The sequence below is a fragment of the Luteimonas campi genome (assembly GCF_051162505.1).
Classification (GTDB): Bacteria; Pseudomonadota; Gammaproteobacteria; order Xanthomonadales; family Xanthomonadaceae; genus Luteimonas.
This window is the reverse complement of the sequence record NZ_JBNWEM010000003.1, coordinates 161,951-275,032: the sequence shown is the minus strand read 5'-3', so window position 1 is coordinate 275,032 and position 113,082 is coordinate 161,951. Positions and strand designations below refer to the sequence as shown.

General features: G+C 68.5%; 105 protein-coding genes and 2 tRNA genes (2 of these 107 only partly in view). 34 read left to right on the top strand and 73 right to left on the bottom strand.

The window, feature by feature from the left end; translation table 11 throughout:
• Both cysI and ACQYVW_RS11185 read left to right on the top strand, forming a co-directional pair.
• On the top strand, positions 1-929 hold the 3' portion of the coding sequence (cysI, locus tag ACQYVW_RS11190) for an assimilatory sulfite reductase (NADPH) hemoprotein subunit (RefSeq protein ID WP_434947047.1). It extends 790 nt beyond the left edge of the window; the window shows 929 of its 1,719 coding nt (coding positions 791-1,719); its start codon lies off the left edge, out of view; its stop codon occupies positions 927-929.
• Positions 926-1,663: a phosphoadenylyl-sulfate reductase gene (locus ACQYVW_RS11185; protein WP_434947046.1), complete on the top strand. Its 738-nt coding sequence runs from the start codon at positions 926-928 to the stop codon at positions 1,661-1,663. Before cysI ends, ACQYVW_RS11185 begins: the two co-directional genes overlap by 4 nt.
• A 735-nt stretch (positions 1,664-2,398) precedes the next feature.
• On the opposite strand, the gene ACQYVW_RS11180 is transcribed toward ACQYVW_RS11185, so the two are convergent.
• The 3 genes from ACQYVW_RS11180 to ACQYVW_RS11170 all read right to left on the bottom strand — a co-directional run bounded on the left by ACQYVW_RS11180 (position 2,399) and on the right by ACQYVW_RS11170 (position 6,313).
• On the bottom strand, positions 2,399-4,723 hold the full coding sequence (locus ACQYVW_RS11180) for a reprolysin-like metallopeptidase (RefSeq protein WP_434947045.1): 2,325 nt from the start codon (positions 4,721-4,723) through the stop codon (positions 2,399-2,401).
• A gap of 229 nt (positions 4,724-4,952) precedes the next feature.
• A complete protein-coding gene (locus ACQYVW_RS11175) occupies positions 4,953-5,585 on the bottom strand; it encodes a CoA transferase subunit B (RefSeq protein ID WP_434947044.1) in 633 nt (210 codons plus the stop codon).
• Positions 5,585-6,313: a CoA transferase subunit A gene (locus ACQYVW_RS11170; RefSeq protein WP_434932504.1), complete on the bottom strand. Its 729-nt coding sequence runs from the start codon at positions 6,311-6,313 to the stop codon at positions 5,585-5,587. The genes ACQYVW_RS11175 and ACQYVW_RS11170 overlap by 1 nt, the downstream gene beginning before the upstream one ends.
• 168 nt (positions 6,314-6,481) lie before the next feature.
• Here ACQYVW_RS11170 and ACQYVW_RS11165 point away from each other — a divergent pair, with 168 nt between their 5' ends.
• From ACQYVW_RS11165 to ACQYVW_RS11140, 6 genes are all read left to right on the top strand, one after another.
• Entirely contained in the window at positions 6,482-8,569 is a 2,088-nt protein-coding gene (locus ACQYVW_RS11165; protein ID WP_434932505.1) for a glycoside hydrolase family 99-like domain-containing protein, read from the top strand.
• Between the two features lie 376 nt (positions 8,570-8,945).
• Entirely contained in the window at positions 8,946-9,677 is a 732-nt protein-coding gene (locus ACQYVW_RS11160) for a methyltransferase domain-containing protein (RefSeq protein WP_434932506.1), read from the top strand.
• A gap of 333 nt (positions 9,678-10,010) precedes the next feature.
• On the top strand, positions 10,011-10,757 hold the full coding sequence (locus ACQYVW_RS11155) for an electron transfer flavoprotein subunit beta/FixA family protein (RefSeq protein ID WP_434932507.1): 747 nt from the start codon (positions 10,011-10,013) through the stop codon (positions 10,755-10,757).
• Complete coding sequence (locus ACQYVW_RS11150; RefSeq protein WP_434932508.1) at positions 10,757-11,698, top strand: electron transfer flavoprotein subunit alpha/FixB family protein; 942 nt, start codon at positions 10,757-10,759, stop codon at positions 11,696-11,698. The genes ACQYVW_RS11155 and ACQYVW_RS11150 overlap by 1 nt, the downstream gene beginning before the upstream one ends.
• 391 nt (positions 11,699-12,089) lie before the next feature.
• Positions 12,090-12,473: an EamA family transporter gene (locus tag ACQYVW_RS11145; RefSeq protein ID WP_434932509.1), complete on the top strand. Its 384-nt coding sequence runs from the start codon at positions 12,090-12,092 to the stop codon at positions 12,471-12,473.
• Between the two features lie 158 nt (positions 12,474-12,631).
• Complete coding sequence (locus ACQYVW_RS11140; protein ID WP_434932510.1) at positions 12,632-15,295, top strand: hypothetical protein; 2,664 nt, start codon at positions 12,632-12,634, stop codon at positions 15,293-15,295.
• Positions 15,296-15,427: 132 nt separating this feature from the next.
• On the opposite strand, the gene ACQYVW_RS11135 is transcribed toward ACQYVW_RS11140, so the two are convergent.
• Genes ACQYVW_RS11135 through ACQYVW_RS11125 form a run of 3 tightly spaced genes read right to left on the bottom strand, consistent with a single transcriptional unit; the run spans position 15,428 to position 17,285 of the window.
• Positions 15,428-15,793, bottom strand: a complete 366-nt coding sequence (locus tag ACQYVW_RS11135; protein ID WP_434932511.1) for a DUF2304 family protein — start codon at positions 15,791-15,793, stop codon at positions 15,428-15,430.
• The gene (locus tag ACQYVW_RS11130; protein ID WP_434932512.1) at positions 15,790-16,509 is read right to left on the bottom strand and encodes a glycosyltransferase family 2 protein; all 720 of its coding nucleotides are present in this window, start codon (positions 16,507-16,509) and stop codon (positions 15,790-15,792) included. Before ACQYVW_RS11130 ends, ACQYVW_RS11135 begins: the two co-directional genes overlap by 4 nt.
• Positions 16,506-17,285 carry a glycosyltransferase family 2 protein gene (locus ACQYVW_RS11125; protein WP_434947043.1) on the bottom strand — a complete coding sequence of 260 codons (780 nt, stop codon included), beginning with the start codon at positions 17,283-17,285 and terminating at the stop codon, positions 16,506-16,508. The genes ACQYVW_RS11130 and ACQYVW_RS11125 overlap by 4 nt, the downstream gene beginning before the upstream one ends.
• 687 nt (positions 17,286-17,972) lie before the next feature.
• On the opposite strand from ACQYVW_RS11125, the gene ACQYVW_RS11120 reads away from it, so the two are divergent.
• The gene (locus ACQYVW_RS11120; RefSeq protein WP_434947042.1) at positions 17,973-20,489 is read left to right on the top strand and encodes a DUF7657 domain-containing protein; all 2,517 of its coding nucleotides are present in this window, start codon (positions 17,973-17,975) and stop codon (positions 20,487-20,489) included.
• A gap of 60 nt (positions 20,490-20,549) precedes the next feature.
• Here the strand turns inward: ACQYVW_RS11120 and ACQYVW_RS11115 are convergent, their stop codons facing one another.
• The 17 genes from ACQYVW_RS11115 to ACQYVW_RS11035 form a co-directional block, all read right to left on the bottom strand.
• Entirely contained in the window at positions 20,550-21,035 is a 486-nt protein-coding gene (locus ACQYVW_RS11115; protein WP_434932515.1) for a hypothetical protein, read from the bottom strand.
• Positions 21,036-21,226: 191 nt separating this feature from the next.
• Entirely contained in the window at positions 21,227-23,521 is a 2,295-nt protein-coding gene (locus ACQYVW_RS11110) for a glycosyltransferase family 2 protein (RefSeq protein WP_434947041.1), read from the bottom strand.
• Positions 23,522-23,797: 276 nt separating this feature from the next.
• The gene (locus tag ACQYVW_RS11105; protein ID WP_434947040.1) at positions 23,798-24,673 is read right to left on the bottom strand and encodes a class I SAM-dependent methyltransferase; all 876 of its coding nucleotides are present in this window, start codon (positions 24,671-24,673) and stop codon (positions 23,798-23,800) included.
• A 112-nt stretch (positions 24,674-24,785) separates the two neighbouring features.
• On the bottom strand, positions 24,786-27,884 hold the full coding sequence (locus ACQYVW_RS11100) for a glycosyltransferase (RefSeq protein WP_434947039.1): 3,099 nt from the start codon (positions 27,882-27,884) through the stop codon (positions 24,786-24,788).
• A gap of 4 nt (positions 27,885-27,888) precedes the next feature.
• Positions 27,889-29,919 (bottom strand): sulfotransferase family protein, encoded by a 2,031-nt coding sequence (locus ACQYVW_RS11095; RefSeq protein WP_434947038.1) that lies wholly within the window; start codon positions 29,917-29,919, stop codon positions 27,889-27,891.
• A gap of 29 nt (positions 29,920-29,948) precedes the next feature.
• A complete protein-coding gene (gene tagD / locus ACQYVW_RS11090) occupies positions 29,949-30,380 on the bottom strand; it encodes a glycerol-3-phosphate cytidylyltransferase (protein ID WP_434947213.1) in 432 nt (143 codons plus the stop codon).
• Between the two features lie 5 nt (positions 30,381-30,385).
• Positions 30,386-32,965 carry a CDP-glycerol glycerophosphotransferase family protein gene (locus ACQYVW_RS11085; protein WP_434947037.1) on the bottom strand — a complete coding sequence of 860 codons (2,580 nt, stop codon included), beginning with the start codon at positions 32,963-32,965 and terminating at the stop codon, positions 30,386-30,388.
• 47 nt (positions 32,966-33,012) lie between these two features.
• On the bottom strand, positions 33,013-35,673 hold the full coding sequence (locus tag ACQYVW_RS11080) for a CDP-glycerol glycerophosphotransferase family protein (RefSeq protein WP_434947036.1): 2,661 nt from the start codon (positions 35,671-35,673) through the stop codon (positions 33,013-33,015).
• Positions 35,670-36,281 (bottom strand): hypothetical protein, encoded by a 612-nt coding sequence (locus ACQYVW_RS11075; protein WP_434932530.1) that lies wholly within the window; start codon positions 36,279-36,281, stop codon positions 35,670-35,672. The genes ACQYVW_RS11080 and ACQYVW_RS11075 overlap by 4 nt, the downstream gene beginning before the upstream one ends.
• 2 nt (positions 36,282-36,283) lie before the next feature.
• Complete coding sequence (locus ACQYVW_RS11070) at positions 36,284-37,723, bottom strand: class I SAM-dependent methyltransferase (protein WP_434947035.1); 1,440 nt, start codon at positions 37,721-37,723, stop codon at positions 36,284-36,286.
• A 3-nt stretch (positions 37,724-37,726) separates the two neighbouring features.
• Positions 37,727-38,914, bottom strand: a complete 1,188-nt coding sequence (locus tag ACQYVW_RS11065) for an ABC transporter ATP-binding protein (protein WP_434947034.1) — start codon at positions 38,912-38,914, stop codon at positions 37,727-37,729.
• Position 38,915: 1 nt separating this feature from the next.
• The gene (locus ACQYVW_RS11060) at positions 38,916-39,749 is read right to left on the bottom strand and encodes an ABC transporter permease (RefSeq protein WP_434932534.1); all 834 of its coding nucleotides are present in this window, start codon (positions 39,747-39,749) and stop codon (positions 38,916-38,918) included.
• Between the two features lie 8 nt (positions 39,750-39,757).
• Positions 39,758-40,936 carry a cystathionine gamma-synthase gene (locus ACQYVW_RS11055; protein WP_434947033.1) on the bottom strand — a complete coding sequence of 393 codons (1,179 nt, stop codon included), beginning with the start codon at positions 40,934-40,936 and terminating at the stop codon, positions 39,758-39,760.
• Positions 40,937-41,000: 64 nt separating this feature from the next.
• Positions 41,001-42,377 carry a pyridoxal-phosphate dependent enzyme gene (locus tag ACQYVW_RS11050; RefSeq protein WP_434947032.1) on the bottom strand — a complete coding sequence of 459 codons (1,377 nt, stop codon included), beginning with the start codon at positions 42,375-42,377 and terminating at the stop codon, positions 41,001-41,003.
• 129 nt (positions 42,378-42,506) lie between these two features.
• Positions 42,507-42,725, bottom strand: a complete 219-nt coding sequence (locus ACQYVW_RS11045) for an HP1242/YdcH family protein (RefSeq protein WP_434932537.1) — start codon at positions 42,723-42,725, stop codon at positions 42,507-42,509.
• A gap of 385 nt (positions 42,726-43,110) precedes the next feature.
• Positions 43,111-43,710, bottom strand: coding sequence for a hypothetical protein (locus ACQYVW_RS11040; RefSeq protein WP_434947031.1), 600 nt, complete (start codon positions 43,708-43,710; stop codon positions 43,111-43,113).
• Positions 43,707-44,093 carry a DUF4398 domain-containing protein gene (locus tag ACQYVW_RS11035; protein ID WP_434947030.1) on the bottom strand — a complete coding sequence of 129 codons (387 nt, stop codon included), beginning with the start codon at positions 44,091-44,093 and terminating at the stop codon, positions 43,707-43,709. Before ACQYVW_RS11035 ends, ACQYVW_RS11040 begins: the two co-directional genes overlap by 4 nt.
• Positions 44,094-44,185: 92 nt before the next feature.
• Between ACQYVW_RS11035 and ACQYVW_RS11030 the strand changes: the two genes are divergently transcribed.
• Entirely contained in the window at positions 44,186-45,292 is a 1,107-nt protein-coding gene (locus ACQYVW_RS11030) for a PilT/PilU family type 4a pilus ATPase (protein WP_434947029.1), read from the top strand.
• A 57-nt stretch (positions 45,293-45,349) separates the two neighbouring features.
• On the opposite strand, the gene maiA is transcribed toward ACQYVW_RS11030, so the two are convergent.
• The 6 genes from maiA to rplM all read right to left on the bottom strand — a co-directional run bounded on the left by maiA (position 45,350) and on the right by rplM (position 49,217).
• Positions 45,350-46,015, bottom strand: a complete 666-nt coding sequence (gene maiA, locus ACQYVW_RS11025) for a maleylacetoacetate isomerase (protein WP_434947028.1) — start codon at positions 46,013-46,015, stop codon at positions 45,350-45,352.
• Positions 46,016-46,206: 191 nt separating this feature from the next.
• Positions 46,207-47,196, bottom strand: a complete 990-nt coding sequence (locus ACQYVW_RS11020; RefSeq protein WP_434947027.1) for a fumarylacetoacetate hydrolase family protein — start codon at positions 47,194-47,196, stop codon at positions 46,207-46,209.
• Positions 47,197-47,351: 155 nt separating this feature from the next.
• Complete coding sequence (locus ACQYVW_RS11015; protein ID WP_434947026.1) at positions 47,352-48,095, bottom strand: 2OG-Fe dioxygenase family protein; 744 nt, start codon at positions 48,093-48,095, stop codon at positions 47,352-47,354.
• A gap of 174 nt (positions 48,096-48,269) precedes the next feature.
• Positions 48,270-48,344 (bottom strand) — tRNA-Gln (locus ACQYVW_RS11010).
• 48 nt (positions 48,345-48,392) lie between these two features.
• Positions 48,393-48,785: a 30S ribosomal protein S9 gene (gene rpsI / locus ACQYVW_RS11005; RefSeq protein WP_434936166.1), complete on the bottom strand. Its 393-nt coding sequence runs from the start codon at positions 48,783-48,785 to the stop codon at positions 48,393-48,395.
• Positions 48,786-48,788: 3 nt separating this feature from the next.
• Complete coding sequence (gene rplM / locus ACQYVW_RS11000; protein WP_434936168.1) at positions 48,789-49,217, bottom strand: 50S ribosomal protein L13; 429 nt, start codon at positions 49,215-49,217, stop codon at positions 48,789-48,791.
• A gap of 199 nt (positions 49,218-49,416) precedes the next feature.
• Here rplM and coq7 point away from each other — a divergent pair, with 199 nt between their 5' ends.
• Positions 49,417-50,112, top strand: coding sequence for a 2-polyprenyl-3-methyl-6-methoxy-1,4-benzoquinone monooxygenase (coq7, locus tag ACQYVW_RS10995; protein ID WP_434936170.1), 696 nt, complete (start codon positions 49,417-49,419; stop codon positions 50,110-50,112).
• 109 nt (positions 50,113-50,221) lie between these two features.
• Here the strand turns inward: coq7 and speD are convergent, their stop codons facing one another.
• Positions 50,222-51,016, bottom strand: a complete 795-nt coding sequence (gene speD, locus ACQYVW_RS10990) for an adenosylmethionine decarboxylase (RefSeq protein WP_434936171.1) — start codon at positions 51,014-51,016, stop codon at positions 50,222-50,224.
• A 182-nt stretch (positions 51,017-51,198) separates the two neighbouring features.
• Here speD and crp point away from each other — a divergent pair, with 182 nt between their 5' ends.
• Together crp and ACQYVW_RS10980 are read left to right on the top strand one after the other, a co-directional pair.
• Positions 51,199-51,834, top strand: a complete 636-nt coding sequence (crp, locus tag ACQYVW_RS10985; RefSeq protein WP_434936173.1) for a cAMP-activated global transcriptional regulator CRP — start codon at positions 51,199-51,201, stop codon at positions 51,832-51,834.
• Complete coding sequence (locus ACQYVW_RS10980; RefSeq protein ID WP_434947025.1) at positions 51,831-52,304, top strand: GNAT family N-acetyltransferase; 474 nt, start codon at positions 51,831-51,833, stop codon at positions 52,302-52,304. The genes crp and ACQYVW_RS10980 overlap by 4 nt, the downstream gene beginning before the upstream one ends.
• Before the next feature lie 12 nt (positions 52,305-52,316).
• Here ACQYVW_RS10980 and ACQYVW_RS10975 read toward each other — a convergent pair whose 3' ends face one another.
• The 5 genes from ACQYVW_RS10975 to ACQYVW_RS10955 all read right to left on the bottom strand — a co-directional run bounded on the left by ACQYVW_RS10975 (position 52,317) and on the right by ACQYVW_RS10955 (position 56,062).
• Positions 52,317-53,036, bottom strand: coding sequence for a haloacid dehalogenase-like hydrolase (locus tag ACQYVW_RS10975; protein WP_434934524.1), 720 nt, complete (start codon positions 53,034-53,036; stop codon positions 52,317-52,319).
• Positions 53,033-53,899 carry an indole-3-glycerol phosphate synthase TrpC gene (gene trpC / locus ACQYVW_RS10970; protein ID WP_434947212.1) on the bottom strand — a complete coding sequence of 289 codons (867 nt, stop codon included), beginning with the start codon at positions 53,897-53,899 and terminating at the stop codon, positions 53,033-53,035. Before trpC ends, ACQYVW_RS10975 begins: the two co-directional genes overlap by 4 nt.
• A gap of 48 nt (positions 53,900-53,947) precedes the next feature.
• Positions 53,948-54,310 carry an antibiotic biosynthesis monooxygenase family protein gene (locus ACQYVW_RS10965; RefSeq protein WP_434934523.1) on the bottom strand — a complete coding sequence of 121 codons (363 nt, stop codon included), beginning with the start codon at positions 54,308-54,310 and terminating at the stop codon, positions 53,948-53,950.
• Positions 54,311-54,359: 49 nt separating this feature from the next.
• The gene (gene trpD / locus ACQYVW_RS10960; RefSeq protein WP_434934522.1) at positions 54,360-55,394 is read right to left on the bottom strand and encodes an anthranilate phosphoribosyltransferase; all 1,035 of its coding nucleotides are present in this window, start codon (positions 55,392-55,394) and stop codon (positions 54,360-54,362) included.
• 89 nt (positions 55,395-55,483) lie between these two features.
• Entirely contained in the window at positions 55,484-56,062 is a 579-nt protein-coding gene (locus ACQYVW_RS10955; protein WP_434947024.1) for an anthranilate synthase component II, read from the bottom strand.
• A 251-nt stretch (positions 56,063-56,313) separates the two neighbouring features.
• Here ACQYVW_RS10955 and ACQYVW_RS10950 point away from each other — a divergent pair, with 251 nt between their 5' ends.
• Complete coding sequence (locus ACQYVW_RS10950) at positions 56,314-56,571, top strand: DUF2249 domain-containing protein (RefSeq protein ID WP_434947023.1); 258 nt, start codon at positions 56,314-56,316, stop codon at positions 56,569-56,571.
• Between the two features lie 122 nt (positions 56,572-56,693).
• Here ACQYVW_RS10950 and ACQYVW_RS10945 read toward each other — a convergent pair whose 3' ends face one another.
• The 6 genes from ACQYVW_RS10945 to ACQYVW_RS10920 form a co-directional block, all read right to left on the bottom strand.
• Positions 56,694-57,377 (bottom strand): hypothetical protein, encoded by a 684-nt coding sequence (locus ACQYVW_RS10945; protein ID WP_434947022.1) that lies wholly within the window; start codon positions 57,375-57,377, stop codon positions 56,694-56,696.
• A gap of 113 nt (positions 57,378-57,490) precedes the next feature.
• The gene (gene trpE / locus ACQYVW_RS10940) at positions 57,491-58,966 is read right to left on the bottom strand and encodes an anthranilate synthase component I (RefSeq protein ID WP_434947021.1); all 1,476 of its coding nucleotides are present in this window, start codon (positions 58,964-58,966) and stop codon (positions 57,491-57,493) included.
• Positions 58,967-59,100: 134 nt separating this feature from the next.
• Complete coding sequence (gene yegS / locus ACQYVW_RS10935; protein WP_434934512.1) at positions 59,101-60,078, bottom strand: lipid kinase YegS; 978 nt, start codon at positions 60,076-60,078, stop codon at positions 59,101-59,103.
• A gap of 262 nt (positions 60,079-60,340) precedes the next feature.
• Positions 60,341-60,814, bottom strand: coding sequence for a ribonuclease E activity regulator RraA (rraA, locus tag ACQYVW_RS10930; protein ID WP_434934510.1), 474 nt, complete (start codon positions 60,812-60,814; stop codon positions 60,341-60,343).
• Positions 60,811-61,485, bottom strand: coding sequence for a ribulose-phosphate 3-epimerase (gene rpe / locus ACQYVW_RS10925; protein ID WP_434934508.1), 675 nt, complete (start codon positions 61,483-61,485; stop codon positions 60,811-60,813). Before rpe ends, rraA begins: the two co-directional genes overlap by 4 nt.
• 77 nt (positions 61,486-61,562) lie before the next feature.
• Complete coding sequence (locus tag ACQYVW_RS10920) at positions 61,563-61,898, bottom strand: J domain-containing protein (RefSeq protein ID WP_434947020.1); 336 nt, start codon at positions 61,896-61,898, stop codon at positions 61,563-61,565.
• Between the two features lie 78 nt (positions 61,899-61,976).
• Between ACQYVW_RS10920 and ACQYVW_RS10915 the strand changes: the two genes are divergently transcribed.
• From ACQYVW_RS10915 to ACQYVW_RS10905, 3 genes are read left to right on the top strand one after another with little or no spacing between them, the layout of a single operon-like run.
• Complete coding sequence (locus tag ACQYVW_RS10915) at positions 61,977-62,873, top strand: phosphoribosylaminoimidazolesuccinocarboxamide synthase (protein WP_434947019.1); 897 nt, start codon at positions 61,977-61,979, stop codon at positions 62,871-62,873.
• A 58-nt stretch (positions 62,874-62,931) separates the two neighbouring features.
• Positions 62,932-63,432: an Mpo1 family 2-hydroxy fatty acid dioxygenase gene (locus ACQYVW_RS10910; protein WP_434947018.1), complete on the top strand. Its 501-nt coding sequence runs from the start codon at positions 62,932-62,934 to the stop codon at positions 63,430-63,432.
• A gap of 4 nt (positions 63,433-63,436) precedes the next feature.
• On the top strand, positions 63,437-64,348 hold the full coding sequence (locus tag ACQYVW_RS10905; protein WP_434947017.1) for a DMT family transporter: 912 nt from the start codon (positions 63,437-63,439) through the stop codon (positions 64,346-64,348).
• On the opposite strand, the gene ACQYVW_RS10900 is transcribed toward ACQYVW_RS10905, so the two are convergent.
• Positions 64,332-65,249, bottom strand: coding sequence for an NAD-dependent epimerase/dehydratase family protein (locus ACQYVW_RS10900; protein ID WP_434947016.1), 918 nt, complete (start codon positions 65,247-65,249; stop codon positions 64,332-64,334). The two genes, ACQYVW_RS10905 and ACQYVW_RS10900, sit on opposite strands and share 17 nt — an antisense overlap.
• Before the next feature lie 189 nt (positions 65,250-65,438).
• On the opposite strand from ACQYVW_RS10900, the gene ACQYVW_RS10895 reads away from it, so the two are divergent.
• The 6 genes from ACQYVW_RS10895 to mnhG are packed head-to-tail and all read left to right on the top strand — an operon-like array spanning position 65,439 to position 71,318.
• Complete coding sequence (locus ACQYVW_RS10895) at positions 65,439-68,222, top strand: monovalent cation/H+ antiporter subunit A (protein WP_434934497.1); 2,784 nt, start codon at positions 65,439-65,441, stop codon at positions 68,220-68,222.
• Positions 68,222-68,608, top strand: coding sequence for a Na+/H+ antiporter subunit C (locus ACQYVW_RS10890; protein WP_434934496.1), 387 nt, complete (start codon positions 68,222-68,224; stop codon positions 68,606-68,608). The genes ACQYVW_RS10895 and ACQYVW_RS10890 overlap by 1 nt, the downstream gene beginning before the upstream one ends.
• A complete protein-coding gene (locus tag ACQYVW_RS10885) occupies positions 68,608-70,140 on the top strand; it encodes a monovalent cation/H+ antiporter subunit D (protein WP_434947211.1) in 1,533 nt (510 codons plus the stop codon). The genes ACQYVW_RS10890 and ACQYVW_RS10885 overlap by 1 nt, the downstream gene beginning before the upstream one ends.
• 10 nt (positions 70,141-70,150) lie before the next feature.
• On the top strand, positions 70,151-70,639 hold the full coding sequence (locus tag ACQYVW_RS10880; RefSeq protein WP_434947015.1) for a Na+/H+ antiporter subunit E: 489 nt from the start codon (positions 70,151-70,153) through the stop codon (positions 70,637-70,639).
• Positions 70,636-70,914: a K+/H+ antiporter subunit F gene (locus ACQYVW_RS10875; protein WP_434934492.1), complete on the top strand. Its 279-nt coding sequence runs from the start codon at positions 70,636-70,638 to the stop codon at positions 70,912-70,914. The genes ACQYVW_RS10880 and ACQYVW_RS10875 overlap by 4 nt, the downstream gene beginning before the upstream one ends.
• The gene (gene mnhG / locus ACQYVW_RS10870; RefSeq protein WP_434947014.1) at positions 70,911-71,318 is read left to right on the top strand and encodes a monovalent cation/H(+) antiporter subunit G; all 408 of its coding nucleotides are present in this window, start codon (positions 70,911-70,913) and stop codon (positions 71,316-71,318) included. The genes ACQYVW_RS10875 and mnhG overlap by 4 nt, the downstream gene beginning before the upstream one ends.
• A gap of 18 nt (positions 71,319-71,336) precedes the next feature.
• Here mnhG and ACQYVW_RS10865 read toward each other — a convergent pair whose 3' ends face one another.
• The 5 genes from ACQYVW_RS10865 to hppD form a co-directional block, all read right to left on the bottom strand.
• Positions 71,337-72,281: a sodium:calcium antiporter gene (locus ACQYVW_RS10865; protein ID WP_434947013.1), complete on the bottom strand. Its 945-nt coding sequence runs from the start codon at positions 72,279-72,281 to the stop codon at positions 71,337-71,339.
• A 54-nt stretch (positions 72,282-72,335) separates the two neighbouring features.
• The gene (locus ACQYVW_RS10860; RefSeq protein WP_434947012.1) at positions 72,336-73,007 is read right to left on the bottom strand and encodes a hypothetical protein; all 672 of its coding nucleotides are present in this window, start codon (positions 73,005-73,007) and stop codon (positions 72,336-72,338) included.
• 210 nt (positions 73,008-73,217) lie between these two features.
• Positions 73,218-74,522, bottom strand: a complete 1,305-nt coding sequence (gene hmgA, locus ACQYVW_RS10855; protein WP_434947011.1) for a homogentisate 1,2-dioxygenase — start codon at positions 74,520-74,522, stop codon at positions 73,218-73,220.
• Positions 74,523-74,701: 179 nt separating this feature from the next.
• On the bottom strand, positions 74,702-75,097 hold the full coding sequence (locus tag ACQYVW_RS10850) for an endonuclease domain-containing protein (protein ID WP_434947010.1): 396 nt from the start codon (positions 75,095-75,097) through the stop codon (positions 74,702-74,704).
• 91 nt (positions 75,098-75,188) lie between these two features.
• Positions 75,189-76,301, bottom strand: coding sequence for a 4-hydroxyphenylpyruvate dioxygenase (gene hppD, locus ACQYVW_RS10845; protein WP_434947009.1), 1,113 nt, complete (start codon positions 76,299-76,301; stop codon positions 75,189-75,191).
• 95 nt (positions 76,302-76,396) lie between these two features.
• Here hppD and ACQYVW_RS10840 point away from each other — a divergent pair, with 95 nt between their 5' ends.
• Positions 76,397-76,876: a MarR family winged helix-turn-helix transcriptional regulator gene (locus tag ACQYVW_RS10840; protein ID WP_434947008.1), complete on the top strand. Its 480-nt coding sequence runs from the start codon at positions 76,397-76,399 to the stop codon at positions 76,874-76,876.
• Positions 76,877-77,085: 209 nt separating this feature from the next.
• Here the strand turns inward: ACQYVW_RS10840 and ACQYVW_RS10835 are convergent, their stop codons facing one another.
• The 5 genes from ACQYVW_RS10835 to ACQYVW_RS10815 all read right to left on the bottom strand — a co-directional run bounded on the left by ACQYVW_RS10835 (position 77,086) and on the right by ACQYVW_RS10815 (position 83,539).
• The gene (locus ACQYVW_RS10835; protein WP_434935694.1) at positions 77,086-78,423 is read right to left on the bottom strand and encodes an MFS transporter; all 1,338 of its coding nucleotides are present in this window, start codon (positions 78,421-78,423) and stop codon (positions 77,086-77,088) included.
• Positions 78,424-78,612: 189 nt separating this feature from the next.
• A complete protein-coding gene (locus ACQYVW_RS10830; protein ID WP_434935701.1) occupies positions 78,613-80,106 on the bottom strand; it encodes a peptide MFS transporter in 1,494 nt (497 codons plus the stop codon).
• Between the two features lie 224 nt (positions 80,107-80,330).
• Positions 80,331-81,920, bottom strand: coding sequence for an AbgT family transporter (locus ACQYVW_RS10825; protein ID WP_434935696.1), 1,590 nt, complete (start codon positions 81,918-81,920; stop codon positions 80,331-80,333).
• A gap of 91 nt (positions 81,921-82,011) precedes the next feature.
• Complete coding sequence (locus ACQYVW_RS10820) at positions 82,012-82,665, bottom strand: energy-coupling factor ABC transporter permease (RefSeq protein ID WP_434947007.1); 654 nt, start codon at positions 82,663-82,665, stop codon at positions 82,012-82,014.
• 13 nt (positions 82,666-82,678) lie between these two features.
• Positions 82,679-83,539: a tryptophan 2,3-dioxygenase gene (locus tag ACQYVW_RS10815; protein ID WP_434947210.1), complete on the bottom strand. Its 861-nt coding sequence runs from the start codon at positions 83,537-83,539 to the stop codon at positions 82,679-82,681.
• A 127-nt stretch (positions 83,540-83,666) separates the two neighbouring features.
• On the opposite strand from ACQYVW_RS10815, the gene ACQYVW_RS10810 reads away from it, so the two are divergent.
• The 6 genes from ACQYVW_RS10810 (at position 83,667) to ACQYVW_RS10785 (ending at position 91,911) form a co-directional block, all read left to right on the top strand.
• Positions 83,667-87,239, top strand: coding sequence for a Calx-beta domain-containing protein (locus tag ACQYVW_RS10810; protein ID WP_434947006.1), 3,573 nt, complete (start codon positions 83,667-83,669; stop codon positions 87,237-87,239).
• A 192-nt stretch (positions 87,240-87,431) separates the two neighbouring features.
• Entirely contained in the window at positions 87,432-88,511 is a 1,080-nt protein-coding gene (gene pdhA, locus ACQYVW_RS10805; RefSeq protein WP_434936455.1) for a pyruvate dehydrogenase (acetyl-transferring) E1 component subunit alpha, read from the top strand.
• Positions 88,508-89,533, top strand: coding sequence for an alpha-ketoacid dehydrogenase subunit beta (locus ACQYVW_RS10800; protein WP_434936453.1), 1,026 nt, complete (start codon positions 88,508-88,510; stop codon positions 89,531-89,533). Before pdhA ends, ACQYVW_RS10800 begins: the two co-directional genes overlap by 4 nt.
• Positions 89,534-89,634: 101 nt before the next feature.
• The gene (locus ACQYVW_RS10795) at positions 89,635-91,080 is read left to right on the top strand and encodes a dihydrolipoamide acetyltransferase family protein (protein WP_434947005.1); all 1,446 of its coding nucleotides are present in this window, start codon (positions 89,635-89,637) and stop codon (positions 91,078-91,080) included.
• Between the two features lie 34 nt (positions 91,081-91,114).
• Positions 91,115-91,522 (top strand): VOC family protein, encoded by a 408-nt coding sequence (locus ACQYVW_RS10790; protein ID WP_434936041.1) that lies wholly within the window; start codon positions 91,115-91,117, stop codon positions 91,520-91,522.
• Between the two features lie 5 nt (positions 91,523-91,527).
• Positions 91,528-91,911 (top strand): VOC family protein, encoded by a 384-nt coding sequence (locus tag ACQYVW_RS10785; protein WP_434947004.1) that lies wholly within the window; start codon positions 91,528-91,530, stop codon positions 91,909-91,911.
• A gap of 21 nt (positions 91,912-91,932) precedes the next feature.
• Here the strand turns inward: ACQYVW_RS10785 and ACQYVW_RS10780 are convergent, their stop codons facing one another.
• The 4 genes from ACQYVW_RS10780 to ACQYVW_RS10765 are packed head-to-tail and all read right to left on the bottom strand — an operon-like array spanning position 91,933 to position 96,242.
• A complete protein-coding gene (locus ACQYVW_RS10780) occupies positions 91,933-93,591 on the bottom strand; it encodes a M28 family metallopeptidase (RefSeq protein WP_434947003.1) in 1,659 nt (552 codons plus the stop codon).
• A gap of 53 nt (positions 93,592-93,644) precedes the next feature.
• Positions 93,645-94,583, bottom strand: a complete 939-nt coding sequence (locus tag ACQYVW_RS10775) for an MBL fold metallo-hydrolase (RefSeq protein ID WP_434936046.1) — start codon at positions 94,581-94,583, stop codon at positions 93,645-93,647.
• A gap of 16 nt (positions 94,584-94,599) precedes the next feature.
• The gene (locus tag ACQYVW_RS10770) at positions 94,600-94,911 is read right to left on the bottom strand and encodes a hypothetical protein (RefSeq protein WP_434936048.1); all 312 of its coding nucleotides are present in this window, start codon (positions 94,909-94,911) and stop codon (positions 94,600-94,602) included.
• Positions 94,908-96,242, bottom strand: coding sequence for a tryptophan--tRNA ligase (locus tag ACQYVW_RS10765; protein ID WP_434936050.1), 1,335 nt, complete (start codon positions 96,240-96,242; stop codon positions 94,908-94,910). The genes ACQYVW_RS10770 and ACQYVW_RS10765 overlap by 4 nt, the downstream gene beginning before the upstream one ends.
• A 119-nt stretch (positions 96,243-96,361) precedes the next feature.
• Here ACQYVW_RS10765 and ACQYVW_RS10760 point away from each other — a divergent pair, with 119 nt between their 5' ends.
• Positions 96,362-97,132, top strand: coding sequence for a hypothetical protein (locus tag ACQYVW_RS10760; RefSeq protein WP_434936052.1), 771 nt, complete (start codon positions 96,362-96,364; stop codon positions 97,130-97,132).
• 103 nt (positions 97,133-97,235) lie between these two features.
• Here the strand turns inward: ACQYVW_RS10760 and ACQYVW_RS10755 are convergent, their stop codons facing one another.
• The 7 genes from ACQYVW_RS10755 to birA all read right to left on the bottom strand — a co-directional run bounded on the left by ACQYVW_RS10755 (position 97,236) and on the right by birA (position 101,580).
• Entirely contained in the window at positions 97,236-97,436 is a 201-nt protein-coding gene (locus ACQYVW_RS10755) for a CsbD family protein (protein WP_434936054.1), read from the bottom strand.
• 206 nt (positions 97,437-97,642) lie between these two features.
• Positions 97,643-97,798, bottom strand: coding sequence for an entericidin A/B family lipoprotein (locus tag ACQYVW_RS10750; protein ID WP_434936056.1), 156 nt, complete (start codon positions 97,796-97,798; stop codon positions 97,643-97,645).
• A 139-nt stretch (positions 97,799-97,937) separates the two neighbouring features.
• Positions 97,938-98,861: an arginase gene (gene rocF, locus ACQYVW_RS10745; RefSeq protein WP_434936058.1), complete on the bottom strand. Its 924-nt coding sequence runs from the start codon at positions 98,859-98,861 to the stop codon at positions 97,938-97,940.
• 123 nt (positions 98,862-98,984) lie between these two features.
• Positions 98,985-99,060, bottom strand: a tRNA-Thr gene (locus ACQYVW_RS10740).
• A gap of 43 nt (positions 99,061-99,103) precedes the next feature.
• Positions 99,104-99,841, bottom strand: a complete 738-nt coding sequence (locus tag ACQYVW_RS10735) for a hypothetical protein (protein WP_434947002.1) — start codon at positions 99,839-99,841, stop codon at positions 99,104-99,106.
• Between the two features lie 9 nt (positions 99,842-99,850).
• Entirely contained in the window at positions 99,851-100,591 is a 741-nt protein-coding gene (locus tag ACQYVW_RS10730) for a type III pantothenate kinase (protein WP_434947000.1), read from the bottom strand.
• Positions 100,588-101,580 (bottom strand): bifunctional biotin--[acetyl-CoA-carboxylase] ligase/biotin operon repressor BirA, encoded by a 993-nt coding sequence (gene birA / locus ACQYVW_RS10725; protein WP_434946999.1) that lies wholly within the window; start codon positions 101,578-101,580, stop codon positions 100,588-100,590. Before birA ends, ACQYVW_RS10730 begins: the two co-directional genes overlap by 4 nt.
• Positions 101,581-101,746: 166 nt before the next feature.
• On the opposite strand from birA, the gene ACQYVW_RS10720 reads away from it, so the two are divergent.
• Both ACQYVW_RS10720 and ACQYVW_RS10715 read left to right on the top strand, forming a co-directional pair.
• On the top strand, positions 101,747-102,016 hold the full coding sequence (locus ACQYVW_RS10720; RefSeq protein WP_434946998.1) for a hypothetical protein: 270 nt from the start codon (positions 101,747-101,749) through the stop codon (positions 102,014-102,016).
• 10 nt (positions 102,017-102,026) lie between these two features.
• The gene (locus ACQYVW_RS10715; RefSeq protein WP_434946997.1) at positions 102,027-102,779 is read left to right on the top strand and encodes a M90 family metallopeptidase; all 753 of its coding nucleotides are present in this window, start codon (positions 102,027-102,029) and stop codon (positions 102,777-102,779) included.
• An 88-nt stretch (positions 102,780-102,867) separates the two neighbouring features.
• Here ACQYVW_RS10715 and ACQYVW_RS10710 read toward each other — a convergent pair whose 3' ends face one another.
• From ACQYVW_RS10710 to dusA, 4 genes are all read right to left on the bottom strand, one after another.
• On the bottom strand, positions 102,868-104,292 hold the full coding sequence (locus tag ACQYVW_RS10710; protein WP_434932303.1) for an ATP-binding protein: 1,425 nt from the start codon (positions 104,290-104,292) through the stop codon (positions 102,868-102,870).
• An 82-nt stretch (positions 104,293-104,374) separates the two neighbouring features.
• Positions 104,375-105,061, bottom strand: coding sequence for a response regulator transcription factor (locus ACQYVW_RS10705; protein WP_434932302.1), 687 nt, complete (start codon positions 105,059-105,061; stop codon positions 104,375-104,377).
• Between the two features lie 67 nt (positions 105,062-105,128).
• Entirely contained in the window at positions 105,129-105,491 is a 363-nt protein-coding gene (locus ACQYVW_RS10700) for a hypothetical protein (RefSeq protein ID WP_434932301.1), read from the bottom strand.
• Positions 105,492-105,644: 153 nt separating this feature from the next.
• Positions 105,645-106,655, bottom strand: a complete 1,011-nt coding sequence (dusA, locus tag ACQYVW_RS10695) for a tRNA dihydrouridine(20/20a) synthase DusA (protein WP_434947209.1) — start codon at positions 106,653-106,655, stop codon at positions 105,645-105,647.
• 260 nt (positions 106,656-106,915) lie between these two features.
• Here dusA and ACQYVW_RS10690 point away from each other — a divergent pair, with 260 nt between their 5' ends.
• Positions 106,916-107,281, top strand: a complete 366-nt coding sequence (locus ACQYVW_RS10690) for a helix-turn-helix domain-containing protein (protein WP_434932300.1) — start codon at positions 106,916-106,918, stop codon at positions 107,279-107,281.
• A 21-nt stretch (positions 107,282-107,302) separates the two neighbouring features.
• Here ACQYVW_RS10690 and ACQYVW_RS10685 read toward each other — a convergent pair whose 3' ends face one another.
• From ACQYVW_RS10685 to ACQYVW_RS10660, 6 genes are all read right to left on the bottom strand, one after another.
• Entirely contained in the window at positions 107,303-109,975 is a 2,673-nt protein-coding gene (locus ACQYVW_RS10685) for a putative bifunctional diguanylate cyclase/phosphodiesterase (protein ID WP_434932299.1), read from the bottom strand.
• 2 nt (positions 109,976-109,977) lie between these two features.
• Positions 109,978-110,427, bottom strand: a complete 450-nt coding sequence (locus tag ACQYVW_RS10680; RefSeq protein WP_434946996.1) for a prepilin-type N-terminal cleavage/methylation domain-containing protein — start codon at positions 110,425-110,427, stop codon at positions 109,978-109,980.
• 247 nt (positions 110,428-110,674) lie between these two features.
• Complete coding sequence (locus tag ACQYVW_RS10675; protein ID WP_434946995.1) at positions 110,675-110,923, bottom strand: hypothetical protein; 249 nt, start codon at positions 110,921-110,923, stop codon at positions 110,675-110,677.
• Entirely contained in the window at positions 110,920-111,813 is an 894-nt protein-coding gene (locus tag ACQYVW_RS10670; protein ID WP_434946994.1) for an NAD(P)/FAD-dependent oxidoreductase, read from the bottom strand. Before ACQYVW_RS10670 ends, ACQYVW_RS10675 begins: the two co-directional genes overlap by 4 nt.
• Positions 111,814-111,928: 115 nt before the next feature.
• Positions 111,929-112,249 (bottom strand): hypothetical protein, encoded by a 321-nt coding sequence (locus tag ACQYVW_RS10665; protein WP_434932295.1) that lies wholly within the window; start codon positions 112,247-112,249, stop codon positions 111,929-111,931.
• 121 nt (positions 112,250-112,370) lie between these two features.
• A protein-coding gene (locus tag ACQYVW_RS10660) for an alpha/beta hydrolase family protein (RefSeq protein WP_434946993.1) crosses the window boundary here: on the bottom strand, positions 112,371-113,082 show its 3' portion. 116 nt of this gene lie beyond the right edge of the window; only the last 712 of its 828 coding nucleotides appear in the window; its start codon lies off the right edge, out of view — the gene reads right to left on this strand; the stop codon is at positions 112,371-112,373.

Here is a 113,082-nt window from a genome sequence, read left to right as displayed (position 1 = left end):
TCGGCTTCGTGACGCCGGCCCAGGTCATCGACATCGCACGCGCCGCCCTGGTCGTGCAGCGCGACCTCGGCGATCGCGTCGAGCGCAAACACGCGCGCTTCAAGTACACCATCGACGACCACGGGCTGGAGGCGATCGTCGCTCGGATGGAGCAGCATGCCGGCTTCCGCCTCGAACCTGCCCGCCCGTTCCGCTTCGACCACAACGGCGATCGTTTCGGCTGGGTCGAGGGCGAGGACGAGCGCTGGCACCTGACCCTGTCGCTGCCCTCCGGCCGCATCGCCGATCGCCCGGGCGCGCCGCACCTGAGCGGCCTGCGCGAGATCGCGCGCGTCCACCAGGGCGAGTTCCGGCTGACCGCGACGCAGAACCTGATCATCGCCGGCGTCCCCGCGGCCGAGCGCGCCCGCATCGACGCACTGGTGGCGCAGCACGGGCTGGATGCGGAGAACCGCGCCCCCACCGCGCTCGCACGCACCGCTGTCGCCTGCGTCGCCTTGCCGACCTGCGCCCTGGCGATGGCCGAGGCCGAACGCTACCTGCCCGACTTCACCGCCAGGCTGCAGCCATTGCTCGAAGCCCACGGGCTGGCGGAGGCGCCCATCCTGCTGCGCATCTCCGGCTGCCCCAACGGCTGCTCGCGCCCGTACCTGGGCGAGATCGGACTCGTGGGCAAGGCGCCGGGCCGCTACAACCTGATGCTCGGCGCGGACCATCGGGGCCAACGCCTCAACACTTTGTACCGGGAGAACATCACCGAGCCCGAGATCCTCGCGACCCTCGAGCCCCTGCTGGCCGCGTATGCGTCGGCACGGCACGACGGCGAGGGCTTCGGCGATTTCCTGTTGCGCACCGGTGTGGTCGACATCCCCGAAAGGGACCGCCGCCACGCACCGATGGCCGCGACCCTCATGGAAGAACCCGCATGACCCTGCCCACGCTCGCCAACGCGGCGGAGTCGCCGCAGGCGCTGGCCGAACTCAACCATTGGCTCGGCGGACGCAGCGCCCAGGAGCGCCTGGAATGGGCGCTGCACAGCCTGCCCGGCCAGCACGCGCTGTCCTCGAGCTTCGGCGCCCAGGCCGCGGTATCGCTGCACATGGCGACCCGCCAGCGCCCCGACCTGCCCGTCATCGTGGTCGACACCGGATACCTGTTTCCCGAAACCTACCGGTTCATCGACGAGATGACCGACCGGATGGGGCTCAACCTCAAGGTCTACCGTCCCCAGATCGGGGTGGCCTGGATGGAGGCGCGCATGGGCCGCATCTGGGAAGAGGGCGTGGATGGCATCACCCGCTACAACCGCCTGCGCAAGGTCGAACCGATGCAGCGCGCGCTGGCGGAGCTCGGCGTCGGCACCTGGATCGCCGGCCTTCGCCGCGGCCAGAGCCGCAGCCGCGCCGGCATCGACATCCTGGAACGCAAGGACGGCCGCTGGAAGCTGCACCCCATCGCGGACTGGAGCGACCGAGACGTCGGCCAGTACCTGTCCCGCCACGGCCTGCCCTACCACCCGCTATGGGACCAGGGCTATGTCTCGATCGGGGACGTGCATACGACGCGCCCGCTGTCGGCAGGCATCAGCGAAGAAGAAACCCGCTTCTTTGGCTTGAAGCGGGAGTGCGGCCTTCATTTCGAGGACTCTATGGCCGGGTTGTAACGGGACTTCTTGCAATCGTCGCCACTACCTGACCATCGCCCATCTGTTCGCGCACATCTTGGGGCTGGCTGCGCGTTGTTCCTTCGACGCGCGACGGGCGCTTCGACAAGGCTGCGGCGTGGCCGGCAGCCCCCTTCTCCACAATCCCGATGAGCACTCAAGAGCGCCGTACGCCCCCAACATGATCGTCCCATGGCCGGATGCAGGGACTCCGGCCTGCCCTCCGGGTTCAACGGCTGCAAGCGTCCAGACCGCCACCCCTCCGTGGCCGCCACAGTAGAGCGGGCACGCTCATGCGCCTGGCGACCAGCCGGACGCGCTGCGCACTCAACCCCCATCGAGCCAACCCTTCGACGATCCAGCCCAGCGGGACATGCCCGTTCGCACCATTAGCGGCATGACACCAAGAAGCGGCTGCGCAACCGCAAGCGGGCGCTCGAGCTTCTAAGCGGAAGCAGGAAGTCACCTAACGATGCATCCGCCTGTCGCCGCGCAGCGTCACGAAACTGCCTGACGCTCAGCCCCCTGAGGCTAGGCCGGCTGCATCACATGCCTGCAAATCTTCAACACCGGCTGGCGGAGCCTTCTGCCAGCCGATGGGCGACCGAGCAAGTGCATCAGGTCGACCACCGCCCAGAGTCACTCTCACAGCTGAACGGCCGGCGTCCCTCGGAACGCCAGCATACCGGGCGACGGCCACCCGCAGCTAAGGGGCCGCTATCGCGCGTCCTGCGCTCAGCGGATGACGCCCCATCCCGACGGATAAGTCCCAAATCCGGCCGACCTGAACGTGCTTCCGTTCCCAGTCCACATGTACAGGTCCCGGTTGTTGGGATTGGTCCAGACGACGTCCCCCAGCCCGTCGCCGTTGAAGTCGCCCACCGTGGCGATGGTGTAGCCCGCGCCAACGCCCACGAGATGGCTGCGACTCACACTCAGCCCATTCATGATCCTGTAGCTGAACTGGCGCGCAGACGCATTATGGAACAGCAGGTCGGATCGCCCATCGCCATTGATATCAATCGCCGCCGAGACGACCCACCCAGGCGGGTAGGTTCCAAAACGGGTAGATGTAAAGGTGTTCCCGTTTCCGACCCACATGTACAGATCGCGATTGACAGGATGGGTCCAAACGATATCCCCGAAGCCATCGCCGTTGAAATCGCCCGTCGCGGCTACTGTGTAGCCATTGCCAACCCCTCCGACCAGATAGCTCCGCACGACCCTCGTTCCGTTCATGATCCTGTAGCTGAACTGGCGCGTGGTCGCATTGTGGAACAACAGATCCGCCCGGCCGTCGTTATTCACATCAACCGCGCCCACCACCGTCCATCCCGCCGGATAGTCGCCGAACCTGGTCGAAGTAAACGTCGTCCCGTTCCCCTGCCACATGAAGAGATCGCGGTTGGTGGGGTGACTCCAGACTAGGTCTACTCGACCGTCACCATTGAAATCACCGGTCGCGACCACCCTGTAACCCGGCCCCACCCCGCCCACAAGATAGCTCCGCGAGACCGTGGTGCCGTTCAGCACGCGATAGCTGAACTGCCTCGTCGCCGCATTGTGGAACAGGATGTCGGATTTCCCGTCGACATCGACGTCGTTCCTCGCGGCGCCCGGAAGCGGAACCATTGCCGCACGGAAGGTCGCGATGATCGGCATCGTCTGGTTCATGCTGCGCACGTTATCCGCGGCTGCCGTGCCAGCGGGCCGGCCGCCATACCTGATCGCAGGGTTGGCGAAGACCGGCGCTTCCAGCTGTCCATCACCCGCGGGGTACGCCATGATCGTGAAGAAACCGGTCGGCGAAGCTTCCCGATAGCCATAGGAGTAAGTGTGCGCCCCGCCTTCCCGGGCGTTCTGCTGGTCGTGCGCCTGCCCCATCAAGTGCCCGAGTTCATGCGCGAGGGAGTAGTCGCTGCAGAAGTAGACGTTGTTGCCGCTGCCCACATCTTCGCCGTCGCTGACCACTGCATATCCAAACGCCTCGTCGGCGCCGGTAATACTTGACTGGTTTCCGCCCAGCAGCCAAGCGACGCCGCAGCCCTCCTGCTCGGGTTCGCGGTAACGGCGAACGAAGGCCACCAGGTCCGCACCATACTCGTTGCGGGCTGCACGAAGGGCATTGAAGGCCGCATTCGGCGTAATCGGTTGCTGGGTCTCGTCGTTGTACCCGGTCAGCTGCCGCAAGGCATCGTTGTTGGATGTTCCATCCGCATAATTCACCGACATCGCGTGGACCAGCCGCAGACGCATGTTCACGCCGCTGTCGGCATAGGCCGCATTCGCCATCGTGGTGAGGTTGCTCATCAACGTGATCGCGGCGTTCTGGCTGCCCAATTCGGTCGCGATCGTGCTGGAGTAGCCGACGAGCAGGTCGATGACCCCACCGGCTTTCCCGGGCACATCCTGCTTCGACGCGCCGCTCTTGGCCATCTGCCGCGAGGCGGCCGCCATCAGCGCACGACCCTCGGGCGGCAGCAGGGTATCGTTTCCGTCGGCAGGCCTGCCGCCGTTCGCGGAGACGAGGCGCGGATCGGTTTCCACGACCCAGGCACCGGTCCGGTCGGTCCGCACGCGATAACGCGTGTCTCCACGCGCGATCGTACCGAATACCGCCTTTTCGCCGAAGGTCAGCACCGCGCTGCTGCCATCGTCATTGCGACCGATCCAGGTCCAGTTGCCGTCCGGCTGCTCCTCGTGGCGCTGGTACTTCAGCGCCAGGCTCTCGCCGTCGGGCGTATTCACGACCAGGCGACCGGTGCCGATCGAGTTCAGCGCGTGGGCCTCGCTGAGCGAGACCGGGTGCCAGGTATAGGCGCCAGAGGTCCGGACCTTGCGGGCGCCGCCGTAGGCCAACAATTCGCCCCGGTCGGGGAGGGCCGCGAAGCTGGTGCTCGCACCGCGCGCCGCCGCCAGCGAACCTGCGGTGGTCGGCAGGACGCCCGAACCAGACCGCGCCAGTGCATCTGCCTCACCCGCGGCCGGCGCGACGTCCGACTCCGAAGTGCAGCCCGCCATCCCGGCGATCAGCATCAGTCCCAGCAGATGTTTACGCATGTCGCAGTCCCGAATATGGAAGAAGCCCCGCCCCCAACGGAGAGGCTCAGCAGCATAAGCCACGCCCGCGCTCGCCGAAAGCGCCGGGTGGCGCGAGAGGTGAACGTCTCGGGCACTTCCAGCGGGATTGGCGGGCCGCTAAGTGATTGAAAACATGAAACACCGCAGGCGCGGACATCTAGGCGGCCCTAGCAACAGAACCGCCGGCTAAACCGGGACTGAAGCGAGGTCAGTTCGAACCGAACGTGACGCCGGTCCTCTCCCTGAGCTCGGCCATCTCGACCCCCGGGGCTGCTTCCACCAGCTGTAGTCCCGCAGGGGTGATGTCGAAGACGCCAAGGTCGGTGATGATCCGGCTCACGACGCCGACCCCGGTCAACGGCAGGGTGCATTCGGGCAGGATCTTGTGCTCGCCGTTCTTCGCCGTGTGCTCCATGAGCACGACCACGCGCTTGACCCCGGCCACCAGGTCCATCGCCCCGCCCATGCCCTTGACCATCTTGCCGGGCACCATCCAGTTGGCCAAATCGCCCTTGTCGGTGACCTGCATCGCGCCCAGGATCGCCAGGTCGATGTGGCCGCCACGGATCATCCCGAACGAGTCGTGGCTGCCGAAGTAGCTGGCGCCCTGGCGCGCGGTGACGGTCTGCTTGCCGGCGTTGATCAGGTCTGCGTCGACCTGGTCCTCGGTCGGGAACGGGCCGATGCCGAGCAGGCCGTTCTCGGACTGCAGCCACACGTCCATGCCCTCGGGAATGTAGTTGGCCACGAGCGTCGGCAGGCCGATGCCCAGGTTCACGTAGGCGCCGTCGGTGAGTTCCTGCGCGGCGCGCTGCGCCATCTGGTCGCGGGTCCAGGCCATCAGTTCGCTCCTCGCACGGTGCGCTGCTCGATGCGCTTCTCGGGATGGGGGTTGACCACGATGCGGTCGACGTAGATGCCGGGCAGGTGCACGTGGTCCGGGTCGATGCTGCCGGTGGGCACGATTTCCTCGACTTCGGCCACGCAGACCTTGCCGGCCATGGCGCAGGCCGGGTTGAAGTTGCGCGCGGTCTTGCGGAACAGCAGGTTGCCCGCCTCGTCCGCCTTCCAGGCCTTGACCAGCGACACGTCGGCCACCAGGGCCGTTTCCATCACGTACCAGTGCTCGCCGAACTGGCGGGTCTCCTTGCCCTCGGCCACGACCGTGCCGTAACCGGTGCGGGTGAAGAAGGCGGGGATGCCCGCACCGCCCGCCCGAAGACGCTCGGCCAGGGTGCCCTGGGGGTTGAACTCCAGCTCCAGCTCGCCGCCCAGATACTGGCGTTCGAACTCCTTGTTCTCGCCCACGTAGGAGGAAATCATCTTGCGGATCTGCCTGGTTTCCAGCAGCTGGCCCAGGCCGAAACCGTCGACGCCGGCGTTGTTGGAAATCACCGTCAGGTCCCTGGCGCCCGAATCACGCAGGGCGGCGATCAGGGCCTCGGGGATGCCGCAAAGGCCGAATCCGCCAACGGCGAGGGTCTGGCCATCGGCCACAATGTCGCGAAGTGCCGCGTGCGCGTCGGCAAACTGCTTTCCCGTGCCGGCTGGCGAGTCGGTAGAAGACATCCACGGCCTCCGTTGCTGAAGATGCCAGCATTCTAACCGCCAGCGCAGCCTGGCCCATCGGACGAAGGGACAGTGCGCCGGCGTCGAACGCACTGCCTGGCCATTGGCCCTGACGCGGCGATTGCCGCACCATACGCGCCCCTGGGCAGCCTCATCGCGAATCGGCGCATGCCGCGCAAACTTCTCGTCTCCCTGCCGCGTCGCGCCGCCTTCCGCCTCCTGCGTGGCTTGTTCCGCCTGCTGCCGCTCGGAGCAGGCTCGCGCGACCGACTTCGCCAATGGTTCCTCCACCGGCTGGGATTTCTCGTACCCGAGCCACCCCGGGGGCGTCTGCCAAACGCCTGGGGCCAGGAGCGTCGGCAGCGATGGGTCGCGGGGAGTCGGGCCATCGGATATCGGGATGCGTCCGCTCCGACTTTGCCGTCGCCGCTGCCGGCCAGGCTCGTCGCCTTCTATCTGCCGCAGTTTCACCCCATACCGGAGAACGACGCTGCCTGGGGTGAAGGCTTTACCGAATGGCGCAACGTCAATCGCGCCGTGCCTCAGTTCGACGGCCATGGGCAACCGCGGCTGTCGGGAGAGCTTGGTGATTACGACCTGCGCGATCGGGACGTCATGCATCGGCAGGTCGAACTGGCGCGCCGCTACGGCGTCAGCGCCTTCGCTTTCTATTTCTATTGGTTCAAGGGTCGGTCGCCGCTCGAGGCGCCGTTGCGAAACTGGCTTTCGGACCCCACCCTCGACCTGTCTTTCTGCCTGTGCTGGGCAAACGAAAGCTGGACCCGACGCTGGGACGGCCGAGACAACGAGGTGATCCTCGGCCAGCAACACTCGCCGCAGGACGACCTCGACTTCATCCGGCACGTCGCCCGCTACCTCGCTGATCCTCGCTACCTGCGCGTGGACGGCAAGCCAGTGCTGATGGTGTACAGGCCGAGCCTGTTTCCCGACATCCGCGCCACCGCGGCACGTTGGCGTGACGAATGCCGCCTGTTGGGCATCGGCGAGCTGCATCTATGCTACGTCCAAGGATTCGAACGCCCCGATCCGCGCGACATCGGCTTCGATGCGGCGGTCGAGTTCCCGCCCAACCTGACCGAGCCGGTCGATATCACCGGTCGGCAACGATTGCTCGTACCGGACTTCGCTGGCAAGGTGCTGGACTGGCGAGAACTTGCCGGACACGCACTCCGCAAGGAAGTGCCCGATTATCCGCTGTACCCAGCCGTGAACCCGGGCTGGGACAATGAGCCGCGTCGCCCCGGTCGCGGCAGGATCCTGATCCATGCGTCACCGCGCCGATACCGCGACTGGCTTGCAGGCACCATCCGCCGCGCGAGACAGCATGGCGAGAACGACCTTGTGTTCATCAATGCCTGGAATGAGTGGGCCGAGGGCGCGGTACTCGAGCCCGATCGCAGGCTGGGCCACGCCTGGCTGCATGCGACGAGCCAGGCCCTGCAGCCGGCGTCCGCGCCCTCGATGCACAGTTGCAAGCCAGCCGCGATCGTGCACGCCTGGTATGAAGAAGAGTTCGCCGACATCCTGCAGCGCCTGGATCGAACCGGGATCGCATGGCGCCTGGTTGTTACCACGGCACCGGAGCGCGAGGCGGCAATCCGGGCGGTGCTTGCGCACTCGGGGATGCAGGGCGAGATCGAGGTCCACGAGAACCGCGGACGCGACATCCTGCCCTTTCTGCGGGTGGCCGACCGCCTGCTCGACGAGGGCGTGCAGATTGCGCTGAAGCTGCATACCAAGCGCTCGATCCACCGCGGCGACGGAGGGCGCTGGCGGCTTGAAATGCTGGATCGATTGACCGCTCCGGCGCGCGCCACCCGCATCATGGAGGCCTTCGAGGCCGCCCCGACGCTCGGGGCGGTGGCACCGGAAGGTCACGTGGTGCCAATGAAGACATATCTCAGCGCAAACCGCGACGCCATCGAGTACCTCGTCACCCGCCTGGGTCTTGGCGACAGACGGTACCTGCAGCACAGCTTCATCGCCGGCAGCATGTTCTGGTGCCGGCTCGACGCCCTGCGCCCGCTGCTGGACGGCCACTTGGAAGAGTGGGAATTCGAGTCCGAAGCCGGCCAGCTCGACGGGACGTTCGCCCATGCCATCGAGCGCGTGATCGCCCTGTGCGTACGCGATGCCGGGTACAGCGTCCAGACCGCGGCAACGGTCGCCGGGAAAGCGGGGCCGGGCGGGCACGGTGCCGGTCCCTACCCCTACGCTGCGCCCAGCCACCGCTGAGCGAGGCTCCGCCTCCGCCGCTCCAGCCCACGCCCCGCTGCCCACATGCGGCTAGAATCCCGGGGGCGCCATGTATCCCGCTACCGCCGCTGCTTCCCCCGCAAGCTCCGTGCAGGAGGAAGGTTGCAGACAGGCCCGTCATGGGCTGGAAAACCAGGTCGTGACGCTCCAACACATCCACACTGAGGCGAGGTCGCTCTGGTCTCCTCCCCGGGGCACCGGAGCGAACTTGCGGAGACCTGGGCCGCCTTACGACGGCCTCGGGGACCACGCCGCAGGACCACTCGACGGGTCGTGGTAGCAAGCGCGCCAGCCCAGGGCATCGGGGTGGCGTTGGAACAGACCGGCCGATTCACCGACACCCAGGAGAGGCAGCATGCGCCAGGAGCACCATCTCGAGACCCTCCGCTACACGGCACTGGAGAAGGTGACCCTGCCGCGACCGGTGGACCGTCTCGAGTTCATTGCAGACAAGGTCCAGGGCAAGGCGGTGTTCGACCTGGGCGCACTGGACGAGACCGCGCTGGATGCCAAGCGGCAGGACGGCAGCTGGCTGCATGCCCGGTTGTGCGCGCGCGCGCGCAGTGTGGTCGGCATCGACAACTCGCTGAGGCTGCCTGCCGGCGGCATGGATACGCACAACGGCGGCCGCATCATCCACGCCGACATCTTCGACCTCGGCCCCGTCGTCGAGCGCCATGGCAAGCCGGATGTCATCGTTGCAGGCGAACTCATCGAGCACCTTCCAGATACGAGCGGATTCCTGGCCAGCCTGAAAGGCAATGCGGGCCTGCGCGGCGCGGAGTTCGTGTTCTCCACGCCCAATGCCTGCTGTTGGCACAACGCAATCGTGGGATTGGCAGGGCGCGAGTCGATGCACCAGGACCATCTCCAGATCTATTCGTACAAGACCCTGCGCACCCTCTTCGCACGCGCCGACATCGAGTTACGCGAACTCGTGCCCTATCACGTTCGATTCACCGAGATGATCAACAGCACGTCGGGGCTGAGGCAGGCGGGAGTGCGCGGTTTCCAGCGCGTGGTGAATACCTTGGAATCGATCACCCCGATCCTGTCCGCAGGCTGGATCGGGGTCGCCAGGCTTTGAGCGGGCGGGGTGACCCGGACCGCGAGATCGGCCGGCATGGCCCCAACCCATCGGCGCCGCTGTCGCCAGCGTAGCGATCCGCCCCGGGGAAGGGCGCAGGTCCGCCCGCGCCCGGGCTAGCCCTGGTCCGGCGACGCAATGCACGCGCCGGGATCGACGTCGTCCGAACCGGCTGGCCGTCATCCGGGCGCCTGGGTTTCTGGCGCCGTAGCGCTCCGTCACGTCTTGCAGGCGCCCCGGCCGGTGCCCACAGCTCGCACTGCCCCCCTTTGAACGGCTAAAATTGGACGCTGATTGGCGACCGTCCGCCTGCACCTCATGGATTTCCGAAAGATGAAGATCCTCGTCGGCTACAAACGCGTGGTGGACTACAACGTCCGCATCCAGGTCAAGCCGGACGGGTCCGGCGTGGTCACCGACGGCGTCAAGCTGTCCGCCAACCCATTCGACGAGATCGCGCTGGAAGAAGCATTGCGGTTGCGCGACAAGGGCATCGCCACCGAGGTGGTCGTGGCCACCATCGCGCCCGCCGATGCCGCCGGCCATCTGCGCAACGGCCTGGCCATGGGCGCCAATCGTGCCGTCCACGTCGTCTGCGACCAGCCGATCCAGTCGCTGACTGCCGCGCGAGTGCTGTTGAAGCTCATTGAGAGGGAGCAGCCGGACCTGGTGATCCTGGGCAAGCAGGCGATCGACGATGATGCCGGTCAGACCGGGCAGATTCTGGCCACACTGTGGGGCCGCCCGCAGGCGACGTTCGCGGGCAAGCTCGAGGTTGCGGATGGCAAGGCCACGGTCACGCGCGAGGTCGATGCCGGGCTCGAGACGCTCGAAGTCGACCTGCCGGCGGTGGTCACGACCGACCTGCGCCTCAACGAGCCGCGCTTCATCAAGTTGCCGGACATCATGAAAGCCAAGTCCAAGCCGATGGAGAGCATTCCCTTCGCGGATCTCGCCGTGGAGGCGGACGACACGCTCAAGGCGACGCACTATGCGCCTCCGCCCAAGCGCAGCAGGGGCGTCATGGTCAAGGACGCGGCCGAACTGGTCGCCATGCTCAAGCAGAAGGGGTTGCTCTGATGTCCAAAGTCCTGATCGTCGCCGAGCACGCAGACGGCAAGCTCAACGCGTCCACGGCCAAGTGCGTTTCCGCCGCGCAGCGATTGTCGCCCGAAACGATCGACATCGTGGTGCTGGCGGCGGACCCGGCGGCTGTTGCCGCCGAGGCCGCCAGGATCGCCGGCGTCTCCCGTGTGCTGACGGTCGCCAATGACGCGAACGCCCATGCCATCGCGCAGGTGCTTGCCCCGCAGGTCGCCGAACTTGCCAAGCACTACAGCCACGTGTTTGGCCCCAGCACCACCTTCGGCAAGGACCTCATGCCCTGCGTCGCCGCGCTGCTCGGCGTGTCGCAGGTCACCGACGTGATGGCCGTCGAGAACGCGCACACCTTCAAGCGCCCGATCTATGCAGGTAACGCCATCGTCACCGTCGAAGCGGCGCACGACCGGGTCGTGGTGGCCACTGTACGCAGTGCCTCGTGGCCCGAAGCAGGCCAGGGCGGCAGCGCGGCCATCGAAGCTGTGGCCGTCGAGGCCGCGCTTCCAACGCACACCCGTTATGTCGGCCTCGCGGCCGGCAGCAGCGGCCGCCCGGATCTGCAGAGCGCGAAGCGGGTCGTCTCCGGCGGCCGCGGAGTGGGGTCGTTGGAGAACTTCAAGATCATCTACGACTTCGCGGACCGCATTGGGGCCGCGGTTGGTGCCTCGCGGGCTGCGGTCGACGCTGGCTATGTACCCAACGAGATGCAGGTAGGCCAGACCGGCAAGATCATCGCGCCGGAGCTGTACATCGCTATTGGTATCAGTGGCGCGATCCAGCACCTCACCGGGATCAAGGATGCAGGCACGATTGTCGCCATCAACAAGGATGCCGATTCGGCGATCTTCGAGGTGGCTGATATCGGGCTGGTTGGGGATTTGTTCACCGTGTTGCCGGAGCTGGAAGCTGCGCTCACCTGATGCCGGGTTGCGCACCGTCGCGGGCGGTAGCCCCATCCAGCGGCGGAGCGCAAAGCCTGACTGAGCCCGGGATCGCCGTGGTACCAGGCCGGCTGGCGCGACTCTCCCCGATCTGGAGGGAGTCTGGTTCCCGCCACTTGGCGCCAAGCCCACGACGTCGTGGACGGTGTACACCTCGATTCCAATTGCGTTGTCCGGTGCCGGTCCGCCGCCATGGGACTCCGGTTGCCTCCAAGCCCCGCCTGCCGCCGGATCGGACTGGGCGTCGCAGGCAGGTTGCCGAAGCATAGTGGAACAGGTTCGCCCACCAGGGCCACTGCGATTCGCCGTCACCCCCCTGCTTTGCGAGCTACCCATTCGCCTGTCAGAGCAACCGAGCACCACTGGAACCATGAGCGTCTACCTGCTGATCTTGACCACGACCCTGTGCACCATTGCAGGCCAACTGATCCTCAAGCGCGCGGTCACCGCGCTGAAACCCCTATTGCAATCGGGACCCATCGATTTCCTCATCGGCGCAGCGTTCTCGCCCCTGGTGATTGCCGCGCTGAGCCTTCAGGTGATCGGCTATGTGGCCTGGCTGTTCGTCCTGTCCAAGTCCCAGCTGTCAGTCGCCTTCGCGCTGTCGGGTTCGTCGTTCTATCTGCTGATGGCGGTCGCGAGCTGGTACTTTTTCGGTGAGCGCCTGGGACCCTCCCAGTGGTTCGGACTTGTGTTGATTTCCGTGGGCGTCGTGCTCGTCACAATGTCGCATCCGGCGCCCGGCACCGCCTGAGATCACCAGATACTCGCGACCGTGACGCTCAATTCCAGCACAACCTCGTCGCAGCGGTGCACCTCGTGGTGACCGAAGGCAATCCCATCGGCGACCGAGGTAGCCACTGCACGGCCTATCCTCCGGGCTGACATGACGCTCGACCGGGAAACAGCCGCGTGAACTTCGTCCGAGCGCAGGGACGTCGTCGTTGGCCCGTCGCCCTGATCTGGCTGTTGCTGGCGTTTGCCTGTTGTGCAGCGGTCGTGTACGGAGTACGCGTCTGGAAGATGCCCGCGACTGTCGACGTGGAGGTCCGGATGTCCTCGACTATCAGCGGCAAGGGACAGTTCTTCCCGCTAGCATCGACGGGTTACACCGAGCAGACCTCCATCCAGTTCGCGCTCCGCGATGACGGCGTGGCATACGATTACACGGCTCAGCTGGTCGGGCTTGTCCAACCTGTCTTTCGGTTGGACCCCGGCTCCGGCCCCGGCAGCGTCGTCATCCATTCGATCCGCATGCGGAACAAGCATGGCGACGTGCGGTTGGATGGTCCCGGACTCAGGGACGCCGTGCGCCCACTGAACCAGTTGGCATTCGAAGGCGGGGGCAACGGGCTGGCGTTCAGATCCGAGGGACCGGATCCTCACCTGCAGGTGTCCGTGCCAGCCGACCTGCTGGAGGGCCACCGCGAGTATCGGCGCCGTGGCGCCATGATCGGCCTCGGGGGCGCAGCCACCCTTGTGCTTCTGCTCTGGCTGGCGCGCGCGCGCCTGGTCGCCATTGCCCATACTGGGGATCGATCGGGCAGCCGCCGCTTCTTCTTCGCCGGCCTTTTCGTCACGCTGGTGTTGCTGGGAGTGCTCGGCGCAGGGTGCGGGGGGTTCTGCGGCTTGAATGGCGTCCGCTATGGAGCCGGGCTATTGCTCGCAGCCCTCACGCTGGCTGCGATCGGTGCGGCCTCCTTGCGACTGCTGGACATGGAGCGGCCTGGCACGACACGCCTCTTCCTTTGGATCGCCACGGGTCAGTTGGTACTGGTCCTGTACGTATTCGGGCGTTCTGCGCTCCAGGCCGTGCTGCCCCTGCCACCACTTGGCGCTTTTGAGCTGGCGCTCCTGGCGACCGCAGCGCTCGCCTACCTTTGGTCGGCTCGTCCCGTCCGCGCGCGGCAGCTCGCGCCGCTGTCTGCCTGGCTGGCGATCGAACTGGCGCTACTGGCCGCCATTTGCCTGGTCGTGGCCGACCGCGAATTGCCCCGGGTGGTGATGCTCTCCAGCGATCCCGACACGCACGCCTACCTCGCCCGCCAGGTCGAACTCCTCGGTGCCATTCCCTGGCATGGCGAATCCAGGTTCGGCTACCCCGCCGGTACCGCCGCACTGGGTTTCATCTGGGCCAAGCTCGCACTGCTCGATGTGCGCAACAGCGTGGCCGCACTGCCCCTGCTGCAGAGCTTCCTGGCGGCCTTGCTGCTCGGCGAGGCGTTATCGGTGCGGACGCGGTCACCTTCGGTTCGGCTGGTGGTGATGTTGACGACCATCGGGCTGACCGCGGCCGGCTTCCTGATCCCGCTCTACTCCAACTACAGCCACATGGAGGGAGCCGGGCGGCAGATGGCCATCGCCACCGCAGCAATCGTCGCGGCCATGCTCGTGTCCGGCGGGCCGACCCGCGGTCGCGACGGAAAGCTCGCACTGATGGTGCTGGCGAGCCTGTTCGTACTAGCCGTACTGAATCCGATCAGCGCTGTCGTACCCATCATCCTTGCAGTCGGCTGGGTCGTGCATTGCGCCATCGTGCACGGCAGGATCAGCTGGTGGCTGTTGGCGATCGTGGGCTTGCCGATCCTGTTGCTGCTCGATCCCTATTACTTCCAGATGTTCACTGATTACGGCTCGACCAATCCGAAGATCACGGTCAGCGACAGCATGCAGGTCAAGTCGGCACAGCAGGTGCTGGCGGAATGGCTGGATCACCACGCCAGCAACGCACGGCGGTTCCTGCCCGGCGGCTGGGCCATGGGGCCTGGGCAGGCTATCCCGATGTTCGGGATGCTGATGGCAACCATCTTGGCACTGCGGTTACTGCTGGGGTCGTCCGTCCGCGTGCGTATATCCACCGTCGTCACCGTCGGGCTGATCGTGTTGGCGCTGCTTGCCGCCGAAGGCCTGTTCTGGGCGCTGCGTGACGATCGGCGTTTCTATCTGCTCGCGCCCTACTACGCCTTTTCCCTGGGCCAGCTCAAGATCCTGCTGGTCACCGGCATGGCCGGCGGCATCATCCTGCTCGGGCGCGCGCGCGGCCTGAATCCTCTCAAGCTGCTGATTCCGGCCCTCCTGCTGATCCTGCCGGTGCGTCTGGGGATGCATGAAACCCAGCGCTTCGTGCTGGACCCGCGTGCGGACTACTGCGGCTCGATGGGCTGTGCAAGCCCGGATGACCTCGCGGTCATGGCGGAATTCGCTCGGCTGATCCAATCGGACGGCGACGAACCGTCCACCTTGCCACGGGTACTGGTTCCGAACTCAGTGCACCGCACGGCCAACGAAGACTGGGTGTTCCCGGTCACGGGAGCACGGGCGCTACCGTTCCACGATGTGCCGCCGATCGCGTTCTTCTATTACCAGGGCGACGACGACTACACCACCGACACCTACCACACACATGTCTGCCGGCGCTTCGACCGGGAGTGGCTACGGTCCCAGGGCATCGGGTACATCTTCCTGCCGTCGGCCCGTGATGCCGCCTGCATGGAAGGAATGGAACAGCTGCCCGCGACCGAGGAGATCGTGGTTCGCAGTGGCAACAGTTACCTGTTGCGGCTACGCGCCCCATGAACTCTATTGGACTCCAGGCTCTTGTGACGTGGTCCATCCCGGCATGGCTCGATGCCGATCCTCGGGACGATCACCGTCCTGGTCATGCTGCAGTCGGGATGGCGATGCGCCGATGCGGCAGCGCGAGCGAAGTTACGACGATCCGGTCGGGACGTCCCCCGGCTCCGCCCCGTTGTGCCGTTCGGGCTCTCGCACATGGCGGATGGCCACGTGCCGCGCCAGCCGGGTCAGCGTCTCGTGCTGCGTGCGCAGCTTGAGCGACAGGTTGAGGATCAGCAGGAAACTGGCCGCGCAATACAGATAGAGGACCAGATCCGCACCCCGGCCGACCCCGAGGCGGCGCGCCGTGCCATCAGCGGCTTCGGGAACCCAGACGAACACGCCGCCGATGACGGCAACGGCAAGCAGACCGAACCCAACCAGCCGCGACACACGCCACTCTCTCAGCGCGAACAGGACGACGAGGCCCAATGCGAGCGTCAGCAACAACTGGATCATGATTTCAGCCTCTGCATGACAAGATCCACGAGAATGTTGAGAGCCTCGAAGCCCGACTGGCCCTTCGCCCTGGAGTACTCGGTGTAACGCACATGCACCGGGCACTCCACGTAGGGAATCCGCTCGGCCGCGATCTGCTCCAGGATCTCGGATGCATGAGCCATCCGGTTCTGGCGGATCCGGATGCGGGCCGCGCCAGCGGCGGAAAACACCCGCAGGCCGTTGTGGGCATCGGTCACCTTCAGCCCGGTCGTGATCCGCGTGAACACGGTGGCAGCCTTCAGCAGGAGCCGCCGGGCCTTGGTGGCATTGGTCGAACTCCCCTCGAGGAAACGGCTTCCGAGCGCGACCTGGGCGCCATTGCGCAAGAGCGCCTCGACCATGCCAGGCACGTCATCGGCATCGTGTTGGCCGTCGGCGTCGAAGGTAACCACGAATGCCGCGCCCTTCGACAGCGCGTAGGTTATGCCCGTCTGAAGGGCCGCGCCTTGGCCGAGGTTTACAGGGTGGACAAGCACGGTCGCGCCCGCCTGTAACGCGATTTCGGCAGTATCGTCGACCGAACCGTCGTCGACGACCACGATCCGGGCGAAACGCCCTGAGAGTCCGCTGACGACCTCGCCGAGCGCACTACCCTCGTTGTACGCGGGGATGACGATGAAGACGCCTCCCGGCGTGGCTGCGTGCCCGGTACTCGGATCCATCTGCAGGCTCATCCGTTGGTGGTGTAGCTGGCCGCATACAGGCGCGCGAGAACGCGCGCAATGCTTCCCGGCCAGAGCTGGCGGAACATGTCTTCGTCCTCGCGCGCACGCGCCCCGTCGACGATACAGGCCGTGGTCTCGCTACCCGCATGGATACGGTGGAGGACCAGCGGCTGCCGCACGTATAGGAATGCGCCGTCGCGCGCGGAAAGCTCCAGCCACGCGGCCCAGTCCATGTTGGTCCGCATGTCTGTCCGGAACCGGAAACCCTCCAGGCGTGCCCGGTTGAACGTCACGGCCGGGCAGGCGACCGGATTGCCGAAACGCAGCAGCATGCGCTTCCTGGCCACAGTCCTGGCCACCCTGGAACCCAGGAACGCCAGCTCCCGCTGCAGTTCCTTGACCCACAGCGTGCGATTGCGAGGACGCACGCCGCCGTCGTCGAATTCGCGGTAGTCGGTGAACGCCAGCAAGGCGTCCGGAGCTGTCGCAAAGGCCTCCTGCACCGCCGCCGAGTGCGCTGGTGCATAGATGTCGTCCTGGTGGGCGATGGTCACCAGTTCTGCATCGGCCGCCTCATACGCGGCATTCCAGTCTGTCCCGATTCCCCGATTGGGACCGTGGACAACGACGCGCGCGCCATGCGACCTGGCGATTGATTCGAGCCCATCGAACGGCGTCGACGTGGACACGACGACGCTGGCGGCGCGCTGCCCCCGGAGCGACTCCAGGCAGGCCTCGAGGTGGGGCGACCGGCCATAGGCGGGCACGGCGTATACATGCCGCATCACAGCCCGTCCCCGCCGCCGCGCCCCGGTGTCGTGTCCCCGGCAAGAGAGCGGCGGCGCCAATTAGCCCCGACTGGCTTGGGAATCGATACGACCATGGCTATGAATATGGTGTTGGTTGCTCACAAGTCGGCCCGACGCCGACCGCCTGAAGGGGGCGGGTGTCGAGTCGGGCCCGCGGCCACGCAGGGCAGAGCGGTGGCCCGGCAAGCCGCGCTGCATCGGCGCAGGATACCGCATCCCCCCGGATAGCTCGGGCCTTTCACGCGAAGCCCGCTGGCCGATACAGCCTCTGCCAGGTAAGGCGGCGTGGCACGCTGCGCCATCGACCCGCGCCGCAACGGTGCATCCCAGCGGCCGAGCCGGTGCGCCGTTCGGTGGGACACCGGTCCCCAAGGAGAAGTGCCCCCGGGAGCCGGCAAGCGGCGACGGGGCTCCGGGTATACTCCGCGGCCCGATGCCCGGACGGTGCATGCACGGGAGCACTTGGGCTGCGCGCGGGGGCTGAGCGTGCCCCAACTGGTTTCGACACTGCTGCACGAAGCAGAGCCACTTCTGTGCCCTACGGGTAGGTGAGGCATACCGTCTATGAGTTCCCCATCATCGCCACGACTTAGCCGAACTCGCGCGTGGATTCGTCCCTGGCTGACGCGGGCGGGCCTCATCGCGCTCTTCTTCTTCGCGGGCATGTCCACCCTCGGCCTGCCGCGAACGCAAGTGGTCGCCGAGCTCGAGATGAGCGCAGCGAGCGGCGAGCGTGGCGAACTCTTCTACCGGAGCCACGACAACGTCTTCACGCAGGGCGACAGCAGAGCGTTCGTCATCCAGGACGATGGCAAACCCCACTCGTACACCATAGAGCTGCCTGTCTCCAAGCGCATCGATCGGATCCGCATCGACCCCGCGTCCGGCAGGGGCGAGGTCGTCCTGCATTCTTTCGAAATACGGGATTCGAAAGGTGTACAGCGCTTCGATGGCCGGGCGCTGTTCGATGCGCGCGGCCAAGTCAACCAGTCCCGTTTGGAACTCTCGGCCAATGGTGACTTGGTCCTTCACTCCTTCGGGAACGATCCTTACGTCGAGATCTCCCTGCCACGGCCCGCACGCGGCCCGCACGCGTCGGTGGTCGCGCTGCAGCGCCTGCTCCTTGCCCTGGCTGCCGCCGTGCTGCTCGCCGGTTCTTGCGCTGGCATCATGCGTGCACGACCCGCCTGGACCGGGCTTGAGCGCTTTCAGCGCTGGGGACGTTACCTGGACGACGAGCTGCTGGTGTTCACGCCCGCCGTCTGCGCGACGTTCGCGCTGATCGCAGCGTCCGCCGTGCTGTTTGTGGGCCTGAAGCTGCACCAGTCCTCCATCGAGGTCTGGGAGCACGCCTACCCGCGGGCGCCCGTCGAACAGGCGATCGATGTCGGCCCTCCGCGCCACATCAGGTCGGACGAGTGGAAAGTGCATACCCCCTGGGTCCTCAACCAGGTACAGGCGGGGAGCCCCAGCGTGAACCACAACGTGGGCGGGGCAACCGCACCGCTGGTCGCGGGGGTTCCGGTCGCAGACCCCGTAGGTTGGCCAAACATCAAGTACGCGGGTTTCCGGTTTCTCGACATCGAGCGCGGCTACGCGTGGTCCTGGGCATACAAGAGCTTCGGACTCGCGCTCTCGTTCCTCTGGCTGTTGCTGATACTGACTCGAGGCAACCTGCCGGCGTCGCTCGCCGGTACGGTCTGGGTCTACTTTTCGTCCTACACGCAATGGTGGTTCTCGAGCGCGCTGCCCGAGATCATGACGGCGTTCGCACTCGGCACCGTTGGCGCTCTTTACAGCCTTTTCTCGGGGAGTCGCCGGATGATCGCGGTCGGTGCCGTCCTGGTGGTGTATGCCGCGACCAGCCTGGCGCTCAACCTCTATCCGCCCTTCATCCTGCCCCTGGGCTACCTGGCCGTTGCCATCCTGGTTGGATACGGACTGGAGCGAGGCGGACTCGGCAGGTTCAGGCAGGAAGGCTGGTTCCGGTCCACCGTGCTCCTCGCGGCCGTGGTCGCGACGGCGCTGTACGGCGTCTGGTTCTTCCACGCGGCGTCGAGCGCCATCGCGTCGATGATGGATACCGCGTATCCGGGTCGCCGGGTCGCCTCGAGCGGTGGCGTGCCTGTCTCGAAGCTCATGCACGGCTTCTTCGAGGCTTTCCGGATCGGCGAGACCCATTTTCCCAAGCTGCCCTTCAGTTACAACGCCAGTGAAGCCAGCGGGCACCTGATCATGCTCCCCCTCGCCTTCATGCTCGTGCCGCTGGGGCTTTGGTTTCGGCGCCGGAATGCACTGCTGACATCCATGGCCTGCGCCTGCGCGATCGCGTTCGCCTGGGTTGTGTTCGCGCTGCCGGCACCCGTGAACCAGCTCCTGCAGATCGCGGGCTGGTCGTCGGTGACGCCAAAACGCGCCCTCATGGCCCTGGGCGTCGGCTCGATTCTCCTGTGCACGGTGTTGGTCGCCCGGATGCAGGCGTCGCGACCGTCGACAGGCGCTCGCCGGCTGAGCTGGATCACCGTGCCGCTGGCTGCGTGCGCCGTTTTCTACCTCGGATGGCGGCTCAGACAGGCCGACCCGGCTTTCTTCACCTGGCAGGTGTTGGCACTGGGCACCTTGGCCACCACCCTCATCGCGATCGGGATTTCGCGGGGCCAGGTGCGATTCCTCGCCACCGGCATCGCCATCGTGGCATTGCCCGCGGCCACGGTTAACCCGCTGACAAGCGGGCTGTCCTCCATCCTGGACAAGCCCGTTCTGCAGGCGGCGAAGAGACAGGGTGGCGCGCCCGGTGACCGCTGGGTCGCGATCGGCGACAACTTCTTCGCCCAGGGACTCAAGTCGGTCGGCCTCGAAGTGTGGGGCGGCACCCACGTGATTCCCGACCGGCCGGCGCTGGAACGACTCGACCCGTCGCTGCGCTACATCGGTGTATGGAATCGATATTCCACGATCAGCATTGCGTCAGAGCCGGGCTTGACGGCCCCCCGGTTCGAACTGATCCACCCCGACCAGTATCGCGTCGTCCTGGACGTCTGCGGATCGACCTTGCAGGAACTCGGGATCACCCACGTGGCCTACACCGTCGCCGTGCCCGCAGCGGACTTGCGCTGCCTCACCCCGCTCGACGCTCCGGACGACAGCGGGGTGCGGCTGTTCCGCCTTGCCGGGCGGTGATGCCCGTCGCCGGAGCCGCAACCCCGGCGACATTCACCATCGACCCGCGCGGGACGCCCGTCAGTAGGTGTTCCACATGATGTGGATCGTCCCGACAGCTTCGGGATTCTTCAGTTCGGGCCCGCGCTCAGGGGACTGACCCATGAACACGAGGGTGGGAAATCCACGCTTCACGAAGACCGCGTCGTAGCGGCCGCCATCCGAGGATTCCTTCGACTTCGAGTAGCCTGCGTTCTGGAGCGTAGCCTGCGCGCTGGCCATCGCGGCCTCGATATCGCCCTCCAGCACCTCCAGAAGCACCCGGCGCCGACTCACGCCTTCCTTGTTCTTGTCGACGATGTCATACGCGGTTCCGTATGCGAAATCGGGGATGAAACCCAGCCCGGTCAGGACATCGATGCCTGTCGCGGCGCTGGCTGGCGACTTCTTGGCCGCATCCGCCGTCGGCTCGACGGTCGTCCCGCCGGGGGTCTGGTCGGCGTTCTGTTCCGCGCCGCATGCGGCCAGTGCGACGACGATGGCCGCCGCGAGAAGAAGCTGTTTCATGGATTCACTCCGTATGCCAGGTTAAGGTTGAAATGATCAGACCGTTGGGAGGCGCGACGCGCGGCCCCACGCAGGCCGGAGGGCGGGCATTATCCGCGGCAATCGCATGAACCCCGGCGCCCCGCTGTGCCCCCGGACGGCACGTCGCTAGTGTATCGACGCCGCCCGGGCCCGGCACAATTCCGCTGGCCTCAGGGCGCGCCGCGAGGGGGCGACGCCAGCTCGCTGTTAGGGCTTTCCAGCGTCAGATTCGGATTGTAAGCGGGGTCGCGGGCGAGCCTGGGACCCCACCGCCGGAGCATCAGGGCGACCTCGTTTCCGAACCGTTCCCTCTTCTCGTCGGTGTCCTCCGCGCCGCGGGACGCCGATTCGTGATGGTAGAGCTCGGCGAACGGCGTCCATACGTTCCTGTATCCGGCCTCCAGCAGGCGCAGGCAGAAGTCGATGTCGTTGAACGCCACCTGCAGCGCTTCGTCGAGACCGCCGACGCTCTCGTAGGCCGCGCGCGTGACGACCAGACAGGCGCCGGTGACGGCGGAAAGCTCCTGCGCGACGCGCGCCCGGCCTCCGTGTCCCGGGTAGCCCCTCGACATGCCCGCGTACTGGTGCGCGGCGACGCCGTGGATGCCCAGCACCACGCCCGCATGCTGGATCGTGTCGTTCGGGTAATAGAGCATCGCCCCGACGGCACCGACACCCGGGCGAACGGCCTGGGACACCAACTCATCGAGCCAGTCCGGCGAGATCACCTCGACATCATTGTTCAGCAGCCCCAGGACCGCGCCATCGCACCGACCGGCCGCCCAGTTGTTGATGGCAGAGTAGTTGAACGGAGCGTCGTACCGGAGCACGCGGACCCGCGGGTCGCGATCGAGCTGGGCAAGATAGTCGAGGGCTGCCGGATCCGACGACTGGTTGTCGACCACCACCACCTCGTAAGCCGGGTAGCTCGTCCTGGACAGGATGCTGTCCACGCAGGTGCGCAAAAGATCGACCCTGTCGCGGGTCGGGATGATCAGGCTGACCTTCGGCGGCGGCTCCGGCATGGGCCAGCGCACGCGATAGTGCCCGTGCGAAAGCCCCTCCACGCGCGCGCCGGGGTACCTTCTTGCGAGATGGTCGGCAACGGCCCGCTCGCCGGCTTCCGCGGCGTAGTCCTTGGCATCGCGGCTGAGCGCCGTGGACCCCGTGATGGCACGCCAATGGTAAAGAACCCGGGGGACGTGATGGATGCCGCCCGGGGGCAGCTCTTCGATGCAGCGCAGGAACAGATCGTGGTCCTGGCTGCCTTCGAAGCCCTCCCGGAACCCTCCAACCTTGCGCACCAGATCCGTGCGGATCACGGTGAAGTGGCAGACATAGTTCTGGGCCCGCAACAGGTCCGGGTTCCAGTCCGGCTTGAAGTACGGATCGAATCGCCGTCCCTCCTCGTCGAGCTTGTCCTCATCCGAGTAGAGAAGACCCACGCCGGGATTCGCGAGAATCGCCTCGGCCATTTCCAGCAACGCGTGCGGCCGCAACTCGTCGTCGTGGTCGAGCAGGCCGACGTAATCGCCACGCGCCATCGAAAGTGCGCTGTTGGACGCCTGCGAGATGTGTCCATTGGCAGGGCGCCGCATGATCTCGATGCGCGGATCGGCGGCCGCGTACTCGCGCAGCACCTCCATCACCCGCGGATCGGGAGACGCATCGTCCGCGATACAGAGCTGCCAATGCGGATAGACCTGGCTGATGACGCTTTCGATGCATCGCCGCAGCCAACGTTCCGGGGTGTTGTAGGTCGGCACGAGGACCGAAACCAGCGGGGCGGAATCGCTTGAGATGCGGGATGCACGCGCGCGCATATCCTCCATGCGGCCGGTCGTCAGGGTATCGAACCGCGCGACCCATCCGGCGTACTCGCCTGCGTCCTCGGGTAGCAGTCGCCTGCGATAGTCCCGATACAAGGCATCGGTGGCGGGCGACAGGCCGCAGCGCACCGCATGAGAGGCGAACCGGAGGGCACGCGCAGCAGTTCCACCGGGTACTCGCGCGGTTGGACCCAGCATCCGCCAAAGGGCCTCCACCCGCCCGACGCGCCGCAGGACGAGGTCGTCGAGCTCGAAAAGCGCCGGTCCCTCCACCGGCGAGAACCGGAGGCCGGTGACGTCCTGCTTGAACAGCACCAGCGCATCGATCCGTCCACCCGGGCCGGGCGCAGCCAGCTCAATCTGCGCGTCGCCCCCGAGCCCGGACCCGTAGACGGGGTACAGGCAGGGAATGCCCGCAATCGGGTCGTCCAACAAAAGCCGGCCTGTGAATCGGTACCAACCGGCAGCAAGGGCCTGCAGCGCCTCGTCGAACTTCACCGCAAATGCGGCCCGGTCGCCACTGGCATTCCATCGCGCGCCGACCTCTGCCCTGTCGACTGGCGTCAATGTCGGCTCGGGACGTAGCGCTACGTGCTTCGGCTGGAGGCCCCGATTGACCACTAAATTCAGCTTCATTCGCTAGGATCTTCGTTGGCCCGTTGAGGTGCCGGTTCCGTAATGATCTGCATAAGTCCGTGGGCCACAGGCGCGAGCACGACCAACGCCCAAGTCGCGTTCGCCGCCGTTAGAGCAGCTGCAGGTGGCTGGTGGCTGGTGGCCAGCAATCGACGACGAGCAATTATAGGGAGCCAACCACCGGATCCTTCCCCTAAAAGCACAACTTCCCGGGGTGGCGGCCACCGGCAGCCGGCAAACCTCCGCGCCAGACCGCTCGTGCCAGCATGGCCATGCTCACAAGGACAGTATCGCGTTGAAAGACATGGAGCCCGCAGCGGTGTTGTAACACTCACGAACCCGAAGGGGACTGAACTCAATTCTGTAGAGCGCGCCCATAACATCAACGAAGGAATCTTCGTCAAACATCCATCGATGGAAACCGCTGCGAGCAACAGGCCTACCCGCAACGTCCTCATAGGCCCTCGTGAGCCCCCCCGCTTTCCCATCGAATCCTTTAGCTTCTCCGTGATTGCCTGCCCAGTGCTGCCCTGGGTCATTGTGTGTGCGCCTGAAAACCTCAAGCAAGTAGCTCCTTAGAAAGTGATAGTCACTTCCGGCTGGATGCATATGCGCCGCTATCACGTCTTCGACGACGGTCGCCGGCTTATAGAAGTCGAACGTGTACATCCTGTTTGGAATCACCAAGAAGTAGTGCCCGCCGTCGTTGAGAAGTGAACGAACCTGGTTCAGGTGCGCGACGAGGTCCACCGAGTGCTCGATGACGTGGGACGAGAACACGACGTCGAATTTCCTATCGATGACACCCAGATCACCCTCACTGTCGACGAAGTGAATGCGTTCTGGAATCTCATCGATCGACCTTTCACTGCCATACCTCTGCCGAAGCTCGTCTTCAGTCTTGACATCGAAGTAATAGACGTTTGCACCCACAAGGCGCGGCGCCGCCCCCGGGCCTATCTCGAGCACCGCCCCTGGACGCATCTGCTGAATCAATCGCAAAAAATAACCTTGGTTGCAGCCAGGCGAGCCTTTCAGCCCTCGTCGCTTTCCGATGTCCGTGAAATGGGCGAGCGCATCGTCCGTCGAGGCGAAATCAAGCCCGGCCTCGACGGCATAGAAGGCAGGATCGAAACTCGGAGGAATGCTCACGGCAACTCTCCATGCAAAACCTACCGATAGCTCCGCAGCACGTTTGGCTCGAAGTGAACGGCAACCGCGACGAACGGACACCTCGACCTTCGCGGTCGACGACCAAGCCAGCCTACACGCCCACGACCCGGAAACCCTCACTCTCCACGACGATGCCCAGCAATCGTTCGAAAATGTGGGCCGTGTTCTTGTAGTCCTTCGTACCCATTTCCCCCGACCTGAAATCGTCAGGGCGCATACGCAAGCCCTTCAGACGTTCGAACGGGTACGCCCGCGCCAGGAACATCGACCCACCGATGTAATGGTGACCGTCGGCAACGCCGCACTTCTCCCGCCATTCCGGCAGGCGATACGTAATCTCCTCCCGATTTTCGCGGGTGCTGAATACGAACCTGCGCGCGCCCAAACAACCCACGCCCGAGTCCTCCCGCAGAAACTCAAGGTTGCGCCGGAATATCTCCTTAGACCCGGCCACCGCTTCGATCAACTCGTCGCGCCAAGCATAAGCTGGCACCGAGATGCCGTACACCACATCCTGCCCAGGCTCCCGCCTATTCTTGCTGTGGATCTTAAGGACGAACTGGTAGTCAGACAGCCGCACCTGTTGCAGGACGTGCAGGAACGGATAGATGTCGTAGCCGACGTTCGGGACCAAGAGTACTTTCGCACCGGGGACTTCTGCCACGATCCGGCTCTCCACTTCCGCGTTAGCCTCGACCATCGTGACGAACAAATCGTACTCGCAGTCGCTGATGTTGGCGACTGTCCGGAGCATCACATCTAGCTGGTCAACATAGAAGAGGTGGACGTGCACGAGCAGACGGGGCGCAGTCGAATACCAACGTTCCCCACCGACGCTCCTCATCGCCCGGCTTACATCATTGTCAGCCTCTGCGAGGAGGCCGAGGATCTCGTCCTTGAACGGTGACTCGTAGGTGTACTTCCAGAACACGTCGCCCAACTGCCACCCATACCGCGTATTGGGCTTGTCCTTGCTAGCAAAATGGATGATCTTCGGCCGCACGCGTCCTTTCGCATAGTCGAAGAACACCCAATCCGGCACGGAGCCTCGCAAGTACGAGTAGCTTTGCATATACCAGACGTGGTTCCACGCCGTGGAAATGAACTTCACGTTGCCGTAGAAAATCCTGTTGAAGATGCACTGATCAAAGAAGATCGGCTGACGTACGCGACCGATACTATCGAGAGCCCGCTCTGGCAGGTCCATTTTTTCCAAAGCCTCGAGATCCAGGACAAGTACGCCCGCCTGGAAGTACTCTTCGACCTTATTTACCCCCAACACGTTGCGCAGATACTCGTCGAACCTTCGACCCTTAATCTCTTTTCTGCAGTACGCCGCATTGACGTTCGCAACGTTAACGCTTGCCGCGATGGCCTTTCCGTCCAAGGGCGCATCGTGCAGCTTTTGGACATCGTCGACAACCACGATGTCGGAATCGAGATAGACGCAGCGCTTGTATCCGGATAGTATCTTTGTAATGAAGCACTTGTTGTAGGTCTCTACCGGAACGTAGCCCTCTACATGGAATATGTCCTTCGGCAGCGACTCGTAGATCTCACCCATGTCATAGAGCCTGACCGACACGTTGGCGCCGTAGCTTCCAAGCGCAGCAAGCTTTTCCTGCGCAACTGGCGAAAGCGCCCGACCAAGGATGATGATGTCGTAGTTGTAATGCGCGCTGCTGTTCTTCAGAAGCGAGGAGATAGCCACCCCGAGGTAGGGCACGAAGTACTCGTTTGTGGAGAAGACCACGCAGATATTTCTGTCTGCAAAGGCTGGCTCCAGCGCTTTCGCCGCGATCCGACGCTCCGCAAGGGACGAAACCCGATTGTGCTTGACGATACAAAAATCGCGGTAGTTGACCCTGCAGTTGGCAATTAGGTGCCTAGACGCATCGACACCGTTCTTCCAGAGAACATAGGCCAGCGTCGTCTGGTCTCGGGGAGATATACGCAGGTACGCATCCCACCAGTCAGCCATCAAGTTGACGACGAGCGGGTCATGGTGTCGCCTGTAGACCACATTATTCTCGGTGAGTCCCAAGCCGGCAGGCAAACCTTCGGATTCCAGGAACTCGCGGCACGCCGAAAACCGGGCTTTGTCCTCTGCGCTGAAGCGCGGGCTCGCGAGAAGAGCCTCGATCTCCTTGTACACGCAGTCCCTGGCGAAATGCCTAGGGAGGAGGAACGGTACGTTGCGGGCCTGGATCTCGTCGGCGAGGTAGGACGAGATGATGCTGATATTGCCATCGAGATATATGCTCTCCCTGTACTTCGGGAAGAGCAGGTGAGGATGCATCTTGTGCCAGCGGTTCGCTTGGCCGGCACCGTAATCCGCGGCCGTCAACGCCCGAACTTCCCAAACTCCCTCGCGACCTTTCGCGAGCAGTTCTGGATCATCAGTGAAGCACACGTAGTCCCATTCGTCCGTGACATGGTACGGCTGCATCAGGTTGTCGTAGCCGCCGGTTACGCAGGTATAGACCACATTGGCGGCCGTACGCGTCTGCTTCTGCGCTAAGTACGCCGTAGCCCTGGCCGGGCTCAATACCCACGGGTTGCTGGCGAGATGGTAGCCTTTGAACCTGAATGTGTTGAGGAAGTACGTTATTTTGTTCTCTGCGAGTTCCGCCTGAGACACCTGCAACGGCAGGCGCGCCGACGGCTCCAATCCGAGCCTCCACCCCTCCCGCAGGTAGTGGTCGAGTGGGGTCACATACTCGGTATGGCCCAGCCTGGCCTTGAAATCGACGAACTGGAAGTAATACCGAGCGAGATACCAGTTTTCGTCCCAAAGACCGGAGGCTGCGACATCATGGCGCATGGCGAGGTAGCGCGCATCACCGACATTGCTACCGCCGGTCGCCAAAGTCGCAGCACCGGTGCGTTGTTCCTGCCTGCGCTCGGCGTGCGCCACCGGCGCAGCGGCGCCCGAGGGAGCAAGCTTCCGACCTTCCTTTCGCCCATAGGCAATGTAGTGCCAGAGGGGGTTTACCCCCGCACGCTCTACGTCCGGATTCGCGGCTAAGTACTGCCCTGTGCTGAAGCCGGGACCGGGGTCGCGGAGCAGACGCGCACCGATACGGAGATAGTGCTCAACGGGGGCTATGCCGAGCTCACGCACGTCGGGATAGCGCTCAAGGTACCACTTGGGGTCCAGCAACCCCGACTGTTCAATCTGCACCCTCATCGCTTCAGACCTTCCCACCCGACTTCGATTCAGCGGTTGCAATGACCCGCCCCTCCTTGCGGCCGTATACCAAATAATGCACAAGCGGATTGACGCCTGCGGCTTCTACATCGGGATTATGGGCGATGTAACCCTTTGTGCTGAAAGCGGGTCCGGGATCCCTGCCCTCCTTAGCACCGTGCCGTAGGAAATGCCTGACCGGATCCACCTGCCTCTTGCGCACATCCTGGTACTTCGCCATGTACCACCCGGAGTCGAACAGCTTCGATCTGCGCAGGATCGCCTCCAGCTCGCCCTCGGGGCGTTCCACTTCGCCGACATCGACGGCGCGACGCGCCAGTTCGCGCAGTTCGCCAGGAAATGCCCAGCGACCGGAGCTTCTGACGCTTTCGAGCGCCTGGCGGTAGCTTGAGATGACCGCTGATTGCGCTGAAAGCTCCGCAACGAGCCCTCGAACGCGAACCTCTTGCTCCGCCGCCCCCTGCTTGGCGGCATCGAGCTCGGCCATCTGGACGTTGTGGGCGGTACGGGACTTTTCCAACGCGCCCTCAAGCTCAAGCACTCGTTTGGAGAGGGAAACGATCTCCGACAGGCGTTCAGTCGCTAGGCCCTCGGCTTTCGCCTTGCGGTCTTCCAACTCGCGGAATCTGTCGTTCAGGGCAGCCAGCTGCGCCTTGTGCGTGTCTTCCAACCCAGTCCTGTCGACGATCGCGTCCCGCGCACGCGCGTCGGCTGCGGCAAGCTCCGTCTTGACAGCAATGATCTCGCTGCTGACCTCAGCGAACTGCTTTCTGACAGAGGCCAGCTCATTCTTGGTGGACGCGAGTTCCTCGCTGACAGATGCAAGCTCATTGTTGCTGGACTCGAGCTTATTCCTGGCGGACAAGAGCTCCTTCCCAACCGAGGAGAGCTCAGTCGTCGCGGACGCCAGCGCGTCGAGATCGGATCGATGTTGCGTCTCTAGGTTGCGCATCGTGGCAACCCGAGTCGCCAGCTCCGCCCTAAGCGTGTCGAGTTCAGATCTCAGCTTAACAACCTCATCTTCGTCTGCCAGGTGCTGCCGCTTGAGCCCAGCAATTTCAGCGCGCATTTCCTTCGCCTCGGCGGATAGCCGCCCCACGTCCGCGGATCTCGCGTCAAGGCGCTGAGTCAGGTCGCCCCGTACCTCGTGGAACAGCGGAGCGAATGCCCGCGAAGCAGCATCAAAGGCCGTCCTCACCTGATCCAGTTTGCTCTCTGCAGCCGTGCGATCACGCCCTTCTGCGAGAGCAGAATACGCCGCATGAGCCTCGGCTACCCAACCGAGAATCGCGTTTCCGTCTGGCAACGCCTGCTCAGCAGCATGGTGCTTCAACGAGCGATCCAAGTAGGCGTCAATCTCTGCTTCCGCGCTCCCCGACATACGTGGCCACCGGAGGTCCAGCGCCTCCCCGATGCGCGCTGTTTCCGCTCTCCAGTTCGTGAGCAGATCGGCATAGCGCATGAATGCACGGTCCTGTCCGCGGCTGTCGTACTCCGCATCCAGAACGTGCCTCAACCATATCAGCAGCGCCTGAAGACGAGTGAGCTTGTTGCGCGTCGCAAGGGAGTCCGCCACTTCCAGCGGATTCCGGACCGGGACGACAATCTTGATCGCTACGTCGGCCTCGGCCAGCCCCTGCAGCCAGACCGGCAGGATCCTGCAAATCCTCGGATCTTTGAGCAGGAACAGCGGAGCCTGTCCGAACTCATCTGCCAGCAGAGCCGAGATCCCAGACACCATCGCCATTCCAGTCGCCGAGCCAAGCCAGCCCCTGTTGAACGCTTCCCATTCGTCCCAGCGCGACCCCGCTGACGCGAGCACCGCGTTATTGAAATCCATGATCGCGCTTGACTCCCAATATCCCTTGGGGTTGTCGGCGGTGGGCGGCATCAAGGTCTTTGGACTCTCGGCGCCGAGCTTGGCGAGCACGCCCGAGAGCGCCGAGGTTCCCGATCGATGCATCCCGAGCACCAACAAAGCTGTTCGTCTGGGTTTATTGCTGGATTTCGACATGACTTCCTCGCACTACTCCAATTTTTTCCTCATGCCCCAGATTTCGTTCCGAGTATTCTGGGACCGCACGCATCAACATCCTGGATCTGACCGAACGACTGCTTGATCTCCGTCGTAGATATCGCAGCGGTCCGCGGAAGATAGACCACCTCGCAATACTCGGAGAGAAAGTCGAACTTTCCGCACCAGTCCTCACCCATCACGAAAACGTGCGCCCCGAGACGGCGAATGTCGTCGACTTTCTGTTCCCAAGTGCGCTCCGGGAACACCTCATCGACGTGACGGATCGCTTCCAGCACTGCCTTGCGGTTCTCATAGTTGAGCAGCGACGACTTGTGCTTGCCTTCGTTAAACTCGTCGGTGGATAGACCCACAACTAGCCGATCGCCTAGCGCACGCGCGCGTCGAAGTAGGTTGATATGCCCGACGTGCAGAATATCGAATGTTCCGTATGTGAGCACAGTTCTCAAGCTGCACGCTCCTTGATTGTTGCGGGAGAGACACCGCCCTCCGCGTAAAGCCCACGCACTCGCTGGACGACCCGCCAGGCACTGCAGTTGTCGATATGGTCGAAGAACATGCGCAGGCGCCAGGCGCACGCCGCGGCGTCCGGTTCGCCCCCGAAAAGGTCCCCGAGCGCCCGTGACAGTCGGCCGAAATCCCGGCACACGGGTCCGGGAAACACGTGGTCCAGGTCGTAGAACAGCCCGCGCTCGCTGCCCGCGTAGTACTCGAGGTCGTACGCAAAGCTCACCACCGGACGGCCTGTCAACATGAAATCGATCGCACAGCTCGAATAGTCGGTCACCAGCGCCGCCGACTGCCGGTACAGCACCTCGATGTTGGGATAACGGGCCGCCGACAGGTCCAGTGCGCCGAGCGAGGACAGCTGCGCGTAGTAGGCATGCGCGCGATCGGCCATGTGCTCGCGAACCCCCAGTACGGCATCGTTCGCCTGCAGCCAACCGCGCAGCCAGTCGAGCTCGTCGTCCGAGAACCGGTAATACCCGTCCGCCTGCGCGTTCTTGAACGTCGGCGCGAACAGCACCAGCTTCCGGCCGGCACGCTCCGCTTCCAGTCGCCGCCCTTCCGCAAGGAAGTCCGACGGAAGGCGCGACTCGGCACAGACGATGAAATCGTTGCGCGGCAGGCCGGTAATCCACACATCCCGGTACGGCAGCGGATAGAACGCCGCCGCCATCGCCAGCGCGTCCACCTTCGACGAGCTGATCACCGCACGGCAGTCGCGGTTCTCGCGATATACCCACTCCAGCTTCTGCTCCATGTCCAGCGATGCCGGGCCGAAACGCTTGAGCGGGATCCCGTGCCACAGGTTGATGAAGTTGTGCAGCTTCGCCGAGATCGGGTACTTGGCGTTGATCCGCGGCGAGTGCTTGACGAAGATCTGCTTCGCCCGCAACAGGTGGTACTGCCCTTCCGGGCTGTCGAGCGGGCACACCACCACGTTCTCTCCTTCCAGCGACACCCACCGCCGGCGCGTGAGCACGATCTTCTTGATCGACGGGTCGTTCCGCACCTGTTCGAACACCGCACGCTCGTTTCCCGTCAGCAGGTGGTCGTAGGCGCACACGGGAAAGGCCCACCAGTGGTCGAACTTCGGCGTGCGCTTGTCCTCGCGTGCCATCTCGTCCCCGGTCAGCAGCTTCGTCGCCAGCGGCTTGCCGTCGCCCGCGATCCGCACCGAGAAACTCCGCTGCAGCTTGTCGTCGTCCGCCACCCGCAGCAGGTTGCGCTCCATCTCCTCGACAGGCGCTTCCGCAACGACCGCCTGAATGCGCGACTTCCAGCTCGACACGTCCGCCGCTGCCAGCGGGTTGTTGCTCAGGAGCAGCCGCTTGAGCAGCGGGAATCCACGCTCGATCAAACCGAACGCATCTTCGGTGTACGCAGGGTGATACGGGTGCAGGTGATCGACGAATGTCGCGAGACGCAGCCCGGACGTCAGCAGGTGGCGGCTCAGCCCGATCTCGTACTTGAGGATGATCCTGGGCTTGTCTGGTTCGGCCGACACGCTCTCTAGGAGCGTGCGGAAGCCGGCGTCGGAGGTGACTTTTTGCCGGTAGACAACGAAGTAGGAACTCACATGCAGGTTGTTCGCTTGCCGCGGTTCGGGCGGGGCCTCGGGCAGGGCCTCGACCAGCTCGGCGACCGGGGGCAGCGGCGTTGGGCCGAGGAAGTCGCGCTTGGTCGCCTGCAATCCCCACCAGTCGCAGGCGGTCGCGTCCATCTTGGCGAACAACTGGTCCAGCGGTCGCACCAGGTAGCAACTGTCGTTTACCAGTAGCAGTTCGTCGTAGTCGGAGATCGCATCCCAGCCGACGTGCTGCGCGGCCAGCCGCGACCAGGAACCGAAGTCGTAGGTGCCGTGGCGATCAGCCCACGCTCCTTTCACGAATGGCGCCAGACGCTCCAGCTCGCCCGGCGCCATCCAGCAGTCGGCCAGGTAGTACACGTCCGCGTGGCGCGACAGTTCGCGCACGTAGCGCACCACATAATCGTCCACGCGCCCGTCGGCATCGTAGCCTGCGAACAGGCAGACGCGACGAGGTGGTGCGCCGCCTGCGATCCGCGCCCCCGGACCCGGTCGCTGCACCCGCGGCACTGTGCCGAGGCCCAGCGCCGCGCCCACCAGCGCATGATGCAGCAGTGGGTTCACCTGGTCGCCGGCATGCGAAAGATGGGTCGCCAGGTACCACCAGACATCGAACTTCGCGCATGGATTGCGGAATTCTCTCCAGCCATGTCGGGCGAAGTGTGCCGCTGGGTCTACCTTCGAGCGCCCCACGTCCGGGTTGTGATACAGGTAGAAGTCCGCATCGAACATCGGCGAGGCCCTGACGACATCCACCGCACTTGCCGCCAGCGCGGTATCGCCGCCGGCCAGCAGCGCGTCGGACCGCGCGTCGAACCCGCGTCCGGCCGGCAATCCATGCGCCACGAAATGTTCCACTACATCCGGGAGTGAGGGGCCCGCCCCGGTGTCGCGCGCATACCAGTCGAGGTCGAGCAGCCCCTCGGCCAGCATCCGGGCTCCCGGCTCTCCCGTACCTGCTCTCCCAGGCGACGAAACGCTCATGCGCGCACCGGCCGCGGGGTGGCATCGGAGCCCAGTGTCCGAACCCGATGGACGACGCGGCGGGCACTGCCGTCATCGTCGTAGTCGAAGAAGGTCCGATGCCGAAGCCCGGTCTCTACGCTCTCGCGCAGGCTGTCGAACACACCAGAAAGGGCGACGGAGAGCGAGCCGAAATCCCGGCACACGGGTCCGGGAAACACGTGGTCCAGGTCGTAGAACAGCCCGCGCTCGCTGCCCGCGTAGTACTCGAGGTCGTACGCAAAGCTCACCACCGGACGGCCTGTCAACATGAAATCGATCGCACAGCTCGAATAGTCGGTCACCAGCGCCGCCGACTGCCGGTACAGCACCTCGATGTTGGGATAACGGGCCGCCGACAGGTCCAGTGCGCCGAGCGAGGACAGCTGCGCGTAGTAGGCATGCGCGCGATCGGCCATGTGCTCGCGAACCCCCAGTACGGCATCGTTCGCCTGCAGCCAACCGCGCAGCCAGTCGAGCTCGTCGTCCGAGAACCGGTAATACCCGTCCGCCTGCGCGTTCTTGAACGTCGGCGCGAACAGCACCAGCTTCCGGCCGGCACGCTCCGCTTCCAGTCGCCGCCCTTCCGCAAGGAAGTCCGACGGAAGGCGCGACTCGGCACAGACGATGAAATCGTTGCGCGGCAGGCCGGTAATCCACACATCCCGGTACGGCAGCGGATAGAACGCCGCCGCCATCGCCAGCGCGTCCACCTTCGACGAGCTGATCACCGCACGGCAGTCGCGGTTCTCGCGATATACCCACTCCAGCTTCTGCTCCATGTCCAGCGATGCCGGGCCGAAACGCTTGAGCGGGATCCCGTGCCACAGGTTGATGAAGTTGTGCAGCTTCGCCGAGATCGGGTACTTGGCGTTGATCCGCGGCGAGTGCTTGACGAAGATCTGCTTCGCCCGCAACAGGTGGTACTGCCCTTCCGGGCTGTCGAGCGGGCACACCACCACGTTCTCTCCTTCCAGCGACACCCACCGCCGGCGCGTGAGCACGATCTTCTTGATCGACGGGTCGTTCCGCACCTGTTCGAACACCGCACGCTCGTTTCCCGTCAGCAGGTGGTCGTAGGCGCACACGGGAAAGGCCCACCAGTGGTCGAACTTCGGCGTGCGCTTGTCCTCGCGTGCCATCTCGTCCCCGGTCAGCAGCTTCGTCGCCAGCGGCTTGCCGTCGCCCGCGATCCGCACCGAGAAACTCCGCTGCAGCTTGTCGTCGTCCGCCACCCGCAGCAGGTTGCGCTCCATCTCCTCGACAGGCGCTTCCGCAACGATCGCCTGAATGCGCGACTTCCAGCTCGACAAGTCGACCGCCAGATAATGATTGTCGGACAGCAGGTACCGCTTGAAGACGGGGAACCCCTCTTCGAGGAGAGCGAAGTGCGTCTCCGAGAAGATGGGATGGAATGGATAGAGCCAGTCGACGTAGGTCGCTGGCAAGAAGCCGCGCGACAGCAGCAGGCGTGTCAGCCCGATCTCGTACTTCTGGATGATCAGCTTCTTGCCGCGCTGCTGCACCACCCGCGACAACAGCTTGCGAAAGACCGCATCCGACGCAGCCGGCTTGCGAAAGGCGAGGAAATATGACCCGACGAGGAAGTCGTAGGTGTAATCGGATTCGTAGCGCGGCAGCCATTCGCGCACGACCTCGTTGAGCGGAATGCGCTGCTGGAAGCGGTTAGCAGGAACATCCCGGGTTGCGGCGATGCCCTTGGTCGCTTGCAATCCCCACCAGTCGCAAGCGGTCGCGTCCATCTTCGCGAACACTTCGTCCAGCGCCCGCACCAGGTAGCAGCTGTCGTTAACCAGCAGCACCTCGTCGTAGCCCGAGATCGATTCCCAACCGACGTAGGTGGTTGCCAGCCGCGACCAGGAGCCGAAATCGTAGGTACCGTGGCGGTCCGCCCACGCTCCCTTCACGAATGGCGCTAGACGCTCGAGCTCCTCCGGCGCCATCCAGCAGTCGGCCAGGTAGTACACGTCCGCATGCCGTGAAAGTTCGCGTACGTAACGCACGACATAGTCGTCTACCCGCCCGTCCGCGTCGTAGCCGGCAAACAGGCAGATGCGACGCGGCGCAGAGAGAGGTGCCGACGTCGTCGTACGAGGAATCGGCTCGGGCTTGGCAGCCAGGCCTCGCGCAGCCCCCAGGCTCACATAGTGGACCAGGGGATTTACGCGCTCGCTCGCCGGGTCGAGATGGCTGGCCCAGTACCACCAGACGTCGAAACTCCGAGACGGATTGCGCAGCTCCTTCCACCCGTGACGACAGAAATGCGCGAGCGGATCGAGGCCATTGGCGGCCACGTCATGGTTGTTGGCAAGGTAATAACCGGCGTCGAAGGCACCACTCGCGGCGATCAGGGCCATGTCGAACTCGGCCGGCACCGGGTCCACGTCGCCTGCCGTGGCCGGTTCGGGGGGTGAAGCCGCGCAGGACTGGGCCGCCTCCCACACCGCATTGGGTGCTTGTCCGGCAGAACGCCCCTGTTCGAGATAGTGCTCCAGGACGCCCCCCGGCCACGCCTTGGCCTCCGGTACCCGCTCGGCATACCAGGCTGCATCGAAGACGCCGCTGGCGCTGAGGTAGTCCCGGATTGCCGCCAGCGAGTCGGCAGCAGTCGCACTCATCGCGTCGCCCGCACTCCGTCCGGAACACCGCTTGCCGGACGTGCATACACTGGCTGCGTCGTCAGTCGACCCTCGGCTCGCCCGTGCTGCAGGAAGTGCACCAGCGGGTTGAGATCGCTCTGGACCACGTCCGGGTAACGCGTGAGATAGAACGCCGAGTCAAACCGCGGACCCGCGGCCCGGCCCTCGCGCCCGCCGTGATAGAGGTAGTGCACGGCGGGCCGCTCGCCCGCTTCTGCTACGTCAGGATAGGAAGCGACGTACCAGGCGGCATCGAAATATCCCGACTCCTCGATCATCGCAACCTGCGGGTCGCCGTCGCCGGTCCTGCGCAGCATTGGCGCGAGCAGCCGTCGGGCAAGCCGGCCACGCCATCCGCCAACGGCGAGCACATCAACGCGGGTATGCGACAGGTGCCGCGCAAGCAGGTCCGCCAGGCGGACACGCTCGGCTTCGACGCCCTCCAGAACGGCGAGGCGTTCTTCAACCGCCTCCTGGCGCAGTCGCGCATCGGCAAGTTCCCGCCGGCACAAGTCCAGCTCGTCGCGGAGGAGGTCGACTCGGGTGTCGGTATGACCAGCGCTGGCGCCGGCTGCATTCTGGTCCATGACTACTCGCTCTTCATCGCTGGCCCGGCCGGCCGGCGGCTGGATCCGGTGACTGCGCCGCCCGTACCTGTCCGGCCCGGGCGCAGCATCTGGCGCACCCGGCCGGTGAGCCTGAGCCGCCCGCCTGCGGGAGACGTTACCGCGAAATCCGCGCCAATATCCGACAGGTGTTCCAGGCCGGGGACGTCCAAGGTGAGAGCATAGCCTGCCTCCGCGTGGGCCAGGCGCAGATGACGCTGCACATCCGGCCGTGCCTGCGCCTCGAACGACGGCACGGGGTATTCCTGGCCGTTGATGCGTACGCAAAGTGCATCCGGCAGGCGCCCTTCCGCATCGATCGCCCAGCCGCGCAACCGCAACCGCCCATCGACAATGCCGAGGTCGTCCACGAATCCGCGCAGGCCCTTGCCCGCGTCCATCCCATCCGGCTCGTCGCCGCCCAGCGACGCGCAGAACAGGTCGGCCTGCTCGGCCAACGCCGCCGCCGGCATGAGGGCCGGCCCGACCCGCTCCCAGCCGAGGTGGACAGGCAGATACCCGCTTTGGGTAAGCCGCTCGACGATGAACTGCTGATACTCGACGGGAATGAACATGTCCAAGGCAAAGTCGCCCGGGCCAGCGAGACGCGTCCAGGCGTCGACAAGATCGCCACCCAAGCCGCGCTCCAAGACGCGCGCGATGACTTGGTCGAGCCGGAACGGCGAGTAGTCCTCAGCGACCGTCGCCTGCAGCGCCGACGACACCGCCAGCTGGCGCTTGGCGATCGCGGCGATGGACTGGTCTCCCGACACAATTCGCACGCCTGCCGCGTCGAACAGCCGCGAAGCGATGCTGCTCTTGCCGAAGCCAGGCGGCTGCATCAGCAGGTAGGCCAGGGGACGGCGCCTGGAGACGTGCACTACATGGCGCATGATCGGATCGCCTGCCTGATCCACGCTGGGACCCATCCACTTCCAGGCGTAGTCGGCGAGGATCTCCCGCAACTTGGGCATGGTCGGGAAAAGGCGCGTGTCAATCCCGCGGTCGACGGTCACCCATTCGCTGACAGGATCGGAGACGATGCCCAGCTCCAGCACCAGCATCCCATCGGGGCTGAGACGTTCCACGAGCCGTCGGATCAGCGCCGGTTGATCGTCCGCATAATGCAGCGCGGATGCGAGCAGGATGACGTCGAACTGGCCGTCCGGAAGGTGGTCCCAGGCCTGTTGCAGGAACTCGCAACCAGGGAAGCGCGCCTTCGCCCGATCAAGGAACAGCGACGACCGGTCCACGCCGACCACACGGCTTGCTCCCAGGAAGGCGGCGAACCCGCAGAAGAAACCTTCGTTGCAGCCAACGTCCAGGAAGCTGCGTCCCTCAAGGACCGGCAGCTTCAATGCCTTGAGCTTGTCGAGCGTGCGCGATGCACCCTCGGCACCCGGGAAAGTCTGATATTGGGCCATGGCTCAGTCGCTTCCTTGTGCCTGCGGTGGCGCGGCCTGCGTGCTTGCGGCGAGGAGTTGCTGCACCGCCGGGGCCAAGCGCAGTGGCGCGTCGGCATCGACGCCAGCGCCGCCGCCGAGTACGCGGGCACCAGCCAGTCCAGACAGTTCAGGGACTTCCGGTATCCGCACCTCGGCCTCGAACCCGCAGGCAGCGTCGACCAGGCCGAAATGCCGTTGGACGTCCGGCCGCTCGATCCGCCGGTCGATCCGGGCGGCGTGTCGATAGCCGTTGACCTCGACCATCAGGCCTGAGGGAATCGCGCCTTCGTCGTCGACCATCCAGCCGCGCAGCATGAAATGGCCGGACTCGAGGCGCCGGATTTCCTCCACTGCGCCGAACACGTTCGCGCCGCCCTCGGTGGCAGGCGCATCGTCGCCCTCGTGCGATTCGCCTGTCGCCCGCACCCGCGACAGCAGCTGGTTATAGGCTCCCAAGGCCGACGCGATGTCGCCGGCGAAGACGTTCCGGCCGCGCTCGAGCACCACGCCCTTGTTGCAGACGTCGCGCAGTAGTCCGATGCTGTGGCTGGCAAGCACAACGATGCTACTGCCGTCGACGCGGTCCTGCATTCGCGCCTTGGCGCGCGCCATGAAATTGGCGTCGCCCGTCCCTACCCACTCGTCCATCAGCATGATGTCGTGCTGGACCGACGTGGAGATCGCGAAACCTAGTCGCAACCGCTGTCCGCTCGATAGCGTCCGGAGCCGGTGCCCGGCCTTGTGTTCCAGTCCTGCGAACTCGAGGATGCCGTCAAGATGCACGCGCAGGAACGCCGATCGCAGCCCCATCGCCACGCCGCGCAGGAAAATATTCTCGCGCACGGTAGCTTCGCCGTTGAAGCCCAGCGACATGTTCAGCAGCGCTTGGCAGCTGCCCTGCACGTGTATGCTGCCGCCGGTGGGCTGGTAGACGCGGTTCAGGACTCGCAGCAGCGTGCTCTTGCCGGCGCCGTTGCGGCCAAGGATCGCGACCCGGTCGCCCTCGCGGATGTCGAGGTCGACTTCATCGAGAAGTCGCGCCAGTCGGCGCTGTGGCGGGTCGAAAGCGGCGCCGAGAATCATCCCGGCCCAGCCGGTGGCGGGGCGCTCCCGCTGCAGGAACACGGGAACGTCTAGGCTGACTTGGCGAGCGAGGATTCTGGCCGTCATGTCAGATCCACAGGGGCACAAAGCGCGCGTAGCGCCGATAAAGCAGCGTCGCGAGCAGCAGGCCGCCCGCCGTCGACACTCCCACCACCCACAGGCTCACCGGCTGTACGGCGGAGCCCACGATGGGACCGCGGAACACCTCGACGAAGTGGTAGAGCGGGTTGAACAACATCAGCTTCGCCCGGATGCTGCCCTCGGGTACTGATTCCGGGTACCAGATGATCGGCGTGAGCAGGAACAGGAACATCGACACGGTTGCCAACGCTTGCCCGAAGTCGACGAAACGCGCGCCGACCAGCGCGAAGGCCACGCTGATCCAGAAGGCGTTGAGGTAGATCAGAAGAAGTACCGGCACCGCCAGCAACAGGCCGGCCAAGTTCGCCTGTCCGTACAAGAGCAGCGCCGCCACCACGACCGGCACGGTCATCAGCATGTCGAAAGCCGAGCGCGCCAGCGATTGCAAGACGAAGTCGGTCAGTCGCACGTGGCCATCGAGGATGAACGACTGGTTGGCGGTGAACACGCCGGCACTGCCCACCAGCGCCGATGTCATGGTGCGGAACACCACGATGCCGAGCGAGACATGGACGGCGAACTCGGGGATAGACCGGCCGAACATGCTGGCGAAGAATGCGCCGATGCCGAACACGTACACGATGCCGGGGGCCAGCAGCCACAGCGGCCCCAAGTAAGACTTGCGCGAACGCACCAGGATGTCGAGCCAGCTCGACAGTGCCCAGAAACCGGGATTGCGGAAGCTCTCGGCGAGGTCACGCCACAGCCGCCGCGTCGGCGGCAACGGCTCGGCATCGTTGCCTGCGATGGCCCCATCCATCGAAGACGTCACGAAAGCGCCGCGGCAACGTCCGCGCGCAGGTCAAGGATGTTCTCCACCCCCACACTCAACCGCACCAGATCGTCGCCGATCCCCAGCCGCGCCCGCGTCTCCACCGGCACCGATGCATGCGTCATCACCGCCGGGTGGTTGACCAGGCTTTCCACGCCGCCCAGCGATTCGGCCAGGGTGAACAGCCGCGTGCGTTCGCAGAAGCGCTTCGCTGCCTCGAGACCGCCCTTGACGCGGAACGAGACCATGCCGCCGAAGCCGTCCATCTGGCGCCTGGCCAGTGCGTGCTGCGGGTGCGAGGCCAGGCCCGGGTAGATCACGTCCTGCACCGCATCGTGGGCCTGCAGGAACTCGGCGATCGCCTGCGCATTCTCGCAATGCGCCTTCATGCGCAGGTGCAGGGTCTTGAGGCCGCGCAGGGCGAGGAAACTGTCGAACGGCCCCTGCACGGCGCCGGCCGAGTTCTGCAGGAACGCCATGCGTTCGGCCAGGTCGGCGTCGTCGCCGACCACGACCATGCCGCCGACCATGTCCGAGTGGCCATTGAGGTACTTGGTCGCCGAGTGCATCACCAGGTCGGCACCGTGTTCGAGCGGACGCTGCAGGATCGGCGAGGCGAAGGTGTTGTCGACCACGACCAGCGCACCGTGCCGGCGCGCGATCGCGGCGATCGCGGCGATGTCCACGATCTTCAGCAGCGGGTTGGTCGGCGTCTCGATCCACACCAGCTTGGTCCTGGCCGTCAGCGCGGCCTCGAACGCCGCCGGATCGGTCATGTCGACGAAGCTGAAATCCAGCCCGGCGCTGCGCCTGCGCACGCGCTCGAACAGGCGGAAGCTGCCGCCGTACAGGTCGTCCATCGCCAGGACGTGGTCGCCGCTGTCCATCAACTCCAGGATCGTCGCGGTCGCCGCCATTCCCGAGCCGAAGGCGAACCCCCGGCTGCCGCCCTCCAGGCCGGCGACGCCACGTTCATAGGCGAAGCGGGTGGGATTGTGGGTGCGCGAGTACTCGAATCCCTGGTGCACCCCCGGGCTCGACTGCGCGTAGGTCGATGTGGCGTAGATCGGCGGCATCACGGCGCCGGTCGAGGGGTCGGGCGCCTGACCGGCGTGGATCGCCTTGGTGCCGAGCCCCCAGCCGGCCGCGTCGCCCGCCTCGCGGGGGTCCTTCATGTCGCTGAATCCATTGAATTCCGGGGCCGGGATTCTAGCATCGCGGGCCGCCGGAACCCGGGTCTCACTGGACCCGCCTTCGCAGCCAGTTCAGCAGGTCGATCCGGGTGATCAGGCCCAGGAAACGAGCCCCGTCGACCACGATCGCGACATGGCCGCGGTCGAACACAGGCAGCAGGGATTCGACCGGCGATTTGACGTCGAGGATGTCGAGCTTGCGCACCATCGCGGTCGAGACCGGATCGCGGAACCTGGCCTCGTCGCCGTAGACATGCAGCAGCACGTCGCTCTCGTCGAGGATGCCGACGATGCTGTCCCCGTCCATGACCGGCAGCTGCGAGATCTCGTACAGCTTCATTCGCTGGTAGGCGGTCACCAGCAGGTCGCCGGGGGCCAGCACCACGGTATCGCGCTGGGAGTACGGCCGCAGGATCAGGTCGCGCAGGTCGCCGTGCTGCTCACGCTCGATAAAGCCGTTGTCCAGCATCCAGTAGTCGTTGTAGAGCTTGGACAGGTACTTGTTGCCGGTGTCGCAGACGAACACCAGTACCTTCTTCGGCGTGGTCTGCTCGCGGCACCAGCGCAGGGCCGCCGCCAGCAGCGTGCCGGTGGAGGAGCCGCCGAAGATCCCTTCCTTCTGCAGCAGTTCGCGCGCGGCAAGGAAACTCTCCTTGTCGGGAATGGCATAGGCCTTCTTCACCCGGGAGAAATCGGAGATCGAGGGCAGGAAATCCTCGCCGATGCCCTCGACCATCCAGCTGCCCGACTTCTCGCTGAGACTGCCCTCGTTGATGTACTCGGCCAAAATCGAGCCCACCGGATCGGCCAGCACCATCTCCACATCGGGGGCATGCTCGGCGAAGCAGCGCGACAGGCCGGTCATCGTGCCGGAACTGCCGCAGCCGAACACGATCGCGTCCAGCCCGCCGACCTCCGCCATCTGGCGCAGGATCTCAGGGCCGGTCCCGTGCTCGTGGGCGGCCGGGTTGTCCGGGTTGCCGAACTGGTTGATGAAATAGGCCCCGGGCGTTTCCGCGGCGATGCGGGCGGCCAGGTCCTGGTAGTACTCCGGATGCCCCTTGGCCACGTCGGACCGCGTGAGCACCACCTCGGCGCCCATCGCCTTGAGGTTGAAGATCTTCTCCCGGCTCATCTTGTCCGGGACCACGAGGATCAGGCGATAGCCCTTCTGCTGGGCGACCAGGGCCAGGCCGATGCCGGTATTGCCGGCCGTCCCCTCGACCAGGGTGGCGCCCGGCTGCAGCTCGCCGCGCGCCTCGGCCGCCTCGATCATCTTCAGGCCGATGCGGTCCTTGATCGATCCGCCCGGGTTCTGGCTCTCGAGCTTGAAGTAGAGCTCGCAGGGGCCGGCATCCAGCCGCCGTGCCTTGACGATGGGGGTCTCGGCGATGAGTTCGAGTACGGAGGAATGGATCGTCATGCGGATCGCTGCGCCTGGAAAGGGCCGATTATCGCACCCGTCGCGCCCTCCGCCGGCCGTGCGGCGGACAGTTCACGGGCGGCGGCGACCGACGAGGATGGCTGCCGCCGCCCGTGACTTCCAAGCTCGTCAGTGCTGCAGCAGGTCGTAGAGGCGGGTCAGACGGTCCTTCGCGGCGAGTTTTTCGCGCTTCATGAGCGACAGGGTGGTCTCGTCGATCGGGAGTACGCCGAGTTCGGCATCGAGCACTTTCTTGTCCAGCTCCTTGTGGCGCTGGTAGAGCTGCTTGAACTCGGGATGGCCCTTGATCAGCTTGTCGAGTTCCGCCTGGGGTTGCCCTTCGAACATGGAAATCCTCCTGCGAACATGCGAACGCCCCGGCCGGTGAGGGCACGGGGCGTCGTCGGGGGTACAAACCGGACGCGGGGCGGATCCCGCTGCCACGGCCCACTGGCGGCCTGGGTGGCCGGGGGTGGGCGCCTGTGTCGGGATCGGCTCGGTCATCGGTCTGGCTCAGTCGCCAGACGGCCGGGAACGAATTCGACCGCCTGGAGCACCGACCCTACTCCTCCCGGCCGAGGGCGACAAGGGCAGTTCCGCCGGAAGCCGGCTGCAGCCGTCACGAAACCGGCGCACACACCGGGAAGGTTCAGAAAGCTCAAGGGATCCGGCTGCGTCCGAACGCCCATCCGGCGCCGCAAGCCATTGATTTACCTGTCTTTTCGCCAACCAGTCAAGGGGATTCTGGCGGCGACTCGAGGCTGCGCATCAGTTCTTCCTCCTGACGCTTGAGCTCGGCGGCGCGCTGCCGGGCCGCGCGCAGGCGGGCGGCCTCACGGGACGAAACGCCCTGCAGCACGGTTTCGGCCTCCTGGCGGGCCAGCGATTCGGCTTCCGCCGCTTCGCGCAGGCGGGCGGCCTCTTCGGCCTGGATCTGGGCCTGGATGCGCAGGCGCTCGGCTTCCTGGCGAGCCCGCGCGGCCTCGCGGCGGCTGGCCTCCAGCAACAGATCGGCGCGCTCGCGCTCGATCCGGTCGACCTCGCGCCGGGCGAGTTCGGCCTGCACCGCCACCTCGGCGGTCTCGACGCGCCACTGCGCAACTTCGAGCGCGGCGGGGCGGGCGCGACTGCGGGCAGCTGCCAGTGCCTGCACCGCCTGCCGCGCCTGCAGGCGCTCGAGCGAGGCCAGCGTATTGCGCGCCGGGTCGGCATCGATGGCCACCAGGCGCTGGGTCAGGCCGGCCGCCTCGGGATCGTCCCCGGTCTGCGCCTGCACCAGCGGCAGGGCGAGCAGCAAGGACAGGCAGGCGATGCCGCGCAGGCTCGTCTTCATGGCGTTTCCTCCAGCCGCAGGCGCTGGCGCAGGTCGACCACCTCGGCGCGTCGCTGCTCGAGTTCGGCACGCACCGCGGCCTCGCGGCTGCGCGCGGTCGCCAGGTCGGCGAGCGCGGCCGAGCGCAACGCCAGGTCGCGCGCCTCGCCCTCGCGGCGCTCGGCCATCGCGGCCTGCGCCTGGGCCAGCAGGCTGCCGGCGCGCGCCAGTTCATCGCCTGCGTACTGTTCGGCATCCGCATCCGAGGCACGCGACACGGCCTGCCGCGCACTGGCGAGCTCGGCGGTCGGCGGGGGCGTCGTGGCGCAAGCCGTGAGCGCCAGCACGCATCCGCATGCCAGTGCCTGCAGCGTGGTCCTGAAGTATGCGAAGCTTGTCGCCATTGGGGGGCCGTGCCGTCTACGGGGTGCGCGGCCATTGTCGACAGCCTTCGCCCGATGCGCAACGGTCGGGGCGGGCCATTGGGGATCGGTACATGGACATCGGCTATTTCCTGAAGCTGATGGCGGAAAAGAACGCGTCGGACATGTTCCTGACCACCGGCGCGCCGGTGTACATCAAGGTCGAGGGCAAGCTCTACCCGCTCGGCAACACCGGCCTGCCCCCCGGCATGGTCAAGAAGATCGCCTATTCGCTGATGGACGAGGGCCAGGTGCCCCAGTTCGAGCGCGACCTCGAGCTCAACATGGCGATCTCGCTGCACGATTCCGGCCGCTTCCGCGTCAACGTGTTCAAGCAGCGCGGCGAAGTGGGCATGGTGATCCGCGCCATCCGCAGCACGATCCCGACCATCGAGGAACTGCAGCTGCCGCAGGTGCTCAAGGACATCATCATGGCCCCGCGCGGGCTGGTGCTGATCGTGGGTTCCACCGGCTCGGGCAAGTCGACCTCGCTGGCCTCGATGATCGACTACCGCAACAGCACGACCTCGGGCCACATCCTCACCATCGAGGATCCGATCGAATACCTGCACAGGCACAAGAAGTCGATCGTCAACCAGCGCGAGGTCGGCCTCGACACCCACGCCTTCCACAATGCGCTCAAGAACGCGATGCGCGAGGCGCCGGACGTCATCCTGATCGGCGAGATCCTCGACGCGACGACGATGGAGGCGGCCATCGCCTTCGCCGAGACCGGCCACCTGTGCCTGGCCACCCTGCACTCCAACAACGCCGACCAGACCATCGAGCGCATCCTCAACTTCTTCCCCGAGGCCGCGCACAAGAACGTGCTGATGAACCTGGCGCTGAACCTGCGCGCGGTGGTCTCGCAGCGCCTGGTGGTGGGCGTGGACGGCCGCCGGCTGCCGGCCACCGAGGTGTTGATCAACACCCCGATGATCCGCGACCTGCTGCGCCGCGGCCAGGTGCACGAGATCAAGCAGGCGATGGAGGAGTCGCTCGAGGACGGCATCGAGAGTTTCGACCAGTGCCTGTTCCGCCTGTACAAGGAAGGCCGCATCGAGCGCGAGACCGCCCTGCGCGCGGCCGACTCGCGCGAAGGCCTGGACCTGAAGTTCCGGCTCTCGGAGGGCGGCACCGGCGAGCACGACCCCTACGCGGACGTGTTCGGCACGGGCTGAGTCTTCGGGCGCCTGTCGCCCACACGCTCGCCGCGCGCAGCCGCGACCGGGGAATCGTCAGGGCTGCAGTGGCGCGTCCGGCTGGCGGTCGGGCGCGGCGTCGCGGAAGGCGGCCAGCTCCATGCAGGCCTGCTCCACCGCCACGATCGTGGGGTAACGCGCCATGTCCACGCCGAAGCGGCGCGCGTTGTAGACCTGCGGCACCAGGCAGCAGTCGGCGATGGTGGGAGTGAATCCGTCGCAGAACGTGCCGGTGGCCGGATGGCCCTCCAGCAGCGCCTCGAAGGCGTCGAAACCTTCCATGATCCAGTGCCGGGTCCAGGTGTCGCGCTCCGCCTGCGGCACGTTCCACTCGCCCTCCAGGTAGCGCATCACCCGCAGGTTGTTGAGCGGGTGGATGTCGGTGGCCACCAGTTGCGCCAGCGCGCGCACCCGCTGGCGCTCGCGCGAGGTGCTGGGCAGCAGCGGCGTATCCGGCCAGACCTCGTCGACGTATTCGAGGATGGCCAGCGACTGGCGGAACATGCGCTGCCCATGCTGCAGCACAGGCACCAGCTTCTGCGGATTGGTGGCCGCGAACGCAGGCGAGAGCTGCTCGCCGCCGTCGCGCAGCAGATGCACCGGGACGGTCTCGTAGGCCAGCCCCTTGATGTTGAGGCCGATCCGCACCCGATAGGCCGCGCTCGAGCGCCAGTAGGAATACAGCCGCAGTTCTTCGCTCACGCCCGACGCCCCCAGTCACTGTTCACGATGCACGCATCCCCGCGCGCCCGCATTGCTCCGCGCACGTGCGCCGCAACGGCCCGGCGTGGCGCCCGGCCATCCCCACGCCCGCGCCGGGCCCGCCCGGCAGGCCATCGTGGACCGGCGCGCATGAGGTCCGCACGCCACCCGTCGCGTCAGTCCCCCGCCCGTCAGGGCGCGGCGTGGCGCTCGATCCGCTGCTCGATCGCGCCGAAGATGCTGCGCCCCTCGCCATCGAGCATCTCGATCCGCACGCTGTCGCCGAAGGACAGGAACGGGGTGACCGGCTTGCCCGTCTCCAGCGCTTCGACGGTGCGTTTTTCCGCGAAGCACGAGGCGCCAAGCGATGTGTCCTGGTTGGCGATGGTCCCCGAACCAACGAGAGTTCCGGCCGAAAGCGGACGCGTCCGCGCCGCGTGCGCCACCAGCTGGGCGAAATCGAACTGCATGTCCACGCCCGCCTCGGGAGCCCCGAACCATGCGCCGTTGACGTGGGTGACCAGGGGAAGGTGCAGCTTGTTGTCGCGCCAGGCCTCGCCGAGCTCGTCGGGAGTGACGAATACCGGCGAAAGCGCCGAGCGCGGCTTGGACTGCAGGAAACCGAAGCCCTTGGCCAGTTCGGCCGGGATCAGGTTGCGAAGGCTGACGTCGTTGACCAGGCCGACGAGCTGGATATGGGCGGCCGCCTGCTCCGGCGTGACCGCCATCGGCACATCGCCGGTGACCACCACGATCTCGGCTTCCAGATCGATGCCGTAATCCTCGCTGGTGACCCGCACCGGATCGCGCGGGCCGAGGAAGCCGGCACTGGTGGCCTGGTACATCAGCGGGTCGGTGTAGAAGCTCTCGGGCACCTCGGCGCCGCGCGCGCGGCGCACGCGCTCGACGTGCGGCAGGTAGGCGCTGCCGTCGACGAATTCGTAGGCGCGCGGCAGCGGCGCGGCCAGGGCATTGTGCTCCAGCTCGAACACGCCATCGGCATCGCCGCTTTCCAGCGAACCGGCCAGTGCATTGAGGCGTGGCGCCGCGTTGTCCCAGTCTTCCAGGGCGCGCTGCAGGGTGGGCGCGATGCCGGCCGCGCGGACGGCGCGGGTCAGGTCGCGCGAGACGACCACGAGGGTGCCGTCGCGGCCGCCTTCCTTCAGTGAACCGAGTTTCATGCCTGCTCCGGACCGTTTCGTGATTTCAATTGTAACCAGCCGCCCCGCTGCACGGGTCCGCCGACCTGCCTGCCGCGCGGGCACCCGCGCGTCCAACGCGTGTATCGAATGACGGACGCGGCGGGCGAGGCGGAAGCCGCGCGGCCGGATCGGGTTCAGTCGTCGCCCTGGAACGCGCCGGCGCGGAAGGTCAGCACCAGGGTGTCGCGATGGCCCGGCACGTCGTCGGACTCCGGCTGGATCGGGGTGGATTCATGGATCACCCGGGCATCGTCCAGGAACAGCAGGGACCAGGGCTCGAGCAGGGTGAAACGCTGGCCGTCCGGCCCCTGGGCCTGGAACACCCGGGTCTCGCCGCCCTTGATGCGGTGGCGGCCGACCAGGATGACGGCGACGAAGTCGACCCCGTCGCGGTGCGCCCCTTCGGGCGTCGGCCGGCCGATGCCGTCGGCGGTGTCGATGCGGAACTGGTGCGCCTCAACGTACCAGGGCTGCTGCCCGCGCAAGGCGGAACACCAGCGCCCCAGCCCGCACAGCAACGAGGTCCAGGCGGGCGCGGCGATGGTCGCCGGCGCGATCGGTTCGAACATGCGCAACATCCCGCCATGCAGCGCGTTGTAATCCAGCGATTGCCAGTGGGCGCGATGCGGCACCTGCTGCAGCCGATCCGCATCGACCACGAAGCATGAGTGGCGACGGCTGCGGTAGCGCCCGCCATCGCGCAGATAGGCGTCGGGGGGCAGCTCGTCCCAGCCCGGGACGAGCGCCTCCAGATCGGCGGGGTCCGCCTGCGCCAGCGAAGCGACCACGGGCGAAGGCAGCACGGCGAAGCCGCGCGTGCGCATGTCGTCCAGGACGCTGCCCGCGTCGGACAGGTGCGGAAGGAAGGGGGCCGTCATGGGCGGATTCTAGCGTGCGGAGCGCTGCACGCAGGACGGCGCCGGGTATCCGGTAAGCAGCCAGGAAGGCGTGCCCCGCCGGCACCATGGTCGACGCCTGGCCGGCGCCTGCCCCGCTCCGCGCACGGGAGCGCAAACGAAAAAACCCGCCTTGCGGCGGGTCTTTCGTGGATCTGGCAGCCCCGGATGGATTCGAACCACCGAATGCCTGAGTCAGAGTCAGGTGCCTTACCGCTTGGCGACGGGGCTATGGAGCGGATTGTAACGCCATCGCGGGGCGATGGCGTCGATACGGCATTAACGCTTGGAGAACTGCGTGGCGCGGCGAGCCTTGTGCAGGCCGACCTTCTTGCGCTCGACCTCGCGCGCGTCGCGGGTCACGAACCCGGCCTTGCGCAGTTCGGTCTTCAGCGTTTCGTCGTACTCGACCAGGGCGCGGGCGATGCCCAGGCGGATCGCACCGGCCTGGCCGGTGGTGCCGCCGCCGGTGGCGGTGACGAGGATGTCGAAGGTCTCGGTGTTCTTGGTCAGCTCCAGCGGCTGGCGCACGATCATGCGCGCGGTCTCGCGGCCGAAGAACTCGTCCAGCGGACGGCCGTTGACGGTGATGTTGCCGCTGCCCTTGCGCAGGAACACGCGGGCGGTGGAGGACTTGCGACGGCCGGTGCCGTAGTTCTGGGTGGTAGCCATCGTTTAGATATCCAGGGGCTGGGGCTGCTGGGCGGCGTGCGGGTGCTCGGCACCCTTGTACACCTTGAGCTTGCGGTACATGGCGCGGCCGAGGGTGTTCTTCGGCAGCATGCCCTTGACCGCGATCTCGATCACGCGCTCGGGGTGGCGCTCCAGCGCCTGGGCCAGGGTCTCGGTCTTGAGATTGCCGATGTGGCCGGTGAAGCGGTGGTAGAGCTTGTCGGTCAGCTTCTTGCCGGTCACCGCGATCTTCTCGGCGTTGATCACGACCAGATAGTCGCCGGTATCGACGTGCGGGGTGTAGACGGGCTTGTGCTTGCCGCGGAGGCGGCGCGCGAGTTCGGAACTCAGGCGGCCCAGCGTCTTGCCGGTGGCGTCGACGAGATACCAGTCGCGCTGGACGGTCTCGGACTTGGCAGTAAAGGTCTTCATCTAAAATGACTCCGGGCGGGTGCCTGGTCGGGCTGGTTCCGGGATCCGGAACGTCGCCTCGCGTTGTGGGGTTGGAACACAGAAGCGGAATTCTAGCCCGCTGCCTGGCCGCATGCAAGTCATCGCCCCTTCGCGCTGGCGTCGGGCTGCACCACGCGCCACCATGGACGGCCCGCCCGGCCCCACCCGGAGATCCACCATGCCCGACACCCCCGCCTCCACGCTCCCGGCCACCCTTCCCGCTCCACCCCGTGGCGCGCCACGTCGGCTGAACCCGCTCGACCGGGTCCTGGTCGAGGCGCAGCGGGCGCTGGAGACCGTGCTCGGCCAGCCCACGGCCGTCCGCGCCAATCCGGCCGGCGCCACTCCGGATGCCGCCCTGTCGCCCGGCGAGCGCCGCCACGCCGCGGGTCTGATGCGGATCAACCACGTTGGCGAGGTCTGCGCGCAGGGCCTGTACTTCGGCCAGGCCGCGGTGGCGCGCGAGGCCGCCACCCGCGAGCACCTGCTGGAAGCGGCCCAGGAGGAGACCGACCACCTGGCCTGGTGCGCCGACCGCCTGCGCGAACTCGACAGTCGCCCGAGCGTGTTCAATCCGCTGTGGTACGGCGGCAGCTACGCCCTGGGGGTGCTGGCCGGCCTGCGCGGCGACGGCTGGAACCTCGGCTTCGTGGTCGAGACCGAGCGCCAGGTCGAGGCGCACCTGGACGAACACCTGCAGACGCTGCCGGATGCGGACCGGCGCAGCCGCGAGATCCTGCAGCAGATGAAGCTGGACGAGGCCCGCCACGCGGTCAACGCCGAGATGGCGGGCGCCCGGATCCTGCCGCAGCCGATTCCCAGCCTGATGGCCGGCGCCTCCAGGCTGATGAAGACGGTGGCCTACCGGCTGTGAGTCGCCGGACGGGCGGCTGCTGATCCACAACGCAAAGGCCCCGCTTCCGCGGGGCCTTCTGCTTCACGAGACCGCTGTTTCGAGCCGCCAGCGCCACACGCGCCGGGGTTCAATCGAGCAGGTTGCGACCGTGGTAGAGCTCTTCGATCTCGCGCTTGAGCCGCGCCTCGATCTTCATGCGCTCCTTGAACGACAGATTGCGCGCCTTTTCCTCGAACAGGTACTGGTCGAGGTCGAAGTCCTTCAGGTGCATCTTGGTGTGGAAGATGTTTTCCTGGTAGACGTTGACGTCGAGCATCTCGTAGCGCGACTTGATGTTCTTGGCCAGGAAGTCCTGGATCGAGTTGATCTTGTGGTCGATGTAGTGCTTCTTGCCCTTGATGTCGCGGGTGAAGCCGCGCACCCGGTAGTCCATCACCACGATGTCGGACTCGAGGCTCTCGATCAGGTAGTTCAGCGCCTTCAGCGGCGAGATCACCCCGCAAGTCGACACGTCGATGTCGGCGCGGAAGGTCGCGATGCCGTTGTCCGGGTGGGTTTCCGGATAGGTGTGGACGGTGATGTGCGACTTGTCCAGGTGCGCGACCACGGCGTCGGAGATCAGCTCCTTGCCGGCATCCTTCTTGTCGATCACCGGCTCCTCGGAGATGAGGATGGTCACCGACGCGCCCTGGGGATCGTAGTCCTGGCGGGCGATGTTGAGGATGTTGGCGCCGATGATCTCGGCGACGTCGCTCAGGATCTGGGTCAGGCGATCGGCATCGTACTGCTCGTCGATGTACTCGATATAGCGCCGACGCTCGTCCTCCGACGCCGCATAGCAGACGTCGTAGATATTGAACGACAAGGACTTGGTGAGGTTGTTGAAGCCCTGGAGCTTCAGGCGAGGCAACGGCTTGACCACGTCGGACGGTCCCCGGTCGGGCGGACGAAGGGCGGAATTATGGGGCAAAGCGGGTGACCGTGGGGGCAAGATGTTTGCTCGCGGGACACGGACGGCCTAATCTCGGCGCTTCCCCCGTTCCCCCCTGCATGAAACCAAGCCCTGTGGCCCTGATCAGCAGCTATCGCCGCCCTGCCCACCCGATGGCGCCGTCTCCCGCGACCATCGAACGCTTCCTCGCCCACTGCCACCGTCGGCGCTACCCGCCGCGTACCGAGGTGTTCCGGCCCGGCGACCCCGCCGGCACCCTGTATTACGTCATCAGCGGCTCGGTCAGCATCATCACCGAGGAGGACGATGGCCGCGAGCTGGTGCTTGGTTACTTCGGCAACGGCGAGTTCGTGGGCGAGATGGGCCTGTTTATCGAAACCGATGTGCGCGAGGTGATCCTGCGCACCCGCGTGCCGACGGAACTGGCCGAGATCAGCTACGAGCGGCTGTACCAGCTGTTCGACGGCACCCTCGCCAACGACGCCACCTCGATCATGTACGCGATCGGCGCTCAGCTGTCGCGCAGGCTGCTGGACACCAGCCGCAAGGCCGGTCGCCTGGCTTTCCTGGACGTGACCGACCGCATCATCCGGACCCTGCACGACCTGACCCGCGAACCGGAGGCCATGAGCCATCCCGAAGGGACGCAGCTGCGCGTGTCGCGGCAGGAGCTGGCGCGGCTGGTGGGGTGTTCGCGCGAGATGGCCGGCCGGGTCCTCAAGAAGCTGCAGATCGACGGCAAGCTGCACGCGCGCGGCAAGACCATCGTGCTGTACGGCACCCGATGAGCGGTGGCCCGTTCGCGCAACGCGGCGACCTGCCGGACGCCGATCTGCGCAGCGCGGGCCTGATCGACGCCGACGACGTCGCCGCCCTGCTCTGCGAGCTGGGCTATCCCTGCGACGTGGAAGACGCCGCCCGCCGGATCCGCACCATCCTGGACAACGACCGCCAGGCCCTGGTGGTGGCACGGGTGGATGGCGCGGTCGCCGGTCTGGTGGCGCTGGATTTCATGTATTACCTGCCGCTGGACACGGTCACCTGCCGCATCACGGCCCTGGTGGTGAGCGCATCCGCCCGCGGCCAGGGCCTGGGCAGGCAGCTGCTGCGCGAGGCCGAGCGTCGCGCGCGCCGCGGCGGCGCCGCGCGGCTGGAGCTGTCCAGCGGCTCGCAGCGCGCCGACGCGCACGCGTTCTACCGCGCCTGCGGGTTCAGCGACGGGACGGTGCGATTCATCAAGCGGATGGGCGACGCCTAGGCGCGATTGCGATCAGCGGGGCCCGGCCACGGGCTCGCCGCCCCGCTGCCGGCAGCCCCAGTTGAGGATCGGCGTGCCGGGCGCCAGGGTGCGACGGAACATGGACTCGCTGCCGCGCTTGGGGTTGACCACCACAGGAGACTTCGCCGCCACCAGCAGCGGCAGGTCGGCGCTGGAGTCGGAATAGGCGATATCGATCGCGCCCAGGCCCTGCTCGCGCAGCATCCGCATCTTCTCCTCGGCATGGCAGTGGCGCACGGCGACGATCGCGCCCAGCCGCGGGCCGACCTGGGTGCCGATCACCGGCACCGCCTCGTGCGCGACGAAGGCCAGGATCGCGCGCGCAAGTTCGGGCGGCGCTCCGGTGGCGATCACCACGCGGTCGCCCGATTCGCGATGGCGGTGCAGCACCTCGAGCGCCACCGGCAGCAGGCGCTCGCGGATCTGCGCCTCGTGGCCGGCCACATAGCGGTCGATGGCATCGTCCAGGGTGCGCGGGCCCGGCATGCCGACCGTGCCGATCCACACGTAGCCGGAAATGCCGTAGCGGCGGGTGGGCAGGAAGGCGACCATCGGCCCCAGCACCGGCGTGGCCAGCAGCGCCAGCCCGGTGCGCCACCAGCTGCGGCGGATCAGCCAGGCGAACAGGTGGCTGCCCGAATCGCCATCGTAAAGCGTGTGGTCGAAGTCGAAGACCACCAGCGGCCGCGCGGGGTCGGGTGCCGCGCTCATGCCGCGAAGAACAGGCTGCGCAGCGCCAGCCCCGGATCGGGCGCGCGCATGAAGGCTTCGCCCACCAGGAAGGCCTCGACGCCGGCGGCGCGCATGCGCGCCACATCCGCAGCGGTATGGATCCCGCTCTCGGTCACCAGCCGCCGATCGCGCGGCACCGCGGCCCGCAGCGACAGCGTGGTGTCGAGCGAGACCTCGAAGCTGCGCAGGCTGCGGTTGTTGATGCCCAGCAGCGGCGCCGGCACCTGGATCGCGCGCTCGAGTTCGTCGATGTCGTGGACCTCCACCAGCACGTCCAGTCCCGACTCCATGGCGATGCCCGACAGTTCGGCCAGTTGCCCGTCGGACAGCGCGGCCACGATCAGCAGGATGCAGTCGGCGCCCAGCGCGCGCGCCTCGTGCACCTGGTAGGCGTCGATGGTGAAGTCCTTGCGCAGCACCGGCAGCGCGCAGGCCGCGCGCGCCTGCTGCAGGTAGGCGTCGGCGCCCTGGAAGAAATCCATGTCGGTCAGCACCGACAGGCAGGCCGCGCCGCCGGCCTCGTAGCTGCGCGCGATCTGCGCGGGCTGGAAGTCGGGGCGGATCACGCCCTTCGACGGGCTGGCCTTCTTGACCTCAGCGATCACGGCCGGCGCGCCGGCGGCGATCTTCGCCTCGATGGCGGCGGCGAAGCCGCGCGCAGGTGGCATGTCGGCGGCCAGCGCGCGCATCTGCGCCAGCGGGCGCTCCATGGCGCGCGCGGCGATCTCCTCGCTCTTCCGCGCGAGGATTTTCTGCAGGATGTCGTCGCGACGCGGGAGCGTCGGGCGCAACAGGTGGTTCAAGACATCGGTCCTCGTTGTTCGCCGGCCCGCGGGCAGCAGGGGCACATGATCGCAGGATCGCGGGGCCGGGCGCGAATCCGCGGCTGTTCAGCGGACCGGACCGGCCGCGCCGCCCTCGCGGTCCCAGCCGTAGGCGCGCTCGACGCGCGCCACCCGCAGCTCGAAGTGCCGATACCACTCGGCGCGGCCGCGCTCGCGCGCCGCGGTGTGCTCGGCGTGGCGGCGCCAGGCCAGGATCGCCTCCTCGCTGTCCCAGTAGGCCACGGTGATGCCGAAGCCATCGGCGCCACGGGTGGATTCGACGCCGAGGAAGCCCGGCTGCTGGCGCGCCAGCTCCACCATCCGCTCGGCGGTTTCGCCGTAGCCGTTGTCGACCTCGGTGCGCTGGGCGCTGAAGATCACCGCGTAATACGGCGGAGGCGGCAATCGGGCGAAGGTATCGGACTCCATGACGGTCTCCCTGGCTGCGGCACGGCCCACGTGCACGCGCGCGAAAAGGTCAGGCGGCGGCCAGCCTCTGGGTGGCGGCGACGAACTCGCCAAGCTTGCGCAGCGCAGCGCCGGAACCGATCGCCTCGCGCGCCAGCCCGATGCCTTCGGCGATCGAGTTCGCCACGCCGGCTACGTACAGCGCCGCGCCGGCATTGAGCGCCACGATCTCCAGCGGCAGCCCGGCTTCGCCGCGCAGCGCGCCGAGCAGCATCTGCTTCGATTCGGTGGCGTCGGCCACGCGCAGGTTGCGGCTGGCCGCCATCGAGATGCCGTAATCCTCCGGATGGATCTCGTACTCGCGCACCACTCCGTCGCGCAGCTCGCCCACCAGGGTGGCCGCGCCGAGCGAGATCTCGTCCATGCCATCCCGGCCCCAGACCACCAGCGCGCGCTCGGTGCCGAGTTCCTTCAGCACGCGCACCTGGATGCCGACCAGGTCTGGATGGAACACGCCCATCAGCACGCTGGGCGCGCCGGCCGGATTGGTGAGCGGCCCGAGGATGTTGAAGATGGTGCGCACGCCCATCTCGCGCCGGACCGGCGCCACCGCCTTCATCGCCGGATGGTGGATCGGCGCGAACATGAAGCCGGCGCCGACCTCGTCGATGCATCGCGCCACCTGCGCCGGTTGCAGCTCGATCGCTGCGCCCAGCGCTTCCAGGGCATCGGCGCTGCCTGACTTCGACGACACGCTGCGGTTGCCGTGCTTGGCCACGCGTGCGCCGGCGGCGCTCGCCACGAACATGCTCGCGGTGGAGATGTTGAAGGTATGCGAGCCATCGCCACCGGTGCCGACGATATCGACCAGATGACTGCGGTCGGGCACCTCGACCGGGCGCGAGAGCTCGCGCATCACCTTGGCGGCGGCGGCGATCTCGTCCACGGTCTCCTTCTTGACCCGCAATCCGGTGAGGATCGCCGCGGTCATCACCGGCGAGACCTCGCCGCGCATGATCTGGCGCATCAGGTCGATCATCTCGTCGTGGAAGATCTCGCGATGCTCGATGGTCCGCTGCAGGGCGGCCTGGGAGGTGATGGTCATGTCGGAGCCGTAACGGGGGTCGTGGTGGATGGTTCGCGGTGTGCGGGCCTGGCGCCGATTGCGCGGCCCGCTCGCATGCGCAAGGCGCTTCAGCGTTCCAGGAAGTTCTTCAGCAGCGCGTGCCCATGCTCGGTCAGGATCGACTCCGGATGGAACTGGACGCCTTCGACCGGGTACTCGCGGTGGCGCAGACCCATGATCTCCTCGACCGAACCGTCCTCGTGCTCGGTCCACGCGGTGACCTCCAGCGCCGCCGGCAGCGAGTCGCGCTCGACCACCAGCGAGTGGTAGCGCGTGGCCTCGTAGCCATCGGGCAGGTTGGCGAACACGCCCTGGCCCCGGTGGCGGATCGGCGAGGTCTTGCCGTGCATGATCCGCCCCGCGCGCACCACCTTGCCCCCATAAGCCTGGCCGATGCTCTGGTGGCCGAGGCACACGCCGAGGATCGGCACGCGCGCGCCCAGCGCCTCGATCACGCCCACCGACACGCCCGCCTCGTTCGGCGTGCACGGTCCCGGCGAGATCACGATGCGTTCGGGCGCCAGCGCGTCGATCTCCGACACCGTCAGCTCGTCGTTGCGCACCACCTTCACCTCGGCGCCCAGCGCCTGCAGGTACTGCACGAGGTTCCAGGTGAAGCTGTCGTAGTTGTCGATCATCAGCAGCATGGGGCGTTCCGCCAGCAGGAATATCGCGTACAGGTGTCCGGAGGGTTTGCCGGGGGCGCCGGCGGCATGATGGCCAATGACAGGGCAATCCGGGCGCTCCGCGCTTCTCCCTGCCAGGTCCCGCGGTGGCGGCCCCGCCCTGCCTGGACAACCGTGGCCCGGGTCCGGCATCGCGCATCGCCCTGACCTGGATCAGGGCAGGCCGCGCGCGCACCACGCACGCTGGCCCACCCTTGCAGAGACACTTCGCCATGACCGACACAGCCGGCAGCGCCGACTACACCGCCCACCCCTTCGACGCCCGCGGCATCGCCCGGCGCTTCCGCCATTCGGCGATCTTCGGAGCGCTTGCCGCGCTCCATCCGGGCGAGGCGATGCGATTCGTCAACGATCACGATCCCCTGCCGCTGCTGGACCAGATCGGGGACCGCTTCGGCGGGAACGTCGAGATCGTCTACCGCCAGCGCGAGCCGGGCGCGATCGTGCTCGACTTCATCGTCCGCGCCTGATCCGCGAGCTTCCCGGCGCTCTTCGCCCAGGCGATAGCGCTGCTCCTGCACGACGGCCTGGCCGCGCTGCCCGGCGCCGCGCCCTGACACGCGCGCGCGCATCGAGGCCTTTCGGGCCGGCCTCATGGCGCCGAAGCTCCGGGCTGCACGCGACCGGCATCGATCGACGCCGCATATGCGGGGTGGTCGTCCAGGCGCAGCATCGACACCGGCTTGCGCAGGCCTGCGATGCCGGCGCCGTAACCGGGATCGGCGTCGATGCCGTCGATCCAGAAGCGCGCCATGTCCGCCACCGGCATGGTCCAGTCGCAGCCGCAGCCGATGTCCTGGCCGAACACGGTGATCCGCTCGTCCACGCCCAGTCCGGCGTAGAACGCCGCCTGGCGTGCACGCATGGCACGGCCATAGGCGGCGAAACCCTCGATCATGGCGGCCTTTTCGGCCTCGTCCAACGGACGCCCGCGCACCCGGGCCACTTCGTCGAAATCGATCATCGAGGCACTCCCGGCGTCGGCCTGGATGGCCGAGCCATGCCAGATCACCACCGCGTCGGCCGGCAGCAGCTTGCGGCGCCCGGCGGGAAACACATAGTTCGCGCAGGACGACGCACAGTAGCCATCGACGCGCACATCCAGCGCATGGCGTCGGACCAGCTCGCCGAGGTCCATGCCCAGCTCGATATCCCCGCCGCCCGAGCCGATGTCCAGCAGGCGGATGCCGCCGGCCGCCAGCAGGTCGCGCACCCGGCCATTGGCCTCCGCGTCCAGCACGCCGCGGTAGACGATGGCATCGCCCTCGCGGCGCACCACAGTGTCTCCCGCGGCCGATGCCGGGGCTGCGGCGGCAACCGCCAGCAGCACGGCCAGCCACGCGACGGCCCGGCGGCCGACCCGACGACGCGCGTCCCGGGGCATCGGCCTCACAGTCCCTTCGCCGCCTGCGCCACTGCGCGGAACAGCGCGCGGCCCTTGTTCATGGTCTCGTCCCATTCCTTCCCCGGATCGGAGTCGAACACGATGCCGGCGCCGGCCTGCACGTGCAGCCGGCCGTCCTGGATCACGGCGGTGCGGATGGCGATCGCGGTGTCGGCGTCGCCGTGCCAGCCGATGTAACCGATCGCGCCGGCGTAGACGTTGCGCTTGACCGGCTCGAGCTCGCGGATGATCTGCAGCGCGCGGATCTTGGGCGCGCCGCTCACGGTGCCTGCGGGGAAGGTCGCACGCAACACGTCGGCGTAGCTCAGCCCATCCTTCAGTCGCCCGGTAACCTCGCTGACGATGTGCATCACGTGGCTGTAGCGTTCGATCACGAAGCGCTCGCCGACCGCGACGCTGTCGGGCTCGGACACGTGCCCCACGTCGTTGCGGCCGAGGTCGATCAGCATCAGGTGCTCGGCGCGCTCCTTGGGGTCGGCCAGCAATTCGGCCTCCAGCGCCAGGTCCTCGTCGTGGGTCTCGCCGCGTGGGCGCGTACCTGCGATCGGCCGCACGGTGACCTCGCCGCCCTGCAGGCGCACCAGGATCTCCGGCGACGAACCCACCACCTGGGTGCCGCCGACGTCGAGGAAGTACATGTACGGCGAAGGGTTCATCGCGCGCAGCGCGCGGTAGACATCCACCGGGCGCGCGTCGAACGGCACGCTCATGCGCTGGCTCAGCACCACCTGGAAAGCATCGCCCGCGGCGATGTAGTCCTTGGCGCGCGCGACCGCATCGATGAAGCCCTCGCGGGTGAATCCGGATTCGAAATGCGCCTCGTCCAGGGCCTCGGGACGCAGGGTTTCGGGATAGCCCGCGCCACCGTGGCGCAGGCGATGCGCCAGGGCATCGAGGCGGCGGTTGGCGCGGGCCCAGGCCTGCGGTTCGCGCGGATCGGCGTGCACCACCAGGTACAGCCGGCCCTTGAGGTTGTCGAAGACCGCGACCTCCTCGCTGAGCATCAGCAGGATGTCGGGCGTGCCCAGTTCATCGGGATTGGCATCGGCGCGCAGGCGCGGCTCGATGTACTCGATGCACTCGAACCCGAACCAGCCGACCAGACCGCCACTGAAGCCTGGCAGGCCGGGCAGGCGCGGAACCGAATGCTCGGCACGCAGGCGCTCGACCTCGGCGAAGGGATCCTCCACCTCACGCGTCTCCACCACTTCCCCGTGTTCGCTGACGCTCAGGGCGTGGCCGCGGAAGCTGAAGACGCGCCGCGCCGGCAGGCCAATGATCGAGTAGCGGCCGAAGCGTTCGCCGCCCTCCACCGACTCGAAGAGATAGGTGTGCGGACCGTCGGCGAGTTTGAGATAGACCGACAGCGGCGTGTCGAGGTCGGACAGGACCTCGCGGACGACGGGGATTCGGGTATGGCCTTCAGCGGCGGAGCGCTGGAACTCTTCTTGCGAGGTCACGCGGCATTTCCTCGGGATGCGGACGGGCGGAGGCGACGGCGGCAGGCCACCATCGCCAGGCTTCGCCGGCGGCAAGGAAATGCGGGAATGCGGACGCGCCCATGGCCATTAATGTAACGGCTTTGCGCGCTGTTTTACACCGCGGACGCGGCCGGCGGCGGCGTGCCGGACGCCGACGCAGGTGGTTGCGAGCGCAACGGACTTCCAGGCGGCAGGTGCATGCGCAGCCGGCGCGGCACGCAGCGGATGCGGAAGTGCGTGGATTCGACGGGTTCGCCATCGAGGTTGAGCGCGAGCGGGGTGTCGGCGCTGATCTCCACCCATTCCAGCCGCACGCGCGTGGCGACCCGGTCGAGTGCCGCAACCTTGCCATCGCTGACCACCGTGCCAAGGGTCGCGGCGATCTCGCCCGACAACTCCGGGATCACGGTGACATCGAGCATGCCGTCGTCGACCGCGGCATCGGGACACAGCGCCTGGCCCCCGCCCGCCTGCCGGCCATTGCCTACGCCCAGGGCAATGAACTCCCCTTCCCATGCGAAGTCCGGGCCGCGCAGCGTCGCGCGGCTCGGCTCGATCCTGCCCAGGCGCGCCAGACCGGTGAGCAGGTAGGCCAGGCCGCCCAGCAGCTTCTTCATGCCTTCGGGCGTTTCCACGGTCACCTGGGTGCCGAATCCCCCGCTGGCCAGATTGGCCACCCAACGCACGGCACCGTCCGACTCGAGGCGCAACAGGTCGAGCGGCAGCGCGGCGTGTGCCGCGATCAGTTCGAGCGCGGGCAACGGCTGGTCCGGCAGGCCGCCGGCCGCCGCGAAATCATTGGCCGTGCCCATCGGCACCAGGCCCAGCGCAGGCAGCGCGTCGGCGGTGCCGTCCCGGCCGGCCAGTGCGGCGGCGACCTCGCTCAGCGTCCCGTCGCCGCCGGCCGCGACCACCGTGTCGACGCCGTCCTCCACCGCCTCGGCGACATAGCGCGCGGCATCGCCTTCTTCCCAGGTCACGCGCACGTCGATGGCCACGGCCCGCGCGCGCATGGCCTGGACAGCCGCCCGCAGATCGTCATCGCCGGCAGACTTGCCATTGATGATCAGTCGCCAGCGCGGTGTGGTCATGCGGGATGCCGGGAGTCGGGGACGCCGGTGTAGCACGCTTGGGTCCGCGGCGCTTCACGCAGCCTCGACGCCGCGGCAGGCTGCCGGCAGGGCCCGCGCAACACGCCTGTCATCGCTGCGCCATACCCGCCCGTCAGCATGGGAGTCCATAGCAGGGACGACGGGCGGGGGCGGGATCGCCCCCATGTCTTCCGGCGACGGATCCGCCGCGACAAGGCGGGTCCGTCGCCAGGCAGGCCGATACGGCGACGGTCGATATCCGTCAGGCGGGCGGCTCGTCGACGATCACCACGCCATCGGCATCCGCCACCAGCCATTGCCCCGGCACGATGACGACACCGCCGAACGCGAGTGGCACGTCGCGCAGCCCCTGGCCCAGCTTGTCGGTCTTGCGCGGACAGGTGCCCAGCGCCTTGACCCCGAGGTCGAGCGTGGCGATCGCGCCGCTGTCGCGGATCGCACCATGCACCAGCACCCCGCTCCAGCCGTTGGCGACGGCCATCTCCGCGAGCATGTCGCCCAGCATGGACCGGCGCAACGAACCGCCGCCGTCGACCACCAGCACGCGTCCATGCCCGGGTTCGGCCACGGCCTCGCGGACCAGCGAGTTGTCTTCCAGCGCCTTGACGGTGCTGATCCGGCCCGAGAAGGCCACGCGTCCGCCGTAATCGCGCAGCGGCAGCTCCAGCACCCGCGCCTGGCCTTCCAGCCGATCGCACAGGTCGCAGGTGTTCATCCCGCGGCTCCGGCGATCTCCGCGCGCATCCGCGCGATCACCGCGGCATAGTCCGGCTGCCCGAAGATCGCGCTGCCGGCCACGAAGGTGTCGGCGCCCGCGGCTGCGATCTCGCGGATGTTGTCGGGCTTCACCCCGCCATCGATCTCGAGCCGGATCGGCTTGCCGCTGGCGTCGATCCGGTCGCGCACGCGGCGCAGCTTCTGCAGCGTCGAGGGAATGAAGGCCTGCCCACCGAAGCCCGGATTGACCGACATCAGCAGCACCAGGTCGAGCTCTTCGAGCACGTAGTCCAGCACCTCCACCGGGGTGGCGGGGTTGAGGACGAGACCGGCCTGGCAGCCTTCGGCCTTGATCAGCTGGATGGTGCGGTGGACATGCCGGGACGCTTCGGGATGGAAACTGATCAGGCTGGCGCCGGCCCGGGCGAAGTCCGGAACGATGCGGTCGACCGGCTCCACCATCAGGTGCACGTCGATGGGCGCGGTCACGCCGTGGCCGCGCAGGGCCTCGCACACCAGTGGCCCGATGGTGAGATTGGGGACGTAGTGGTTGTCCATCACATCGAAATGCACCCAGTCCGCGCCGGCGGCGAGGACCTGGTCGACCTCTTCGCCGAGCCTGGCGAAGTTCGCCGACAGGATGGACGGTGCGATGACGGGAGCTTGCATGGCGTTCTCTCTGACGGTGATCGTGCCTGGAGGCCGGCCGAGCGCCCGGACCGGACAGGCGGCGCGGCGGGCAGGGGCTAGCGCCGGCGCCGCCGGGTCCTGATGCGGTCGTAGGCGGTATTGATCTCGCGGGCCTTCTTCTCGGCCTGCTGCCGCAGCTCGGGCGCCGCGCCCGCGACCTTGTCGGGGTGGTACTGGGACATCAGCCGCCGGTAGGCCTTGTCGATCTCGTCGTCGCTGGCCTCGGGCGAGAGGCCGAGCGCGCGGTATTCCGCGCCACCGCCGCCACCGCCGACCCAGCCCGCATCGAAGGCGTGGCCGATCAGCAGGCCGATCAGGCCGCCCCCCGGATGGCGCAGCAGCAGCAGCCAGCCGGCGATGAAGCCCAGCAGTTTTCCGTACCAGCGGTTCATGCCGGCCAGTGTACCGCCGGCCGTTCAATGCAGGCGGGAATCGCACTACACTTGCCGGCCCGCCCGAAGGCCACCTCCTTGGCGACCACCCTGCTGCACAGCGACCTGCCCGGCCTGACCCTGCGCCACCGCGGCAAGGTGCGCGACGTGTTCGACCTGGGCCACGACCGGCTGCTGATCGTGGCCACCGACCGCCTCAGCGCGTTCGATGTGGTCCTGCCCGACCCGATCCCCGGCAAGGGCGAGATGCTCTGCCAGATCAGCAACTTCTGGTTCGAACAGACCGCCGCCCTGGTGCCCAACCACCTGACCGGCATCGACGTGGCCACGGTGCTGCCCGAGGGCACGGATCCGGCGCTGTATGCGCGCCGGGCAGTGGTGACGAAGAAGCTGCGGCCGGTGCCGATCGAGGCCATCGCGCGCGGCTACATCATCGGCAGCGGCTGGAAGGACTACCAGCGCACCGGCCGGGTCAGCGGCATCCGCCTGCCCGACGGCCTGCGCCAGGCCGAACGCCTGCCCGAACCCATCTTCACCCCCTCGACCAAGGCCGCCGTGGGCGACCACGATGAGAACATCGACTTCGACACCGCGGTGAAGCTGGCCGGCGCCGACCTCGCCGAACAGGTCCGCGACGCCACCCTGCGCCTGTACAAGCACGCAGCGGCGTACGCCGCCGAGCGCGGCATCCTGCTGGCCGACACCAAGTTCGAGTTCGGCACCGACGCGGACGGCCGCCTGTACGTGATGGACGAGATGCTGACTCCGGACTCCTCGCGCTACTGGCCGGCGGACGAGTACGAGGTGGGCAGCAGCCCGCCCAGCTACGACAAGCAGATCGTGCGCGACTACCTGGAAACGCTGGACTGGGACAAGACCGCGCCGGGACCGGTGCTGCCGCCGGAGGTGATCGAGCGCACGCGCGCCCGCTACGCCGAGGCGCTGCAGAGGCTGGCGGGCATCTCCACCGACTGATCGCGACGCCGGGGAGCGTATGCTCGCGCCGTCCGGATGCCGCCGCAGGAGCTCCGCCATGCAAGTCCCCGCCGACGACCAGGCCACCCGCCCCATCGACCACTGGTTCGCCAGCTATTCGGCGGACCATCGCAACCAGACCAACCAGCGCATCCATGTGTTCGCGGTGCCGCTGATCCTGTGGAGCGTGATCGCGCTGCTGTGGTGCATCCCGGTGCCGGCCGACAGCGGCTTCCGCGCCGGGCTCTGGGCCGGGCTGGCGTGCTTCGCTGCGTGGATGTTCTATTTCCGCGCCTCGCGCCCCATCGGCCTCGGCATGCTCGCCGTATTCGTGGCGATGCTGTGGTCGAGCTTCTGGATCGAACGGCTGCAGGGCACGCGTGTCCTGCTGGCGCTGGCGATCACGGTGTTCGTGCTGGCCTGGATCGCGCAGTTCGTCGGCCACAGCAGGCGGTTCGAAGGCAGGAAGCCGAGCTTCTTCACCGACCTGCGCTACCTGCTGATCGGCCCGGCCTGGGTGCTGTCCAAGCTCTACCGCAAGCTCGGCCTGCGCTGGTGAGACCGTGACCGCAGGCGCAGGTCTGCGCGGGCGCGACCTCGCGCTGGCGCTGCTGATCTGCCTGTGCTGGGCGGTCAATTTCCTGACCTCGGCGCACGCACTGCAGGAGATCCCGCCGTTCCTGTTCACGGCGCTGCGGATGGGGATCGTGGTGCTGCTGCTGGCCGCGTTCATGCGGGCGCCGCCGCGCGCGCAGTGGCCGCGGCTGGCCGGCATCGCGCTGTTCACCGGCGTGCTGCATTTCGGCACCAGCTTCCTGGCGCTGCAGCTGGCGGGCAACCTGTCCTCGCCGGCGATCGTCACCCAGACCTATGTGCCGATGGCGATGCTGCTGGCCTGGTGGTGGCTGGGCGAGCGGTTCGCGTGGCGGACGGCACTGGGCATCACCCTGAGCTTCGCCGGCGTGATGGTGCTGGGTTTCGATCCGATGGTGCTGGATGAGCCGCTGGCGCTGGTGGTGATGCTGTTCTCGTCGCTGATGGTCGCGATCGGCACGGTGCTGATGCGACGGCTGAGCGGCGTCGGCATGGTCGACCAGCAGGGCTGGACCGCGGCGCTGAGCGTGCTGCCGCTGCTGGCGATCAGCGCAGTGGTCGAACCGGGCGGGTTCGCGGCGCTGCGCGAGGCCAGCTGGATCGGCTGGGGCGGGGCGCTGTACGCGGCGGTGTTCGCCTCGCTGCTCGGGCACGGGCTGTTCTTCCGCCTGGTGCAGCGCCATCCGGTGGCGCAGGTCACGCCCTATCTGCTGATGACGCCGGTGTTCGCGGTGCTGCTGGGCATCGTGTTCTGGGGCGACCGACCGGGGCCTGCGATGTGGATCGGCGGGGCGATGGTGCTGGGCGGGGTGCTGCTGATCGCGATCCGCACCCTGCAGAAGGCGCGCCCACCGGTGGCCGAAGTCACGCCGGAGGTGTGAACATCGCGGCTACCGGAGCGAACCCGCGTGGCGCGTAGCCGAAATCGGCCCGCGCCGGGCCGGAATCGAAAGCCAGGTCCTGGCGCATTCTCGCCAGTGCCGCATCGTTGAAGCCCGCGGCCAGGCCCGCCAGGCGCGCCGGGGCCAGCAAGGCCCGAAACAGCGCCGGCGGCAGGATCCACAGGCGCGGCGATTGCGGCAGTGCTGCCAGCACCCGCGCCACCATCTCCATGTAGGACAGCGTCTCGCCGCCCGGCAGCGCGTACGCGCGGCCCACGGCCGCGGGTGCCCCGACGCAGGCCGTGGCAGCCCAGGCCAGGTCGTCCACGTGCACCGGCTGGCGCAGGCCGCGCGCGTCGCCGGGCAGGACGAACCCGTGCAGGCGCCGCGCCAGCAGGGCGATGCGGGTCAGCGTGGCGTCGCGTCCGGCGCCGTAGACCAGGGTCGGTCGCAGCACGGTGGCGCCGATGCCGCCTGTCGCGGCGGCCGCGAACAGTTGCTCTTCCGCCCGGCGCAGGCGCATGGCCACGTCGCGCTCGGCGTGGTCGGCCGAATCGCGCTTGACCTCCACGCTGGTCGAGCCGAACGCGACCACCCGGCCGCAGTCCGGCGCCGCGCTCGCGAACCAGTGGGCGAAGCCGTCCAGCGGACCGCAGCTGAAGATCGCGTCGACCGCCGCGGGCAGCCTGCCCGTGTCGGCCAGTTCGCCGCGCTGCCAGCGCACCCCCGGCAGGTCGGGCTGCGGCGTCCGGGAGACCGCCAGCACCCGCCAGCCGGCCGCCGACAGCCGCGCCAGCAGCGGCCGCCCGATCTGCCCGCTGCCGCCGAAGACCAGGGCCTGGGGCGGGTCCGCGGCCTCCAGCGGCGGACGTCGTTCGGCAGGAGAAACGGGCGGGGACATGAGCACAAGGATACGGGCCGGGTATGGGGGGAGCGGCACCGCCGACCGCGCTGCGCGCCGTCGGGCTGCCCATCCGGGCCCGAAGCGGGGTGGGCGACGCCATCCCCGGCGCGGCGGAACCGTCGGTTAAACTCGGGGACCGGCCAGCGGCTTTCACGCCGAGGCCGTTCCGCCCATCCCGGATACCCGATGCTGTTACTGCTCCTGGCACTGCCCTTCGCGGCGGCGCTGTCCATCGCCATGGCCCGCACCGCCTCCCGCCGTACCGTCGCCTGGCTGGCCGCCAGCGCGCCGCTGCTCGGGCTGGGCGTGCTGGGCTGGCTGACGCCGGCGGTCATGGCGGGCACGGAACTGCGCGAAGTCGTGGCCTGGCTGCCCCAGGGCGGGCTGGCGCTGGCGCTGCACCTGGACGGGCTGGCCTGGATGTTCGCCGGCCTGGTGCTGGGCATCGGCGCGCTGATCGTGCTGTACGCGCACTACTACCTGGACGAGGAGGACAGCGCGCGGCGCTTCTTCGGCTGCCTGATGCTGTTCATGGGCGCCATGCTGGGCGTGGTGCTGGCGCACAACCTGCTGGTGCTGGTGGTGTTCTGGGAGCTGACCAGCATCAGCTCGTTCCTGCTGATCGGGTTCTGGACCGGCCGCCAGGACGCGCGCCAGGGCGCGCGCATGGCCCTGACCATCACCGGCCTCGGCGGCCTGGCCCTGCTCGGCGGCGTGCTGCTGATCGGCCGCGTGGTCGGCAGCTACGAACTGGACGCAGTGCTCGCCTCGGGCGATGCGATCCGCGCCAGCGCGCTGTATCCGGCGATCCTGGCCCTGGTGCTGGCCGGCGTGTTCACCAAGAGTGCGCAGTTCCCGCTGCACTTCTGGCTGCCGCAGGCGATGGCCGCGCCGACCCCGGTCTCGGCCTACCTGCACTCGGCGACCATGGTGAAAGCCGGCGTGTTCCTGCTCGCGCGCCTGCATCCGGCACTGGCCGGCACCGAGCTGTTCTTCTACGTGGTCACCACCGTCGGCGCGGTCACCCTGCTGATCGGCGCCTGGTACGCGATCTTCCAGCACGACCTCAAGGGCCTGCTGGCCTACTCGACCATCTCGCACCTGGGCCTGATCACCCTGCTGTTCGGCCTGTCCACGCCGATGGCGGTGGTGGCCGGCGTGTTCCACATCCTCAACCACGCCACCTTCAAGGCCTCGCTGTTCATGGCCGCGGGCATCATCGACCACGAGTGCGGCACCCGCGACCTGCGCCGGCTGGGCAACCTGCGCAAATACATGCCCTACACCGCCGCGCTGGCGATCGTGGCCTCGCTGGCGATGGCCGGTATCCCGCTGCTCAACGGCTTCCTGTCCAAGGAGATGTTCTTCGCCGAGGCGCTGGAGGCCGGCGAACAGAGCGCATTCCGCGTCGCGATCAGCATCGCGGCGCTGCTGTACGGCGTGTTCGGCGTGGCCTACAGCCTGCGCTTCGTGCACGACGCCTTCCTCGGCCGCGGCCCGCGCGCGCTGCCGGTCGAGCCGCACGAGCCGCCGGTGTGGATGCAGGTGCCGGTCGGGGTGCTGGTGGCGCTGTGCCTGGCGGTCGGCATCCTGCCCGCGCTGATGGTCGAGCCGGTGCTCAAGACCGCCGTGGCCGGCACGCTGGGCGCGGCGGCGCCGGAGTTCTCGCTGGCGGTGTGGCACGGCTGGAACCTGCCGCTGGCGATGAGCATCGCCGGCGTGCTCGGCGGCGTGGCCTTCTATTTCGCGCTGCGCCGGCTGTTCGCGCTGCACGACGCGATGCTCCGCACCTGGGGCCGGCACCTGTACCACGTCAACGTCGAGAAGCTGTTCAACGCCGCCTGGGCCTTCACCGCGCGCGTGGCCGCGGGCGGCATCCGCCGCAGCCTGTTCTGGATGATCGTGGCGGTGCTGGCGGTCGGCTCGGCGCCCTTCATCGGACAGGAGGCATCGCTCCTGGGCGACCTGCCCGCGCCACAGCCCATGCCGGCGCTCGGCTGGGTGTTGTGGGCAGTGCTGGTGGCTTCGACGCTGGCGACCGTCGCCTGGCACGGCAAGCGCCTGACCGCGCTGATCGTGATCGGGGCCACCGGGCTGATGGTCAGCGTCGCCTTCGCGATGCTGTCCGCGCCCGACCTGGCGCTGACCCAGTTGCTGGTCGAGATGGTGACCATCGCGCTGATGATGATGGCGCTCAATTACCTGCCCAAGCAGTCCAAGCAGGCGCGCACGCCGTTCCGCCGCTGGCGCGACGCGCTGATCTCGATCGTCGCGGGCGTGGGCGTGGCCGGCCTGGCCTACGCGATGCTGGTGCGCGAGCCCAGCGACGCGGTCTCGGCCGAGATGCTCGCGCGCTCGCTGCCGGAGGCGTACGGCGCCAACGTGGTCAACGTGATCCTGGTGGACTTCCGCGGCTTCGACACCTTTGGCGAAATCACCGTGTTCGCGGTCGCCGCGCTGGTGGTGCACGCCATGTTGCGCTGGGCGCGGATGCGGCCGGACGAGGTGATGCCCGGCCCGCCGGTGCAGTTGCCGATCCCGGCCGATCTGACCCAGCTGCTGTTCCCGCTGGCGCTGACGGTCTCGATCTACCTGTTCCTGCGCGGCCACAATGCGCCCGGCGGCGGCTTCATCGCCGGCCTGGCGATCGCGGTGCCGGTGCTGATCAAGTACGTGCTGCAGGGTGCGCGCGCGGTCGAGGCCACGTTCGGCTTCGACTACGTGCGCGGCATCTCGATCGGGCTGCTGCTGGCCGCGGCCGGCGGCCTGGGGTCGCTGCTGTTCGGCCTGCCGTTCCTGACCAGCGGCCACGTCGACCTGCACCTGCCTGTGATCGGCAGCCTGCCGCTGGCCAGCGCGCTGGTCTTCGACACCGGCGTGTACGTGGTGGTGTTCGCCGGCGCGCTGCTGATCCTTTCGACGATGGGCACGGTGCGGCGCCGCGCCCTGGCCGAGGAGGCGGCTGCCTGATGGAATTCGCACTCGCCAGCGGCATCGGAGTGCTGGTCGCGGCCGGGGTCTACCTGCTGCTGCGCGCCCGCACCTTCGACGTGATCCTCGGCCTGACCCTGCTGTCCTATGCCACCAACCTGCTGATCTTCGCCTCCGGGCGGATGGTGGTCGGCAAGCCGCCGGTGCTGCGCGCGCTGGTCGAGCCGGTGCGCGCCAATTACACCGATCCGCTGCCGCAGGCGCTCGTGCTGACCGCGATCGTGATCGCCTTCGCCATGACCGCCGTGGTGGTGGTGGTGGCGATGCGCAACCACGCCGACCTGCGCAGCGACCACGTCGACGGCCGCGAGCCCGAGCGCCGGCCCGAGGCCGGACCGGAAGACGAGCGGAGCCGCGACGCATGATGCAGCACCTGGTCTTGGCGCCGATCGTGCTGCCGCTGGTCACCGGCGCGATCCTGCTGATGCTCGAGCGCCGCCACGACGTGCGCGTGCTGCGCAGCGGGGCGTGGATCGGCATGGCGCTGCTGCTGGCCGCGGCGGTGGCGCTGCTGCTGCGCGCCGACGGCGGCGGCATCGAGGCCTACCTGCTCGGCGACTGGCCCTCGCGGCTGGGCATCGTGCTGATGCTCGACCGGCTCAGCGCGCTGATGGTGCTGACCACCACCCTGCTCGCGATCCCCGCCTTGCTGTACGCCTGCGCCGGCTGGGACCGGCGCGCGCTGCACTTCCACGCGCTGTTCCAGATCCAGTTGGCCGGGCTCAACGGCGCCTTCCTCACCGGCGACATCTTCAACCTGTTCGTGTTCTTCGAGGTGATGTTGATCGCCTCATATGGCCTGCTGCTGTCGGGCGCGCGCGGCGAGCGGATCGCGGCGGGCATGCACTACGTGGTGTTCAACATCGCCGCCTCGACCCTGTTCCTGATCGCGCTGGGCCTGCTGTACGGCATGCTCGGCTCGCTCAACATGGCCGAGCTGGCGATGCGCGTGGCGGAGGTGGCGCCGGAGGACGTGGCCCTGGTGCGGGTCACGCTGGGCCTGCTGCTGGTGGTGTTCTGCGCCAAGGCCGCGCTGCTGCCGATGTACCTGTGGCTGCCGGAGGCCTATGCGCGCGCCCCGGCCGCAGTGGCGGCGCTGTTCGTGATCATGACCAAGGTGGGCCTGTACGCGCTGCTGCGCGTGGGCTCGCTGTGGTTCGGCGAAGCGGCCGGCCCCTTCGAGGACTTCGGCCGCGGGCCGCTGCTGGTACTGGGCATGGCGACGATGCTGCTGGGCAGCCTCGGCGTGGTCGGCGCGCTGCGCCTGCGCATCGCCGCCGCCTACCTGGTGCTGATGTCCTCGGGCACCCTGTTCGTGGCGTTCTCGCTGGGGCAACCGGGCACGATCGCCGCGGGCCTGTATTACCTGCCGCACAGCTGCTTCGCGGCCGCGGCGATGTTCCTGATCGCGCACATCGTGCAGCGCCAGCGTGGCCGCGCCGGCGACCGGGTGCTGCCGACCGGGCTGGCCCTGCCGTTGAAGACCGGCCTGCTGTTCATGGTCGCCGCGCTGGCGCTGATCGGCCTACCGCCGCTGTCGGGCTTCATCGGCAAGTTCCTGCTGCTGGGCGCGGTGCCCGATGCCGACCTCGGCTGGGTTTATTTCACCGTGCTGGGCAGCAGCCTGCTCGCGCTCATCGGCCTGAGCCGGAGCGGCTCGCGGCTGTTCTGGCGTACCGCCGAGGACAAGCGCGATACCGATTCGGTGGACGGACAGCCCAGGGTCGGCACGCTGGAGATCGCCGCCACCGCCCTGCTGCTGGCCTACGGCGTGGCGATGAGCCTGTTCCCCGCACCGGTGCTGCGCTACACCACGGACACCGCCGACCAGCTGCTCGCCCCCGCCGATTACGTGCGCGAGGTTCGCGGCACCACCCCGCAGCTGCGCGCGCCATGAGGAGCCGGACATGATCGCCCGCATCTTCCCCTCGGTGCCGCAGAGCATCACCGTCTTCGTCTTCTGGTTGCTGATGGCCGAGGACGCCAGTCCGGGCACGCTGGCGCTGGCCGCGTTCCTGGCCTGGCTGATGCCGCAGATCGCCGCGCGCCTGGAGCGCGAGTTCGCGCGCATCGGCGAATCGCGGATCCTGCTGTCGCTGGGCGCCAAGCTGCTGTGGGACGTGGTGGTGGCGAACGTGACCGTGGCCCGCCAGGTGCTGGGCCCGGAAGACCGGCTCAAGCCGGGCTTCATCTGGATCCCGCTGGAGCTGACCAACATCCACGGGATCTCGGCCCTGACCAGCGTCATCACGCTCACGCCCGGCACGCTCACGGCCGAACTTTCGGCCGACCGCAGGCACCTGCTGGTGCACTGCCTGCATGTGGAGGATCCGGAGCAGATGATCCAGGAGATCAAGCAACGCTACGAGGCGCCGCTGCGCAGGGTGTTCCCATGATCGACCTGATGAACCTGGTGATCGGCGGCGCGATGGTGGTGGTCGGCTGCGCCATGCTGCTGGCGCTGTGGCGGCTGGTGCGCGGGCCGACCGCGCCCGACCGCATCCTCGCGCTGGACACGCTGTACGTGGCCACCATCGCGGAAGTGGTGCTGCTGGGCATGCTCGACGAGACCGAGGTGTATTTCGAGATCGCACTGATCATCGCCATGCTCGGCTTCTTCGGCACGGTGGTGCTGAGCAAGTACGTGATCCGGCGGGACATCGTCGAATGAGGCTCGCGATCGACATCGCCACCCTGTTCCTGCTGGTGGTGGGCTGCTTCTTCGTGTTCCTGGGCAGTTTCGCCCTGGTCAAGCTGTCGAGCTTCTTCCACCGCATCCATGGCCCGACCAAGGCCAGCACACTGGGCGTGGGCTGCATCCTGGCGGCCTCGGTGCTGCACCGCGCGATCCATGGCACCGGCGTGCACCCGCGCGAGCTGCTGATCACCGTGTTCCTGTTCCTGACCGCGCCGGTGGCCGCGCACCTGATGTCGCGGGCGGCGCTGTCGCTGATGGACAAGCGTCCCGAAGCGCCATGCTCCGGCACCGAACCCGAAGGCCACATCCGCGACGACGCCGACGAGCGCGCCGAGCAGCAGGCGCGCGAACGCCAGGAAGGCCGCGACGACGGCTGAAGGCCCTGCGCGCGGGCGCTACGCCATCGCCAGCTCGAAGCCGACCCATGTCGCGAACGCCAGCAGCAGCACCGCGCCCTCGGCGCGGCTGACCTGCAGGCCGCCGCGCAGCATCGGCAGCAGCAGCGCGGCGAACACCAGCGCCGCCGGCAGCTCGAAGCGCAGGAACGAGGCCGGCACCGGCACGTCGCGCACCAGCGCCATGCCGCCGACCACCAGCAGCAGGTTGACCAGGCTCGAGCCGATCACGTGGCCGGCGACGATGTCGCCCTGCCCGCGCCGCGCGGCGGCGATCGCGGCCGCCACTTCCGGCAGTGCGGTGCCGATCGCGACCGGCAGCAGGCCGACCAGCAGCGAGTCCATGCCCAGCGCCGGGCGCATGTCCAGCGCGCCCTGCACCACCCACTTCGCGCCGAACCACAGCAGGGCGATCGCGACCGCCAGGCGGACGAGGTTGAGCCCGGGCGAGGTGCTTGTTTCGGCGAAGCCGGTGAACTCGGCCCGCAGCTCCGGCTGGCGCCGGCCGAAGATCCATGCGAAGACCAGCACCGCGACGAAGGCGATGACCAGGACCGCGCCGTCCAGCCGGGTGAGCCTGCCGTCCTGGCCGAGCAGGATCGTCGCCAGGGTCGCCACCACCAGGCAGACCAGCGGCGAGGGCAGCGCTTTCCAGCGGATCAGCAGTGGCGCGCACAGTGCGGCCGCGCCCAGGGTCAGGCCGAAGTTGGCGATGTTGCTGCCGATCGCATTGCCCAGCGCAAGCGCATGGTCGCCGACCGCCATCGCGCGCAGGTTGACCGCGAGTTCGGGGACCGAGGTGGCGAAGGCCACCAGCAGCAGCCCGGTGGTGAAGGGCGAGATGCCCGTGCGCCGCGCCAGCCCGACCGAGGCCTTGACCAGCGAATCGCCCCCCAGGGCCAGCAGGACGATCCCTGCCGCGAAGTAGAACAGCGCAACGGCCATCGTCACATCCTCCGCCTGCGAAGTGCCGCGATTATGCCGGAGCCGCGCCCGCGCTCAGGAACAGCCTTCGACATAGTCGACCTGCGGCGGCACGCCGACGCGCCATTCGTCCACGCGGCCGGCGGCATCGAGTTCCAGCACCAGCACGCCGCTGTCGGCGCCGGGCGCGGCCACGCGCAGCACCCTGCCCTCGGGATCGTACTTGTGCGGCTGCTCCTCCACGCGCCCCGGGTACAGCGCGCGCACCTCGTCGCCGCTCATGCCGATCTTCGCGCCACCGGGCGCGGTGACGCCGGCATCGCGCACGTCCATGCGCACGAAGCGGTCGCCCTCCACCATGAAGGCGGTGCGGTAGCCCTCGGGCCCCAGCGGCTGCGGGATCAGGTAATGGCAGCCGCCCGGTTCGGCGGGCTGCGCATCGCCCAGGTCGCCGCCCCAGGCCTGGCGCACCACTTCGGCGCTGGCGCCGAACGATGCGGGGCCGAAGCCGGCGAACGTGATCGCGCCTTCGGCCGGCGCGTCGACACGCAGCGATCCGCTCGCCTGTCCGGCTGCGGGCGCAGGCCCGGCCGCGGGCAGCCCGGCCTGCGCGTCGGTGGGCGGCGGCGATGCAGCCGCCGGCGTAGCCTCGGCGTCGGACGGGGCGGCGTTGGAATCGTCGCGCTGGGCGCCGCAGGCGGCGAGCGTGGCGACGGCGAGGGCCAGGAGGGAGACCTGCAGGCGCATGCGAACTCCGGGATCGGGGAGACGCGCGAGCATGTCACGGGATTCGTGAGCGTGCTGCCGAGACGCCCCGGGGCGAACTCCGTCCCGCCGGGAACAGCTGCTGGCATCCGGAATCGGGCGGACGGGCCGCGCCGGGAGCTGCTGCGGCAGCGGGCGTCCCGTCCACGGGAACGCCGGGCTCTGCGCCCGGCGCGAGATCCGTCGCCGCGATCAGCCCGGCGGCGAGAAATGCTTGCGCAGGCCGGCCCAGCAGGCCTGGTAGTCGCGCTGCCGGTGCGCCGCCTCCACCGCCTGCCGGCTGGGCTTGAGCACCGAGCGCGTCTCGAACATGAAGGCCATGGTGTCGGCGATGACGTCCGGCTGCGACAGGTCGGCGCTGGAAGCCTTCTCGAATGTCGCCGCATCCGGCCCGTGCCCGGTCATGCAGTTGTGCAGCGAGCAGCCGCCCGGCGCGAACCCCTCGGCCTTGGCGTCGTACACGCCATGGATCAGGCCCATGAACTCGCTGGCGACGTTGCGGTGGAACCACGGCGGGCGGAAGGTGTCCTGCTGCACCAGCCAGCGCGGCGGGAAGATCGCCAGGTCCAGGTTGCCCACGCCGGGGGTGTCGGTCGGCGAGGTGAGCACCAGGAAGATGCTCGGATCGGGATGGTCGAAACTGATCGAACCGATGGTGTTGAAGCGGCGCAGGTCGTACTTGTAGGGCGCGTAATTGCCGTGCCAGCCGACCACGTCCAGCGGCGAATGCCCGATCGGCGCATGCCAGAGATGACCGTTGAACTTGGCGATCAGCTCGAAGCTGCCCTCCACATCCTCCCAGGCTGCCACCGGCGACAGGAAATCGCGCGGGTTGGCCAGACCGTTCGAGCCGATCGGCCCGAGGTCCGGCAGCCGCAGCAGCGCGCCGAAGTTCTCGCAGACATAGCCGCGCGACGGCCCGTCGGGCAGCTCGACGCGGAAACGCACGCCGCGCGGGATCACCGCGATCTCCTGCGGCTCCACTGCCAGCACGCCCAGCTCGGTGGCGATGCGCAGCCGCCCCTGCTGGGGCACGATCAGCAGCTCGCCGTCGGCGCTGTAGAAATAGCGCCCGCGCATCGCGGTGTTGGCCGCGTACAGATGGATGCCCACTCCCGCGTGCGCATCGCTGCCGCCGTTGCCGGCGACGGTGTAGAGGCCCTCGACGAAGTCGGTGGGCGCCTCGGGCATCGGCAGTGGGTTCCAGCGCATCTGGTCGGGCGAGACCGGCGTCTCGCCGAAGCGGTTGTGGAAGCGCGGCTGCGCGAACGGCTCGAACCGGCCGTGCATCGCCGCCGGGCGGATGCGGTACAGCCAGCTGCGCCGGTTGCTGCCGCGCGGCGCTGTGAACGCGCTGCCGGTCAACTGCTCGGCGTACAGCCCGTGCGCCACCTTCTGCGGCGAATTGCGCCCGACCGGCAGGGTGCCGGGAATCGCCTCGGTGGCGAACTCGTTGCCGAAGCCGGACATGTAGGACGGGTTGGCGGATTCGTTCATGGCGGTGTCCTAAGCCCCTCTACCACCGGGATGAGGGGGGAACGATTGCGAGCCATTGGCTCGCGTTCTCCCCGAATGCCCTGCGCGCTGCGCAGGGCCGGGGCGCGGGTTGGGGAGAGGGTCCGGCGCACGCGCGGCGTTCAAGATCGCCTCGAGCACCGGATCGTTCATCGCATCGCTCAAGCCCCTCTCCCGTCGGGAGAGGGGTCGGGGTGAGGGTCCGGCGCATGCGAGGCGCTCCAGATCGCCTCGAGCACGGAATCGGTCTGCGTCAGCGCTTCGTTGTCCCAGAATCGAATCACGTTGAATCCTTGGGATTGCAGATAAGCGGTCCTGGCTGCGTCGACATCCGGCGAATGCTGCGATCCGTCCAGCTCGACGATCAGCTTCCTGTCCGGACAGCAGAAGTCGACGATGTAAGGCGGGACAGGATGCTGGCGACGGAACTTCAGCTTGCCGAGGCGGCCTGCGCGCAGGTGATACCAGAGTTTGCTCTCGGCATCCGTCGGTTCCCGGCGCATGTCGCGTGCCCGCTGCAGGGTCACGGTTGGCAATGGTGGCTTGACCGTCGTCACTGCGCCGTACCCTCTCCCCAACCCCTCTCCCGGGGGGAGAGGGGCTTGCCCGCCGCCTCTCCCCGGCTGCCGGAGAAGGCTTCTCTGCAGCCTACAGCACCCCGCGCTTCATCTGGTCGCGCTCGATGCTCTCGAACAGCGCCTGGAAGTTGCCTTCGCCGAAGCCTTCGTTGCCCTTGCGCTGGATGATCTCGAAGAAGATCGGGCCGAGCGCGTTGGTGGTGAAGATCTGCAGCAGCTTGCGCTGCTTGGTCTCGGGATCGGCATCGATCAGGATCTTGTTCCGCGCCAGCCGCGCCACGTCCTCGCCATGGTCCGGGATGCGCTGGTCGATCACCTCGAAATAGGTGTCCGGCGTGTCCAGGAACTCGACGCCCTGCGCCCGCATCTTCTCCACCGTGTCGTAGATGTCGTCGGTGAAGCAGGCGATGTGCTGGATACCCTCGCCCTGGTAGGTATCGAGGTACTCGTTGATCTGGCTCTTCGGATCGCTGGATTCGTTGAGCGGGATGCGCACCATGCCATCGGGCGCGGTCATCGCCTTGGACAGCAGGCCGGTCTTGGCGCCCTTGATGTCGAAGTAGCGGATCTCGCGGAAGTTGAACAGGCGCTCGTAGTAGTCCGACCACTTCGCCATGTTCCCCTGGTAGAGGTTGTGGGTCAGGTGGTCGATGAAGGTCAGGCCGAAGCCCTCGGGCATCAGCTCGGCGCCCGGCAGGATCTCGTAGTCCGGATCGTGGATGGTGCCGCGCGCGTCGTAACGGTCGACCAGGTAGAGCATGCAGCCGCCGATGCCCTTGATCACCGGCGCGGCCACGGCCTTGCTCAGTTCGTCGGCCGGCTCGAATTCCTCGGCGCCGTTCTTGAGCGCCTGCACCCGCACCCACTCGGCGAGCTTGCTGAAGCGGATCGCGAAGCCGCAGGCGCTGGGGCCGTGCTGGGCGGCGAAGCGCGCGGCGAACGAATCGGGATCCTCGTTGATCAGGAAGGTGCAGTCGCCCTGGCGGTAGGTGCTGATCGGGCGCGTGCGGTGGCGCGCCACCTGGACGAAGCCGAGCTTGCGGAAGTAGTCGTGCAGATGCCCCGCCTGGCCGGCGGGGGCGGCATACTCGACGAACTCGAAGCCGTCGATGCCCATCGGGTTCTCGAACGTGGTCACCTGCATGCCGGCCTGGGCCGGGGCGGTTTGTGACTGCGCTGTCATTGTGATAATCCTCTCACCGGGGAGGGCACAGGGCCTGTGGGTCGGTCGCCCATCTTACAGTTTCAGGCGCAACCAACAGCAAGGTGCAGTGCATCATGTCCGACCAGCCCGTTCCGCAGGAACACGCCAACCTCGATCTCGAGCGCTTCCTGCCCTACCGCCTCAGCGTGCTGTCCAACCGGGTCAGCAACGCGATTTCCAGCGAGTACCACCGCCGTTTCGGCCTGGCGATCACAGAATGGCGGGTCATGGCGGTGCTGGGCCGCTACCCGGGCCTGTCGGCGCGCGAGGTCACCGAGCGCACCGCGATGGACAAGGTGGCGGTGAGCCGCGCGGTGGCGCGCCTGCTCGAGCGTGAACTGGTGCGGCGCGAGATCCATGGCGACGACCGTCGCCGCTCGGTGCTCACCCTGTCGGAGGCGGGCTTCTCGGTCTACGACGAGGTCGCGCCGATGACCCTGACCTGTGAGCGCCACCTGCTCGAGCCGCTCTCGGAAGACGAGCGCGCCACCCTGTCGCGGCTGATCGACAAGCTCGCCGGCGACGGCATGGACGCGATGATCCGGCACCTCTGAGGCGCCAGCCGGATACCGCCGGCGCGGGGGGACCTCGTTCACGGCCAGGCGGCTCGGTGCCTTGCTCCGGTTGCGCCCGTAAACCCGGATCCGGACCCGGCGCCGCGCAGTAGATCCGCCAAGCCGCCGCAGACAGGATTCGCGGCGGCGTCCCGACCCATCCCGCGCGGCAAGGCCCGGCGGATGCCGCCCGCCGGCCCGCTCCTGCCCTAGCCCGGCTTGCTGCCCGAGCTGTATTCCAGCCCATGGGCGTTGGGGCCGCTCTCGACGCGCCACAGCAGCCATGAGAACAGCAGCCCGAGCGCCGCCAGCGCGGTGTAGAACCACATGCCCGGCGCATAGCCGGCCGGGTTCTCCGGGCCGGCGGCGAAGGCGGTGTTGAAGCGCCCTACCGCCAGCGGCACCAGGGCTACGCCGATCTGCTGGCACAGGGTCATCATCGAGTAGGCCGCGCCCAGGCGGTTCTCGCGCACGATATAGGCCACCGAGGGCCACATCACCGCGGGGATCAGCGAGAAAACGCCGCCCAGCAGCAGCATCACCAGCAGCAGGGTCATCGGCACCTGCGTGCCGTCGGTGAAGGGAAGCGGGATGTCCGGCCCCGGCGGCGCATAGGTCACCAGCAGGAACAGGGGCAGCATCACCAGCGAGCCCACCGCCATGAACAGCGAGCGCCGTCCCACCCGGTCCACCCACAGGCCGAACAGCGGCGTGACCACGATCGCCGCCACCGGCAGCAGGCTGCTGAGCATGCCGGCGGTCTCGCGGGCCAGGCCGTGGGCCTGCTGGAAGTAGTCGATGGCGAAGGCCCGGAACGGGAACACCGTGGCGTAGAACACCACGCACAGGCCGACGATGTACCAGTACGACGCGCTGAAGGCGTACATGCCTTTCAGCTCGAGCTTGTCGGTGGCATCGGCCTGGCCGAGATTCACCCGCCCTTCCAGCCGCGACTCGGTCATCCAGTACAGCATCGCCGCGGTCACGCCCACCGCGGCCACGCCGGTGGCCAGCCACAGCGGATCCTGCCAGTTGGCGTAGAGCGGACTTGCGAACGAGGTCGACCAGTCGGCCGAGGCCGAGCCCAGCCGCGCGATCGACAGGTTGATGCCGAACGCGAAGGAGAGCTCCTTGCCCTTGAACCACTTGGCCAGCACCGCGGTGGCCGCCACGATCAGCGGCTCGGCGCCGATGCCCAGCAGGAAACGCCCGGCCAGCATCGTCTCGAAGCGCGCAGTCGAGGCCATAAGCGCGGCCGCGGCCAGGCAGATCAGCGCGAACAGGGTGATCGCGCGCTTGGTGCCCCAGCGGTCGATCACGTAGCCGCCGATCAGCAGCACCACCACCGCGGCGACGCTGTAGGCGCTGAAGATCATGCTGATCTGGTCGTAGGTGAAGCCTTCCTGCTCGCGCAGCAGGTCCACCACCGGCCCGAAGGCATCGTAGACGTAGTAGTTGCCGAACATCGCCACGCTGACCAGCACCAGGGCCAGCCAGCGCTGCGCGGGGGACGGGCGCGGCAGCGCGCCTGCAGGAGAGTCGGTCATTCGGCCTGGCTCGGTGTGGTTGGAGTGGCGGCGGCCCTGTCCGGGCCGCCCGTCTGGAGCAGTCGTGGGAGCGCGCTTGCGCGCGAAAGGACGTTCGCGATCAGGGCCGCTCCCACAGTGTGGCGACGCCTCGCCGGCTGCAAGGGACGGCGCGATGGCAGCTGCGCAGCGCGTGCGCAGGCCATCACCTCACTTCACCCCGTGCATCAGCCTCTGGATCAGCGGCGCGATCAGGAACAGCAGCACGCCGGCGCCGAGCAGGGCCCAGAAGCCGAAGGTGTAGCCGGCATGCGCCGATTCCACCGTCATGCCGCCCTCGCCGCTGACGCTGGAGGCGAAGATGCCCGAGAGGTTGTTGCCGATGGCGATCGACAGGAACCAGCCGCCCATCGCCAGGCCGGTGAGCTTGGACGGGGCCAGCTTCGTGGTCATCGACAGGCCGATCGGCGACAGGCAGAGCTCGCCCACCGACTGGATGACGTAGACCATGAACAGCGTCCAGAACGGGATCTTCAGCGAGGCAGGATCGACCAGGCTGGACAGCGCGAACATCAGCAGCAGGAAGGCCAGGCCGTTGAAGATCAGGCCCAGGCCGAACTTGCGCGGGATCGACGGGTTGGCGCTGCCCATCTTCACCCACAGCCAGGCGATGATCGGCGCCAGGGTGATGATCGCGATCGAGTTCACCGACTGGAACCAACCCACCGGGAAGATCCAGCCGCCCAGGTCGCGGTTCACGATGTTCTGCGCCAGGAAGTTGAACGAGCTGCCGGCCTGCTCGAAGAACATCCAGAACAGCACGTTGAAGCCGAAGATGATCAGCATCGCGATCACCATGTCGCGCTGCTTCGAGCCTTCGCGGATGCCCTCGACCAGCAGCATGATCGCCGGCACGATGAACAGCGCCAGCAGGATCCAGTTGAGCAGGCCGGCCTCGATCGTCAGCAGGAAGTAGAACGCCGGGATCGCCACCAGCGCGCCGATGGCCACCGCCAGCACGCGGCCCATGCCGGGGGCGTCGGCCGGCGCGGCGCCGATGCCCTTGAGCTGGGCGCGGCCGAACCAGAACCACAACAGGCTGAACACCATGCCGATGCCCGAGGCGACGAACACCACCTTGTAGGCGGGCATGCCGTCGCTGCCGAACACCTTCTCGGCCAGCCAGCCGGTCAGGATGGGCGCGATGAAGGCGCCCATGTTGATGCCCATGTAGAAAATGGTGAAACCCGAATCGCGACGCGCGTCGCCGGTGGCGTAGAGCTTGCCGACCATGGTCGAGATGATCGGCTTGAACAGGCCGTTGCCGACGATCACCGTGGCCAGGCCGAGCTTGAGCCAGGCATCGCTGGGCGTGGTGATCATGAACAGGCCCGCGGCCATGAACACCGCGCCGAGCAAAATCGCGCGCTGGTAGCCGATCAGCTTGTCGGCCACGTAGCCGCCGAAGATCGCCGCCGCATACACCAGCGCCAGGTAGGCGCCGTAGAGCTCGCTGGCCGGGGCCTCGCCCGACGCATCGCCGGCATAGAACTGCGCCACGATGTACAGCACCAGCGCCCAGCGCATGCCGTAGAACGCGAAGCGCTCCCAGAATTCGGTCATGAACAGCATCCACAGCGGACGCGGATGACCCATGACCTGGGCGAACTCCGGGATGTCCGTGCCGGAACGCGGTTGCTCCATGCCCGGACCTGCGGGCTCGACGCGGTTGGAATTCATGCGGTGGCACTCCCCCGGATTGACTGGTTGGGTCGCTCCCCACCTGCAGCCGCCGGCGCCGTGGCGCCCACGGCCGCGCGCAGGCGGGTCGTTTCGGGCGCAACGTTAGCCCCTGGCGGCCCCCTTTGGGAACCCGCGGGCGCCTCGGCCCACGGCCGGACGCCGCCCGGCCGGGTCCGGAACCGGCCTCAGCCGGCCGGGTAGTCGTGGCTGGCGCCGATGCCCAGCGGGATCCCGAGCCCCCAGAACGCGAGCAGCAGCAGGGTCCACAGCACCGACAGCGCCACCGAGTACGGCAGCATGATCGAGGCCAGGGTGCCGATGCCGGCCGAGGTCACGTAGCGCTGGCAGAAGACCACGATCAGCGGGAAGTACGGCATCAGCGGGGTGATGATGGTGGTCATCGAGTCGCCGACGCGGTAGGCGGCCTGGGTGAGGTCGGGCGAGACGCCCAGCTGCATCATCAGCGGCACCATGATCGGCGCCAGCAACGCCCACTTGGCCGAGGCCGAGCCGATGAACAGGTTGACCACGCCGGTCATGATGATCAGGCCGATGATCGTCATCCACATCGGCAGGCCCAGCGATTCGAGCAGCTCCGCTCCTTCCACCGCCATCAGCGTGCCGAGCCCGGAGCCGTTGAAGCCGGCCAGGAACTGGGCGATGAAGAAGGCGATGACGATGTAATAGGCCATGCCGCCCATGGCCTTGGTCATCGCCGCGATGATGTCGCGGTGGGTCTTGACCGTGCCGGCCACGTAGCCGTAGACGATGCCGGGGATCAGGAACAGGATGAAGATCAGCGCCACGATCGACTGCATCACCGGCGCCTGCGCCACCAGCAGCGGATTACCGCCGGCCAGCACCGCCGGGGTGTCGGCCGGCGCGCGCCAGGGCGAAGTTTCCGGCAGCAGGCTCAGCGCGAACAGCGCCAATGCGGCCAGCATCGACAGCGTCGCCCACAGCAGGCCGCGGCGCTCGGCATCGGTCAGCGGCGCCATCGTCGGCAGGTCCTTGGTGTCGCCGTCGACGGCCGTGCGCGCCAGGCGCGGCTCGATGATGCGATCGGTGACGAACCAGCCGATGGCGATGATCAGCAGGCTCGAGACCGTGGTGAAGATCCAGTTGTTGAGCGGATTGACGATCAGCGCCGGATCGATGATGCGCCCTGCCTCCTGGGTGAAGCTCGACAGCAGCGGATCGAGCGAGGACGGCACCAGCAGGGTCGCCGAGAATCCGCCCGAGACGCCGCAGAAGGCCGCGGCGATGCCGGCCAGCGGATGCCGGCCCGCGGCGTAGAAGATCACCCCGCCCAGCGGGATCACCAGCACGTAGCCTGCGTCCACCGCCACGTGGCTCAGCACCGCCACCGCCACCAGCGCCGGGGTCAGCAGCGACTTCGGCGTGACCGACAGCATCCGCCGCAGCCCTGCGTTGATGTAACCGGTGTGCTCGGCCACGCCCAGGCCCAGCATCGCCGTCAGCACCACGCCCAGCGGCGCGAAGGCCATGAACACGCGGTAGAGGTTGGCCATGAAGGCGGTCAGCGACTCGCCCGAGAGCAGGTTGACGATCCGGATCGGCTCGCCGGTGGCTGGATTGACCGCGCTGAACTCCACGCCCGAAAGCAGCCAGGACAGCGCCCACACCAGCAGCATCAGGATCAGGAACAACGCCGCAGGATCGGGCAGGCGGTTGCCGACTCGCTCGACGCCGTCGAGGATGCGCGAGGAAAATCCGCCGCGCGGCGGGACGGGGTCGGGGCGCTGTTCGCTCATCAAGCGGGTTCCAGTGGCTGCGAATCGGCAGATGCTAGTGCATCCGGCCCGCCCACGCGCGCCCGATCGGGCCAAGCGACCGCTGCCCCCGCTACATCCGCCGCTCCGGCCACAGATAGTCGCGATCGTCGAAGCTGCGACACCAGTGCGGGCGATAGACCACCACCAGGGCCATCACGGTGCCGGCGAAGAAGGCCTCGGCGAACATCAGCATGGGCGTGGCTACGAGGTACGCCGCCAGCGCGCGCCCGCCCAGCAATGCGACCACCGCCGCCTTGGCCAGCATCGAGGCCGCCATCGCCAGCGCGCCGGCGGCGAAGGCATTGAGCATGACGTAGGCGAAGATGTTGCGGGGCAGCCAGGTGCGCGCCGCCCACGAGACGAGCGCGGTCACCATCACCGGCAGCGCGCCGGTGGCGAGGAAATCCATCGCCCAGCCCTGCCAGGCCGCACCCATCAGCACCCCGGCCAGGCTCACCAGCGCCATCGCCCAGCAGGCGGTGCCCGCGCCGAACATCAGCGTGGCGATGGTGGCGCCGAGGAAATGCAGCATCACGCCCTGCAACGCGGCGGTGTTGAACCAGCGCATCGCCGCCAGCGCCAGCGTGGCCAGCACCAGCACCCGGCGGCCTTGCTCGTCGAGCGATGCCGCATGTCGGTGCAGCGAGCGAAACGTCCGCGCCAGCACCAGCGCCGCCAGCAGCCACGCCGGCCACGCGCTCCAGCCGGTCAGCGCGGAGTCCATGCCCCGCGCGCGCTCAACGCCCCGGCCCGATGCTGGTGCGCACGTCGAACAGCTCCGGAAAGAAGGTCAACTCCAGCGCCTGCTTGAGGAAGCCCACGCCGGACGAGCCGCCGGTGCCGCGCTTGAAGCCGATGATGCGCATCACCGTGCGCATGTGGCGGAAGCGCCACAGCTGGAACTGCGTCTCCAGATCGACCAGGTCCTCGCACAGCGCATACTCGCGCCAGTAGCGGCCGGTGCCCTCGTAGATCGCCTCGAACACCGGCAGCAGCGCCTCGTCGCGCACGTGCGGGCGCGACCAGTCCCGCTGCAGGTGCTGCGCCGGCACCGCATGCCCCCAGCGCGCCAGGTACATCAGGAACTCGTCGTACAGCCCCGGCGCCTCCAGCGCCTCGCGCAGCCGCGCCTGGCCCACGGGATCGTGCGCGAACACCTTGAGCATCGACGCGTTCTTGTTGCCCAGCAGGAACTCCACCGTCCGGTACTGCAGCGACTGGAAGCCGGACGACGGCCCCAGCACGTCGCGGAACTCCATGTACTCCGAGGGCGTGAGCGTCTCCAGCACCGACCATTGCTCGGTCAGCTGCCGCAGCACCTGCTTGCAGCGCGCGATCACCTTCTGGCACTGCCAGACCTGGTCGCGGCGCAGGAATGCGATCGCGGCGCCCAGCTCGTGGATGATCAGCTTCAGCCACAGCTCCGAGACCTGGTGCTGGACGATGAACAGCATTTCGTCGTGGTGGGCCGGGTCGCTCAGCGGCTGCTGCGCGTCGAGCAGGCGGTCCAGGCGCAGATAGCCGCCGTAGGTGATCCTGCCGTCGAGGTCGGTGTGGATGCCGTCCTCGAGCGGACGTTCGTTCTGGTCGATGGCCATCGCACGAGGGTAGCGCACGGCGCTGCGGGGCGTCATGCAGCCGACATCGGGACGGTGCACAATCGGCCCCAGCCAGGGGGGCCGGCCAGCCGTTCCGCGAGGAACGGAACATCGAGGGAGTGAGTCCGTGGTCTATCGGCTGCTTGTCCGGCTGGTGCCGGCGCTGGTCCTGTGCGGCGTGTTGTGCGCCGTTCCCCTGCATGCCCAGGTCGTGGTCAGTCAGGTCTATGGCGGCGGCGGCAACAGCGGCGCGCCCTACAACGCCGACTATGTCGAGCTGTTCAACCGCGGCAGCGAGGCGGTGCCGCTGGGCGGGCTGTCGGTGCAGTACGCCAGCGCCACCGGCACCGGCAACCTCGGCGCCGGCGCCGGCCAGATCGTGGTGTTGCCGGCGGGCGCGCTCGAGCCCGGGCGCTACTTCCTGGTCGGCCTGGCCGGCGGCGCCAACGGCGCGCCCCTGCCGGCGCCGGACGCGAGCGGCACCATCAACATGTCCGGCAGCGCCGGCAAGGTCGCCCTGGTCGCCTCGACCTCGTCGCTGGGCTGCAACGGGGGCAGCACGCCGTGCACGCCGGAGCAGTTGGCGCTGATCGTCGACCTGGTCGGCTTTGGCGGGGCCAACTTCTTCGAAGGCGCCGCCGCCGCGCCGGCGCTCAACAACGCGTCGGCCGCCTTCCGCGCCGACGGGGGCTGCAGCGACAGCAACGACAACGCGAGTGACTTCGCCAGCGCCGCGCCCGCGCCGCGCAGCGGCGCCACGCCGCCGGCACCCTGCGGCGGCGGCGGGACGCCGTTCGCCAGCATCTCCGACACCAGCGCCGCCGAGGGCGACGCCGGCACCACCCCGTTCTTCTTCACCATCAGCCTCAACCAGCCTGCGGGCGCAGGCGGCGTCAGCATCGACTGGACCACCGCCGACGGCACCGCGACCGTCGCCGACGGCGACTACCAGGCCGCGTCCGGCACTGCCAGCTTCGCCGAGGGCGCAACCTCGCTGACGATCAGCGTGTCGGTCGTCGGCGATACCGCCAACGAACCGGACGAAAGCTTCAGCGTCGAGCTGTCGAACGCGGTGGGCGCGGAACTCGCCGATGCCCAGGGCATCGGCACCATCCTCAACGACGATGTCAGCACCCTGGCGATCTCCGCGATCCAGGGCAGCGGCCAGCGCTCTCCCTACGACGGCATGGCGGTGGCCACCACCGGCATCGTGACCGGCCGCAAGAACAACGGCTTCTTCCTGCAGAGCGCACCGGGCGAGGACGACGGCGATCCAGCCACCTCCGAGGGCGTATTCGTGTTCACCTCGACCACGCCGCCCGAATCCGCCGCGGTAGGCAACCGCGTGCTGGTGCAGGGCACGGTGGAGGAATACGTGCCGGCGGCAGACCCGCACCAGCTGCCGCTGACCGAGATCGTCGACGCCAGCGTGGTCGCGCTGTCGGCCGGCCATGCCCTGCCCGCGCCGGTGGCCCTGACCTTGGACCTGCCTGCCGCCAACGGCGGCCTAGATCAGCTCGAGCACCTGGAAGGGATGCGCGTGGTGGTGCCGAGCGCGACCGTGGTCGCGCCCACCGGCGGCAACGTCAACGAAACCCAGGCCAGCGCCACCGGCAATGGCCGCTTCGCGGTCGTGGTGACCGGCATGCCACGACCGTTCCGCGAACCCGGCATCCCGGTGCCCAACCCCGATCCGCTGGGCAGCTCGGCCACCGCGATCCCGCGCTGGGACTTCAATCCCGAACTGATCGCGGTCAACAGCACCACGCTCGGCGCGCCGGCGGCGAACGTGGCCGCGGGTTGCCTGATCGGCGGGGGCAGCCTGGTCGGCCCGCTCGACTACACCTTCCGCCGCTACACGATCTACCCCGAAGCAGCGCTCGCGATCGACTGCAGCGCCACCGGGCTGCCGCGACCCGCGCGCGTGCCCACGGCGGACGACGCCACCTTCGCCACCTGGAACCTGGAGCGTTTCTTCGACGACGCCAACGATCCGGCGATCGGCGAGCCGGTGCTGTCCACCGCGGCGTTCGAACGCCGCCTGGCCAAAGCCTCGCTGGCGATCCGCGATTACCTGCACGCACCTGACGTACTGGGGCTGACCGAGGTCGAGAACCTGGCCACGCTGCAGGCGCTGGCCGACAGGATCAACGCCGATGCAGTGGCCGGCGGCGACCCCCATCCGGGCTACAGCGCGCACCTGCTGGAAGGCAACGATGTCGGCGGCATCGACGTGGGCTTCCTGGTCAAGGCGGCCGCCCTGGCGACCGGCACACCTCGCGTCGAAGTGCTGGGCGTAACCCAGCATGGCGCCGCGGAAACGCTGGCCAATCCCGACGGCAGCACCAGCCTGCTCAACGACCGCCCGCCGCTGTCGCTCGACGGCATCGTGCACTTCGGCGACGGCCGCAGCTGGCTGTTCACCGCGATCGTCGTGCATCAGCGCTCGCTCAACGATGTCGACAGCGACGAGGCGGGCAGCAACGGCTGGCTCACCCTGGGCCAGCGCGTGCGCGCCAAGCGCCAGGCGCAGGCCGATTCGCTGGCCGCCATCGTGCAGGGCATGCAGGCGGCCGACCCGGCGCGCAACATCCTGGTGATGGGCGATTTCAACGCCTTCGAGTTCAACGACGGCCTGGTGGACGCGCTGGGAACGATCACCGGCCTGCCGGCCCCGGACGCGGCGACCGCGGTGGATGGCGACGGCGTCGACCGGGTCGAGCCCAACCTGTCCAATCTCACCCTGCTCGCGGAGCCTGACCAACGCTACTCGTTCGTGTTCGACTACCAGGCGCAGACGCTGGACCACGTGCTGGTCAACGAGGCGCTGGTGGAATCGCCGCTGGTCGCGGGGCTGGAGCTCAGCCATGCGCGGATCAGCGCCGACTTCCCCGAGGTGGCGCGCAACGAGGACGGGACGCCGTCGCGGCTGTCCGACCACGATCCGACCGTGCTGCTGGTACGGGTGGCGGCGCCGCGCCTGGCCGACCTGTCGATCACGGCCGAGGCCCTGGCGCCGACGGTGGCGGCGGGCGCGCTGGCCGAGTTTTCCGTCGTCGTCGCCAACGCCGGTCCGGACGCCGCCGAGTTCCCCGGCATGGGCGTCGTCCTGGATGCGGCCCTGCCCGACCTGGCGGTCGCGGCGCCCGCGGGCTGGAGCTGCGAGACGCCCGAAATCGCAGGCAGCACGACCACCGTGGCCTGCAATGCCCCCTCGCTGGATGCGGGTGGCGAGGCGGTCTTCGCGCTGGCGGCCACCGCGACCGACGCAATGGAGGACACGCAGCTGACGCTGGCGGCCGCGGCCACCGCGCATACCGAGGATCCGGACGCGGACAACAACGAGGCCGGCGCAGCGGTGCGGGTGGAGGATCCGCTGGCCGGGGTACCAGTGCTGGAGAACGGCGTGCCGGTGGGCGGACATGCGGGCGCGGCCGGTGACGACATCGTCTACCGCATCGAGGTGCCGGCCGGCGCGCGCAACCTGCGCGTGCTCAGCTTTGGCGGCAGCGGCGACGTCACCCTGTCCGTGGCGCGGGAGCGCATTCCCACCGACACCGACTTCGACGGGCGCTCGCAGCGGCCGGGCAACAATGAAACCGTCGCGATCGCCACGCCGGCACCCGGCACCTGGTTCGTCCGGCTGGCCGGCGTACGGGCGTTCGCGCACGTATCGCTGCGGGCTTCGTTCAGCAACTGAAGCCCTGGGGGCCGCCGCGGCTCGCGGCGGCCTTCGCTCCGGCCTCTACCGTGAAGGTTCCTGGGAGGCGGCCGCATGCCGCTCGACGCCACCATCCAGCGGCCGCGGTCAGCCGCATTGCCGCAATGCGCAACGGTTTCCTACGAAAGCACCTTTATCATCCCGTGTCCGACTGTTGACCGGATGGATTGAATGACCGTTGCCGCACGCTTCGAGATCGAGTACCTGCAATACCTCGACCCGGACGGACAGCTGGTCGCCGAACTGCCGCAGGATCTGCCTCCGAAGGAAGAACTGCTGGCGCTGTTCCGGCAGATGCTGTTCCTTCGCACCTTCGACGGCAAGGCCGTCGCCCTGCAGCGCACCGGCAAGCTCGGCACCTATGCGCCCTGCCTGGGCCACGAGGCCACCCAGGTGGGAATCGGCGCGGCGATGCGCCCGGAGGACGTGCTGGCACCCAGCTATCGCGAGTACGGCGCGCAGATCATGCGCGGCGTGCAGCTGCGCGAGATCCTGCTGTACTGGGGCGGCGACGAGCGCGGCAACGACTACGCCAACGAACCGGCCCGCCACGACTTCCCCTGGTGCGTGCCGATCGCCACCCAGTGCCTGCATGCCGCCGGCGCGGCGCTGGCGTTCAAGCTGCGCGGCGAGAAGCGCGTGGCGGTGACCTGCTGCGGCGACGGCGGCAGCTCCAAGACCGATACCTACGCGGCAATCAACTCCGCCGGCGCCTACGCCCTGCCCTTCGTGCAGTGCATCATCAACAACGGCTGGGCGATCTCGGTGCCGCGCAGCGCGCAAACCGGCGCCGAAACGCTGGCGCAGAAGGGCTTGGCCGGCGGCCTGTACTGCCTGCAGGTGGACGGCAACGACCTGTTCGCCGTGCTCGAGGGCATGCGCCGGGTGATGGAGCGCGCGCGCAACGGCGAGGGCGGCAGCGTGATCGAGTTCCTCACCTACCGCCTGCACGACCACACCACGGCGGACGATGCGCGCCGCTACCGCGACGAGGCCGAGGTCAAGGACGCCTGGACCCGCGACCCGATGACGCGCCTGCGCAAGTGGCTCACCGCCCAGGGCCTGTGGGACGAGGCGCAGGAGAAGGGCTGGATCGCCGAGTGCACGCAGCGCGTTGACGTGGAGATCAACGCCTACCTCGAAACGAAGACGCAGGCGCCCGAAGCGATGTTCGACTACCTCTACGCCGACCCGCCGCCCGACATCCTGGCGCAGCGCGCGCAGCTGCTGGCGCTGGAGGGCCGGGCATGAAGGCCGAAGCCAGCCCCGTGGTGACCGACGCCGTGGCCAACGCCAAGCCCATCACCCTGATCGAGGCGGTGACCCAGGCGCTGGCCTGGGAAATGCGCCACGACGAGTCGGTGGTGGTGCTGGGCGAGGACGTGGGCGTGAACGGCGGCGTGTTCCGCGCCACCGCCGGCCTGCAGCAGCAGTTCGGGCCGATGCGCGTGCTCGACACGCCGCTCGACGAGACCACCATCGCCGGCCTGACCGTCGGCATGGCGGCGATGGGCATGAAGCCGGTGGCCGAGGCGCAGTTCGACGGCTTCGTCTACCCGATGCTCGACCACGTGATCTGCCACGCCGCGCGCTTCCGCTACCGCACCCGCGGGCGGCTGACCTGCCCGATGGTGCTGCGCGTGCCCTGGGGCGGCGGCATCCGCGCGCCCGAGCACCACAGCGAGGCCAACGAGGCGCTGTTCACCAACGTGCCCGGCCTGCGCGTGGTGCTGCCGTCCTCGCCCGCGCGCGCCTACGGCCTGCTGCTGGCGGCGATCCGCGAGCCGGACCCGGTGATCTATTTCGAGCCCAAGCGCATCTACCGCCAGTACAAGGAACTGGTGCCCGATGACGGCGAGGCGCTGCCGCTGGACGTGTGCTACGTGCTGCGCGACGGCAGCGACGTCACCCTCGTCACCTGGGGCGCGCAGGTGAAGGAGGCGCTGGAGGCCGCCGAGCAATTGGCCGCCGAGGGCATCAGTGCCGAGGTGATCGACGTGGCCACGCTCAAGCCGCTGGACTTCGCCACCATCGCCGAGTCGGTGGCCAAGACCGGGCGCTGCGTGATCGTGCACGAGGCGCCGCGCACCGCGGGCTTCGGCGCCGAGATCGCCGCGCGCCTGGCCGAGGAATCGATGTTCGACCTGGTCGCGCCGGTCGAGCGCGTCACCGGCTACGACACCCACATGCCGCTGTTCCGGCTGGAGATGAAGTACATGCCGGCGACCGCGCGCGTGGTCGAAGCGGCGAAGCGGACGCTGGCACACTCCTGAGTCGCGCCGGCGAAGGGCGCACTCGCGGTCTGGATCGGGCGGTGCCGACGGCGCCACCGAAATTGCATGGCGGGCCCGCGGCCCGCCCACAGGAAGCGCACATGGGCGACAAGAAGGTATTCCAGCTCCCCGACCTCGGCGAAGGCCTGCCCGACGCCACCATCGTGGAGTGGTACGTGAAGGAGGGCGACACCATCCGCCTCGACGACAACCTGGTGTCGATGGAAACGGCCAAGGCCGTGGTCGACGTGCCTTCGCCGGTGTCGGGCAAGGTGCTGCGCCTGGCCGGTGCGGCCGGGGACGTGATCGTCACCGGCGCGATGCTGGCCGAGTTCGAGATCGACCCCTCGCAGCCGCAACGCGCCGAGGGCCAGGACACCGGTCATCACCACGGCGCGGCCCCGGCCAAGGGGCCCGGTGCGCCCGATCCGGCGCCGGACGCGCGCGTGGTCGCGTCCAGCGAGGGCGGCGCCATCGAGCGTGGCGAACACGCGCCGCCCGAGCAGAAGTCCGAGGCGGGCGGCGACCGCGCCGACAGCGGCACCGTGGTCGGCGCGATGCAGGCCTCCGATGCGGTGCGCAGCGAAGGCGCGGTCTCGGTCGGCGGGGTCAAGGCCATGCCGGCGGTGCGGGCGATGGCGCGCAAGCTCGGCGTGGACCTGTCGCGCGTGCGCGGCAGCGGCGCGGACGGCGTGGTGACCATGGCCGACGTCAAGCAGGCGGCGGCTGCGGGCTCGGCCGCGCCCGCAGCGACACAGCCCGTGCACGCCCCTGCGGCGCAGCGCAGCCCGGAGGCCGCACGGCCGGGGACCGGCGCGGCAGCCGGGGCGCAGCGCCCGCCGGACCAGCGCACCACACTGTCGGCCAGCGGCCGCCCGATGCGCACGCAGCCGCCGGGCGTCAGCGCCAGCGGCCAGCCCGAGCAGCTCAAGGGCGTGCGCCGCAACATGGCCCGGGTCATGGCCGATGCGCATGCCAAGGTGGTGCCCACCACCCTGGTGGACGATGCCGACATCCACGCCTGGCAGCCGGGCAACGACGTCACCGTACGCCTGGTGCGCGCGATCTGCGCCGCGGCCAAGGCCGTGCCCGCGCTCAATGCCTGGTTCGATGGCGACAAGCTGGTGCGCACCCTGCATCCGCAGGTGGACATCGGCATCGCGGTGGACACCGACGACGGCCTGTTCGTGCCGGCCCTGCGCAATGCCGACCTGCTCGACGCCGACGGCGTACGCGGCGGCATCAATCGCCTGCGCGAGCAGGTCGCCGATCGCAGCATCCCCGCCTCCGAGCTGTCGGGCTATACGATCTCGCTGTCGAACTTCGGCATGTTCGCCGGCCGCTATGCCACGCCCGTGGTGGTGCCGCCCTGCGTGGCCATCGTCGCCGCGGGTCGCGGTCGCCACCAGATCACGCCGGTGATCGGCGGCTTCGAATCGCACCGGGTGATCCCGCTGTCGCTCACCTTCGACCATCGCGCCTGCACCGGTGGCGAGGCGGCGCGCTTCCTCAGGGCCATGCTCGACGACCTCGCGCTGCCGCACTGACCGCTCCGGGGCGCGCAGGCGAGGCGACGGACTCATGCACCGCAGTCGTCTCGCCGGCTTCATGATCGACTGCCGCGACGGCACGCTCGCCGAGGCCGCCGCGTTCTGGAGCCGCGCGCTCGGCCTGCCGATCGTCGATCCGGATGAAGGCGGCCATGGACGCTACGCGGTGCTGGGCGCAGGCCCCGGCGGTCTTCACGTGGAAGTGCAGAAGGTCGCGCATCCTTCGCGCGTGCACCTGGACATCGAGACCGACGACATCGACGCGGAGGCTGCGCGGCTCGAATCGCTGGGCGCGCGCCGCCTCGAATGCGTGCGCGGCCGCTGGTGGGTCATGCAGGCGCCCAGTGGCCACCGCTTCTGCGTGGTGCCGCTGCGCGAGTCCGGGCGCCCCGCGCCCACAACCTGGAACAGCCCGTCCCCGCCTTCCCCACCGGAGTGACCGCCATGCCGCACCACAGCCGCCTGTGCAGCTTCGTGCTCGACTGCAACGCCGACGAGCTCGCCCCCCACGTCGAATTCTGGAGCCGGGCCCTCGGCAAGCCGGTGGCGACACTCGATGAGGACGGCGACGGCAAGTACGCCAAGCTGCAGACCGCCGTGGACGAGCCGATCCTGCTGCTGCAGAAGGTCTCGCATCCGCCGCGCATCCACTTGGACATCGAGACCGACGATGTCGAGGCCGAGGTCGAACGCCTGGTCGCGCTCGGTGCGCGCAGGGTGCAGCAGGTCCACACCTGGGTGGTGATGGAAGCGCCCAGCGGCCACCGCTTCTGCGTGGTGCGCCAGCAGCGCAAGCCCTTCGGCCCGCACCTCAACCGCTGGGACTGAACGCCTCGTCGACCGCGCCGGTCAGCGCGCCGCGCCTGCGCGCACGGCCTCGCTGCGCGCGCGCACGCCGCGGAACTCGGAGCCCGCATCCCATTGCGGCCAGCCCGCGCCGTCCGCGATCCCGCGCCCGAGCGTGTACAGCAGGTCCACGTCCTGCACCTGGCCGCGCACGTCCCATTCCGGCGTCCAGCGATCGCAGGGACGGTGGTAGCAGTCGGCGAAATAGCGCTCGCGCAGCGCCTGGCCGCTGGCCACGCCGCCATCGATCCGGTCCAGCCCGGCGCCGATGGTGATCGCGGGGACGCCCGCGCGCGCGAACGCGAAATGGTCGGCGCGATAGAAATAGCCCGCTTCCAGGTTGGGATCGGGCGAGTAGCTGCGCCCCGCAACTTCGGCGACACGCCGCAGGTCCTGCTCCAGCGAGACGCGCCCATTGCCCCAGGACGCGATGTCGCGGGTCGGCCCGTCCGGGCTGAGCGTCTCGATGTTGAGCACTGCGGCGGTGGTCTCGAGCGGCGCCAGCGGATTGGCCACGTAGTAGCTCGCGCCCTGCAGTCCCTTCTCCTCGGCTGTCAGCGCGACGAACATCAGGCTGCGCCGCGTGCGCGGCGCCTGCGCGAACAACCGCGCCAGCTCCAGCACCGCGGCCACGCCGGTCGCGTTGTCGACCGCGCCGTGGCGGATGCCGTCGCCGGAGGCGTCGGCCTCGCCGATGCCGTAGGCGTCCCAGTGCGCGGCGTAGATCACCGTCTCCGCCGGCGCCGCGTCGCCGTCGAGCCGGCCGATGACGTTGCGTGTCACCACCTGGTCGCGCAGCACATCGAAGGCGGCCGACAGCCGCGCATCGCCCAGTGCCACCGGAGTGAAGTCCGGTGTCTGCGCCCGCGCCTTCTCGCGTTCGAAATCCAGCCCGGCCGAGGCGAACAGCGATTCGGCCAGCGCGCGCTGCATCCAGCCGCGCAGCAGGGTGTGGTGGCGGGCGGCGTCCGTGCGCGGAATGTCGAACAGCGGCGACAGCCCCGAGCTGCGCACGGTTTCCCAGCCATAGGCCGCCGGCGCGGTCTCGTGCACGATCAGCGCGCCGGTCGCGCCGCGCCGCGCCAGTTCCTCGTACTTGTAGGTCCAGCGGCCGTGGTAGGTGACCGCACGTCCTTCGAACGCGCCCGGCGTCGCGGTTTCGAAATCCGGATCGTTGACCAGCACCACGGCGATCCTGCCGTCCAGGTCGACCCCCTTGTAATCGTCCCAGTCGCGCTCGGGCGCGCTGATGCCGTAGCCCACGAACACCAGCGGCGCCTGCACCACCTCGACCCGGTCGACAGGGCTGAGCGTCTGCAGCGTCAGGTCCTCGCCGTTGACCAGCTCGCGCACCTGGCCTCCGCTGTGCAGGGTCGCGCGCACATCGCCCTGCACCTGCGCGCGCACCAGCGGCACCGACTGCGTCCAGCTGCCGTCCTCGCCGCCTGGGGCGACACCGGCCTTGCGGAACTCCTCGATCAGATAGGCGACCGTTTTCTCCTCGCCGGGCGTCGCCGGCGCACGACCTTCGAACGCGTCCGAGGCCAGCACCTGCACGTGGCGCATCAGCGCCTCGCCGCTCGCGCCCGCGCCCGGGTCCGACGCGAACGCCGGCAGCGCAGCCACCATGAGCACCAGCGCACCACGCAGTGATCTGTTCATGCGTTCGCTCCTTCGGGTCCTGGCCCAGTCTAGGCCAGTCGCGCCGGAGGCGTTCAGGCCTGGCGGGCGAGCCGGTCGAGCCAGACGCACAGCCCCTGCGCGTTGATCTCGATGTCGCCGCCGAGCACCTCGTCCACGCGCGTGGCGGCATCGGCGATGCCATGCGCCTGCGCGCGCTCGACGTAGAGCGCGGTCATGCGCGCGACGATGCGCGCGTGGCGGTCGGGCCGTCCGTCGGCCGCGCGCGCGATCTCCACCATGCGGTCCACCAGCTCGACCAGCGCCTCGCCCAGCCGCGCGCATTCGGACAGCGTGGCGTAGTGGGCGATATGGATCGCCCGCGGCCCAGCGGCGACGAGGCGCCGGATCGAGGCCTTCATCTGTTCCGGATCGAACTGCACCGGCGAGGTCGTCGGCACGGCGAAGGCACCATTGCCGTTGTCGAATTCGCGATAGGACAGGCCGAAGGCATCGCCGGCGAACCAGCCGCGGCTGGCCGCGTCCCACACGCTGTAGTGATGCAGCGCGTGTCCGGGCGTGTCCACGCAGCGCAGCGGGCGCCCGGCCAGTTCCACCACATGCCCGTCCTCGGCCACCACCACCCGCTCCGCGTCCACCGGCAGCATGCCGGCGTGGTCGCGTTCGAACATCGCCTCGCCATAGACGGCGCGGGCACCGGCGATCAGCTTCGTGGGGTCGATCATGTGCTGCGCGCCGCGGGGATGCACCACCAGCCGCGCGTTGGGCAGCGCGCGCATCAGCGGCCCCGCGCCGCCGGCATGGTCGAGGTGCACATGGGTCACCAGCAGCCAGTCCACCGCCTCGCGCGCCACGCCCGCCGCATCGATCGCCGCCAGCACGGTGTCCACGCAGGTGGCGGTGCCGCAGTCCACCAGCGCGGCGCGCCCGCCCTCGCCGTGCACCAGCCAGGCCGCGCACAGCCCCGGGCGGATGTAGCCCGTGTCGATCAGGGTGATGCCGTCGTTGTCCATCGCGCTTCGCGCGGCCTCAGCGACGACGGCGGAACAGCAGGTGGCGCAACGCGAAGGCAAGACCCAGCGCGGCCAGGAACACGCCATAACCCAGCGCCGTGGCCAGGATCTGCGGCCACAGCTTGCCGTAGCCGGTGTCGGCATTGTCGAGCGACCAGTACACGCTCCACAGGAACGCCGCCACCGACAGCGCCAGCGTCGCCAGGTCGTAGAGCACCCGCGCGAGCCCGCGCGGCTGGCGCGGAAAGATCCAGTACAGCACGGCCAGGATCGCGAACCAGGGCAGGAACAGGATCAGGGTGAGGTTGAGCTCGACCAGCGGGTTCATGCCTGTCCCGCCTTGGCCGCGGCCTTGTCCGCATCGGCAGCGGCGAGTGCGGCGAGCGCGGCCTGCACCGCGGCCTCGTCGACGCCTTCGCCCAGCGTCGCGTGAGCCTGTCCCAGCGGCACGTCGCCGCGGCGCAGCGCGGCGATGGCCTGCCCGGCATCGCGCGGCGCGTCGAAGGCATGGCTCTGCAACAGCACGCGCTCGCCCTCGACCAGCTTGAAGTAGAAGCGGCCATCGGCCTCGCGGTACTGCTTGAACGTCGCCAGCGGCGGCTTCTCCACCGTCTCGACTTCCATCGCGCCCAGCTGCACCTTCGACAGGTCGCGCAGGCCCACGGCCTCGCGCAGCTGCGCCAGCAGCGGCGTGGCGTAACGCTCGCGCAGACGGCGCGCGCCGTCGCGCAGCGTGTCCTCGATGTCGCCGGGGCGCGCGACGAGGTCGAGGTAGCGCGCGCGCAGCGGCGCGATCTCGCGCTCCACCAGGTCGAACACCCGCTGCTTGGCCTCGCCCCAGCCGATGCCTTCGGCATAGGCCTGTGCGAAGGCCGCCGATTCCTCGGCGGTCGCGAACGCCTGGTGGAGCTGGAACAGCGCCGAGCCCTCGGTCTGCTTGGCTTCGCCCGGCGCGCGAGAATCGGTGACGATCGAGAACACCAGCTTCTTCAGCTCCGCCGGCGGCACGAACATCGGGATGGTATTGCCGTAGCTCTTGCTCATCTTGCGACCGTCCAGCCCGGGCAGCGTCGCCACGTGCTCCTCGATCACCGCTTCGGGCAGGGTGAACCAGTCGCGCCCATAGACGTGGTTGAAGCGCTGGCCGAAGTCGCGCGCCATCTCGATGTGCTGCACCTGGTCGCGACCCACCGGCACGCGGTGGGCGTTGAACAGCAGGATGTCGGCGGCCATCAGCACCGGATACATGAACAGGCCCGCAGTCACGCCCGCATCGTCGTCCTCGCCCTCGGCGCGGTTGCGGTCCACCGCGGCCTTGTAGGCGTGGGCGCGGTTGAGGATGCCCTTGCCTGCCACGCAGGTCAGGTACCAGGTCAGTTCGGTGATCTCGGGCACGTCGCTCTGGCGGTAGAACCACACCTTCGACGGATCCAGGCCGCAGGCCAGCCAGGCCGCGGCGATCTCCAGCGTCGAGCGCTGCGTGCGCGCCGGGTCCTGGGCCTTGATCAGGCTGTGCAGGTCGGCCAGGAAATAGAAGCTTTCCGCGTCGGCGGCACGGCTGGCGGCTACCGCCGGACGGATCGCGCCGACGTAGTTGCCGAGGTGTGGCGTCCCCGAGGTGGTGATACCGGTGAGGACGCGGACGGGAGCAGGCGACATTGCGGAAGACAGGCGGAAAACGGACCACGAGTTTAACCGCTGCCGCCGCCAGCCCGCCCGGCGTCACCCCGCCTGGCGCCCCCGCGCGTTGATTGCAGCGGCACCCACGGAGATCCGCCATGTCCCGCAGCCTCGCCCTGTCCCTTGCCGCGCTCGCCGTCCTGGCCTGCGCCCCCGCCGCCGCCGCGCCCCCTGTCCGCATGGAGATCGTCGACCGCGACAGCGGCCGCTGGCTGGAGCAGTACCCGCACCCGGGCGACACCTGGATCGCCGGCACGCCCGGGCACCGCTACGCGGTACGCCTGACCAACACCACGGGCGAACGCGTGCTGGTGGTGCTGTCGGTCGACGGCGTCAACGCGGTGACCGGCCAGACCGCCGATCCGGCCCAGGCCGGCTACGTGCTGGCGCCCTGGCAAAGCGCGGAGATCGCCGGTTGGCGCAAGTCGCACCACGAGGTCGCGCAGTTCGTGTTCACCGCGCTGCCCGACAGCTATGCGGCGCGCACGGGCCGACCCGACCACATCGGCACCATCGGGATCGCGGCCTTCCGCGAGCGCAGGCCCCGGACGCCGTCGGCACCGCCGCCCATCGCGCGCGACGCCGCGCCCGCGAAGTCACGCGCCCCCGCACCCACGGCCGAAACGGCCGGCTCGATGGCTGCAGTGCCGCAGCGCATCGGTACCGGCCACGGCGAACACGCCTGGTCGCCCGCCGCACAGACGACGTTCGACCGCAGTTCGCGCCCGGCCCAGATCACCCAGCTGCGCTACGACACCCCGGCCGCCCTGGCTGCGCGCGGCATCCTGCCTGCGGCGCGCTGGAGCCGGCATCGCCCGCGAGCCTTTCCGGGCGGTTTCGTTCCCGATCCGCCCGGCCGCTGGCGCTGATCCGCTTGCGGGAAACGCAAAAGAAGAGGGCCGGCAGATGCCGGCCCTCCGATTCGCGGCGTCGGGGAGGGACGCGCCGCGGAATCCAGCTGGGCAGGTCCGATCAGCCCAGGGTGCGCTCGAAGTCGCGCACTTCCTGCTCGGCGCGCTCGCGCTCCCAGCCGTAGCGCTCCTGCAGCTTGCCGGCCAGGTACTTGCTGTCGCCCTGCGCGACGTCGAACACGTCGTCGGTCAGGTCGCCCCACTTGGCCTGGGCCTGGCCCTTGAGCTGGGTCCACTTGCCGGAAATGATGTCCTTGTTCATCGCTCGATCCTCACGTTTGCGGGGGAAGTCGACGTGGTTGCGTCGATGGGGAGAGCATGCGTCACGGCGCATCATGGACCGATCAAGAATGCGTCAATCCGCGTTCACATCGATGAGCCGATACCGCCTTCGGATTCAGCTGAAACGCGAAAACGAAGAGGCCGGCGTTTCCGCCGGCCTCTAGCTCGCCTGTTTTCGCGCAGACCTCAGCGCGGCTCGGTCGCGCCGGTATCCTTGGCCGCGCCTTCGATCTTGTCGCCGACCTTTTCGACATCCTGGCCGAAGCCCTTGGTGGTGTTGCACGCCGACAGCGTGCCGACCGAGAACATGGCGATCAGCATCAGGGCCATGAAACGCTTCATCTGCATTCTCCTGGAGTAGTGCGCGCGCGGCCTTCCGCGCTCGTCCGGGACATGACACCGCCGCAGGCGTGAAATATGCGTTGAAGGCGTGGCCACCGCGCCAGCGCGTTCATCCAGGTGGAGGCCGCGTCAAGGCGCCTCAATCGCGCATTAGCGTGGATTTTCCGAACAGGCTTTCCACCAGGTCCACGGACAGTTCGGCGGTGCTGTTGCGGTCGTCCAGCGCGGGGTTGACCTCCACCACATCCAGAGAACCCAGGAACCCGGTGTCGGCGATCATCTCCATGATCAACTGCGCTTCGCGGTAGTTCACCCCGCCCGGGATCGGCGTGCCGGTTCCCGGGGCGATGGACGGATCGAGGATGTCGACATCGAAGCTCACGTGCAGATGGGTGCTCTCGTCCAGGCCCATCAGCACCTGCTGCATGGTCTGGCGCATGCCCACTTCGTCGATGTAGCGCATGTCGTAGATGTCCAGCCCGTGTTCCTTGACCAGGCGCTTCTCGTCCTGGTCCACCGAGCGGATGCCGATCTGGCGCACCTGGGCCGGCACCAGCGCCGGCACGTGCCCGCCCATGCGCACCAGCGGCTCCGGACCGATCCCGCACAGGCAGGCGACCGGCATCCCGTGGACGTTGCCCGAGGGCGTGATCGCGCTGGTGTTGAAGTCGGTATGCGCGTCCAGCCACAGCACGCGCAGGGTCTTGCCGCTGCGGCGGCAGTGCTCGGCGACCGCGGCGATCGAACCCACGGCCAGCGAATGGTCGCCGCCCAGCATCAACGGCAAGCGGCCCTCGGCGAGGATCGCGGACGAGGCGTCGAACACCGCCTGGTTCCAGGCCACCACCTCGGACAGATGGCGGTAGCCATCGGCGGGCGGCAGCCAGGGGTTCTTCGGCCCGGCGACATCGCCGATGTCGCGCACGTCCACGCCGCGCATGCGCAGCGCCTCGGCCAGGCCGGCCACGCGCAGGGCTTCGGGCCCCATCGACGCGCCGCGGGCACCGGCCCCCACGTCGGTGGGCACGCCGAAGATCGAAACCGCGGGGTAGCTTCGGGCCATGGTGATGGTTGCTCCTGCAAGGGTCTGGGCAGGAAGTCTAGGCCACCGGCCGCCCGTCGCGACCCGGGCCGGCCGCACCGGCCTGCCGGATTCCATGCCACGGCAGGCGCCGGCTGGACGGGATGGTGCCGCTTGTCCGAATCGAACGGACGACCTACGGTTTACAAGACCGTTGCTCTACCAACTGAGCTAAAGCGGCAGGAACGTGACGGTGCGCGTAGCGACCGGCCAGCCGCAGCATTCTAGCCTGCAGCCGGCGCTTCGCATTCGCGCGGCTCGCTGCGCGCCGCGCCGCTGGCGCGCTGGGCTGCGGCCGGGTCCACCTCGGCCCCCAGGGCGGCGTCGATCCAGTAGCGCGGGGCGCCCGGATCGCCCAGCGGCTCGGCAACCGCACCGAACCCCGCCGCGACCAGCGCTTCACGGTGGCGCTGCGCCGCGGCCTCGCCGCCGAAGCGACCCAGCGCGATGTCGACCTGGCCGTTGTCGGCGGTCGGCATCAGGTAATGGTCGCGGAAACCGGCGGCGACCAGGCGCGACGCGGTGGCCGCCGCCGCATCGCGATCGGGCATTCCCCGCAGCAGCACCTGCCAGCCACGCGCCTCGGGACGCACCTGCCGGGTCGCGAGCCTGCGCGCCAGCGGGGCCAGTCGCGCCTGGGCCTGCGCGGCCGCGGCGGCATCGTCGAAGGGGCCGAAGCTGCGGCAGACCGTGGCCTCTGCGGCGGCGGTTGCGGCCGGTTCCTGGGCAGCGGCAGGCGGCGGCGGGACGTCCGGCAGCCCAGCCGCTGCCGGGCCTGGCGCTGGAACAGGGTCGGGGGTGGAGGGGGGCGTTGGCGCCTCCTCAGCCAGCAGGCGCAGCGGCTCGGCGCCGGCGGGCAGCGTCGGCGCCGGCGCTGCAGGCGCCTCCCCGCGCGTGCTCCACCACAGCGCCACGCCGAGATTGAGGATCAGCAACAGGACGATGAGGGCGCGCAGGAGCATGGGGCGATTCTAGCGGCGAGCGGGCGCGGGCCGCGCCCAGCCTGCCAGTCCCTCGAGCACCAGTGCCGGCACGTACCGGGCATCGGGCAGGTGGGGCAGCAGGTCGGGGGCGCCCCCGCCGTGCAGCAGCAGTGAGACCGCCCCCGCACAGAGCTCGCGCGCCGCCTCCCGGCTTTGCACCACCAGAGCCAGGGCCGCGCCCAGGCAGCCCGAGGCCAGCGCATCGCCCGTGTCGGCAGCGAACAGCCGGTAGCGGCCGCCGTGGTCGGGCAACTGCGCCGCGCGTGCATGCAGCGCCTCGCGCATCAGCGTCGGCGACGGCGCGATGCGGCCGCCATGGTGGTGGCCTCGGGCATCGACCAGATCGATGGTCAGGGCCGTGCCCACGCCCACCAGCAACCAGGCACCGCCGCGCCGGTGCGCCGCCAGCAGGGTCATGAAGCGGTCCACGCCGAGCCGGGCGGGTTCGTCGTAGGCGATGCGCAGGCCCTGCCACGCACGCTGGGTCGCGGCCACGCTGATCCGGCCGCTGCGCGCGGCGAGGGCGTCGAGCAGGGCCACGCGCCGGGCCGGCGAAGCGACGCTGGCCACGTAGGCCGCGTCGATACGCGGCGGCAGCGCGGCGTCCCAGCCCGGCGCCAGCCCCGCCTCCCCATGCGCGAACGCCAGCACCTCGCCCGGCAGGCCGTCATCCCCGAGCGGCGCGCATTTGAGCCGCGAGTTGCCGAGGTCGAACAGCCAGGCGCTCATGTCCCGCCTCGCGGCCGCAGGCTGGCTTCGCCGGCATGGAACAGGCGCTCGCCATCGGCGCCCTGCAGCCGCAGCGCACCGTCCGCCGCCACGCCCAGCGCCGTTCCGTGATGTTCCGTCTCCCCGACCAGCATGCGCACCGGCTGCCCGGCCAGGGCGTCGTGCCGCGCATAGGCCGGCAGGAACGGCGCCAGCCCTTCGGCGTCGAAGCGCTCCAGCGCCGGCAGCAGGCGCGCCAGCACCGCTGCGGCGATGCGATCGCGCGGCGGCGTCGCGCCCAGCGCCTGCAGGTCGATCCAGGGCTGATCGATGGCGGCGCCGGTGGCCGTCGGCATCCGCACGTTGAGCCCGATCCCGATCACCGCGCGCGCCGGGCCCGCGTACTCGCCGCCGCCTTCCACCAGGATCCCGCCCAGCTTGCGCAGCCTGCCCTCCTCGACCACGACCAGGTCGTTGGGCCACTTCAGCCGCGCCCGATCCACGCCAAGGCCGTGCAGCGCCTCCACCACCGCGATGCCGGCGACCAGGCTCAGCCCCCCCAGCCGGGCCAGGCCGGCGTCGAAGCGGCGCGCCACCGACAGGTACAGGTTGGCCGCTAGGGGCGAGGCCCAGGGCCGGCCGCGGCGGCCGCGGCCGCCGGTCTGACGCTCGGCGAGCAGGACCCGTGCCCCGGGTCCGGGGTCGCCCAGTTCGAGCAGTCGGGAATTGGTGGACTCCAGCGACCAGGCCACCTCCAGGGCGGAGATCGACGCGCGCACCGGGATCGGCAAGGCCTCGGCAATGCGCCCGGCGTCGAGCAGGTCCACCGGCGCGGCCAGCGCATAGCCGCGGCCGGGTTGGGCCTCGATCCGCAGGCCCGCCGCCCGCAGCGCCTCGATGCGCTTCCATACCGCGGCCCGGGTCAGCCCCGCTTCCCGGGCCAGCGCGTCGCCCGAGACCGGGCCCTCGCCCAGGCGGCGCAGCAGTGCGCGGTCGGCGGCGGCGGTCACGTGAGGTCCAGGCGGGTCATGCGGCCGATTATCCGGGATCGGGGCCGATGTCGACGAACCGCCCTGTTCCTGCGTCAGGCCGCCTTGCAACCATCCGTGCCCTGCCCGCATCCGGGTTATAGTGCGTCGTTGCCGCCGCAACGACTCTGGCCGAAGGATGGTTGCCATGGCTCCCCGATTCCTGCTCTGCCTGCTGCTGGCCTGTGCCGCGCTGCCCGCGGCCGCGCGCCAGCCTGCGATGATGGACGCCAACGGCGGCAGCGCGGGCTGCGATGCCGGTGCGGAAGGCGATACGGAAGCCGAGGCCCTGCGTCCCGGCGACAAGCGTGCCGTCCTGCCCAACCGGAACCGGACCACCGCCCCGCGCCGCGGCGACGCCGAGTCGACCGCGCGCCCGCCGCGCTGGCACAGTTTCCTGCCGGGCATGATCCGCTGAGGCGTCCGGGTTGCCCGGAGGCCTGATCCGCCGGCTGCTCGGCCGCGCGCCCGACCCGATTACCGACGACGCCTGGGCCCGCGTGCGCAGCCGCGTGCGCTGGGTCGCCGACCTGGACGCCGACCGCCAGCTGCGCCTGCGCGCGCTGGCCGAGCGTTTCCTGCAGCGCAAGGCGATCACGCCCATCGAACCCCTGCAGCTCGATGCCAGCCAGTGCGCGGTGCTGGCCAGCCTGTGCTGCCTGCCGCTGCTGGAGTTCGGCGAGGAAGGCCTGCACGGCTGGTCGCAGCTGATCGTGTATCCGGACGCATTCCGGGTGAACCGCAGCCACCTCGACGCGGCAGGTGTCCTGCACGAGTGGGACGATGAGCTGATCGGCGAGGCTTGGGACGGCGGCCCGCTGATCCTGTCCTGGGCCGACGTGGAGGCGGATCTGGACGATCCCCACGCCGGCTTCTGCGTGGCGGTGCACGAGATGGCGCACAAGCTCGACGCGCTGGACGGGGTCCTCGACGGCACGCCGCCCCTGCCGCGCGCGTGGCAGCGCGAGTGGGCCCGCGATTTCCAGCAGGATTACGACGCCCTGGTCGCCGACGTGGACGCCGGCCGCGAAGCCATCGACGCCTATGCCGCGGAAGCGCCCGAAGAGTTCTTCGCCGTGTGCAGCGAATACCACTTCAGCGACCCGGCCCTGCTGCGCGAGGCGTTCCCGCGCGTGGCGGCGCACTTCGAACGGTTCTACGGGCGCTCGCCTTCGGCCTGATACGACAGTCGCGGCCATGCGGCAATTCAGGCCGGGCAGGACTGCATCCGGGGCACGCCATCGCCCAGGTCGGCGTCGGCGCGCGGATTCACAGCCCCGGCGGCAGGCGCACCTCGAACCTCGCTCCGCCCAGCTCGGACGATCGACCCACGCGCAGCTCGCCGCGATAGCTGCGGATGATGTCCTGCACGATCGACAGGCCGATACCGTGGCCATGCACCCGCTCGTCGCCGCGGACGCCACGCTGCAGCACCAGAGGGATGCGCTCTTCCGGAATCCCCGGCCCATCGTCGTCGACCGCGACCAGTAGGCCGGGGCGGCGGTTGGGCGCCGTCTCGCCGGTCTTGACCGTTAGCAGCACGCGCGCGCCAGCCCACTTGAAGGCGTTCTCGATCAGGTTGCCGAGCAGTTCCTGCAGGTCGCCCGGCTCCCCGTGGAAACGCGCGGCCGGATCGATGTCGAACTCGCAGATCACGCCCTTGCCGGCGTAGATCTTTTCCAGGCTCTGCACCAGCGCTTCGGCATGCGGCTCGATCTCCACCGGCGCGGCGAACAGCTTGTGGCCGGTCGAGGCGGCACGGCCCAGCTGGTAGCTCACCAGGTCGTTCATCCGCTGCAGCTGGGTGGCCACGTCTTCGCGCAAGGCGCCCTCGTCCGCATCCGAATCCAGGCGGGCGCGCAGCACCGCCAGCGGCGTCTTCAGGCTGTGGGCCAGGTCGGACATCGTGTTGCGCTGTTGCTCGAGGTTTTCGCGCTCGCTCTCGATCAGCGCGTTGATGCTGTCGGTCAAGGGTTCCAGTTCGCGCGGGTGGCGCTCGCCCATGCGGTTGGCCTGGCCGCGCTGCACGCGCGTGAGTTCCTCGACCACCTTGCGCAGCGGCCACAGGCTCCAGCGCAGCACCAGGGTCTGCAGCAACAGCAGGATCAGGCCGGCGATGCCGAGGTACCCCCACAGCGCGGCACGGAACACGCGCACCTGGCGCGGCACGGTGCCGGCATCCTCCATCACATAGATCGTGTAGGGGAACTCGGCCTCGGGCGCGCCTTCCTGCGGCGCCCAGACCATGCCCACGCCGTAGCGGTAGACATGGCCGGGAGACCCGTCGCTGCGGACCATGGGCAGCGGGCCTTCGAACTTCTCCTCGCCACCGGCCAGCGGCAGCGCCTCGGGCAACTGCGGCCCCGACGCCGAACGGGAGGTCCAGCTGCCGTTGGGCAGCACCACCTCGGCATACAGCCCGCTGCCGGGACGGTCGAAGCGATCGTCCGGACCGTTGTCCGGCACGTAGATGTCGCCGCTGCGCAGGAACTCGATATCGCCCGCGTAGGCGAACACGTAGTTGCGCAGGCGATCGTGCTGGCCCTCGCCCGCGACATCGAGAAACGCCCGGTCGAGCGCATACCCGGCCAGCGCCAGGAAGGCGATCAGGCCGAGGCTGGCGGCCATCAGCTGGCGCGCCTGCAGCGAGCGCGGCCGCCAGGGCAGGACGCGGGCGGACTTGCCGGTACTCATCGGGTCAGAAGCGGGTCATGCGGCGCCGGACGCGCGGGCAGGTGCCCACGATAGCCGATGCCGCGGCCCGCGGCCGCGCGGCTCAGCCTTCGCCGTTGCGCGGGATCGCGAAGCGGTAGCCGCGGCCGCGCACGGTCTCGATCGGCTTGAGCGTGCCTTCGGGGTCGAGCTTCTTGCGCAGCCGGCCGATGAAAACCTCGAGCACATTGGAATCGCGGTCGAAATCCTGCTGGTAGATGTGCTCGGTCAGGTCGGCCTTCGAGACCAGCTCACCGGCATGCATCATCAGGTACTCGAGCACCTTGTACTCGTAGCTGGTCAGGTCGACGTTGTGCCCGTGCACCGTCACCGTCTGCGCGGCGAGGTCCAGTACCACCGCGCCGCACTCCAGCGTGGGCTTGCTCCAGCCCGCGGCGCGACGAACCAGCGCATTGATGCGGGCCAGCAGTTCCTCGACATGGAAGGGCTTGACCAGATAGTCGTCGGCGCCCTGCTTGAGGCCGTCGACCTTGTCCTGCCAGCTCGAGCGCGCCGTCAGGATGAGCACCGGGAACTGCTTGCCCTCGTCGCGCAAGGCCTTGATCAGTTCCATGCCCGACATCTTGGGCAGGCCGAGGTCGATGATGCCGACGTCGAACGGGACCTCGCGGCCCATGTACAGGCCTTCCTCACCGTCCTGCGCGGCATCCACGGCGAAGCCTTCGCGCTTGAGGCGGGCGGCCAGCGTTTCACGCAGGGGCGCTTCGTCTTCGACGAGCAGGATGCGCATGGAGACAACTCCGTTCAGTAATGTGAGACGGCCAGTGTGGCCGGACTTTCCTGAACAGAATGCAGGTTCACTCGTAGTCGTCGCGTGTAGGCCGGCGCTCGGGCGGCGGCGGCTGGCGCCGCTGCGGATCGTCGACGAACACCCGGACACGGCCGCGATCGTCCATGGCCTTGATGCGGTTCACGTCGCGGCCATCGGACTGGATGCGTTCGGCGCTGAGCACGCGGCTTCCCCGATTGCTCCGCTCGAAACGACGCACCGAATCGGACAGCGCATCGCGGTTGCGGAACCGCTGTTCCGGCATCCGCTCGCTGCGTTCGGCCCCGCGCCGCTCGCGCGGCGGCTCCTGCGCCGAGACCGCGGACACGCCGCCGGCGACCGCAAGCGCGGTCAGCAGGGCGATCTTCAGGCGGAACTGCGCGCGGGACATGGCAAGGCCGCAGCTGCGGGACTCGGGAACGGACCGGCATTCTTGAAAGATCGCGGTGAATCCCCCCTTAACTTTTCCTTCACCGGTGCGCGGGGGTTCATCGCCATGAAGCCGGCGCATATGCCGACTGCTCCGCGTACGCCGGCCACCACCCTAGGCGGCTGCCGGCGCCCGCATCGTAGCCGCAAGCGCCTGCTCGATCAGCGCCCAGCTGGCCCCGGGCCGATGCGCACCTTCGCTCAGCACCTGACGATAGGCGCGCCCCCCGGGCTGGCCGAGGAACAGACCGAGGATATGCCTGGCGATGTGCCGCAGCGGCATACCCTGCGCCAGCTGCATCTCGACATAGGGCCGCAGCGCCCGCAGCAGTTCGGCGCGCGGCTGCGGATCGACGCCGCGCAGCGCCGCGTCGACGCGGTGCAGCGTGTAGGGATCGTGGTAGGCGGCGCGACCGAGCATGGCCCCGTCCGCGTGCTCCAGGTGGGCCAGCGCTTCGCCCGGCGTGGCGATACCGCCGTTGACCACCACCTGCAGCGCCGGTCGCTCGCGCTTGAGCCGATAGGCCCAGTCGTAGCGCAGCGGCGGCACTTCGCGGTTCTCCTTCGGGCTGAGGCCCTTGAGCCAGGCATTGCGCGCGTGCACCACGAACGTCCCGCAGCCCGCCGCCGCGACCGCGTCGATGAAGCCCATGAAACGATCAAAGTCGTGGTCGTCATCCACGCCCAGCCGGCACTTCACCGTCACCGGTACCGGTCGCCCGGACGAGGCCACGGCCGCGATCATCGCCGCCACGCCCTCGGCAACCAGCCCCGGCTCGCGCATCAGGCAGGCGCCGAAGCGCCCGGCCTGCACCCGGTCGGAAGGGCAGCCGCAGTTGAGGTTGATCTCGTCGAAGCCATGCTCGGCGCCGATGCGCGCCGCCTCCGCCAGCAGTGCGGGCTCGCTGCCGCCGAGCTGCAGGGCCACCGGATGTTCGACCGGATCCATCGCCAGCAACCTGGTGCGGTCGCCATGGATCACCGCATTGGCGTGCACCATCTCGCTGTACAGCCGCGCCGACGGCGCGAGCAGGCGATGGAACACCCGGCAATGCGAATCGGTCCAGTCCATCATCGGGGCGACCGACAGGCGCAGGGATGCGTCATAGCGCGATTGCGCCCGCATCGCGGACCGGTCCACCTGCCCTTGTACTTCGTTTGCGCTCATGTCCAGCCGGCTGCCCGTGATTCCGCGACACCCCTGGCGGGGCACGTCTACGCACAGGCGCGTCGGTCGCGGCCGCGGTCCAGGTCGTCGCAGAGGGGCGCTAGGTTACACGCCAGGGACCGCCGGGGCGCCCGGCGCGGCGTCGGGACTGCCGTCCCGTGCTTCGAACGAGCCCAGTTGCGTCGCGCTGCCGCGCATCGGGCGTCATCCAGCAGGGCTTGTTTACCCTAGTCCCCGGGCGCCAGGTCGCGCATGAAATCGTCGAAACCGAGACCAACCAGGCGCTGCGCCCTGCGCAAGGATCGGCACCGGGCTGGACGGCTCGCTGCGTCGCCCGCTACATCCGCGAGCGCAGGCTGCTGCGTGCCTATGCGCGCCTGCGCAGCGATCCGGACTGCACGATCAACTTCCTGCTGTACGACCTGGGCTTCGAATCCGAACGCCAGTTCCAGCGCGCGTTCCAGGCCCGCTTCGGCATGTCGCCCGCGCAGTGGCGCCAGGCCTGCCGCGCCAACGCCGGGCTGGTACGGCCGGCCGCATCGCGGCGCCGGCCTGCGCGTTGGCAGGCGGCCTACAACGGGTAGCGCCCCGGCGAGCCCGGGGGCTCAGGGCGCCGCCCGCAGCAGCTCCGTCATTGCGGCCGCAGGCATCGGCCGGTGGTAGACGTAGCCCTGGATGGTGTGGCAGCCCATGCTCGACAGCAGTTCGACCGCCGCGGCGGCCTCCACACCTTCCGCGATCACGTCCTTGTCCAGCTCTCGGGCGAGCCCGACGATCGCGCGCACGATCGCGGCGGTCGGCGTGGTGCCGTCGCCCAGTCCGATCACGAACGACCGGTCGATCTTCAGCGTGTCGAACGGCAGGCCCACCAGATAGGACAACGAGGAGTAGCCGGTGCCGAAGTCGTCGATGGCGATGCCGACGCCCAGTTCGCGAATGCGCTGCAGCTGATCCGGGCCCGCGTCGCGCTGATGCACCAGCATGCTCTCGGTGATCTCGATCTCGAGTTGCGCGGGCGCGATGCCGGCCGCCGCGATGCTCGCGCGCAAGGTGTCGACCAGGCGCCCCGAACGCAGCTGGTGGCTGGACACGTTGACCGCCACCAGCGGCATCCGCAGGCCGGCCGCGGTCCATTGCGCCAGTTGCGCGCAGGCCTTGCGCAGCACCAGTTCGCCCAGTTCGTCGATCAGGCCGGTGTCCTCGGCCAGCGCGACGAACACGGGCGGAGGCACCGCTCCGCTGCCCGGACGGGTCCATCTGGCCAGGGCTTCGGCGCCCACCACGCGGCCATCGCGACTGTCGACGCGAGGCTGGTAGTGCACGTCGATCCGCCCGGCAGCGATGGCGTCGCGCAGTTCCTGCTCCAGCTGCAGCCTGGACCGGGCGGCATCGTTCATCTCGGGCGAGAACACCCGCAGCCCACCTCCGCCGGCGCGCTTGCCGTGATACATGGCGACGTCGGCGTTGCGGATCAGGGTGCTGGCATCGGCGCCATGTGCCGGATGCAGCGCGATCCCGGCGCTGAAACGCTGCACGAACTCGCGTCCGGCCGCATGCACCGGACGGGCAAGCGCGTCGGCGATGCGCTGCACGGCGCACCGGGCCGCGTCGGCGCTGTCCACATCCGTCAGCAGTACGCAGAATTCGTCGCCGCCCAGGCGGCCAACGAGGTGGCCGGGCGCCAGGCTCTCGCGCAGGCGCTGGGCGACCGCCACCAGCAATGCATCGCCGGGCGCATGGCCGAGCCCGTCGTTGACGGACTTGAACCGGTCCAGGTCCAGGAACGCGACGGCGAAGCCGATGCCGGTGCGGCCAGCCTGCCCGATGGCCGCCTCCACCGCTTCCATCGTCGCCAGCCGGTTCGGCAGGCCGGTCAGGGGGTCGTGCCTGGCCTGGAAAACGAGCTGCCGCCGGCCGGCCTCGAATGCCGCCGCCACCGGGAGCGTCTCCGCCAGCTTGGTCGCCTGGGCCAGGGCGCCATCGATGTCCTCGGGCCGGGTGCGGAACCCGAGCATGGCCTGCACCCCGCCGCCGCGGTGGGCGGCCGTTTCCAGGACGTAGACCTCGGCGATCCGCGCTTGCAGGCAGGCCTCGCGCACGGGTCCCGGAGGCAGCCCGTCCGCCCCGTGCCAGCGCCCTGCGGCCACCGCGCAGGCGCCAGCCACGGCCTGCGTGCTGGCCAGTTGTGCGGGCGCCGCGCCCTCCCGTCGATGCACGTACAGCACCGCATCGTCGCCCGTATCCGGCACCAGCACGCAGACGAGGTCGCAACCCGACAGCTCGCGCATGCCGGCGGCCGCCTGATCGACCAGCACGGGCAGCGACGCGCCCTGCAGGATCAGGCGGTCGATCTCCGACAGCATCCGCAAGGTCCGCATCTGGCGGCCGGTGCGCTGCTGCATCCTCGCGAAGGTGCGCGACAGCAGTTCGAACTCGTCCTCGCCGCGGCGACGGTCGATGCGAAACCCGCCTCCTTCGAATCCGTGGATCCTGCGCAGCAGGTCCGACAGCGGCGTCAGCACGCGCCGGATCTGGATCGAACTGAGCAGCAGCGCCAGCAACAGCACCGCCACCGCGGCCGGCACGAGCACGCCGCGATAGTGGCCGAGGCCGTGGCCGGGACCGGCCACCGACATCGCCGTCCAGGCGTCGGCACCGAAGGCAGGCCTGAGGAACAGGTCCCATTGCGCCACCAGCAAGCGCTCGCCCGCTTCCGTGCCCGGGTGGCCGCCGCAGAACAGGCGGGTGCGGCCGGCGTAGAGGCAGATGCGCATGTCCTGGCTCAAGTCGTCCGGTGCCCCCCACAGAAACCGGGGATCGAGCGTGGCGACCAGGATCTGATCGCCGGCCATGCGCAACAGCCGCGGCTGGCTGTCGCGGGCCACCAGCAGCCGCGCCGGCCTGCCGGCCGACTCCCCGCCGCGCGCGGACGGTCCTGTGAAAGCCGGGATCGCAGCCCGCTCGGCCAGGGAGACATCGCTGAAGTAGACCGACAGGTAGCGGGCCCCGCCGCTGGCGATGGTCTCCACATCCGCCAGCGCCAAGGCCTGGTCCGCCAACTGCAGGCGCTCATGGACCGCGAGCGCGTAGTTCTTGGCGCCCTCGCGCAGGGCCGCCCGCCTGGCCTCGTGCGCGTCGGCCGTGGCGGTGCGATAGGTCATCCAGAACACGATGCCGGTGGGAAGCAGCGCCGCAATGCAGAACATGAAGAACAGCCGGCGCCCGAACCGGCTGCCGAGGATCGCCGTTGACAGGCGCGGGCCGTCAGCCAGCGGCACCGTCAGAAGTCCCGGGCCACGCCGATGTAGGCGCCGTCGCGCGCGCGGATGACGTCGTCCAGGCTGTCCTTCTGGCTGACCTGCGGCTTGTACACGCCATCCTTGCCCGCGCTGAACAGGTCGTAGTCCGAGTTGAGCGGATTGAGCCGGCGGTCCTTGCGGGCCGCGCCCTTGTTGGTGGCCTTCAGGTTGACGTAGTGGTAGGCGCGTCCCCACGGGTCGAGGAGGCCGCCTCGGCCGATGTCCGCGAGCGTCGCCGGCAGGGCGCCGCCGGAGCGCGTCTGGTGGCGCAGGATCTCCACCTCCATGGTCGCGATGTCCGACCTGGCCGTTGCGATCTTGGCGCGCTCCACGTAGCCGCCCACCTGGCCATGGGCGAGCGCGGCGAGGATCGCGATCACCGCCACTGCGAACAGCAGCTCGAGCACGGTGAAACCCACCCCGGAGCGCATGCCCGGACGCCCGCCGCCCGCACGGCACCTGGCCGCGCGGTGGACCGCGCAACCTGCCGCAGGGAAGGTCACCGTCGATGTTTCTGGTCTGTCCACCGGGTTTCCACGTGTCGCCACCATCATCATCGGCAGCGCGCCCGAAAAATGGATGCCGCTGCACCCGCAAATGCTGAACAACTGCCCGCGTCAGCTGAACGCGGCGCCGGAGAGGTGCGGAACGGCTGGCTCGCGCACGGCCCTCCGTGTGCTACCGCGGCTTGGGCCGCAGGCACTGGCCCACGATGGCCGTGATCAGGATGCAGGTGTTGGTGACGATGAACACCCAGTTGCCCAGCATCACGCTGTAGGCGATGAACCCGATCGACGCGAGGCTCTGCCCGATGAACAGCCAGCGCGATACGCCCGCGCCGCCATCGGCCACCTGCTTGCAGATCTGGCGGATCAGGGTGGCAAGCAGGATCGCCGAGGCCGCCCAGCCGATCAGGTCGGGATTCATGCCGCGGCCACCGCGCGGGGCACCGGAGGCAGCTGTCCGTGCGCGTGGGTCGCGGCGGCCGCGGCCTGGCCCACGGCCACCGAGATCTGGTTGAGCCCGCCGACGATGTCGCCGATGGCGTACAGCCCTGGCGTGGCTGTCTGCTGGTGGCGGTCGACGGCGATCTCGCCACTGTCGGTGCGGACCAGGTCCAGTCCCTCGACCGGCACCGAGGTGGTGAAGCCGAGGAAGGAGTACACCGTATCGAAGGCCACGGCCTCGCGCTCGCCGCGGTAATTGCAGCGGGTCCCGTCGAAGTCCAGTTCGCCGGCGTCCAGCCAGCGCACGCCTTGCGCGCGCGCGGCGGCGCCCGCCGCGCCACCGTCGCCGCCGTCCAGCGGCAGGGCGGTGACCCGGTCAGAGAACGTGCGCAGGAAGCTGGCGTGCGAGCCGATGTCGCGGCTGTGACCGTAGACGCCGATATGGCGATCGCTGGCCTCGAAGGCATCGCAGATCGGACACAGCCGCAACGCCCCGCAGGCCAGCGCCTGTTCCGCCCAGTCGCCCGGCAGGCGGTCGCGCAGGCCGGTCGCGATCATCACCATGCGCGCGTTCCAGCTGCGCTCGCCGGCATGGATGTCGAAGCCCTCGGCGCCCTGCGACGCGACGATGCGGTCCACGCGCGCGGACTCCAGCGGCACCCTGGCCTCGGTCGCCTGGCGACGCAGGCGCGCGAGCAGGTCGGCGCCTGCGACACCGCCGGGAAAGCCGGGGCAGTTGTTGCTCTCGGGAATCCAGCGCGCGCGGCTCTGGCCCGCGTCCAGCACCAGGCACGCACGATGGAAGCGCCGGAGGTAGATCGCCGCCGTGAGACCGGCCGGGCCGCCTCCCACGATGGCCACATCGATCATGCCGCTGTTTCCTGCGCTTGCCCTGGGCACGGACACTCGAGCAGCGCCGGCGTCGAGGTCGGGCGAAGCCGGCACGGAGGCGGCGTACAGCGCTCGCGGCATCGCACGCTGCAGGTCAGGCCGCGTAGGACACGGGCACCGTCACCTCGCCTCCGTGCCCGCCGTCGCGACGCTTCATCGAGGTCCAGCTGGGCATGCCATGGAAGACCAGCACATAGTCGGCCGCGTACTCGAAGCGGGCGATCGCCTCGGGCGTCATGCCCCGCTCGATCGAGCGGATGCCCTGCTCGAGGTAGTTCCAGAAGCGCGTATCGTCGTCGATCGAAAGCGCGCGATGCAGCAGGTCGCGAAAGAGTTCAAGCGAAACGGGATCCTCGTCCTCGTAGGCGATCGGGAAGAGGCCGGCGTCCCCGCCGTTGCGCGAAAAGGTGTGCATGTCCATGAGGCGCCTTGTCAGTCGTTGCGTGATGCATGGCCGGCAGCGCCGGCCCGTTCTGTTCTACGCCGTCGTCGGTGCAGGAGCCGTCAACACCTCCTGAATGCCGCGGCTGCGCCTTTCACGCGCCGTCGCGGGCGCGCTCGCTCCCCTGCGGCTGCGTGCGCTGCTGCGCCTTGTACGCGCGCACCTTGTCGGCGGCGATCGCCCCGCGCGAGCCGAGGATCATCTCGGTCATCCACGACAGCAGCAGGTCGCTGTACTGGCGTTGAGAGGGCTTGTCGTCGAAGCCGTGCCCGGCCTCCGGCACCAGTCGCCGTGTCGTCGAACGGGCGCGCTGGAAGGCGGCCGCGTAGTTGTCGATCACCTGCCGCGGAATGATCTCGTCGCGCCCGGCCTCGACCAGCAGGGCGTCGCCCGCGAAATCGCGGCAGGCGCGCAGTGCACGGTTGGCATCGGGCGGTATCGGGCTGTGGCGGTAGCGCACCAGTTCCGGGTCGTCGTGCAGGCGGCGCTTGGGCAGCTCCCAGTCGCGGTCGAGGTACAGGGCCGGGGTGCGCAGGGCCAGCCAGCGCACCGGCCGCAGGCCGGACAGGATCGCGCCCAGGTATCCGCCGTAACTCACGCCCACCACGGCCACCGCGTCGGCATCCACATCCGGGCGGGCGGCCAGCCAGTCGTAACAGGCGCACAGGTCGTCCAGGTTCTGCGCACGGCTGACCGTGTCGCGGCCCGCTCCGTCCGCGCGATGGCCGCGCAGGTCGAAGGTCAGGCACACGCAGCCCAGCGCCGCCACCTCGCGCGCGCGGCTGAGATCCTGCGTCTGGCTGCCG

Bases quoted from the DNA above. Each gene is read 5' to 3' on its own strand.
- ACQYVW_RS10980 (WP_434947025.1), top strand. From the start codon at position 51,831: ATGAGCGGTGGCCCGTTCGCGCAACGCGGCGACCTGCCGGACGCCGAT.
- ACQYVW_RS11065 (WP_434947034.1), bottom strand. From the start codon at position 38,914: ATGACGGCCAGAATCCTCGCTCGCCAAGTCAGCCTAGACGTTCCCGTG.
- ACQYVW_RS10770 (WP_434936048.1), bottom strand. From the start codon at position 94,911: ATGAACCCGCTGGTCGAGCTCAACCTCACCCTGATCCTGTTCCTGCCC.
- rpsI (WP_434936166.1), bottom strand. From the start codon at position 48,785: ATGGCTACCACCCAGAACTACGGCACCGGCCGTCGCAAGTCCTCCACC.
- ACQYVW_RS11015 (WP_434947026.1), bottom strand. From the start codon at position 48,095: ATGACGGCCCCCTTCCTTCCGCACCTGTCCGACGCGGGCAGCGTCCTG.
- mnhG (WP_434947014.1), top strand. From the start codon at position 70,911: ATGAGGCTCGCGATCGACATCGCCACCCTGTTCCTGCTGGTGGTGGGC.
- ACQYVW_RS10760 (WP_434936052.1), top strand. From the start codon at position 96,362: ATGTCCCGCAGCCTCGCCCTGTCCCTTGCCGCGCTCGCCGTCCTGGCC.
- ACQYVW_RS10755 (WP_434936054.1), bottom strand. From the start codon at position 97,436: ATGAACAAGGACATCATTTCCGGCAAGTGGACCCAGCTCAAGGGCCAG.
- hmgA (WP_434947011.1), bottom strand. From the start codon at position 74,522: ATGAACGAATCCGCCAACCCGTCCTACATGTCCGGCTTCGGCAACGAG.
- ACQYVW_RS10710 (WP_434932303.1), bottom strand. From the start codon at position 104,292: ATGAGTACCGGCAAGTCCGCCCGCGTCCTGCCCTGGCGGCCGCGCTCG.
- ACQYVW_RS11045 (WP_434932537.1), bottom strand. From the start codon at position 42,725: ATGTTCGAAGGGCAACCCCAGGCGGAACTCGACAAGCTGATCAAGGGC.
- ACQYVW_RS10780 (WP_434947003.1), bottom strand. From the start codon at position 93,591: ATGAACAGATCACTGCGTGGTGCGCTGGTGCTCATGGTGGCTGCGCTG.
- ACQYVW_RS10775 (WP_434936046.1), bottom strand. From the start codon at position 94,583: ATGGACAACGACGGCATCACCCTGATCGACACGGGCTACATCCGCCCG.
- crp (WP_434936173.1), top strand. From the start codon at position 51,199: ATGGCGCCGTCTCCCGCGACCATCGAACGCTTCCTCGCCCACTGCCAC.
- ACQYVW_RS11070 (WP_434947035.1), bottom strand. From the start codon at position 37,723: ATGGCCCAATATCAGACTTTCCCGGGTGCCGAGGGTGCATCGCGCACG.
- ACQYVW_RS10825 (WP_434935696.1), bottom strand. From the start codon at position 81,920: ATGAGCGAACAGCGCCCCGACCCCGTCCCGCCGCGCGGCGGATTTTCC.
- rplM (WP_434936168.1), bottom strand. From the start codon at position 49,217: ATGAAGACCTTTACTGCCAAGTCCGAGACCGTCCAGCGCGACTGGTAT.
- ACQYVW_RS10860 (WP_434947012.1), bottom strand. From the start codon at position 73,007: ATGCGCCTGCAGGTCTCCCTCCTGGCCCTCGCCGTCGCCACGCTCGCC.
- ACQYVW_RS11050 (WP_434947032.1), bottom strand. From the start codon at position 42,377: ATGACGATCCATTCCTCCGTACTCGAACTCATCGCCGAGACCCCCATC.
- ACQYVW_RS10735 (WP_434947002.1), bottom strand. From the start codon at position 99,841: ATGCTCCTGCGCGCCCTCATCGTCCTGTTGCTGATCCTCAATCTCGGC.
- ACQYVW_RS10890 (WP_434934496.1), top strand. From the start codon at position 68,222: ATGGAATTCGCACTCGCCAGCGGCATCGGAGTGCTGGTCGCGGCCGGG.
- trpD (WP_434934522.1), bottom strand. From the start codon at position 55,394: ATGACCATCACCTCCCAGGCCGCCCTGCAGCGGACCATCGAGCATCGC.
- ACQYVW_RS10900 (WP_434947016.1), bottom strand. From the start codon at position 65,249: ATGTCCCCGCCCGTTTCTCCTGCCGAACGACGTCCGCCGCTGGAGGCC.
- ACQYVW_RS10795 (WP_434947005.1), top strand. From the start codon at position 89,635: ATGGGCGACAAGAAGGTATTCCAGCTCCCCGACCTCGGCGAAGGCCTG.
- ACQYVW_RS10765 (WP_434936050.1), bottom strand. From the start codon at position 96,242: ATGTCGCCTGCTCCCGTCCGCGTCCTCACCGGTATCACCACCTCGGGG.
- ACQYVW_RS10880 (WP_434947015.1), top strand. From the start codon at position 70,151: ATGATCGCCCGCATCTTCCCCTCGGTGCCGCAGAGCATCACCGTCTTC.
- ACQYVW_RS10920 (WP_434947020.1), bottom strand. From the start codon at position 61,898: ATGAACCGCTGGTACGGAAAACTGCTGGGCTTCATCGCCGGCTGGCTG.
- ACQYVW_RS10750 (WP_434936056.1), bottom strand. From the start codon at position 97,798: ATGAAGCGTTTCATGGCCCTGATGCTGATCGCCATGTTCTCGGTCGGC.
- ACQYVW_RS11120 (WP_434947042.1), top strand. From the start codon at position 17,973: ATGTCCACCCTCGGCCTGCCGCGAACGCAAGTGGTCGCCGAGCTCGAG.
- ACQYVW_RS11150 (WP_434932508.1), top strand. From the start codon at position 10,757: ATGTCCAAAGTCCTGATCGTCGCCGAGCACGCAGACGGCAAGCTCAAC.
- ACQYVW_RS11155 (WP_434932507.1), top strand. From the start codon at position 10,011: ATGAAGATCCTCGTCGGCTACAAACGCGTGGTGGACTACAACGTCCGC.
- ACQYVW_RS10700 (WP_434932301.1), bottom strand. From the start codon at position 105,491: ATGTCCCGCGCGCAGTTCCGCCTGAAGATCGCCCTGCTGACCGCGCTT.
- ACQYVW_RS11055 (WP_434947033.1), bottom strand. From the start codon at position 40,936: ATGAAGGACCCCCGCGAGGCGGGCGACGCGGCCGGCTGGGGGCTCGGC.
- ACQYVW_RS10815 (WP_434947210.1), bottom strand. From the start codon at position 83,539: ATGGCCATCGACCAGAACGAACGTCCGCTCGAGGACGGCATCCACACC.
- ACQYVW_RS10885 (WP_434947211.1), top strand. From the start codon at position 68,608: ATGCAGCACCTGGTCTTGGCGCCGATCGTGCTGCCGCTGGTCACCGGC.
- ACQYVW_RS10835 (WP_434935694.1), bottom strand. From the start codon at position 78,423: ATGACCGACTCTCCTGCAGGCGCGCTGCCGCGCCCGTCCCCCGCGCAG.
- ACQYVW_RS10800 (WP_434936453.1), top strand. From the start codon at position 88,508: ATGAAGGCCGAAGCCAGCCCCGTGGTGACCGACGCCGTGGCCAACGCC.
- dusA (WP_434947209.1), bottom strand. From the start codon at position 106,655: ATGCGGGCGCAATCGCGCTATGACGCATCCCTGCGCCTGTCGGTCGCC.
- ACQYVW_RS10975 (WP_434934524.1), bottom strand. From the start codon at position 53,036: ATGAGCGCGGCACCCGACCCCGCGCGGCCGCTGGTGGTCTTCGACTTC.
- ACQYVW_RS10680 (WP_434946996.1), bottom strand. From the start codon at position 110,427: ATGCGCTCCGGGGTGGGTTTCACCGTGCTCGAGCTGCTGTTCGCAGTG.
- ACQYVW_RS11040 (WP_434947031.1), bottom strand. From the start codon at position 43,710: ATGAAGACGAGCCTGCGCGGCATCGCCTGCCTGTCCTTGCTGCTCGCC.
- ACQYVW_RS10665 (WP_434932295.1), bottom strand. From the start codon at position 112,249: ATGCACACCTTTTCGCGCAACGGCGGGGACGCCGGCCTCTTCCCGATC.
- ACQYVW_RS11185 (WP_434947046.1), top strand. From the start codon at position 926: ATGACCCTGCCCACGCTCGCCAACGCGGCGGAGTCGCCGCAGGCGCTG.
- ACQYVW_RS11095 (WP_434947038.1), bottom strand. From the start codon at position 29,919: ATGTCGAAATCCAGCAATAAACCCAGACGAACAGCTTTGTTGGTGCTC.
- ACQYVW_RS11175 (WP_434947044.1), bottom strand. From the start codon at position 5,585: ATGGCCTGGACCCGCGACCAGATGGCGCAGCGCGCCGCGCAGGAACTC.
- ACQYVW_RS11085 (WP_434947037.1), bottom strand. From the start codon at position 32,965: ATGCTGGCCGAGGGGCTGCTCGACCTCGACTGGTATGCGCGCGACACC.
- ACQYVW_RS10785 (WP_434947004.1), top strand. From the start codon at position 91,528: ATGCCGCACCACAGCCGCCTGTGCAGCTTCGTGCTCGACTGCAACGCC.
- rpe (WP_434934508.1), bottom strand. From the start codon at position 61,485: ATGCAAGCTCCCGTCATCGCACCGTCCATCCTGTCGGCGAACTTCGCC.
- ACQYVW_RS11020 (WP_434947027.1), bottom strand. From the start codon at position 47,196: ATGAAACTCGGTTCACTGAAGGAAGGCGGCCGCGACGGCACCCTCGTG.
- ACQYVW_RS11130 (WP_434932512.1), bottom strand. From the start codon at position 16,509: ATGAGCCTGCAGATGGATCCGAGTACCGGGCACGCAGCCACGCCGGGA.
- ACQYVW_RS10840 (WP_434947008.1), top strand. From the start codon at position 76,397: ATGTCCGACCAGCCCGTTCCGCAGGAACACGCCAACCTCGATCTCGAG.
- ACQYVW_RS11080 (WP_434947036.1), bottom strand. From the start codon at position 35,673: ATGAGTGCGACTGCTGCCGACTCGCTGGCGGCAATCCGGGACTACCTC.
- ACQYVW_RS10730 (WP_434947000.1), bottom strand. From the start codon at position 100,591: ATGAGCGCCTGGCTGTTCGACCTCGGCAACTCGCGGCTCAAATGCGCG.
- ACQYVW_RS11180 (WP_434947045.1), bottom strand. From the start codon at position 4,723: ATGCGTAAACATCTGCTGGGACTGATGCTGATCGCCGGGATGGCGGGC.
- ACQYVW_RS10705 (WP_434932302.1), bottom strand. From the start codon at position 105,061: ATGCGCATCCTGCTCGTCGAAGACGAAGCGCCCCTGCGTGAAACGCTG.
- ACQYVW_RS11170 (WP_434932504.1), bottom strand. From the start codon at position 6,313: ATGTCTTCTACCGACTCGCCAGCCGGCACGGGAAAGCAGTTTGCCGAC.
- pdhA (WP_434936455.1), top strand. From the start codon at position 87,432: ATGACCGTTGCCGCACGCTTCGAGATCGAGTACCTGCAATACCTCGAC.
- ACQYVW_RS10875 (WP_434934492.1), top strand. From the start codon at position 70,636: ATGATCGACCTGATGAACCTGGTGATCGGCGGCGCGATGGTGGTGGTC.
- ACQYVW_RS11030 (WP_434947029.1), top strand. From the start codon at position 44,186: ATGGACATCGGCTATTTCCTGAAGCTGATGGCGGAAAAGAACGCGTCG.
- ACQYVW_RS11075 (WP_434932530.1), bottom strand. From the start codon at position 36,281: ATGGACCAGAATGCAGCCGGCGCCAGCGCTGGTCATACCGACACCCGA.
- ACQYVW_RS11135 (WP_434932511.1), bottom strand. From the start codon at position 15,793: ATGATCCAGTTGTTGCTGACGCTCGCATTGGGCCTCGTCGTCCTGTTC.
- ACQYVW_RS11110 (WP_434947041.1), bottom strand. From the start codon at position 23,521: ATGAAGCTGAATTTAGTGGTCAATCGGGGCCTCCAGCCGAAGCACGTA.
- coq7 (WP_434936170.1), top strand. From the start codon at position 49,417: ATGCCCGACACCCCCGCCTCCACGCTCCCGGCCACCCTTCCCGCTCCA.
- ACQYVW_RS10820 (WP_434947007.1), bottom strand. From the start codon at position 82,665: ATGGACTCCGCGCTGACCGGCTGGAGCGCGTGGCCGGCGTGGCTGCTG.
- ACQYVW_RS10955 (WP_434947024.1), bottom strand. From the start codon at position 56,062: ATGCTGCTGATGATCGACAACTACGACAGCTTCACCTGGAACCTCGTG.
- yegS (WP_434934512.1), bottom strand. From the start codon at position 60,078: ATGACCACACCGCGCTGGCGACTGATCATCAATGGCAAGTCTGCCGGC.
- ACQYVW_RS10910 (WP_434947018.1), top strand. From the start codon at position 62,932: ATGCAAGTCCCCGCCGACGACCAGGCCACCCGCCCCATCGACCACTGG.
- ACQYVW_RS11035 (WP_434947030.1), bottom strand. From the start codon at position 44,093: ATGGCGACAAGCTTCGCATACTTCAGGACCACGCTGCAGGCACTGGCA.
- ACQYVW_RS10670 (WP_434946994.1), bottom strand. From the start codon at position 111,813: ATGATCGATGTGGCCATCGTGGGAGGCGGCCCGGCCGGTCTCACGGCG.
- ACQYVW_RS11160 (WP_434932506.1), top strand. From the start codon at position 8,946: ATGCGCCAGGAGCACCATCTCGAGACCCTCCGCTACACGGCACTGGAG.
- ACQYVW_RS10950 (WP_434947023.1), top strand. From the start codon at position 56,314: ATGACCGACACAGCCGGCAGCGCCGACTACACCGCCCACCCCTTCGAC.
- ACQYVW_RS10895 (WP_434934497.1), top strand. From the start codon at position 65,439: ATGCTGTTACTGCTCCTGGCACTGCCCTTCGCGGCGGCGCTGTCCATC.
- ACQYVW_RS10865 (WP_434947013.1), bottom strand. From the start codon at position 72,281: ATGGCCGTTGCGCTGTTCTACTTCGCGGCAGGGATCGTCCTGCTGGCC.
- ACQYVW_RS10830 (WP_434935701.1), bottom strand. From the start codon at position 80,106: ATGGAGCAACCGCGTTCCGGCACGGACATCCCGGAGTTCGCCCAGGTC.
- ACQYVW_RS10965 (WP_434934523.1), bottom strand. From the start codon at position 54,310: ATGGAGTCCGATACCTTCGCCCGATTGCCGCCTCCGCCGTATTACGCG.
- ACQYVW_RS11100 (WP_434947039.1), bottom strand. From the start codon at position 27,884: ATGAGGGTGCAGATTGAACAGTCGGGGTTGCTGGACCCCAAGTGGTAC.
- ACQYVW_RS10720 (WP_434946998.1), top strand. From the start codon at position 101,747: ATGGCTCCCCGATTCCTGCTCTGCCTGCTGCTGGCCTGTGCCGCGCTG.
- ACQYVW_RS10675 (WP_434946995.1), bottom strand. From the start codon at position 110,923: ATGAATCCCGACCTGATCGGCTGGGCGGCCTCGGCGATCCTGCTTGCC.
- ACQYVW_RS11115 (WP_434932515.1), bottom strand. From the start codon at position 21,035: ATGAAACAGCTTCTTCTCGCGGCGGCCATCGTCGTCGCACTGGCCGCA.
- ACQYVW_RS10790 (WP_434936041.1), top strand. From the start codon at position 91,115: ATGCACCGCAGTCGTCTCGCCGGCTTCATGATCGACTGCCGCGACGGC.
- ACQYVW_RS11145 (WP_434932509.1), top strand. From the start codon at position 12,090: ATGAGCGTCTACCTGCTGATCTTGACCACGACCCTGTGCACCATTGCA.
- rraA (WP_434934510.1), bottom strand. From the start codon at position 60,814: ATGAACACCTGCGACCTGTGCGATCGGCTGGAAGGCCAGGCGCGGGTG.
- rocF (WP_434936058.1), bottom strand. From the start codon at position 98,861: ATGGCCCGAAGCTACCCCGCGGTTTCGATCTTCGGCGTGCCCACCGAC.
- ACQYVW_RS11060 (WP_434932534.1), bottom strand. From the start codon at position 39,749: ATGGATGGGGCCATCGCAGGCAACGATGCCGAGCCGTTGCCGCCGACG.
- hppD (WP_434947009.1), bottom strand. From the start codon at position 76,301: ATGACAGCGCAGTCACAAACCGCCCCGGCCCAGGCCGGCATGCAGGTG.
- ACQYVW_RS11165 (WP_434932505.1), top strand. From the start codon at position 6,482: ATGCCGCGCAAACTTCTCGTCTCCCTGCCGCGTCGCGCCGCCTTCCGC.
- ACQYVW_RS11125 (WP_434947043.1), bottom strand. From the start codon at position 17,285: ATGCGGCATGTATACGCCGTGCCCGCCTATGGCCGGTCGCCCCACCTC.